At 59.6% G+C, this 114991-nt stretch carries 107 protein-coding genes and 2 pseudogenes (2 of these 109 only partly in view); 52 read left to right on the top strand and 57 right to left on the bottom strand.

What is annotated here, in order from left to right; all coding sequences use genetic code 11:
• Positions 1 to 218, top strand: partial view of a DNA topoisomerase (ATP-hydrolyzing) subunit A gene (gene gyrA / locus AB5Y94_RS22955; RefSeq protein WP_368206667.1) — the final stretch only. The gene continues 2530 nt to the left of window position 1, outside the view; 218 of the gene's 2748 nt are visible here — the last part of the coding sequence; its start codon lies beyond the left edge, outside the window; its stop codon occupies positions 216 to 218.
• A gap of 198 nt (positions 219 to 416) precedes the next feature.
• Positions 417 to 584: a hypothetical protein gene (locus tag AB5Y94_RS22950; RefSeq protein ID WP_005300645.1), complete on the top strand. Its 168-nt coding sequence runs from the start codon at positions 417 to 419 to the stop codon at positions 582 to 584.
• Positions 585 to 602: 18 nt separating this feature from the next.
• Here AB5Y94_RS22950 and AB5Y94_RS22945 read toward each other — a convergent pair whose 3' ends face one another.
• Positions 603 to 1658: a PA0069 family radical SAM protein gene (locus tag AB5Y94_RS22945; protein WP_368206666.1), complete on the bottom strand. Its 1056-nt coding sequence runs from the start codon at positions 1656 to 1658 to the stop codon at positions 603 to 605.
• Positions 1659 to 1832: 174 nt separating this feature from the next.
• Here AB5Y94_RS22945 and AB5Y94_RS22940 point away from each other — a divergent pair, with 174 nt between their 5' ends.
• From AB5Y94_RS22940 to rplT, 5 genes are all read left to right on the top strand, one after another.
• The gene (locus AB5Y94_RS22940) at positions 1833 to 2420 is read left to right on the top strand and encodes a tetratricopeptide repeat protein (RefSeq protein WP_026139079.1); all 588 of its coding nucleotides are present in this window, start codon (positions 1833 to 1835) and stop codon (positions 2418 to 2420) included.
• 236 nt (positions 2421 to 2656) lie between these two features.
• A complete protein-coding gene (thrS, locus tag AB5Y94_RS22935) occupies positions 2657 to 4585 on the top strand; it encodes a threonine--tRNA ligase (RefSeq protein WP_005300655.1) in 1929 nt (642 codons plus the stop codon).
• Positions 4586 to 4606: 21 nt separating this feature from the next.
• Positions 4607 to 5137, top strand: a complete 531-nt coding sequence (infC, locus tag AB5Y94_RS22930) for a translation initiation factor IF-3 (RefSeq protein ID WP_185219337.1) — start codon at positions 4607 to 4609, stop codon at positions 5135 to 5137.
• 86 nt (positions 5138 to 5223) lie between these two features.
• Positions 5224 to 5421, top strand: a complete 198-nt coding sequence (gene rpmI / locus AB5Y94_RS22925; protein ID WP_005300673.1) for a 50S ribosomal protein L35 — start codon at positions 5224 to 5226, stop codon at positions 5419 to 5421.
• A 15-nt stretch (positions 5422 to 5436) separates the two neighbouring features.
• The gene (gene rplT / locus AB5Y94_RS22920; RefSeq protein ID WP_005300683.1) at positions 5437 to 5793 is read left to right on the top strand and encodes a 50S ribosomal protein L20; all 357 of its coding nucleotides are present in this window, start codon (positions 5437 to 5439) and stop codon (positions 5791 to 5793) included.
• 113 nt (positions 5794 to 5906) lie between these two features.
• Here rplT and AB5Y94_RS22915 read toward each other — a convergent pair whose 3' ends face one another.
• The 3 genes from AB5Y94_RS22915 to AB5Y94_RS22905 all read right to left on the bottom strand — a co-directional run bounded on the left by AB5Y94_RS22915 (position 5907) and on the right by AB5Y94_RS22905 (position 7347).
• Positions 5907 to 6074: a hypothetical protein gene (locus AB5Y94_RS22915; protein WP_368206665.1), complete on the bottom strand. Its 168-nt coding sequence runs from the start codon at positions 6072 to 6074 to the stop codon at positions 5907 to 5909.
• 45 nt (positions 6075 to 6119) lie between these two features.
• Positions 6120 to 6833 carry a contractile injection system protein, VgrG/Pvc8 family gene (locus tag AB5Y94_RS22910; protein ID WP_368206664.1) on the bottom strand — a complete coding sequence of 238 codons (714 nt, stop codon included), beginning with the start codon at positions 6831 to 6833 and terminating at the stop codon, positions 6120 to 6122.
• Between the two features lie 358 nt (positions 6834 to 7191).
• Positions 7192 to 7347, bottom strand: a complete 156-nt coding sequence (locus tag AB5Y94_RS22905) for a hypothetical protein (RefSeq protein ID WP_368206663.1) — start codon at positions 7345 to 7347, stop codon at positions 7192 to 7194.
• 537 nt (positions 7348 to 7884) lie between these two features.
• Between AB5Y94_RS22905 and AB5Y94_RS22900 the strand changes: the two genes are divergently transcribed.
• On the top strand, positions 7885 to 8766 hold the full coding sequence (locus tag AB5Y94_RS22900) for a hypothetical protein (RefSeq protein WP_368206662.1): 882 nt from the start codon (positions 7885 to 7887) through the stop codon (positions 8764 to 8766).
• A gap of 90 nt (positions 8767 to 8856) precedes the next feature.
• Here AB5Y94_RS22900 and AB5Y94_RS22895 read toward each other — a convergent pair.
• The 4 genes and pseudogenes from AB5Y94_RS22895 to AB5Y94_RS22880 all read right to left on the bottom strand — a co-directional run.
• Positions 8857 to 9611 (bottom strand): annotated as a pseudogene (locus AB5Y94_RS22895) (IS3 family transposase); the annotation flags it as partial.
• A gap of 65 nt (positions 9612 to 9676) precedes the next feature.
• Positions 9677 to 11641, bottom strand: coding sequence for an acyltransferase family protein (locus tag AB5Y94_RS22890; RefSeq protein ID WP_368206661.1), 1965 nt, complete (start codon positions 11639 to 11641; stop codon positions 9677 to 9679).
• A 225-nt stretch (positions 11642 to 11866) separates the two neighbouring features.
• Positions 11867 to 12094 (bottom strand): hypothetical protein, encoded by a 228-nt coding sequence (locus tag AB5Y94_RS22885; RefSeq protein ID WP_368206660.1) that lies wholly within the window; start codon positions 12092 to 12094, stop codon positions 11867 to 11869.
• Between the two features lie 245 nt (positions 12095 to 12339).
• Positions 12340 to 13133, bottom strand: a pseudogene (locus tag AB5Y94_RS22880) (replication endonuclease); the annotation flags it as partial.
• A gap of 450 nt (positions 13134 to 13583) precedes the next feature.
• Between AB5Y94_RS22880 and pheS the strand changes: the two are divergent.
• The 9 genes from pheS to AB5Y94_RS22835 all read left to right on the top strand — a co-directional run bounded on the left by pheS (position 13584) and on the right by AB5Y94_RS22835 (position 26187).
• Positions 13584 to 14567, top strand: coding sequence for a phenylalanine--tRNA ligase subunit alpha (gene pheS / locus AB5Y94_RS22875; protein ID WP_005300689.1), 984 nt, complete (start codon positions 13584 to 13586; stop codon positions 14565 to 14567).
• 12 nt (positions 14568 to 14579) lie between these two features.
• Complete coding sequence (pheT, locus tag AB5Y94_RS22870; RefSeq protein WP_368206659.1) at positions 14580 to 16967, top strand: phenylalanine--tRNA ligase subunit beta; 2388 nt, start codon at positions 14580 to 14582, stop codon at positions 16965 to 16967.
• Positions 16968 to 16970: 3 nt separating this feature from the next.
• Positions 16971 to 17267, top strand: coding sequence for an integration host factor subunit alpha (gene ihfA, locus AB5Y94_RS22865; RefSeq protein ID WP_005300715.1), 297 nt, complete (start codon positions 16971 to 16973; stop codon positions 17265 to 17267).
• 54 nt (positions 17268 to 17321) lie between these two features.
• Positions 17322 to 21266, top strand: coding sequence for a transporter substrate-binding domain-containing protein (locus AB5Y94_RS22860; RefSeq protein WP_368206658.1), 3945 nt, complete (start codon positions 17322 to 17324; stop codon positions 21264 to 21266).
• A 1-nt stretch (position 21267) separates the two neighbouring features.
• Positions 21268 to 22515 (top strand): response regulator, encoded by a 1248-nt coding sequence (locus AB5Y94_RS22855; RefSeq protein ID WP_324002307.1) that lies wholly within the window; start codon positions 21268 to 21270, stop codon positions 22513 to 22515.
• Between the two features lie 3 nt (positions 22516 to 22518).
• Positions 22519 to 23118 (top strand): GNAT family N-acetyltransferase, encoded by a 600-nt coding sequence (locus AB5Y94_RS22850; protein ID WP_017782894.1) that lies wholly within the window; start codon positions 22519 to 22521, stop codon positions 23116 to 23118.
• 33 nt (positions 23119 to 23151) lie between these two features.
• Positions 23152 to 23976, top strand: coding sequence for a Sir2 family NAD+-dependent deacetylase (gene cobB / locus AB5Y94_RS22845; protein WP_362849502.1), 825 nt, complete (start codon positions 23152 to 23154; stop codon positions 23974 to 23976).
• Positions 23977 to 24061: 85 nt separating this feature from the next.
• Positions 24062 to 24538, top strand: a complete 477-nt coding sequence (locus AB5Y94_RS22840) for a hypothetical protein (RefSeq protein ID WP_099359476.1) — start codon at positions 24062 to 24064, stop codon at positions 24536 to 24538.
• Positions 24538 to 26187, top strand: coding sequence for a diguanylate cyclase (locus AB5Y94_RS22835; protein ID WP_368206657.1), 1650 nt, complete (start codon positions 24538 to 24540; stop codon positions 26185 to 26187). Before AB5Y94_RS22840 ends, AB5Y94_RS22835 begins: the two co-directional genes overlap by 1 nt.
• Positions 26188 to 26273: 86 nt before the next feature.
• Here AB5Y94_RS22835 and AB5Y94_RS22830 read toward each other — a convergent pair whose 3' ends face one another.
• The 7 genes from AB5Y94_RS22830 to AB5Y94_RS22800 form a co-directional block, all read right to left on the bottom strand.
• Positions 26274 to 27278: a substrate-binding domain-containing protein gene (locus AB5Y94_RS22830; protein ID WP_368206656.1), complete on the bottom strand. Its 1005-nt coding sequence runs from the start codon at positions 27276 to 27278 to the stop codon at positions 26274 to 26276.
• Positions 27278 to 28210, bottom strand: coding sequence for a ribokinase (gene rbsK / locus AB5Y94_RS22825; protein WP_368206655.1), 933 nt, complete (start codon positions 28208 to 28210; stop codon positions 27278 to 27280). Before rbsK ends, AB5Y94_RS22830 begins: the two co-directional genes overlap by 1 nt.
• A gap of 107 nt (positions 28211 to 28317) precedes the next feature.
• Positions 28318 to 29193, bottom strand: coding sequence for a ribose ABC transporter substrate-binding protein RbsB (rbsB, locus tag AB5Y94_RS22820; RefSeq protein ID WP_010634030.1), 876 nt, complete (start codon positions 29191 to 29193; stop codon positions 28318 to 28320).
• Positions 29194 to 29214: 21 nt separating this feature from the next.
• Positions 29215 to 30180, bottom strand: a complete 966-nt coding sequence (gene rbsC, locus AB5Y94_RS22815; RefSeq protein WP_005300744.1) for a ribose ABC transporter permease — start codon at positions 30178 to 30180, stop codon at positions 29215 to 29217.
• The gene (gene rbsA, locus AB5Y94_RS22810; protein ID WP_368206654.1) at positions 30177 to 31700 is read right to left on the bottom strand and encodes a ribose ABC transporter ATP-binding protein RbsA; all 1524 of its coding nucleotides are present in this window, start codon (positions 31698 to 31700) and stop codon (positions 30177 to 30179) included. The genes rbsC and rbsA overlap by 4 nt, the downstream gene beginning before the upstream one ends.
• A gap of 20 nt (positions 31701 to 31720) precedes the next feature.
• Complete coding sequence (gene rbsD / locus AB5Y94_RS22805) at positions 31721 to 32140, bottom strand: D-ribose pyranase (protein ID WP_026458858.1); 420 nt, start codon at positions 32138 to 32140, stop codon at positions 31721 to 31723.
• A gap of 205 nt (positions 32141 to 32345) precedes the next feature.
• On the bottom strand, positions 32346 to 32963 hold the full coding sequence (locus tag AB5Y94_RS22800) for a glutathione S-transferase family protein (protein ID WP_368206653.1): 618 nt from the start codon (positions 32961 to 32963) through the stop codon (positions 32346 to 32348).
• 268 nt (positions 32964 to 33231) lie between these two features.
• Between AB5Y94_RS22800 and AB5Y94_RS22795 the strand changes: the two genes are divergently transcribed.
• Both AB5Y94_RS22795 and AB5Y94_RS22790 read left to right on the top strand, forming a co-directional pair.
• The gene (locus AB5Y94_RS22795; RefSeq protein ID WP_368206711.1) at positions 33232 to 33969 is read left to right on the top strand and encodes a hypothetical protein; all 738 of its coding nucleotides are present in this window, start codon (positions 33232 to 33234) and stop codon (positions 33967 to 33969) included.
• Between the two features lie 72 nt (positions 33970 to 34041).
• Positions 34042 to 34719: a DUF2987 domain-containing protein gene (locus AB5Y94_RS22790; RefSeq protein WP_368206652.1), complete on the top strand. Its 678-nt coding sequence runs from the start codon at positions 34042 to 34044 to the stop codon at positions 34717 to 34719.
• A gap of 89 nt (positions 34720 to 34808) precedes the next feature.
• Here the strand turns inward: AB5Y94_RS22790 and ttcA are convergent, their stop codons facing one another.
• From ttcA to ccoN, 11 genes are all read right to left on the bottom strand, one after another.
• Positions 34809 to 35717: a tRNA 2-thiocytidine(32) synthetase TtcA gene (gene ttcA / locus AB5Y94_RS22785; protein ID WP_005300763.1), complete on the bottom strand. Its 909-nt coding sequence runs from the start codon at positions 35715 to 35717 to the stop codon at positions 34809 to 34811.
• Positions 35718 to 35784: 67 nt separating this feature from the next.
• The gene (gene uspE, locus AB5Y94_RS22780) at positions 35785 to 36729 is read right to left on the bottom strand and encodes a universal stress protein UspE (RefSeq protein ID WP_017764530.1); all 945 of its coding nucleotides are present in this window, start codon (positions 36727 to 36729) and stop codon (positions 35785 to 35787) included.
• A 134-nt stretch (positions 36730 to 36863) separates the two neighbouring features.
• Positions 36864 to 37619 (bottom strand): FNR family transcription factor, encoded by a 756-nt coding sequence (locus AB5Y94_RS22775; RefSeq protein ID WP_005300768.1) that lies wholly within the window; start codon positions 37617 to 37619, stop codon positions 36864 to 36866.
• Positions 37620 to 37687: 68 nt separating this feature from the next.
• Positions 37688 to 38374, bottom strand: coding sequence for a sulfite exporter TauE/SafE family protein (locus AB5Y94_RS22770; RefSeq protein ID WP_368206651.1), 687 nt, complete (start codon positions 38372 to 38374; stop codon positions 37688 to 37690).
• Positions 38358 to 38549 (bottom strand): cbb3-type cytochrome oxidase assembly protein CcoS, encoded by a 192-nt coding sequence (gene ccoS / locus AB5Y94_RS22765; RefSeq protein ID WP_005300771.1) that lies wholly within the window; start codon positions 38547 to 38549, stop codon positions 38358 to 38360. The genes AB5Y94_RS22770 and ccoS overlap by 17 nt, the downstream gene beginning before the upstream one ends.
• Positions 38550 to 38676: 127 nt before the next feature.
• Positions 38677 to 41076, bottom strand: coding sequence for a heavy metal translocating P-type ATPase (locus AB5Y94_RS22760; RefSeq protein ID WP_368206650.1), 2400 nt, complete (start codon positions 41074 to 41076; stop codon positions 38677 to 38679).
• 92 nt (positions 41077 to 41168) lie between these two features.
• A complete protein-coding gene (locus AB5Y94_RS22755; RefSeq protein ID WP_011706148.1) occupies positions 41169 to 41657 on the bottom strand; it encodes a FixH family protein in 489 nt (162 codons plus the stop codon).
• A gap of 118 nt (positions 41658 to 41775) precedes the next feature.
• A complete protein-coding gene (ccoP, locus tag AB5Y94_RS22750) occupies positions 41776 to 42765 on the bottom strand; it encodes a cytochrome-c oxidase, cbb3-type subunit III (RefSeq protein ID WP_005300777.1) in 990 nt (329 codons plus the stop codon).
• Positions 42765 to 42944, bottom strand: a complete 180-nt coding sequence (locus tag AB5Y94_RS22745; protein ID WP_005300779.1) for a CcoQ/FixQ family Cbb3-type cytochrome c oxidase assembly chaperone — start codon at positions 42942 to 42944, stop codon at positions 42765 to 42767. Before AB5Y94_RS22745 ends, ccoP begins: the two co-directional genes overlap by 1 nt.
• A gap of 12 nt (positions 42945 to 42956) precedes the next feature.
• On the bottom strand, positions 42957 to 43571 hold the full coding sequence (gene ccoO, locus AB5Y94_RS22740) for a cytochrome-c oxidase, cbb3-type subunit II (RefSeq protein WP_005300783.1): 615 nt from the start codon (positions 43569 to 43571) through the stop codon (positions 42957 to 42959).
• Between the two features lie 16 nt (positions 43572 to 43587).
• Complete coding sequence (gene ccoN, locus AB5Y94_RS22735; RefSeq protein WP_005300785.1) at positions 43588 to 45012, bottom strand: cytochrome-c oxidase, cbb3-type subunit I; 1425 nt, start codon at positions 45010 to 45012, stop codon at positions 43588 to 43590.
• Positions 45013 to 45295: 283 nt separating this feature from the next.
• Here ccoN and AB5Y94_RS22730 point away from each other — a divergent pair, with 283 nt between their 5' ends.
• The 14 genes from AB5Y94_RS22730 (at position 45296) to rmf (ending at position 66016) form a co-directional block, all read left to right on the top strand.
• Entirely contained in the window at positions 45296 to 45754 is a 459-nt protein-coding gene (locus AB5Y94_RS22730) for a hypothetical protein (protein ID WP_010634019.1), read from the top strand.
• Positions 45755 to 45863: 109 nt separating this feature from the next.
• The gene (locus AB5Y94_RS22725) at positions 45864 to 46322 is read left to right on the top strand and encodes a GAF domain-containing protein (protein ID WP_208199278.1); all 459 of its coding nucleotides are present in this window, start codon (positions 45864 to 45866) and stop codon (positions 46320 to 46322) included.
• A gap of 101 nt (positions 46323 to 46423) precedes the next feature.
• A complete protein-coding gene (gene proQ, locus AB5Y94_RS22720; RefSeq protein ID WP_005300795.1) occupies positions 46424 to 47062 on the top strand; it encodes an RNA chaperone ProQ in 639 nt (212 codons plus the stop codon).
• Between the two features lie 8 nt (positions 47063 to 47070).
• Complete coding sequence (prc, locus tag AB5Y94_RS22715; protein ID WP_017780109.1) at positions 47071 to 49086, top strand: carboxy terminal-processing peptidase; 2016 nt, start codon at positions 47071 to 47073, stop codon at positions 49084 to 49086.
• 133 nt (positions 49087 to 49219) lie between these two features.
• Positions 49220 to 51841, top strand: a complete 2622-nt coding sequence (gene pepN / locus AB5Y94_RS22710) for an aminopeptidase N (protein WP_368206649.1) — start codon at positions 49220 to 49222, stop codon at positions 51839 to 51841.
• A 73-nt stretch (positions 51842 to 51914) separates the two neighbouring features.
• Complete coding sequence (locus AB5Y94_RS22705) at positions 51915 to 52136, top strand: DUF2835 domain-containing protein (protein WP_005300804.1); 222 nt, start codon at positions 51915 to 51917, stop codon at positions 52134 to 52136.
• Positions 52137 to 52414: 278 nt separating this feature from the next.
• Positions 52415 to 57277, top strand: a complete 4863-nt coding sequence (locus AB5Y94_RS22700; protein WP_368206648.1) for an NAD-glutamate dehydrogenase — start codon at positions 52415 to 52417, stop codon at positions 57275 to 57277.
• Between the two features lie 47 nt (positions 57278 to 57324).
• Entirely contained in the window at positions 57325 to 58335 is a 1011-nt protein-coding gene (pyrD, locus tag AB5Y94_RS22695; protein WP_024941803.1) for a quinone-dependent dihydroorotate dehydrogenase, read from the top strand.
• A gap of 87 nt (positions 58336 to 58422) precedes the next feature.
• Positions 58423 to 58959 (top strand): cell division protein ZapC, encoded by a 537-nt coding sequence (locus AB5Y94_RS22690; protein ID WP_099359458.1) that lies wholly within the window; start codon positions 58423 to 58425, stop codon positions 58957 to 58959.
• A gap of 676 nt (positions 58960 to 59635) precedes the next feature.
• Positions 59636 to 61804, top strand: coding sequence for a bifunctional 23S rRNA (guanine(2069)-N(7))-methyltransferase RlmK/23S rRNA (guanine(2445)-N(2))-methyltransferase RlmL (rlmKL, locus tag AB5Y94_RS22685; protein WP_368206647.1), 2169 nt, complete (start codon positions 59636 to 59638; stop codon positions 61802 to 61804).
• A complete protein-coding gene (locus tag AB5Y94_RS22680) occupies positions 61804 to 62034 on the top strand; it encodes a glutaredoxin family protein (protein WP_324052836.1) in 231 nt (76 codons plus the stop codon). The genes rlmKL and AB5Y94_RS22680 overlap by 1 nt, the downstream gene beginning before the upstream one ends.
• A gap of 73 nt (positions 62035 to 62107) precedes the next feature.
• A complete protein-coding gene (locus tag AB5Y94_RS22675) occupies positions 62108 to 64030 on the top strand; it encodes an ABC transporter ATP-binding protein (protein ID WP_117403747.1) in 1923 nt (640 codons plus the stop codon).
• 8 nt (positions 64031 to 64038) lie between these two features.
• Complete coding sequence (locus tag AB5Y94_RS22670) at positions 64039 to 65676, top strand: DUF3466 family protein (RefSeq protein ID WP_017788056.1); 1638 nt, start codon at positions 64039 to 64041, stop codon at positions 65674 to 65676.
• A 163-nt stretch (positions 65677 to 65839) separates the two neighbouring features.
• Positions 65840 to 66016 carry a ribosome modulation factor gene (gene rmf / locus AB5Y94_RS22665; RefSeq protein ID WP_010674759.1) on the top strand — a complete coding sequence of 59 codons (177 nt, stop codon included), beginning with the start codon at positions 65840 to 65842 and terminating at the stop codon, positions 66014 to 66016.
• An 88-nt stretch (positions 66017 to 66104) separates the two neighbouring features.
• Here rmf and fabA read toward each other — a convergent pair whose 3' ends face one another.
• The 3 genes from fabA to AB5Y94_RS22650 all read right to left on the bottom strand — a co-directional run bounded on the left by fabA (position 66105) and on the right by AB5Y94_RS22650 (position 69165).
• Positions 66105 to 66665: a 3-hydroxyacyl-[acyl-carrier-protein] dehydratase FabA gene (fabA, locus tag AB5Y94_RS22660; RefSeq protein WP_005300828.1), complete on the bottom strand. Its 561-nt coding sequence runs from the start codon at positions 66663 to 66665 to the stop codon at positions 66105 to 66107.
• A 78-nt stretch (positions 66666 to 66743) separates the two neighbouring features.
• Positions 66744 to 68723, bottom strand: a complete 1980-nt coding sequence (locus AB5Y94_RS22655) for a Lon protease family protein (protein WP_005300832.1) — start codon at positions 68721 to 68723, stop codon at positions 66744 to 66746.
• A 49-nt stretch (positions 68724 to 68772) separates the two neighbouring features.
• Entirely contained in the window at positions 68773 to 69165 is a 393-nt protein-coding gene (locus AB5Y94_RS22650; protein WP_279465323.1) for a helix-turn-helix domain-containing protein, read from the bottom strand.
• 124 nt (positions 69166 to 69289) lie between these two features.
• Here AB5Y94_RS22650 and AB5Y94_RS22645 point away from each other — a divergent pair, with 124 nt between their 5' ends.
• The 7 genes from AB5Y94_RS22645 (at position 69290) to AB5Y94_RS22615 (ending at position 74884) form a co-directional block, all read left to right on the top strand.
• Positions 69290 to 69541: a hypothetical protein gene (locus tag AB5Y94_RS22645; protein WP_017785335.1), complete on the top strand. Its 252-nt coding sequence runs from the start codon at positions 69290 to 69292 to the stop codon at positions 69539 to 69541.
• A complete protein-coding gene (locus AB5Y94_RS22640) occupies positions 69528 to 71060 on the top strand; it encodes a replication initiation factor domain-containing protein (RefSeq protein ID WP_368206646.1) in 1533 nt (510 codons plus the stop codon). Before AB5Y94_RS22645 ends, AB5Y94_RS22640 begins: the two co-directional genes overlap by 14 nt.
• A gap of 26 nt (positions 71061 to 71086) precedes the next feature.
• Complete coding sequence (locus AB5Y94_RS22635) at positions 71087 to 71410, top strand: hypothetical protein (protein WP_010634003.1); 324 nt, start codon at positions 71087 to 71089, stop codon at positions 71408 to 71410.
• Positions 71411 to 71710: 300 nt separating this feature from the next.
• The gene (locus AB5Y94_RS22630) at positions 71711 to 71923 is read left to right on the top strand and encodes a major coat protein (RefSeq protein WP_010634002.1); all 213 of its coding nucleotides are present in this window, start codon (positions 71711 to 71713) and stop codon (positions 71921 to 71923) included.
• 39 nt (positions 71924 to 71962) lie between these two features.
• Positions 71963 to 73360, top strand: coding sequence for a hypothetical protein (locus tag AB5Y94_RS22625; RefSeq protein ID WP_368206645.1), 1398 nt, complete (start codon positions 71963 to 71965; stop codon positions 73358 to 73360).
• 3 nt (positions 73361 to 73363) lie between these two features.
• Complete coding sequence (locus tag AB5Y94_RS22620; RefSeq protein ID WP_010634000.1) at positions 73364 to 73678, top strand: DUF2523 family protein; 315 nt, start codon at positions 73364 to 73366, stop codon at positions 73676 to 73678.
• A 3-nt stretch (positions 73679 to 73681) separates the two neighbouring features.
• Positions 73682 to 74884, top strand: coding sequence for a zonular occludens toxin family protein (locus tag AB5Y94_RS22615; protein ID WP_368206644.1), 1203 nt, complete (start codon positions 73682 to 73684; stop codon positions 74882 to 74884).
• Positions 74885 to 75197: 313 nt separating this feature from the next.
• On the opposite strand, the gene AB5Y94_RS22610 is transcribed toward AB5Y94_RS22615, so the two are convergent.
• From AB5Y94_RS22610 to AB5Y94_RS22595, 4 genes are all read right to left on the bottom strand, one after another.
• Positions 75198 to 75599 carry a hypothetical protein gene (locus AB5Y94_RS22610; protein ID WP_368206643.1) on the bottom strand — a complete coding sequence of 134 codons (402 nt, stop codon included), beginning with the start codon at positions 75597 to 75599 and terminating at the stop codon, positions 75198 to 75200.
• A gap of 927 nt (positions 75600 to 76526) precedes the next feature.
• Positions 76527 to 76721, bottom strand: a complete 195-nt coding sequence (locus tag AB5Y94_RS22605) for a DUF3653 domain-containing protein (RefSeq protein WP_323944718.1) — start codon at positions 76719 to 76721, stop codon at positions 76527 to 76529.
• Positions 76722 to 77073: 352 nt separating this feature from the next.
• Positions 77074 to 78351, bottom strand: a complete 1278-nt coding sequence (locus tag AB5Y94_RS22600) for a site-specific integrase (protein WP_124249446.1) — start codon at positions 78349 to 78351, stop codon at positions 77074 to 77076.
• Positions 78352 to 78649: 298 nt separating this feature from the next.
• Positions 78650 to 78964 (bottom strand): YebG family protein, encoded by a 315-nt coding sequence (locus tag AB5Y94_RS22595; RefSeq protein ID WP_024941798.1) that lies wholly within the window; start codon positions 78962 to 78964, stop codon positions 78650 to 78652.
• A 169-nt stretch (positions 78965 to 79133) separates the two neighbouring features.
• Between AB5Y94_RS22595 and AB5Y94_RS22590 the strand changes: the two genes are divergently transcribed.
• Positions 79134 to 80030: an esterase/lipase family protein gene (locus AB5Y94_RS22590; protein WP_368206642.1), complete on the top strand. Its 897-nt coding sequence runs from the start codon at positions 79134 to 79136 to the stop codon at positions 80028 to 80030.
• A gap of 49 nt (positions 80031 to 80079) precedes the next feature.
• Here AB5Y94_RS22590 and AB5Y94_RS22585 read toward each other — a convergent pair whose 3' ends face one another.
• Entirely contained in the window at positions 80080 to 82050 is a 1971-nt protein-coding gene (locus AB5Y94_RS22585; RefSeq protein ID WP_368206641.1) for an SDR family oxidoreductase, read from the bottom strand.
• Between the two features lie 248 nt (positions 82051 to 82298).
• Here AB5Y94_RS22585 and AB5Y94_RS22580 point away from each other — a divergent pair, with 248 nt between their 5' ends.
• The 4 genes from AB5Y94_RS22580 (at position 82299) to AB5Y94_RS22565 (ending at position 85637) form a co-directional block, all read left to right on the top strand.
• On the top strand, positions 82299 to 82877 hold the full coding sequence (locus tag AB5Y94_RS22580) for a phasin family protein (RefSeq protein WP_054544915.1): 579 nt from the start codon (positions 82299 to 82301) through the stop codon (positions 82875 to 82877).
• Between the two features lie 82 nt (positions 82878 to 82959).
• On the top strand, positions 82960 to 84144 hold the full coding sequence (locus AB5Y94_RS22575; protein WP_017764508.1) for a patatin-like phospholipase family protein: 1185 nt from the start codon (positions 82960 to 82962) through the stop codon (positions 84142 to 84144).
• 1 nt (position 84145) lies between these two features.
• A complete protein-coding gene (locus AB5Y94_RS22570) occupies positions 84146 to 84796 on the top strand; it encodes a TetR/AcrR family transcriptional regulator (RefSeq protein ID WP_054544914.1) in 651 nt (216 codons plus the stop codon).
• A gap of 43 nt (positions 84797 to 84839) precedes the next feature.
• Positions 84840 to 85637 (top strand): hypothetical protein, encoded by a 798-nt coding sequence (locus AB5Y94_RS22565; protein ID WP_005300853.1) that lies wholly within the window; start codon positions 84840 to 84842, stop codon positions 85635 to 85637.
• A 66-nt stretch (positions 85638 to 85703) separates the two neighbouring features.
• Here the strand turns inward: AB5Y94_RS22565 and AB5Y94_RS22560 are convergent, their stop codons facing one another.
• On the bottom strand, positions 85704 to 87128 hold the full coding sequence (locus tag AB5Y94_RS22560) for a wax ester/triacylglycerol synthase family O-acyltransferase (RefSeq protein ID WP_368206640.1): 1425 nt from the start codon (positions 87126 to 87128) through the stop codon (positions 85704 to 85706).
• Positions 87129 to 87420: 292 nt separating this feature from the next.
• Positions 87421 to 87798 carry a polyhydroxyalkanoic acid system family protein gene (locus AB5Y94_RS22555; RefSeq protein WP_017764503.1) on the bottom strand — a complete coding sequence of 126 codons (378 nt, stop codon included), beginning with the start codon at positions 87796 to 87798 and terminating at the stop codon, positions 87421 to 87423.
• Between the two features lie 211 nt (positions 87799 to 88009).
• Here AB5Y94_RS22555 and AB5Y94_RS22550 point away from each other — a divergent pair, with 211 nt between their 5' ends.
• Entirely contained in the window at positions 88010 to 88753 is a 744-nt protein-coding gene (locus AB5Y94_RS22550) for a hypothetical protein (protein ID WP_211029614.1), read from the top strand.
• Between the two features lie 94 nt (positions 88754 to 88847).
• Here AB5Y94_RS22550 and AB5Y94_RS22545 read toward each other — a convergent pair whose 3' ends face one another.
• From AB5Y94_RS22545 to prpB, 3 genes are all read right to left on the bottom strand, one after another.
• Positions 88848 to 90293, bottom strand: coding sequence for a bifunctional 2-methylcitrate dehydratase/aconitate hydratase (locus AB5Y94_RS22545; protein WP_368206639.1), 1446 nt, complete (start codon positions 90291 to 90293; stop codon positions 88848 to 88850).
• Between the two features lie 129 nt (positions 90294 to 90422).
• Entirely contained in the window at positions 90423 to 91550 is a 1128-nt protein-coding gene (gene prpC / locus AB5Y94_RS22540; RefSeq protein ID WP_267999434.1) for a 2-methylcitrate synthase, read from the bottom strand.
• A gap of 8 nt (positions 91551 to 91558) precedes the next feature.
• On the bottom strand, positions 91559 to 92446 hold the full coding sequence (prpB, locus tag AB5Y94_RS22535; RefSeq protein ID WP_042051807.1) for a methylisocitrate lyase: 888 nt from the start codon (positions 92444 to 92446) through the stop codon (positions 91559 to 91561).
• 148 nt (positions 92447 to 92594) lie between these two features.
• Here prpB and AB5Y94_RS22530 point away from each other — a divergent pair, with 148 nt between their 5' ends.
• The 4 genes from AB5Y94_RS22530 (at position 92595) to rsmF (ending at position 97992) form a co-directional block, all read left to right on the top strand.
• Positions 92595 to 93227, top strand: a complete 633-nt coding sequence (locus AB5Y94_RS22530; RefSeq protein WP_368206638.1) for a paraquat-inducible protein A — start codon at positions 92595 to 92597, stop codon at positions 93225 to 93227.
• Positions 93205 to 93813 (top strand): paraquat-inducible protein A, encoded by a 609-nt coding sequence (locus tag AB5Y94_RS22525; RefSeq protein ID WP_010633988.1) that lies wholly within the window; start codon positions 93205 to 93207, stop codon positions 93811 to 93813. The genes AB5Y94_RS22530 and AB5Y94_RS22525 overlap by 23 nt, the downstream gene beginning before the upstream one ends.
• Positions 93814 to 93881: 68 nt before the next feature.
• Positions 93882 to 96434: an MlaD family protein gene (locus AB5Y94_RS22520; RefSeq protein WP_368206637.1), complete on the top strand. Its 2553-nt coding sequence runs from the start codon at positions 93882 to 93884 to the stop codon at positions 96432 to 96434.
• Between the two features lie 130 nt (positions 96435 to 96564).
• Positions 96565 to 97992 carry a 16S rRNA (cytosine(1407)-C(5))-methyltransferase RsmF gene (gene rsmF / locus AB5Y94_RS22515; RefSeq protein WP_368206710.1) on the top strand — a complete coding sequence of 476 codons (1428 nt, stop codon included), beginning with the start codon at positions 96565 to 96567 and terminating at the stop codon, positions 97990 to 97992.
• Between the two features lie 214 nt (positions 97993 to 98206).
• On the opposite strand, the gene AB5Y94_RS22510 is transcribed toward rsmF, so the two are convergent.
• From AB5Y94_RS22510 to AB5Y94_RS22435, 16 genes are all read right to left on the bottom strand, one after another.
• Complete coding sequence (locus AB5Y94_RS22510; RefSeq protein WP_021465678.1) at positions 98207 to 98482, bottom strand: RepB family protein; 276 nt, start codon at positions 98480 to 98482, stop codon at positions 98207 to 98209.
• Positions 98483 to 98663: 181 nt separating this feature from the next.
• The gene (locus AB5Y94_RS22505; RefSeq protein WP_139725531.1) at positions 98664 to 99692 is read right to left on the bottom strand and encodes a site-specific integrase; all 1029 of its coding nucleotides are present in this window, start codon (positions 99690 to 99692) and stop codon (positions 98664 to 98666) included.
• A gap of 297 nt (positions 99693 to 99989) precedes the next feature.
• Positions 99990 to 100769: a TatD family hydrolase gene (locus AB5Y94_RS22500; RefSeq protein WP_368206636.1), complete on the bottom strand. Its 780-nt coding sequence runs from the start codon at positions 100767 to 100769 to the stop codon at positions 99990 to 99992.
• Positions 100770 to 100786: 17 nt separating this feature from the next.
• A complete protein-coding gene (gene holB, locus AB5Y94_RS22495; protein ID WP_368206635.1) occupies positions 100787 to 101734 on the bottom strand; it encodes a DNA polymerase III subunit delta' in 948 nt (315 codons plus the stop codon).
• Positions 101719 to 102360, bottom strand: coding sequence for a dTMP kinase (gene tmk, locus AB5Y94_RS22490; RefSeq protein WP_368206634.1), 642 nt, complete (start codon positions 102358 to 102360; stop codon positions 101719 to 101721). Before tmk ends, holB begins: the two co-directional genes overlap by 16 nt.
• Entirely contained in the window at positions 102360 to 103361 is a 1002-nt protein-coding gene (mltG, locus tag AB5Y94_RS22485) for an endolytic transglycosylase MltG (protein ID WP_368206633.1), read from the bottom strand. Before mltG ends, tmk begins: the two co-directional genes overlap by 1 nt.
• Positions 103351 to 104205, bottom strand: coding sequence for an aminodeoxychorismate lyase (gene pabC / locus AB5Y94_RS22480; protein WP_005300895.1), 855 nt, complete (start codon positions 104203 to 104205; stop codon positions 103351 to 103353). Before pabC ends, mltG begins: the two co-directional genes overlap by 11 nt.
• A 19-nt stretch (positions 104206 to 104224) precedes the next feature.
• The gene (gene fabF / locus AB5Y94_RS22475) at positions 104225 to 105466 is read right to left on the bottom strand and encodes a beta-ketoacyl-ACP synthase II (protein ID WP_005300897.1); all 1242 of its coding nucleotides are present in this window, start codon (positions 105464 to 105466) and stop codon (positions 104225 to 104227) included.
• Positions 105467 to 105548: 82 nt separating this feature from the next.
• Positions 105549 to 105785 carry an acyl carrier protein gene (gene acpP / locus AB5Y94_RS22470; RefSeq protein WP_005300909.1) on the bottom strand — a complete coding sequence of 79 codons (237 nt, stop codon included), beginning with the start codon at positions 105783 to 105785 and terminating at the stop codon, positions 105549 to 105551.
• Positions 105786 to 105942: 157 nt separating this feature from the next.
• Positions 105943 to 106677: a 3-oxoacyl-ACP reductase FabG gene (gene fabG / locus AB5Y94_RS22465; RefSeq protein ID WP_005300916.1), complete on the bottom strand. Its 735-nt coding sequence runs from the start codon at positions 106675 to 106677 to the stop codon at positions 105943 to 105945.
• A 13-nt stretch (positions 106678 to 106690) separates the two neighbouring features.
• Complete coding sequence (gene fabD, locus AB5Y94_RS22460) at positions 106691 to 107626, bottom strand: ACP S-malonyltransferase (RefSeq protein ID WP_279463696.1); 936 nt, start codon at positions 107624 to 107626, stop codon at positions 106691 to 106693.
• 69 nt (positions 107627 to 107695) lie between these two features.
• Positions 107696 to 108655 carry a beta-ketoacyl-ACP synthase III gene (locus tag AB5Y94_RS22455; RefSeq protein WP_010633976.1) on the bottom strand — a complete coding sequence of 320 codons (960 nt, stop codon included), beginning with the start codon at positions 108653 to 108655 and terminating at the stop codon, positions 107696 to 107698.
• A gap of 7 nt (positions 108656 to 108662) precedes the next feature.
• Positions 108663 to 109682 (bottom strand): phosphate acyltransferase PlsX, encoded by a 1020-nt coding sequence (plsX, locus tag AB5Y94_RS22450; RefSeq protein ID WP_368206632.1) that lies wholly within the window; start codon positions 109680 to 109682, stop codon positions 108663 to 108665.
• A gap of 9 nt (positions 109683 to 109691) precedes the next feature.
• Positions 109692 to 109859 (bottom strand): 50S ribosomal protein L32, encoded by a 168-nt coding sequence (rpmF, locus tag AB5Y94_RS22445; RefSeq protein ID WP_005300935.1) that lies wholly within the window; start codon positions 109857 to 109859, stop codon positions 109692 to 109694.
• A 19-nt stretch (positions 109860 to 109878) separates the two neighbouring features.
• Positions 109879 to 110400 (bottom strand): 23S rRNA accumulation protein YceD, encoded by a 522-nt coding sequence (gene yceD, locus AB5Y94_RS22440; RefSeq protein ID WP_010633974.1) that lies wholly within the window; start codon positions 110398 to 110400, stop codon positions 109879 to 109881.
• A gap of 250 nt (positions 110401 to 110650) precedes the next feature.
• Complete coding sequence (locus AB5Y94_RS22435) at positions 110651 to 111316, bottom strand: START domain-containing protein (RefSeq protein WP_368206631.1); 666 nt, start codon at positions 111314 to 111316, stop codon at positions 110651 to 110653.
• A 246-nt stretch (positions 111317 to 111562) separates the two neighbouring features.
• Here AB5Y94_RS22435 and AB5Y94_RS22430 point away from each other — a divergent pair, with 246 nt between their 5' ends.
• A complete protein-coding gene (locus tag AB5Y94_RS22430) occupies positions 111563 to 112144 on the top strand; it encodes a nucleoside triphosphate pyrophosphatase (RefSeq protein ID WP_026141059.1) in 582 nt (193 codons plus the stop codon).
• 72 nt (positions 112145 to 112216) lie between these two features.
• Here the strand turns inward: AB5Y94_RS22430 and AB5Y94_RS22425 are convergent, their stop codons facing one another.
• Positions 112217 to 112864, bottom strand: coding sequence for an HAD family hydrolase (locus AB5Y94_RS22425; protein WP_368206630.1), 648 nt, complete (start codon positions 112862 to 112864; stop codon positions 112217 to 112219).
• Positions 112864 to 113808: a 23S rRNA pseudouridine(955/2504/2580) synthase RluC gene (gene rluC, locus AB5Y94_RS22420; RefSeq protein ID WP_010633970.1), complete on the bottom strand. Its 945-nt coding sequence runs from the start codon at positions 113806 to 113808 to the stop codon at positions 112864 to 112866. Before rluC ends, AB5Y94_RS22425 begins: the two co-directional genes overlap by 1 nt.
• 411 nt (positions 113809 to 114219) lie before the next feature.
• Between rluC and rne the strand changes: the two genes are divergently transcribed.
• Positions 114220 to 114991: the start of a ribonuclease E gene (gene rne / locus AB5Y94_RS22415; RefSeq protein ID WP_368206629.1), read on the top strand. 2357 nt of this gene lie beyond the right edge of the window; only the first 772 of its 3129 coding nucleotides appear in the window; the start codon lies at positions 114220 to 114222; the stop codon falls past the right edge of the window.

The raw sequence follows: 114991 nt of genomic DNA, 5'->3' as shown, positions 1-114991 counted from the left end.
GTACTCGCGTTGCCGAGGTGAGCGTCATCGGCCGCAACACCGGCGGTGTGCGTCTGATCCGTACCGGTGAAGACGAAACCGTGGTCGGCCTGCAGCGTGTTGCCGAGAGCGACGAAGAGGAAACCGAGGCACTGGCCGTCGAGGGTGAGGTGTCTGAAGGCACCGATACCGCCGCAGACACCGGTGCTGTCGATGCAGGGGAGGCGGGCGACGAGTAATCGTTCCCCCTTTTCCCGATATGAAAGAGCGACCTTCAGGTCGCTCTTTTTTTATGCCCGCCGTTAGCTGCCCCAGCCAGGCTGCCGCCAGAGCGGCAACCGAGATGTCATCGGGGCGTCATGCCTCTGTCATGGGGGCAGGGCATCTTGCCTGCGTCGGCGATCACAACGGCGGCCTCTGCCGCACAGGAGCATCTTATGACCAGCTGGGTGATGTGGGAAATCTGGTGGAGCCGGGTATGGGGCGAAGCTGGGAGGGACGAGGCGCAGCACGAACAGGAGCTGGAAGTGGCCCATGAACCGGCGAGGCTGCCGGTCGAGCTGATTGCCCGCGAGCGCGCTGCGGGAGTGCGTCCCAGAGGCTGACTGGCGTCATGACGGGAATTAAAACAGCCGCAGCTGTTCGCCCGGGCGGATGAAGGCATCCTGGCGCAGTTGAAAGTGGCGCTTGCCAAGCCCGAGCCGCTTGGCGATCAAGCGAAAGCGCTGGGCCAGCAGATCGGCAAACTGGCCTTCTCCCCGCATCCGGGTCCCGAAGGCGGGACTGTTAAGAGCGCCGTCCCGGCTGGCTCGCAGCTGGTTGAGGATCGCCTCCTTCTGGCCTGGGTAGTATTGCTCCAGCCAGTCACTGAACAGCGGTGCCAGCTCGTGGGGCAGTCGCAGCAGGATATAGTCGGCGCAATGGGCTCCGGCCTCGGCGGCGCTCTTGATGATCTGCTCGAGCTCGGGCTCGTTGAGGCGCGGGATCATGGGCGCCGCCAGCACGCCGACCGGCACGCCGGCGCGGGCCAGTTTCTCCATCACCTTGAGCCGCCCGGTCCCGGTGCTGGCTCTTGGCTCCAGCTGTCGCCGCAGGGTTTCATTCAAGGTGGTGACCGACACCATCACCTGGCAGAGCCCCTCCCGGGCCAGCTCGGTCAGCAGATCGAGGTCGCGCAATATCATGGCGCTCTTGGTGATGATCCCCACCGGATGGCGGTGGGCTAGCATCACTTCCAGCAACTGGCGGGTGAGGCGATAGTGATGCTCGATGGGCTGATAGGGGTCGGTATTGGCTCCCAGCACTATGGTCTGCGGCTGATAGGCGGGTCTGGCAAACTCCCGGCGCAGCAGCTCGGCGGCGTTGAGCTTGGCGAACAAGCGGGTCTCGAAGTCGAGGCCAGGGGAGAGCTCGAGATAGGCGTGGCTCGGTCTGGCGTAGCAATAGATGCAGCCGTGTTCGCAGCCCTGATAGGGATTGATGGAGCGGCTGAAAGGGACGTCGGGGGAGCTGTTGTAACTGATGATGCTGCGGGCGCTAATCTCCGTCACCTCGGTGCGGGGGTCGCTGGCGGCAAATGCCGCTTCCCACTCGGGTTGGGACCAGCCGTCGTCGACCGCATCGACCTGCGGGCCGCTGAAGCGGTGATCAACATTGTGGGAACTGCCTCGTCCTGCCATTGCATTGCACCAACACTGTTTATATATACAGTTATCATGCTGACCCTCATTGCCGAATGCAAGTTTTGCCGACCTATCCCGCCATAAAAAGCATGTCAAAAGGATCTCTTGCTTGATCGCGGCGCTACATTTCGTTTACATAAACGAAATGCGAACTGGATCACGGAAATCATCATGGCACCCATCACCTACCGCTGGCTCTTCATCGCCGTCATTGCGCTGGTTATCTGGCGCCTGATCCCGCTCTCCACCGAGCAGGAGCTGGCCTCGGCCAACCGCGCCTGGCGCACCGGCCACTTCGATGAGGCAACCCGGATCTGGTCGCCGTTGGCGGATCAAGGCCAGCCACGGGCACAGGCATTGATGGGCTGGAGCCATGAAATGGGGCAGGGGAGCGAGCAGGATATGGAACGCGCCATCAGCCTCTATCGTCAGGCGGCGCAGGCGGGGGACGCCTTCGGCCAATACCGGCTGGGGGAGCTCTATTTGCGGGGCGCCGGGGTGAAGCGGGATCTGCGCGAGGCGTTTCACTGGATGGAGCTGGCGGCCAGGAACGGCGATGTGCCCGCCATGCTGAAGGTGGGGGTGCTGCATCTGATGGGGGTCAGCGGGCGGGTCGATCTGCCCCGTGCCAAGGAGTGGCTCTATCAGGCCGCCAGGCAGGGCAACCAGCTGGCGCTCAAGGTGCTGCAGGAGCTGGAATTGGCTCAGGAGGGGAGCTCCACGTTCGATTTCAACTGGCAGCCCTTGTTGGGGGAATAACCTCCAAGCGGTTCATCTGGTTGTAGAAAATCTCAGCAAACCCGATACAGCTCCGCCTACTTCTGGTAGCATGGTCCGGTTTTTGGTTTGTCTTGCGACGTTGAACGGGTTGTTTACGTCACGGGGCGTCTTCGCAAAGTGCTGTGGAGAGCCAGAACATCACCCATTTTTGAATGAATCTTTCCATCCCGCATGTGCCCTTTGGTAGGGGGCACCACTGTATAAGGAAACACACAATGCCAATCATTACTCTGCCTGATGGCAGCCAACGTCAATTTGCCCACGCCGTTTCCGTCATGGACGTGGCCGCGGACATAGGTCCCGGTCTCGCCAAGGCGTGCATTGCCGGTCGGGTAAACGGTGAACTGGTGGATGCCTGCGAGCTGATCGAAGCCGATGCCTCCCTGGCCATCATCACCGCCAAAGACGAAGAAGGTCTGGACATTCTGCGCCACTCCTGTGCTCACCTGCTGGGTCATGCCATCAAGCAACTCTGGCCCCAGACCAAGATGGCTATCGGTCCCGTCATCGACAACGGTTTCTACTACGACATCGACCTCGACCGCACCCTGACCGATGAAGATCTGGCTGCCCTGGAAGAGCGCATGCTGGCGCTGGCCGCCAAGGATTACGACGTCGTCAAGAAGAAGGTCTCCTGGCAGGAAGCACGCGATGTGTTCGAAGCCCGTGGCGAGACCTACAAGGTCGAGATCCTGGATCAGAACATTGCCCGTGATGACCAGCCAGGTCTTTATCATCACGAAGAGTACATCGACATGTGTCGCGGCCCGCACGTGCCCAACATGCGTCACTGCCACCACTTCAAGTTGCAGAAAATGTCCGGCGCCTACTGGCGCGGCGACTCCAACAACAAGATGCTGCAGCGCATCTACGGTACCGCCTGGGCCGACAAGAAGCAGCTCAAGGCCTATCTGCAGCGTCTGGAAGAGGCCGCCAAGCGCGACCACCGCAAGATCGGCAAGCAGCTCGACCTGTACCACATGCAGGAAGAAGCGCCTGGCATGGTGTTCTGGCACAACGATGGCTGGACCATCTTCCGCGAACTGGAAACCTTCATCCGCGGCAAACTCAAAGAGTACGACTATCAGGAAGTGAAGGGTCCCTTCATGATGGATCGCGTGCTGTGGGAGCGTTCAGGCCACTGGGAGAAGTACGCCCAGGCCATGTTCACCACCCAGTCCGAGAACCGCGAGTACGCCATCAAGCCGATGAACTGCCCGGGTCACGTGCAGATCTTCAACCAGGGCCTGAAATCCTACCGCGACCTGCCGCTGCGCATGGCCGAGTTCGGCTCCTGCCACCGCAACGAGCCGTCAGGCTCCCTGCACGGCCTGATGCGGGTACGGGGTTTCACTCAGGATGATGCCCACATCTTCTGTACCGAAGAGCAGATCATGGAAGAGGTGTCTGCGTGCATCCGCATGGTCTACGACGTCTACGGCACCTTCGGTTTCGAGAACATCGTGGTCAAGCTCTCCACTCGTCCGGAACAGCGTATCGGCTCCGACGAAGCCTGGGATCGCGCCGAGGCCGCGCTGGCCGAAGCGCTGGTGCTGAATGGTCTGAAGTACGACCTGCAGCCGGGCGAGGGGGCCTTCTACGGTCCCAAGATCGAATTCACCCTGCATGACTGCCTTGACCGTGCCTGGCAATGTGGTACCGTGCAGCTCGATTTTGCCCTGCCGGGCCGTCTGGGTGCCACCTATGTGGGCGAAGACAACGAGCGTCACGTTCCCGTAATGATCCACCGCGCCATTCTGGGCTCGCTGGAGCGTTTCATCGGGATCCTGACCGAAGAGTACGCCGGACTGTTCCCGACCTGGTTGGCACCTACCCAGGCCGTGGTCATGAATATTACCGACAATCAGGCCGATTATGCGGTGAAAGTAGCCAAAGCATTGAATGATGCGGGCCTTCGCGCAAAAGCGGACTTGAGAAATGAGAAGATTGGCTTTAAAATCCGCGAGCATACTTTGAAGCGGGTACCTTTTATGCTGGTCTGCGGCGATAAAGAAGTAGAAGCCGGCAAGATTGCAGTACGTACCCGTAAAGGGGCTGACCTGGGCTCTTATCCTGTTGAAGAGCTGATTGCTCTGTTGACCCAGGAAGTTCAGACCCGCGGACAAAAGAAAGTGGAGGAATAAGCTATAAAAGGCGGAAAAAAACTGGGCAAGCAACCGCAAGCCCGCGCTCACCGGATCAACGAAGAGATCCGTCTGAAAGAAGTTCGTCTGACTGGCCTGGATGGTGAAGCCATTGGCATCACCTCCATCCAGGATGCTCTGAACTTGGCCCTTGAGGCCGGAGTGGATCTGGTCGAGATCAGTCCGAACGCTGAGCCGCCCGTTTGCCGGATCATGGATTACGGCAAATTCCTCTACGAAAAGAGCAAAACCACCAAAGAACAGAAGAAAAAGCAGAAAGTCGTCCAGGTCAAGGAAATCAAATTCCGTCCTGGCACCGACGAAGGCGACTATCAGGTAAAACTACGCAACCTGGTTCGCTTTCTGGAAGACGGGGACAAGGCAAAGGTCACTCTGCGCTTCCGTGGTCGTGAAATGGCCCACCAGGATCTTGGTATCAAGGTTCTGGAGCGCGTCAAGAACGACCTGGAAGAGCTGGCCGTAGTCGAATCGTTCCCGAAAGTCGAAGGCCGTCAAGCTGTGATGGTCCTCGCACCCAAGAAGAAATCTTAAGGCCCACAAGAAATTGACTCATGGGGCCAGCCCCATGAGTCGGTTCGCCTTGCGATTTTGTTGTCACTCACAATGCGGAGTATGAAATGCCGAAGATGAAAACCAACCGGGGCGCCGCAAAGCGCTTCAAGAAGACTGGCTCAGGTCGCTTCAAGTGCAAGCACAACCACCTGCGTCACATCCTGACCAAGAAGAGCAGTAAGCGTAAGCGTCAGCTGGGACCGAAGTTCTTTGTTTCCGCTGCCGACCACAAACGTGTTGTCGCTTGTCTGCCGTACGCATAAGGGGGGATGTGAAAAATGCCAAGAGTTAAACGTGGTGTGACCGCTCGCGCTCGTCACAAGAAAGTAATGAAAGCCGCCAAGGGTTACTACGGCGCCCGTTCCCGTGTCTACCGCGTAGCGGTACAAGCGGTAACCAAAGCTGGTCAGTATGCCTACCGTGACCGTCGCCAGAAAAAGCGTCAGTTCCGTCAACTGTGGATTGCTCGTATCAACGCAGCAGCCCGTCAGAACGGTCTGTCCTACAGCCGTCTGATCAACGGTCTGAAGAAGGCTTCCATCGAGATCGATCGCAAGATCCTGTCCGATATCGCCGTTCACGACAAGCTGGCTTTCACCGCCCTGGTTGAAAAGGCCAAAGCAGCTCTGGTCTAATCCGGTTCTGTTATAAATGCTAAAAGGAGGCTTAGGCCTCCTTTTTTGTATCTGTAACTTATTGTTTTATATTGATATCCCCTTCCCTGTGTCCACGCATTTTCTGGATGTGATCACTCCGGCAGTTCTACAAGCTTCACTTCGAGTCGTACGCGGTTGGTATAGCCCTGATTGGTGAGGTCGTGCACCACCTGGGTGAGTAGCCAGTCGGCCTCATCGATCTGGGGCTTGAACCCTCTGACGATAGTGGGTTGCTCCGGGTAGAGTTCGGGGCGGCCCATCGCTAGGGTGATCTGGAAGTCGGCTATGCCGCGTTGCAGTTTTTCTCATTCGGCCTGGGCGGCCAGCATGGCATTTGCCTGGCTGGCATAGACATGCCGCAGCTCTTTGACGTTCTCGCTGCTACCGACCATCAGTTCGTTCTCTTGCTTGTTGACCATGACCTCCGGGGGTAAGGGCCGTTTCTGATTCGGCTTGCTCTTCTTGTTGCGCTTCACCTTGATTTTCTTTTTCTCAGCTGTCTTGTTGTCTTGCCAGTATGTGGTCACGCCGGCATAGGCATCCCGGTCAGCTACTGAGAAGCGGTGGTGATCGCCATCCCGACGGGTGATAGTGATGGCTGGCAGAGGCTGACCGCTGGCGGTGATACCTTGGCCTGCCTTGATAAACAGCAGGCAACCATTCTTCACAGTGGCGATGCCATCGCACTGACCAGTCAGGCGGGTGAGGAAGGCGAGATCGCTCTCGTTGGCCTGGTCAATGTGGTCTATCACTTGGCCCTTGAGCGAGTCACTTACGCAAGGGGTGAGCTGGTAGCGGGCGGCAACCTCGCTGACGATGCCGCTCACGGTGGTCTGGTGCCAAATTTGCTTACGCAGTTTGTTCATGCCGCCGCGCAGGTCGACTGACTTGCCCTGTATGGTGAGCACATCCGGTGTCCCGCCGTGTTCCACCTCGTCGATCTTGTCTGTGCCCTTGTCGACCAGGGCCTGGCTTTGCCGGCCGATGAGGGCGCGCAGAATTGCGCCTCGGTTTGGCATGTCGAGCTGACAGTCGCGATCATCGAGAGTGATCTCGATGGTGTCGACTGTGAAGCCCTGGTTGTCGTTGCTGGATCACCCTGTGCGCCATCGGTGATAGCGATGGCCTTGGCGCGGCTGCGGCTGCCCAGCTTGTTGAAACTGGCTGATCCCGGTTGGCTTCGCGCACTGGGCGAGCGATGCCATCCCGGCTTGGTCTTCTTCTATCCCAGCCACTGTCAGGCCGACACTGACTCCCGCAATGGATTCTGGTGCCGGATGCCCCTGAAAGGTGCCCCGATAGAGGGTGGCCCGTTATGTGAGAGAGTGCCGTTATGATATGTCAGTGACCCGCGCCAGATGGGATAGAGGGTTGCCATCAGAGCTTGAAGATCTTATTGGAGCCGTTATCCCAGGCGATGATGATGTCGCCGCCGTTGGTGCTGACCGGCAGGTCCGCCGCCGTTTCGAACAGGGCGATCAGCGGGCTGGTCGCGACGCTGCCGGTGTCTTTGTAGATGGCGCAATACTTCACCGCCGCCGTGGGTACGGCGCTGAAAGGCGTTGTTGCCCAAATCGATGCAGCTTGAATGGAACTAACTGAGGACTTGGTGATCTGATCATCACCATCCTTTTCAAGTCTGCATCATGGGCACGTCGCTTCACCCCATCACCAACTGGCCTAAATACAACAAGTCTTTGATTAATAGTGGTTCACTCACCTTCTCAGGCGGTGACGGTGCCTATGCGGATCAGGTTGTCGATCAGGCGTTTGAGTTCGGTTGCATGGGCCATTGTTTTGGGCAATGGCCTAGAAGACGAGAGACTGTAAATGTGCCGCTGTACTACACACTGGTTTCATAAATATAAAAATAAATCCTTATGAAATGTGATCTGTTTCATAGAAATAGAATATTCATGGAAAGTTATATTGTCAGTAGCTATTACTTTAAACTTACAGCTATTATTGTAGCTAGAAAGTAGTATGTATTTTTTCTAAGTAGAATTATTTGATGTATAACTTGTTACTTGATTTTGTGGGTTTGTATGACCGTATTTTTATGGAGGATATATGTTTTATAATAAGGTTTTATTGCTAATATTTACTTCAATGCTTTGTGGATGTGCGGAAGAACCATTTAGATTCATAGATACAACTGTGATTGAAAACAAAATTGTACCGCCAGAGATTGAATCCTCTATACCAGCATCGATTTATCGTCACGATTTAAATGCTTTGACTGGTCAACTAGCAATCGTTGATGATCATGGCAAGATAACCCCAGTATTAAAAGCCGTGGATCCACAAAAGCTACCCATTGTCACAGCAATCCCAGAAGAAGCTGGGTTGATTTATAGCTCAATAATATCTGGTGGTGGAAATTCAATATTAAAAGCAGTTTCTGTTGATGCTAACTTGTCGAGTAAGCAGAAAGCAGAGGTTGTAATTAGGCAGCAAGCACGTTCAATGCTAGCAGATATACCTAGAGATATTGTTTTAGAAAAATCAGAGCTTGTTTCCCCAAAGGGAAATCAAAAATTAGTATATATTACCGGGACGGTTTTATCGCTTATTAAAATAACAGCTCTTGATGAGGTGGAAACTGGGGCTACCGTAAATTATGGGCCAGTTTTTGGATTTAACAATAAAATTTATCTAGCTTCTACACAGTTTTCAAATAATTACGTTATTACCCTAAATACTGTTGATGTAGAAAGTTTGAAAAAGAAAAAGTTGGAATCGGTTACGGTATCAAATGATGTAGCCAAAGAGTTGACAATGCCTGCTCCTACTGCACCAAAACCAATCATAGTAACTGAGACTTCTGCTTCACCATCTGAAAACGTTATTGCACCAGCCCAAACCACGAATGTTAATGCTCCAGTAATATTGCCATCACCAGAGCTTACTATATCACCTGAAAGTAGTACGGAGATCCAGATATCACATTAAGGTTTATATTGTGGTTTATAAATGCTGCTTTGACAGATTCGAGGTAATGGTAGTTTCCTCGAGTATAATTTCTTCATCGAGGTGTAATGGTCAACTAAATCCGGACACTTGATTAGGCCGATCCTCGGCTCTTGCTGGCGGTATCCCAGCAGTTTCCACGCCGACTCATACTCTGGGTCATACGATAACGCCACAGTCGTTGCCGAAATGCCCGGCTGCCATATTGACGGCCTTGGTCTGAGTGAAACAACACACCGGATGGGCAATCCCGCTGCTGATAGGCCATCTCCAGTGCTTTGATTGCCCGCTCTGCATCAGGCTTGTCAGACATCGCCCAGCCCACGACTCGCCGGGGATGAAGGTCAAGCACCACTGCTAGGTAATGCCAACGAGCACTTGCCCAGACGTAGGTGATATTGCCACACCACTCCTGATTGGGTTGCTGAGCATCAAATCCGCGGGCCAGCAGATTCGGGATATCCGGACGTTCAGAACATGCAACCTTATAACGGTGTGCGCCTGGCTGTTTGGATGCCAATCCAGCTTCCTTCATCAGGTTACGGACTTTGAATCGGCCAATCTGATACCCCAAACTCCCGCATCATCGACATCAAAGCACGGCTGCCTGCCGAGTCCCGGCTTGCTTTAAACAAACGGGGCAACTCGCTTCGTTGTTTCATCCTCTCACGGTTAATCGTCCGCTTGCGGGCTAACCAAGGTGATAGAGGCTTGCTCCCTTAATCGGTCTATCAGCGCGTACGTGTGAACTCGTCCGCCATCAAGAGAGTTGTAGCCTTTTTTAGTATGTCCTTTTCGCGATCAAGCCGGTTAATGCGGGCTTATAAAAAGGTGCATCTAAAAAGCTGAATCTTCACGAACATTGATTATTGAATGCTAAACGACTCTTAGCTTATTCAAGTACATCATCAGAGAAGTGTTTCATAAGGCTTTTTGAGCCAGATATAGATAAATGTGCATAATCAGAGTACAAGACCTCTGACTTAATAATTGGTCGGCATTTTCCTGATGTGCAAAAGAAGCTATAAGGATTGATGAAATGCACATTTTTTAGTCCAACTAGGACATTGCTAATGCCTATGTTATCAGAAAATGCAGCCCCTTCCGATTCCGGGAATACTAATTTGTCTTGGCATTCAGAGGGTATGAAAATAGGCCTCTCGAGGCATGCCTTGATACTGAGTCCTTTTTTTGAACCATCCCCTGGAGGTGACCCGAAAATGATTATTTTCTTATTTTTTCCGGCCGCGACAAGTAGGTCGTTAATATTTTCGAAAATCAATTCGTAATATTCTGATGGGTTGCTGAAACTTATAGAGTCGCCCCTTTTGTTTGAAAGCATTACTTGGTAGGCTGACCAGCTTTGAGCATATATGATTGTTGCATCATACTTTGAAAGTAACTCAATAGCTAATTTTGAAACCTCTAAGCACTCTGGTTTTGGAGAGCCATTTCTAGTGCTTACATATTTGACTCCGACAAAGCAGCCAGAGCTCCAAATTACAGCGGCTTTAAGTCCACGTTCTTTAAGCAACGAATCCAGCCCGGCAGTAAGATGACCTGCAAAACTATCACCAAATAAAACATAGCTTACTTTTTTACTATTCAGGTCGCCAAGAAAATGAATTTTCCCTGCTGAATAGTTGGCACCACCATAATTTTTACTGTGGTATTCTGTGGCGTTCTCGAATCTTCCTAGTGAATTGCTATCAATTCTCCAGTGCATTCCATCAGAAAAATAAGTATTAAATGAAATAGACATAGTCAATAAAGACACTGAAGCAAGTGATATGAGTTTGAATCTTTTTATGGTTGAAAAGGTAATTCTTCTAAATTTATTTTCAATAAAAACATATAAAGGACACGCAAATATGATGCTAGTAATGACAAGTAAGATTTTTTCAATATAAGATGGAGTTGAGTAAATGTAGTAATTGTAAAATGTTAGTATTGGCCAATGTACGAGATACAGTGAGTAGGAAATAAGGCCTATCCAAACTGACACTTTGTTACTAAGGAGTCTGCCGGTATATTTAGCCGTCCCAGAATAAATGCAAAGACCAGAGAATAAACATGGCATCAATGCATGCCATCCTGGGAAAGGAGTCTGCTTATCAAAATAAATCACACAAAAAAGCAATCCTGATATACCTATTATCAGGAAAGCTTCTAACAAGGCATTGTTTATTTTTCTTTTGGGTAACCAATGAAGTAAAACACCCACGGAAAATTCAAAGCCTCGTGAAAAAGTAGAGAAATATGAGAGCGGAGAGCCAGATGAGATATAGTGCTGCGATAAAGCTAAAGAGAGTACGCCAACCAACAAAATAATGAAAAATGAAATTCCCCTTGATGTTTTGTAGAATATTGAAAGCATGAATGGAAATATTAAGTAGAACTGTTGCTCAACACTCAATGACCATGTATGTAACAAAGGGTTTGACGCTGATGATTCAGAGAAATAATCAGCACGTAGGTAATAATCATAATTCGACACTGAAAATAAAGAACTAGCAGAGGATCTACCAAGCTCTTTAAAATGAGCTGGTGAGAAAAATAGAAAGCCTAATATTACGCAAGAGAATACAACAAAAACAAGGCTGGGATACAACCTAAAGAACCGTCTTGAGATAAATTTGGTGAAGCTAAAGCTATTTAATTCAATGTCCTTTATAAGAATGCCGGTAATGAGGTAGCCAGATATTACAAAAAAAACATCTACACCAATGAATCCGCCACTAAATGTAGTGAAGCCTACATGAAAAAGCAATACGGAGATAACCGCAAACGCCCTTAAGCCGTCTATATCCGGACGGTAGTTTTCAAGAAATACGTGCTGATCGGCCACGGTTCTCATCTGACTGCTCTGTGTGGTTTCAAAAAGATTGAAAATATACGCTGTCTGTAGGGAATTGACTAGTGCTTTAAGGTAGTGATCCTACACGCATGTTGATTAACATTTGTTTGTCTGTGATTAGGCTTTGAATAGCTCTGTCATCCGTAGAGGTTATCAGAGGCGATAGCTAGCGCCCCCCTGAATTGTGCTGGTTCAGAGCATCTTCTTCATCATATACCTCTTCAGTTAAAGGCATTTGCGCTGACGGGCGGTTACGATTTCTGCCGCATGTCGGTCGTTATCGACTTTCATGCTGCTCACATGGGCCAGTTCTTGTTCGCTTGGTTTGTAACTAGAGTGTTCTTCAAGTAGACCGATAATGTCGCGCAATTCAAAAGCGGCTTGCTCTATGTCGGCGATAGGTAATGTTTCTATGAATTCAAGATCGTCCCCCGTCAACACGGCGCTGCGCACCTGCAGCTTCAGCCGCTCCTTACGCTGGTGTTCGGTTTCGGTGAACTCAGCGCTTTCTATCCCAGCCGCGACTTCGGATTATGACTAGGGCACCATCAGGCGGTCCCCCACGAGCCGAACCAATTGGTCTCCATTATTAAAAATGCTGCCCTGCTCGAGCAGTTTGTGGTCATTGAGTCAGGTTCAAGACCCAAACGGGGTAACTCACGAGCCAGCGGGGATCCGTTTTCTGCCGTATGAGATCCTTGCGTACAGTTATTGTCAGAGCTCCAAGGTGCCGGGCTGTCGCCCGTCTTAACCCCAACCACCCTCGCTGCAGCCTCGGTGGCTTTCCTGGCTTCATGGGTGCCTGCGGGCACAATTTCCCACCCTTGCAGGCGGGTCTTGATGCCCAGGCGAGCCGAGGTGATGCCCATCAGGCGCTTGATGTCTTCGCCTGGAGCGTTGGCCTGCTCCTCGATAAGGTGGGCCAGCTTGATGGGGTGTTCGGCACGGGTAGCTAGTGCACCGCCAATGGCGTGCAGATAGCAGCGGAAAATGCCGTTATCTGCGGCAAAGCGGGCCGCCTCAAAGCGTGGGTCTTGCAGAACTGGCTTGGGCGGGCCAACCAGATCGGCATTCTTTTTGGCATTGCTGATGCGGCGCAGCTCGCGCCATACACCGACCGGGGCGCCTCCGATCTGCTGGAAGGTGCGAATGCCCCACCAACTGGCCCAGGCCACGGCATGCAAGGCGCCTTCATCAGCAGCGGTGCCGGCCTCGTCGTCGTCCAGGTAGGCGCCGTTGATGTTCTTGGCGATGTATTTGGCGATATAGCCCGCGGCATCCCCCTTGGACGGATCTATCTCTTTCCAGTCAAAGCGGGGGTAAAGTCGGTAAAGGGTGGGGCGCCCTTGATATTCCGTACTCGCTCATCGTGGTCATCGGTCAGGGCATAGCGTTGCAGGATGCCGCTCACCCAGGCCCAATATTGCGGGCGCATAAATAGCAGCAGGTGCCAGTGCGGGGAGCAGTCGTGGTGGCGCTCTCAGATCAGAAAGGGGGAGGGTACTTATCTCTGTGCTTTGAGTAATACAAAGGGAGCTTCCACAAGCCAATCAAGGGGATGGGCCAGGTTCCAGCTCTAGTTGTCTCGGCGCTTGCCGGTATTGAACCGGGCAGAATCGATGGTTTGCCAACGCCTTTCCTTTGCACGCGATGTAAGCGGCAGCCGCGCTCAATCTGTGCTGTCCGGTCTCGATGGACAAACGAATGAATGTCGCGGGGTTGGCGATATTTAAAGCATTTAATATGCCAACAAACAAGAAATATTGATCGCCGATCGAGCAAGTGGCGGGCTCTGGTTGAAACCTCCCTTGATAACAAAATGATTTCTAGGGAGAAAAGGGCACCTTAACTATGGTCAGTGAAGGGGCTTTTTTTGTATTATTCCCCTCTTGACCTTATTTAGCCTAAAGGCTCCTGTACCGGGAGTGGTGACGAGGAAGACATGCAACAGCTTGAAGAAGTAGTCGGCCAAGCCAGGGCCGAAATTGAGGGCGTAAGCGACATCGCCGCCCTTGACGAAATCCGGGTCAAATATCTGGGTAAAAAGGGCTTTTTTACCGAGCAGATGAAGGGCCTGGGCGCCCTGTCCGCTGAAGAACGTCCTGCCGCGGGTGCCGTGATCAACCAGGCCAAACAGCAGGTTCAGGATGCCCTGAACGGGCGTCGTGAAGCCCTCGAAGTTGCCGTGCTGAACCAGAAGCTGGCCGCCGAGACCATCGATGTCAGCCTGCCGGGCCGCCGCATCGAGAATGGCGGTCTGCACCCGGTGACCCGCACCATCGAGCGCATCGAGCGCCTGTTTGGCGAGATGGGCTTCAAGGTTGCCCGTGGTCCCGAGATTGAAGATGGCTTCCACAACTTCGATGCGCTGAATATCCCGGCTCACCACCCGGCGCGTACCGATCACGATACCTTCTACTTCAATCCTGATCTGATGCTGCGCACCCACACCTCGGGCGTGCAGATCCGCACCATGGAACATCAGCAGCCGCCGATCCGCATCATAGCGCCGGGCCGCGTCTATCGTAACGACTACGACATGACCCACACCCCGATGTTCCACCAGGTCGAAGGCCTGCTGGTTGACGAGCATGCCAGCTTCACCGAGCTCAAGGGCATCCTGCACGACTTCCTGCGCAACTACTTCGAGGAAGACTTGACCATTCGCTTCCGTCCTTCCTACTTCCCGTTCACCGAGCCGAGCGCCGAAGTGGACGTGATGGGCAAGAACGGCAAGTGGCTGGAAGTGCTGGGCTGCGGCATGGTGCACCCGAACGTGCTGCGTTCGGTCGGCATCGATCCGGAAAAATACTCCGGCTTTGCCTTCGGCATGGGCGTTGAGCGCCTGACTATGCTGCGTTACGGGGTCAACGACCTGCGTGCCTTCTTCGAAAACGACCTGCGCTTCCTCAAGCAGTTCAAGTAAGGGCGAGAGAACATGAAATTCAGTAAATCCTGGGTGATGGAGTGGGTCCGCACCGAGTTGAGTGACAATGCACTGGCCGAGCAGATCACCATGGCCGGTCTGGAAGTGGACGCCGTGGAAGCGGTGGCCGGCCAGTTCAACAACGTGGTGGTGGGTGAAGTGGTCGAGTGCGCCCAGCACCCGGACGCCGACAAGCTGCGGGTGACCAAGGTCAACGTGGGCGAAGAAGAGCTGCTGGACATCGTCTGCGGCGCGCCGAACTGCCGCCAGGGCCTCAAAGTCTGTGTGGCCAAGGTCGGGGCGACCCTGCCGGGTGATTTCACAATCAAGAAAGCCAAGTTGCGCGGCCAGCCGTCCCACGGCATGCTCTGCTCCTTCAGCGAGCTGGGTATCGACGTCGAGGCCGATGGCATCATCGAGCTGCCGCTTGACGCTCCTATCGGTACCGATATCCGCGACTACCTCGCGCTCAACGACGTCAGCATCGACGTGGATCTGACCCCGAACCGTGCCGACTGCCTCGGCATCGCGGGTCTGGCCCGTGAAATCGGCGTGCTCAACAGCGTGGACGTGGTCGAGCCGACCTGGACCCCTGCTGCTGCCACCATCGACGCTACCTTCCCGATCCGGGTTGAAGCGCCGGCAGATTGCCCCCGTTATCTGGGCCGTGTCATCAAGGGGCTGAACCTGCACGCCCAGAGCCCGCTCTGGATGCAGGAGAAGCTGCGCCGCGGCGGTATCCGCTCCATCGACGCCATCGTCGACATCACCAACTACCTGCTGCTGGAATACGGCCAGCCGATGCACGCCTTCGACCTGGCGACGCTTGAAGGGGAACTGGTGGTGCGCCGCGCCAAGGTCGACGAGCCGATGACTCTGCTCGATGGCAACGAGGTGAAGCTCAAAGAGACCACCCTGGTGATTGCCGATGCCAAGGGGCCTGCCTGCATGGCTGGTATCTTCGGCGGCGATCGCACCGGTGTTTCCGAGACCACCACCGATATCCTGCTGGAGTGCGCCTTCTTCGCGCCGCTCTCCATCACCGGCCGTGCCCGTGCCTACGGCCTGCACACCGACTCCTCCCACCGCTTCGAGCGCGGGGTTGACCCCGAGCTGCAGGCCAAGGTGATGGATCGCGCCACCCGTCTGCTGCTGGATATTTGCGGCGGCGAAGCGGGCCCGGTCATCGAGGTCAAATCCGATGCCCATCTGCCCAAGGCTGCCCCCATCAAGCTGCGTCGTGCCAAGCTCGACAAGGTGATCGGCATCAGCGTAGCGGATGCGCAGGTGATCGAGATCCTGACTCGCCTCGGCATGCAGGTGACCGTGGATGCCGACGGCTGGACCGCGCTGGCTCCCTCCTGGCGTTTCGATATCGCCATCGAGGAAGATCTCATCGAGGAAGTGGCCCGCATCTACGGCTACAACAACATCCCGAACCTCAAACCTGCCGCATCGCTCGCGATGGTCGAGCAGGCAGAAGGGCAGGTGACCCTGAAGCGGGTGCGCGACCTGCTGGTCGATCGCGGCTTCCAGGAAGCGATCACCTACAGCTTCGTCGATCCCAAGGCTCAGCAGACCCTGTTCCCGCAGAGCGATGCCATCGTGTTGCCGAACCCGATCTCGGTCGAGATGTCCGCCATGCGTGTCTCTCTGTTCCCGGGTCTGGTGCAGGCGGTGGTTTACAACCAGAACCGCCAGCAGCCGCGCGTGCGTCTGTTCGAGCAGGGCCTGCGTTTCATCAAGGACGAAAATGCCGAGAACGGCATCCGTCAGGAGCCCATGCTGGCCGGCATCATCACCGGCAACCAGAGCGACGAGCACTGGGACATCAAGAGCCGCGCTGCCGACTTCTTTGATCTGAAAGGGGATCTGGAAGCTGTGCTGGACTTGACCGCCGAAGGCGCCACCTTCACCTTCGAGCGTGCCGAGCACAGTGCCCTGCACCCGGGCCAGAGCGCGGCGATCCTGCGCAATGGCGAAGTCATCGGCCACATCGGCGTGATCCACCCGAGCCTCGAGAAGAAGCTGGGCCTCAAGAGCCGCGCCGTGATGTTCGAGCTGGAGCTGGACAAGCTGACCCCGGCCAAGGTGCCGGTTGCAGCCGAAGTTTCCCGCTTCCCGGCCAACCGTCGTGACATCGCCGTGGTGGTTGATGTTGAGGTTCTGGCCGGCGATGTGCTGGCAGTAATTAAAAAAGTTGGCGGAAATCAGGTAGTTGGAATAAACTTGTTTGACGTATACCAGGGTGCTGGTATGGCCGAGGACAAGAAGAGCCTGGCCATCAGTCTTGTTCTGCAAGACACCCAGCGCACTCTGGAGGAGAAAGAGATTGCCGAGACCGTAGACAATGTCGTGCGGGCCCTTGGTGAAGAGTTGAATGCATCCTTGAGGGATTGATCTATGGCGCTTACCAAAGCCGACATTGCAGAGCACCTGTTCACCCAGCTCGGGATGAGCAAGCGTGAAGCCAAAGATATGGTGGAAGCCTTCTTTGAAGAGATCAGACAAGCGCTTGAGCGTGGTGAACAAGTCAAGATTTCAGGCTTCGGTAACTTTGATCTTCGTGAGAAGAACCAGCGTCCAGGACGTAACCCGAAAACCGGCGAAGATATTCCCATCAGCGCCCGGCGGGTGGTCACCTTCCGCCCTGGTCAGAAACTCAAGGCCAGGGTCGAAAATGTTGAACCCAACGAGTGACAAAAAGCCAGGCAACCGCCTGGCTTTTACTTTTTCATGATAAAAACCAGTCTTTTGCTAGGTCTGCTGCTGGCCGCGCCACTGCAGGCGATGGATCTGCCTCTCTCCACGACAGCCAAGGCATTTGCCGATGCCACCAAGTCGCTGACCATCTGTTATCCGGCGCTCATCAGACCGCCTTATCTCGATGAGTCGGGAGGGCTGCTGGTCGATCAGATGGAGCGACTGGCCGAACAGCTCCCCTTTCCGCTCATCTATCAGAAGCTGCCCAACTGGTCTGCCGTGCGCAGCGGATTGCTGGAGGGGCGCTGCGATCTCATTCCCAACGTGGGCCCCTCTCTGGAAGCACTGCCCGGGATGGCGCTCAGTCGTGCCATGCTGGAGGCCGAGTCCGCCATCCTCTATCGCGGCGAGCTGGAGCAGGCCAGGTTTCTGGTCTCGCCCATCTGGCAGGCGAACGAGGTGCTGCGGGCCCTCTATCCCCATTCAACCCAGCAGCCCCTGACCGAGGCGGAAAACTGGTACGCGGCGCTGGCGGCGGGCAAGGGGACGGCCTACCTCGGCGACTACCTGCAGCTGCGTTACCTGATGCGCGAATACCCGGACACCGGGCTGCGGCTGCGCCGCCTGCGCAGCGATGAGCTGGTGGTGAGCTACCGGCTGATGATGCGGGACAAACCGGCGCTGCGCGAGCTGATCGACACCGCCATCCGCTACCTGCCGCCGGGCTCCCTCTATCAGGATCTCGACCGCTACCTGGCGCAGGGGGAGCAGGACATCAACCCGCTCCACTTCACCGACAAGGAGCAGGCCTGGCTGGTCGGCACCTCCAGCGCCATCAAGCTGGTGGTCAACCCGGATCTGATGCCCTACAGCGGCCTCGACGAGCAGGGCGATCTCAAGGGGTGGAGCGCGGACGTGCTGAAACTGGTGAGCCAGCAGACCGGGCTCAACTTCCACGTGATCCCCACCGCCAGCCGGGAAGAGGCACTGGCCAAGCTGCAAAGCGGCGAGGCGGACATGATGGTCGGCCTGCTGGAGACGCCGGCCCTGACCGCTGCCTTCGACTTCACCCGGATCATGGCGGTCAGTCGTTATGCCCTGGTGAGCCGCAAGACGCAGCCGCTCGAGACGCTGGCGGCGGTGAAGGGCAGGATAGTGGTGCCCGCCACCCTCTATGACGAAGAGATGCTGACCCGCCTGGAGGGCGAACATCGTTGGCGCAAGAGCGACACCCTGGCAGCGGGGATTGCGGCGGTACAGAGCGGAGCGGCCGACGCCATGCTGGCCGAGCTCTATCAGCTGCAATACCCGCTTCGCAACAACCAGCTGGATGGGTTGGAGGTGCGGGAGCTGCCGCAACGCTTCGGGTTGGGGTTTGCCATCAGTCGGCACAGTCCCAGGCTTGCCGGGGTGATGGAGCAGAGCCTGATGACCCTCACCGGCAAGCAGAATGACGATCTCAAACTGCGCTGGCACCGGCTGGTACTGACCCAGCAGGCCGGGGTCAGCTACGGGATCTGGCTGGGTTCGGTGTTGCTGGCGCTGCTGATCAGTGCCGGTGTCATCTGGCTGATCTGGCGCTCGCGCCAGCAGCTGGCCCGGGAGGTGAGTCAGCGCCAGGCGATGGAGCAGACCCTGGCGCTGGAGAGCCAGTTCCGGGAGTCCCTGTTCCAGGCGCTGCCGGTGCCCGTGTTCCTGCGGGACAATCAGGGCGAGATCATCAAGCGCAACAAGCAGGCCAAGCGGCTGGAGGCCCGCTACCTGGCGGAGCTGCACTTGCCGCAGGCCCAGCTGCAGGAGAGCGAGGGGGAGATGGCCCTGGGCGATCAGGTCTACTCCTACGCCCAGATCCCGCTCCAGCTCGGCAAGCAGTCGCCGGCGGGGGATCTCATCGCGCTCTCCAACATCAGTGCCCTGCGCGAGCGCACCCGCTTGTTGCGCCAGGCCGAGCGGCGCCTGCGGGCGTTGACCAACACGGTACCCGGCGTGGTGATCCAGTTCCTGCTGCACGAGGAGGGGATCCGTCAGGTGGAGTTCATCAGCCGCGGCAGCTATGAGCTGCTGGGGCTGGCCAGTCAGCAGATCCGTCGCAACCCGGGCGAGGCGCTGGGACGGCTGGCGCCGCAGGACAAGGCCGAGATGCAGCAGCCCATGCGCGAGATGCTGCAGGCCGGCCAGCCCTTCTCCTATGCCCTGCGTTACCAGCATCCGCTCAAGGGTACCCGCTGGCTGCAGTTCTACGGCCGGGGACGCAGCCTGCCCGAGCAGGGGTGGCGGGTATACGGGGTGGTGCAGGATGTGACGGTGCGGGTCGAGCAGGAGCAGGCGTTGCAGGCCTCCCATGAGCGGGCCGAGCAGGCCGTGCTGGCCAAGGGCCGCTTCCTCGCGGCGGTGAGCCACGAAATTCGCACCCCCATGAACGCCATCCTCGGGCTGCTGGAGTGGCTCAGCCACACCCCCCTCAATGCCGAGCAGCACTCTGCGCTATCCCATGTCAGGCAGGCAGGGGACGAGCTGCTGGGCCTGCTCAACGACGTGCTCGATTTCAGCCGCAACGAGAACCGGCAGCTGGCGCTCTCGCCCCAGCCCACCGATCTGGTGGACTTGTGCGAGCATGTGGCCGCCGTGCACTGGTCCAAGGCTCGCTCCAAGCGGCTGCAACTGCGGCTGGATCTGGATCACCGGCTGCCCGCCCAGGTGGAGCTGGATCCCCATCGGGTGCAGCAGGTACTGCACAACCTGCTGGCCAATGCCATCAAGTTCAGCAGCCGTGGCGAGGTGGTGCTGTGGGCCCGCCGGGACGGCACCCAGCTGCTGTGCGGGGTGGATGACGAGGGGCCCGGCATCAGTGCCGAGCTGCTGCCGCGCCTGTTCCTGCCCTTTGAGCAGGGTGGGGAGGAGGGCCAGCCGCGGGCGCAGGGGACCGGGCTCGGGCTCGCCATCTGTCGCCAGCTGATGGAGCAGATGGGGGGCGAGATCCGGGTCGAGCCGCGCACGACCGGCGGCAGCCGCTTCATCTGTGCCCTGCCGCTGGTACTGCTGCAGGAGATGCCGCGCTGGCGCCCGCGGGTGAGCAGCGTCCATGTGGCGCTCGACGGGGCGGAGCGGGACTATCTGCTGCCCTGGCTCGGTGAGCTCGATCTGCCGGACGACCCGGCCGGCCCGGTACTGAGCGCCCGCCAGGATGAACAGGGGCTGCGCTACTGGGACTGGCAGGGCGAACCCTGGGTGCCGGGCTCTGTAGTCAGCCTGATGCAGCCGCGGCTGGTGCCCTCTGCCCAGGGCATGATCACGTTGCCGGGGCAGGGGATGCGGGTGCTGCTGGTTGAAGATCACGAGGTGAACCGGGTATTGATCAGCATGCAGCTGACCCAGCTGGGGGCCCAGGTGATCAGCGCGGCCAACGGCCAGCTGGCGCTCGACATGCTGCAGCACGAGACGGTCGATCTGGTGCTGACCGATCTGCAGATGCCGGTGATGGACGGAGCCGAACTTTGCCGCCGACTGCGAGACACCCCGCGCTGGCAACATCTGCCCACCTATGTCATCACCGCCGATCTCAGCGAGCCGGCGGCGGCGCAGTTGGCCAGCTGCGGTTGTCGTGGTCATCTGGACAAGCCGCTGCTGCTCAAGGATCTCGCCAATCTGCTGCGCACCCTGGGGGATCCCGCACCCGAGCCGAACCCGGAGCAGAAGGCGGCAGCACCGGCGCCCTGGTCAGAAGCCCAGATGCCGCTGCTCACCCCCGAGCTCATCTCCCTCTATCTGGAGGCGACCGGCCAGGATCTGGCCGACATTGAGCGCTGTGTCACACAAGCAGACGAGATGGCACTGGAAGCCGCTTTACACAAGATGAAGGGGGCCGCCAAAATGGTGGGCGCGACCCCGCTTGTCCAGGTGATTGAACAGTGGAAACGGGATCCACGGCAACCCCTGCTACCCCCGCTGCGGCAAGCTCTGGACGAGGTGTGCCGGCGACTACGTGAGAGGCTCTGACATGATCATCACAGATGAAGAGTTACTGGCGTTGCTGAACTCGGAAGAGACGGATGAGCGCCTGTTCCACCCCGTGACCATCTATGCCCTGGACGGGGTTGCCTATCGGGCGGCAAAAGCCGTCGAACTGCCGGAATTTGCCACCCTGCGCCGCACTCGTCCCGATGCCTGCTGGCAGTGGGAAGGGCTGTTTGCCGCCGGTGCCATCGCCCTGTTCGATCCCGACTCCCACGCCGGTGCCGACTACCTGCCGCAATTGACGGCGCAGGCGGAGGGGATCTATCGCCTCACCGATGACTGGCTGGCGGGGGTCAATGGCCGCTATCTGGCATGGCAGGAGTGGCTGGCCCAGACCCGGGTGTTGCTGCTGGAGGATCACCCGTTCCAGGGGGCCCACATCCAGCAGGAGATCAGGGGACTGGGATTGCCCTGCCTGTGGGTGCAGGATGGCAATGCCTGCATCAAGGCGCTGGCCGGTGGCGAGATCAAGCTGCTGGTGAGCGATCTCAGCCTGGTGGATCAGGATGCCATCAGCCTGCTGATGAGCCAGCCCCAATACCAGCACAGCGGCCTGCCCATCGTGCTGCTCTCCGCCCACGACCAGACCCTGATCGACGGCGCCCGCCGCCTGCTGCACGATGCCGGGTTCAACGTACTGGCGGCCCTGGCCAAGCCGCTGCTGGCCGACGATCTGCTGAGCCTGCTCAAGGGGCTTTATCTGGGGCCGCAGCGTCAGCGACGCCTGAGCGGACTGCGCCGTACCATCCGCACCTGGCAGGGGGAGGAGAAGGGGCTGCTCGGGCTCTTGTCCGATCCTCCGTCACCCTTGCCCATCTGGCTGGCGGTGACCGGCTTGCCGCCGCGCTGGGAGCTGGTGCGCGAGTGGCTCGTCCAGCGGGGCAGGGAGCCAGGCGAGCTCACCCTGCTGATCCACCGGCGCGACCACCTGTTGAGCCAGGCGGAGCGTTTTGCCCTGGTGCTGCAGGCCAGTCTGGCGGGGGCACGGCTCGCCCTGCTGCTGGACAACGATCAGCACATTCCGTTCGACTTGCTGGAGCGGATGCCGCTGCAGCACCTGCTGTTGGGGCAGAGCCTGCTGCCGAGCCTGGAGGCCATGACCCCGGACTCCCTGCTGGGGCGCTTCATCAACCGAGCCCGGGAGCTTGGCATCGCCCTCTATCTGGACGATCCCTTCAACCTGCTCGACCACAATCTGTGGCGCGATCGCGGCATGGCGGGGCGCTGGTAGAGGATGGCCCGCTACCTCTGCTGGCCGCCGGACGAAGCCCGGCTGCGGCGCTCCCTGGCCGGCTGGCTTCATCCCCGTACCCGCGCCGACCTGCCGCTGATGATGGAGGTCGGGGGCGTTCCCTGCCGCTTGCAGGAGCTGGCGGGGGCCGATCCCGCCCGCATCCGGGCGGCTTATGACGAACTCGGCGAGCAGAGCGTCTACCTGCGCTTCATGCGCGCCAAGCAGAGGTTGAGCGACGAGCAGCTCGCCTTCTTCCTCGATTACCCCAGGGAACACCAGATCGGCCTGCTGCTGACCGACGGTCAGGGACGGCCGCTGGCCCAGGCCCAGTCCATCCGGCGGCGGTTGCACCCGGATCGGGCCGAGTTCTCCTGCATCGTCGCCGATCACTTCCAGCACAGAGGGGCGGGGCGGCGCATCCTGCTGGCGCTGGCCTTGCTGGCGCGCGGCGAGGGGATCCGCGAATGGACGGCGGAGGTGCTGCCCCAGAATCGCCCCATGCTGGCGCTGCTGCGCGGGCTGGGCCTGCCGCTCACCCTGGTGACGGGGCGGGAGCTGGTGTTCGTGCGACTCGATCTGAGCGTGCTCGACACCCTGTAACCGCATCATAAGACCAAGGGCGAATAGGCCGGTTTGTCACCCTGTGCTAAGGTCAGCCAGAGAGCTAGCCAGAGGGAGTCAGTCATGGTGCAGTCAGCGAAACACATCGTCATTCTTACCGGTGCCGGGATCTCGGCCGAGTCGGGCATCAAGACCTTTCGTGCCTGTGACGGTCTGTGGGAGGAGCACAGGGTGGAGGACGTGGCGACGCCGGAGGGCTATGCCCGGGATCCTGAGCTGGTGCAGGGCTTTTACAACTCTCGCCGTCATCAGCTGCAGCAACCCCACATTCACCCCAATCCGGCCCACTATGCGCTGGCCCGGCTCGAGCGCCTGCTGCCGGGCTGCGTCACCCTGGTGACCCAGAACATCGACAACCTGCATGAGAGCGCCGGCAGCAAGAACCTCATCCACATGCACGGTGAGCTGCTCAAGGCGCGCTGCCCAGGCTCGGGCCAGGTGATCGAGTGGCGCGGCGATCTCCATCAGGAGGAGCTGTGCACCTGCTGCCAGTTTCCCCAGCCGCTACGCCCGCACGTGGTCTGGTTCGGCGAGATGCCGCTCGGGCTGGATCGCATCTACGGCGCGCTGGCCCAGTGCGATCTCTTCATCTCCATCGGCACCTCTGGCGCCGTCTATCCGGCGGCCGGTTTCGTGCACGAAGCGGGATTGAACGGAGCCCATACCATAGAGCTCAACCTGGAGCCGAGCGAAGTGGGCAGCCAGTTTGACGAGAAGCGCTACGGTCCGGCTTCCCTGCTGGTGCCGGCCTATGTGGATGAGCTGCTGCAACGCTGCGGAGTACATCAGCCGGCGCAGATCGAGGGGCACAACTGGATGGAGATGCGCGGCCCCTAGCTATTGTGCATCAGCGCAGTTGCAATGAACCGGTGAAATCGCCACACTGGCAGCCAAAAAATGGGACGCAGTTGGCGCAACTTACATGATCACTCTCAAGCAATGGATCGCTTTTTCCCTCCTGATGCTGGCCTGTGCCGGCGCATCGGCACAGGCCTCCCTGATGACTCTGGTGTTGCCAGGCGGCCAGCAAGTGGCCCTCGATGAGACGACCCTCTCCGCCTTGCCACAGACCGAGTTTACCACCACCACCCCCTGGACCCAGGGTTCCCACCACTATCGCGGGCCGACCCTGGCAACCGTGCTGGCGGCGCAAGGGATCCAGGATGCCCGCAAGATCGCCGTCTCGGCCCTCAACGGTTATCAACAGGTAGTGGATCTGGCCCTGTTCGACGGCGTGCCGCTGACCCTGGTGCGTGCGGAGGACGGCAAGCCGCTGACTCGGCGCAACAAGGGGCCGCTCTGGTTGCTCATCCCGTTTACCAGCTATCCCAAGCTGGACGTGCCCGCCATCCACAACTGCATGGTGTGGCAGGTGACCCGCATCGAGATCGTCGATTGATGGGGCTATCCCGCCACAAACTGCTGCTGGTGGCGGTCTCGCTGCTGTTTCTGCTCTCGTCGGGCAGCAGCCTCTATCTGCAGCATCGCCAGGAGCAGCTGGTCGACACCTTCTACCGCAACATCCACTGGAACATCAGCCAGGTGATGCTCGAATCCCAGCGTTTCCTCGCCGATCTGCGGCTCTATCGGGTCGGCCAAGTGGAGATGGAGACCCTGAGCCTGGATTACGATCTGCTGTGGAACCGGCTCGACATCTTTCTCATCAGCAGTGAAACCGCCGAGGCGCGTGAGCGGCACGGGCTTGGCAGGGCGCTGGCCGGACTGTTCGAGCAGATCAAGCGGCTCGAGCCCCAGATGGCGGCAGGGGAGCTGCGGGAAGGGGCACAACTCGCCCGCCTGCAGGAGGCGATCGCCAGCCAGACCCGGCTCATCGAGCAGATAGGCAACCAAATCCTCTCCGGTCAGGAGCGGGAACGTTCGGTGAGCCAGATCCGCAGCAGCCTGTTCTGGCTGCAGATCTGGCAGCTGATCCTGCTGCTGACCGGCGGTGCCCTGGTGGCCGCCCTCATTCGTGCCAATCTGGCGAACCGCCGGCTCGCCCTGCTCGACCCCCTGACCCGGCTTGGCAACCGCCGCGCCCTGCAGGAGCAGCTCTCTCGCGCCCTGCATGCCGGCGAGGCGAGCGCCCTGGTGGTGCTCGACCTCAAACGCTTCAAGCAGGTCAATGATCTGCTCGGCTATCAGGTCGGTGATCGGCTGTTGCAGACGGTGGCCGACAAGCTGCAGCAGGCCCACGGCAGTCACGCCTACCGGCTCGGTGGTGATGAGTTCGCCGTGGTGCTGACCACGGCGGACGGGACGCTGGAAGCGCGCATCCACCAGCTGATGAGCCTGCTCCACTTCGAGTTCGTGACCCGGGAGTGCAGCTTCGAGCTGGCCTGCCGGCTCGGGGTGGCCAGGGCGCAGCAGCAGGATGCCGGCCGGCTGCTGGATCAAGCCATCCTTGCCCTCAATCAGGCCAAGCGCAGTCAGGAGGGGGACATCAGCTGGTTTGCGCCGGCCATGCAGCAGCAGTTGCAGTTGACCCAGCACCAGTTGCATCGGCTGCGCGACTGGCTGGCCGGACGCGAGCCGGCGCCGCTGCGGGTGGCACTGCAGGCTATGGCTGATGAACAGGGCAGCGGCCTGTGGCAACTGGCGCTCTACTGGCAAGAGCAGGGTACATCCTGTCCCATGCGCTGGCTACAGGAGTGCGGCGTGCTGGGCCCCGTGCTGGCCCGGCTGCTGCAGGCGCACGAGACGCTGCGTGGCGATGGTCGTGCCTTGTTGGTCCCGCTCGACAACCAGGCTCAGCTGGCCCAGGTGCTGGCCTGTCTGCCGGGCACATCCCGCACGCCGCTGGTGCTGCTGGTGCCGGCACTGCAACCGGATGCTGCCTTGCTGGCGGGATTGCGGCAGCAGGGTTGCACCCTGGCGCTCAGAGACATTGGCTGCGCCACCCCGGCGCAGCTGGCGGCCGGCTGGCCCGTGCGCTACTGGTTGCCGCAGGATGATGAACATGGCGAGTTGTTGCAGCCGCTGGCCCGGCGACTGGGGCTGGTGCAACTGCAGGTGCTGGCGGGCAGTGAGGCAAGGCAGCTGGCCTGAGCACAAAGAGCGGTATTGAACCTGCCAGAGACAGAACGCAGCAAGGCGACCCCAGGGTCGCCTTGTTTTTTTATTGAGCGTGTATGTCAGGGACGGGGAGCGCAGGAATCCCTGATCACCAGGTCAGGGTCAACGGTGATCAGATGGTCCGACAGCGCCTCGCCATTGATGCGCGCCAGCAGCCGGGTGACGGCGAGACGGCCCAGCTCCTCTTTCGGCTGATTGACGGTGGTGAGCGGCGGCGACATGAATTCGGCCAGCGCCACGTTGTCATAGCCGACGATGGAGAGATCCCGCGGGATCACCAGTCCCGCCTGATGCACGGCGCTGATGGCCCCCATCGCCATCATGTCGTTGCAGACGAACAGCGCAGTGGGACGCTCGGGCAGCGCCAGCAGACGGCGCATCGCCTGATGGCCGCTGGCGCAGTCAAAGTCACCCTCCTGGATCCAGTGCGGATTGACGGTAAGACCGGCTTCCTGCATCGCCTGCTCGAAGCCCGCCTGCCGCTGGTTGGCGGGGGCGCGGCTGTGGGGGCCGGTGATGCAGCCGATGGCGGTGTGACCCAGCCCCAGCAGGTGGCGGGTCGCCAGGTAGCCGCCGCGATGGGAGTTGTCGGCGATGAGATCCACGTCGGCGCTCTCCATCCCCCAGTCCATCACCACCACCGGCAGGCTCTTGAGCCAGTCGAGCTGGTTGAACACCTCCTGCTGCCCCTCGCTGCACATGATGAGCAGACCGTCGACCCGCTTGCGCAGCATCATCTTGAGGTAGGAGAGGGCGGTCTCGGCCTGCCCCTCGGTGTTGCCCAGCATCAGGTTGTAGCCCTGCTCGAAGCAGTAACGCTCCACCCCGCGCACCACCTCGGCGAAGAAGGGGTTGCTGGAGGTGGTGACCAGCATGCCGATACTGTTGGTCTCCTTCACCTTGAGGCTACGGGCCACCAGGCTCGGGGCATAGTTGAGCTCGCGCATGGCGGCGAAGACCCGCTCGCGGGTCTCCTCGGCGACGAAACGGGTCTCGTTGATGACGTGGGAGACGGTGGTGGTCGACACCCCCGCCAGCGCCGCCACCTCCTTGATATTGGCCATCAGTGCCCCTGCGCAGTCTGCTCAAGCAGGAAGGCGTCGACCTCCTGCTTGCTCGGGATGGAGCTCTGGGCTCCAAACCGGGTGACGGAGAGCGCAGCGGCGCCATGAGCAAAGCGCACGGCCGCGTCAAAGTCGGCGCCGGCGAGCTCGGCTGCCAAGAGGGCGCCGTTGAAGGTATCGCCGGCCGCCGTGGTGTCTACTGCTTTCACCCGAAAACCTGGGATGAGCGCTTGTTGCTGCCCCTTGCTGCAATAGACCCCTTGCGACCCCAGGGTGATCATCACCTCTTCGATGCCCATCTGGTGGAAACGGGCGGCAGCCTTTGCCGCGCTCGCCTCGTCGGTGACCTTGACGCCGGTCAACAGCTCGGCTTCGGTCTGGTTGGGGGTGATGAGGTCGACCAGTGCCAGCAGTTCGCTCGAGAGCGGGCGAGCGGGGGCTGGGTTGAGCACCACCCGGGTGCCGTGGGCACGGGCCAGCCGGGCGGCTTCCAGCACGCTCTCCAGCGGCACTTCCAGCTGCAGCAGCAGAGTGTGGGCGGCGGCGATCATCGCTTCATGGCTTTTCACCACGGTCGGGGTGAGGGCGCCGTTGGCTTCGGCGGAGATGCCGATGCTGTTCTCCCCCTCATCGCTCACATAGATGATGGCGATGCCGGTCGGGAGCTTGGGGTCGAGCTCTACGGCGCTCACGTCGATACCGTCTTTGGCAAAGCCGGTCTTCATCTGCTGGCCGATGGCGTCATCGCCGATGCGGGCGATAAAGGAGACTTCAGCACCTAGCCGAGCGGCGGCCACCGCCTGGTTGGCGCCCTTGCCACCGGGCACCACTTGATAGCTGTGGCCGGTCAGGGTTTCACCCGGGCGAGGAAAGTGGGGAACGCGCAGCACGTGGTCTGCATTGACACTGCCCAGAACGACGAGACGATTCATGTTGAGTACTCCTGATGCATCTTGGCATGGACACGAAAGCCGGATCCAGGCCGGGAGGCACCGTAAACCTTGAGAAAAAAGGGGGAGGCGAACCTCCCCCCGTCAACTTACTTGCTGACCACTTGCAGCGGAACCGGGATGGATTTTTCCACCGGCTGCCCCTTGAGCACCTTGTCGGCGGTTTCCACGCCGATGGCACCGATGAGGGCAGGCTGCTGGGCCACGGTGGCGGCCAGTTTACCCTTGGCCACGGCGGCCTTGCCATCGTCGGTGCCGTCGAAGCCGACGATCATCACCTCTTTGCCGGCGGCCTGCACGGCGCGGATGGCACCCAGCGCCATCTCGTCATTCTGGGCGAACACCGCCTGCACGCTCGGGTGAGCGGCCAGCAGGTTCTCCATGACGTTCAGACCCTTGGTGCGGTCAAAGTCGGCGGGCTGGGAGGCCAGCACTTCCAGCTTGTTGGCGGCCACGGCCAGGGCAAAGCCTTCGCCGCGGTCACGGGCGGCGGAGGTACCGGCGATCCCTTCCAGCTGGATCACCTTGGCACCGGCACCCAGCTTCTGGGTGATGAAATCGCCGGCCAGTTTGCCACCCGCCACGTTGTCGGAGGCGATGTGGGCCTTGACGTCACCCTGCGCCGCGCCGCGGTCCAGGGTCAGTACCGGGATGTTGGCCTTGTTGGCGAGGCGAATGGCGTTGCCCACCGCTTCGGAGTCGGTCGGGTTGATCAGGATGGCGTTGACCTTGCGCACGGTGAGATCTTCCATGTTGGAGAGCTCCTTGGCCGGGTCATTCTGGGAATCCAGCACCACCAGCTCGTAGCCAAGCTCCTTGGCCTTGGCTTCGGCCCCTTCCTTCATGGTGACGAAGAAGGGGTTGTTGAGGGTGGAGACCACCATGGCCAGGGTGTGATCGGCGGCCTGGGCGGTGCCCAGCACGGACATGATGGCGGCAGCGAGCAGGGTATTGAGCTTTTTCATCATTTCATTCCTTGTGTGTGCTTACTTGCTTTTGTTATCGATCATCACGGCGAGCAAAATCACGCTGGCCTTGGCGATCATCTGGTAATAGGACGAGACGTCGAGCAGGTTGAGGGCATTGTTGAGGAAGCCGATGATGAGCGCCCCGATCAGGGTACCCATGATGCGGCCCTTGCCCCCCATCAGGCTGGTGCCCCCCAGCACCACGGCGGCGATGGCATCCAGCTCGTAACCCATGCCGGCGGTCGGCTGGGCGGAGGAGAGGCGGGAAGTGACGATGAGCCCGGCCAGTGCCGACAGCATGCCGCACAGACCATACACCGCGAGCTTCACCCGGTCCACATTGATGCCGGAGAGGCGGGTGGCCGATTCGTTGCCGCCCAGGGCATAGATGTAGCGGCCCAGGCGAGTGTGGTTGAGCATGAACCAGGCGAGCAGGAAGACGATGGCCATCAGCCAGATGGGCACCGGCAGACCGAACAGGTAACCGGTACCCAGCCAGGCGAAGTGATCGGCGCCGTCACTGAAACCGGTGGAGATGGGGCGCCCCTCGGTATAGACCATGGTGACGCCGCGCAGGGCGGTCATGGTGACCAGGGTGGCGATGAAGGCCTGCACCTTGCCCTTGGCAATGATGAGGCCGCTGATGCCCCCAAGCAGGGCGCCGGCCCCCAGGGTGAGGGGGATCACCAGCATGATGGGCAGCTCCATGGCCACCATGGTGGCGGCCAGGGCGCCGCACAGGGCCAGCACCGAGCCGACCGACAGATCGATGCCGGCGGTGAGGATGACCAGGGTCATGCCGACCGCCATGATGGCGTTGACCGAGGTCTGGCGCAGGATGTTGAGCAGGTTGTCGGCGGTGAAGAAGTTGGGGCTAAGGAAGGAGACCACGCCGATCAGCACCAGCAGCGCGACCAGGGATTTGTTCTCGATCCACCACTCCTTGCTCATGATGCCGCGGCGGGAAAGGGTTTGGGTTGTCATTGTGCTGCCTCTTGCTCTGCTTGCCACTGTTTGCCGACTGCCGCCGCCATCAGTTTTTCCTGATTGGCGTCGCGGGTATTGAACTCTGCGCTGATGCGCCCTTCGTGCATCACCATGATGCGATCACTCATGCCGAGCACTTCCGGCATCTCGGAGGAGACCAGGATGATGCTCATCCCCTCCTTCTTGAACTGGTTGATGAGCTGATAGATCTCCTTCTTGGCGCCGACATCGACGCCGCGGGTCGGCTCGTCCAGGATCAGCACCTTGGGCCTTGTCAGCAGCCCCTTGGCGATGGCCACCTTCTGCTGGTTGCCGCCGGAGAGGAGCTTGATCAGCTGATCCTGACTCGGGGTCTTGATGTTGAACAGGCGCACATAGTCGCCCACCGCCTGGCGTTCGGCCTGGCCGTCAATCTTGCCACCACGGATGAACTCGCCGAGAGCGCACAGGCTCATGTTTTCGCGCACCGACAGCTCCAGCACCAGGCCATCGCCCTTGCGATCCTCGGAGATGTAGGCGATGCCGGCGGCCAGGCCATCGGCCGGGCTCTTGGGGGCCAGTGCGTGGCCATCCACCGTGATGTCACCGGCGCTGATGGGGCTGGCACCGTAGATGAGCTTCATCAGTTCGGTACGGCCGGAGCCCATCAGGCCGCTGAAGCCCAGAATTTCACCCTGACGCAGGGAGAAGCTCACTCCGCGCACGCCGGGGCCGGCCAGATCCTTGACCTGCAGGCTGACCGGGCCGAGCTCGCGCACCAGGCGCGGGTACTGCTCCTCCAGCCGGCGGCCCACCATCATCTCGATGATCCTGTCTTCGTCGAGCTCGCTCACCGCCTGCTCGCCGATCCACTTGCCGTCGCGCAGCACAGTGACCCGATCGCAGATCTCGAAGATCTCTTTCAGGCGGTGGGAGATGTAGACGATGCCGCAGCCCTGCTCACGCAGCTCGCGGATAACCTTGAACAGCTGCTCGGTCTCGGTGTCGGTCAGCGCATCGGTGGGCTCGTCCATGATGATGACGTTGGCATCAAACGACAGCGCCTTGGCGATCTCCACCATCTGCTGTTCACCGATGGAGAGACTCCCGAGCCGGGTATCCGGGCCGTGTTTGACGCCAAGTCGTGCCAGCAGGGTGCTTGCCCGTTCGCGCAGCTGCTTGTGGTCGATGCTGCCAAAGCGGGTACGGGGCTCGCGGCCGAGGAAGATGTTGGCGGCAATGGAGAGCTCCGGCAGTAGGTTCAGCTCCTGGTGGATGATGCTGATCCCCTGATCCTGGGAGTCGCGGGGCCCTTTGAAGTGAACCGGCTCACCGCGATAACTGATGGTGCCGCTGTCGGCCTGGTAGATGCCGGTCAGCACCTTCATCAGGGTGGATTTGCCAGCGCCGTTTTCGCCGAGCAGGGCCATTACCTGACCCGGGTAGACCTTGAGGCCTGCCTCATCGAGCGCCCGCACCCCGGGGAAGGTCTTGACGATCCCGGTGAGCGACAGAATGGGCGAGGGGGTTGTACTCATGGCTGATTCCTTGAAAAGGCTTAAAACGCCACGCCGGCGCAGAGAATGAGGTTGGCGTAGGGGGTCACTTCGCCGCTGCGCACGATGGCCTTGCTCTGGTGGGAGCGAGCTTTGAATTCTTCGTGCAGGCAGTATTCGATGGTGATGGGCTTGCCTTGGGCAGCGGCGTGCGCCTCCAGCTGATCCACCAGCGCCTGATGGGCGGCGGGGCTGATCTGCTTGATCTCGCTCGCCATGATCACCTTCTCCACCACCAGGTCGGTGAGCAGGGCAGTCAGCACGGTGCCAAGGCTCGGCGTCCCCGCCATCAACGCCAGATCGATGCGCTCGGGGCCCGCCGGAATGGGCAGGCCCGCATCGCAGACGGTGATCTCGTCGGTGTGGCCCATCCTTGCCACCAGGGCACTCAGGGGAGCATTGAGCAGTACGCCTCGTTTCATACAGCACCTCGGCAGGCTATGCCCGCGTATCTGATGTTAGCTAGGCAATCGGTTACGCAACCGGTTGCGTCATGAAGTGGAAGATAGGCGTTCAGGCGTTCTGGATCCACCAGGAGATGGCAGAAATGTGAAAACGATCTCAATGGCGAGGGGAAAGCGGGGAAAAAAGGTGCCAGAAGAGCACTGGCACCCGCAACGAGAGGAATTAGAGGGTGAGCCCTTGTTGCACGCCGGGGCGTGCCAGCATGCGCCGATAGTGATCCACGACCTTGGGAAAGTCGCTGATGGCCACCCCGTCGCCCTCGAGCCAGCTCGCCACCACGAACAGGTAGATGTCGGCCAGGCTGAAGCGCTCCCCCAGCACCCAGGGGCCGGCCAGATAGTGGCGCTCTATCTCGGCAAAGCCCTCGCGCATGTTGTGCGGCACCTTGGCCTGCATGGCGGCGATGGCCTGCGGGTCATCGGCCCAGCGGCTACCACGCCGGCCGTGGGCGTGGGCGACGTGCACGGTGGCGGCGAGGAAGCTGTGCACCTCCTGCATGCGGGCCAGCAGGAAGGGGTCGTCCAGCGGTGCCAGCCCGGCATGGGGAAAACGCTGCGCCACATAAAGCAGCAAGGCCGGCGTCTCGGTGAGCACACCGTGCTCAGTGACCAGAGCCGGGACCCGTCCCTTGGGGTTGATGGCCAGATAGGTGGGGGAGCGCTGCTCGCCGGCCGCCAGATCCAGCCGTTTGACAACGTGAGGGGCACCGGCTTCGGTAAGGGCGATACGCACGGCCATGGCGCAGGTGCCGGGCGCGAGATAGAGGGTCAAATCAGACATGAACATCTCCTTGTGAAGCGCGTGCCCCCTGTTATCCCGGGTGGGGAGGGGCGCGCAAAAAAATCCGCACTGTCGCCTGGCATCCTACGCCCCTGGTGGCCGTCGGCCAAGGGCGGGATCCCGGCCAGGACAAGGAGGGCTGATGAAATCAAAGGCTTTTTGAGTGCAGACGCGCGGGAAAAACGGCTACGCATGCCGGGTCAAATCGCTATAATGTGCTCCCTGAATAGTGGTCTTTCGGATGTTGGATAGTCAATTGAGTAACAAAATGCGGATAGGTGGTTCCCTCGAACAGTCCCTGAGCCAGGGATATCGTCTCGACCTCAAGGGGGTATTGCAGGAGAGCTGGCAACAGACGCGGCGCACCGGGTTCGGCCTGCTGCTGGCCATCGTCGGGGTAACGGCCATCTGGATACTGTTGAGCAACACCCTGCTCGCCCCCTATGTCAATCAGGAAGGGGGTATGGACGTGGCCCTGGTGCTGAGCCTGCTCATCACCGTCATCATGTCGCCCATGACCTCTTCCCTCGACATGCTGGGGTTGCAGCAGTCGGTGGGGGTGCATGCCCGGCCGAGCCAGGTGTTCGACTTCTTTCGCCACTTCCTGCGCCTTGGCAGCCTGAGCCTGCTCGGCAGCCTCATCACCAGCCTGTTCGGCCCGCTGTTCGAGCTGGTGGGTCTGCCGGTGATGCTGGCCTTCATTCCGTCGGCCCTGATCGGCATGGGGCTGGTGTTTACCGTGCCGCTGGTGCTGGAGCGCGGCCTGTCGCCGGCGCAGGCCATTCTGGTTTCCCTGCGGCTGTTTGCCCGCGGCTGGCCCAGCATAGTGCTGCTGCACGGGGTCATGATGGCGCTCTTCTTCCTGGCGCTGATCCCCATGGGGCTGGGGCTTATCTGGGTGGCACCGCTCTATTTCAACTGCAAGGGGATCCTCTACCGGGATCTGTGCGGGGTGGCGGTCGAAGTAACCGACGTGAGCCAGGGCCCCGATCATTTCAACGCCTGACGGGCATGCAGGGCGTCAGACAACAGCAACAGATAGCGGCGCGTGTAGATGCGTGATGCAAAAGGATGGCATATGAACAATCGATACGGGATGGCAGCCGCGCTGTTGATGGCGCCCATGCTGGCAGTGGCGCAGCCCTCCCTTGAGCTGCAGTACGGCACCTTCTACAGCCAGATGAAGACCTTCGCCAAAGGGGAGTTCGGCCACGCCAGGCTGGGTTTTTATCTGACCGATCCGCAAAATGGCCGGCGCTGCCTGCTCACCTCGGCCCGTGTCTCGACCCTGGATCGGGACGTGACGGCTGAGGTGACCGTTGACAGCGAATTGCGACTGCCCTATGACGACGATCTGAATCTCGACAAGGCAAGCGTGGTGGTGGGGCTCACCGAGCCTCATGCAGCTTGCGATCTGTCGGTGCAGGTAATGGCGGATGTGCCGCCGCCGGCAGACAGTCGGTGGGAGCTCAAGGTGAGCGAGCTGACGGGCCGTCAGCACGACATGCAGAGCCTGCTGGAGAAGCTGGCCGGCGTGGTCGGCAAGTATTTCCTGCCCGAGATGACGGGGGTGAGGGTCAGCCTGGTGCAGCCAAGCGGCACCGCCTACCTCATCGACGGTGCTCGCCAGCTGCCGCTGCCCTGGCAGGAGGGGCAACTGCTGTTGAGCAACGCCCAGCTGGCGGAGTTTGCAGAGGGCAAGCTGCAGCTGCAGGGAGAGATCCTGCGGTTGACGCCCTGGCTGCACAAGGGCTAGCCCATCTTGAGCCGCCACTGAGGGTGGCCGGCATAAAAATGAAAAAAGGAGCGCTTGGCGCTCCTTTTTTCATTGGTGATGGTGAGGGCTTAGCGCACCTCAATCACGTCCAGCATGTCCATCTCATCGATGTCCAGCAGCGGTGCCTTGGGCAGTTCGGGCGGATCAAACGCCTTGTCGCCGCCGTCGATGATGCCGGAGTCGCGGTTGATGCTCTTGAAGTCAAACAGCTTGTGATCGAGCAGGTGGCTCGGGATCACGTCCTGAATGGCGGTGAACATGGTCTCGAGACGACCCGGGAAGCGGCGATCCCACTCCTGCATCATCTGCTTGATGGCCTGGCGCTGCAGGTTCTCCTGAGAACCGCACAGGTTGCACGGGATGATGGGGAAGGCCTTGACCTCGGCATAGCGCACCAGGTCCTTCTCCTTGCAGTAGGCAAGCGGGCGGATCACCACGTTCTTGCCATCGTCACTCACCAGCTTGGGCGGCATGGACTTGAGCTTGCCGCCGTAGAACATGTTGAGGAACAGGGTCTCGAGGATGTCGTCGCGGTGGTGACCAAGGGCAATCTTGGTGCAACCCAGCTCCTGGGCGGTGCGGTAGAGAATGCCGCGGCGCAGGCGGGAGCAGAGGGCGCAGGTGGTCTTGCCCTCCGGCACCTTCTCCTTGACGATGGCGTAGGTATCTTCTTCGACGATCTTGAAGTCGATGCCAAGGGTGCTCAGGTATTCGGGCAGCACGTGCTCGGGGAAGCCGGGCTGCTTCTGATCCAGGTTGACCGCCACCAGATCGAAGTGGATGGGGGCGCTGGCCTTCAGGCTCATCAGGATGTCGAGCATGGCGAAGCTGTCCTTGCCGCCGGACAGGCACACCATGACCTTGTCACCCTCTTCAATCATGTTGAAGTCGGCGATGGCCTGACCTACGTTGCGCCGCAGGCGCTTCTGCAGTTTGTTGAAACTGTATTTTTCTTTGGCGTTAAGCTCTTCTAGCATGACCTGAAACCCGGGACAAAAATAAGCGGCTTATTATAGCCATGTCCCGGGGGAGGGCAAGAAAGGCTTATGCTGGACGGCGGCTATCGACCGGGCAGCTGTAGTCGGCGGGCTTGAGGATCAGCATGTCGCAGGCGAGGCGATCCACCACATGTTCAGCTGTGTTGCCAAGCAGGGCGGCGGAGAGCCCGGTGCGACCGACGCACCCCATGATCATCAGGGTGGCCTGCAGCTCGCCGGCGAGATCGGGTAGCACCTCTTCGGGCAGGCCTTCCGCCACCCGGGTCCAGAGATGGCCGATGCCGTATTTGTCGGCGTGGCTCAGCAGCAGGCTCTCGTGGTGTTTGCGAATGGCGTCGTTGTAGGCGTTGGGGTCAAACTCCGGTAGCTCGATGGCCACGTTGACCGGGGTACCGGGGTAGGTGTTGACCAGATAGAGGTTGGAGCCGAGCAGCTCGGCGATGGCGATCCCCTCTTCGGTGATCCGCTCGTTGAGCAGCTTCTGATCCTGATCGTCGCTGGAGCAATTGATGGCGGCGATGATGTTGCCGCCCCGCTGCCAATGCCCCTCTTTCACCAGCAGCACGGGGCAGGGGCACTTGCGCAGCAGGTGCCAGTCGGTGGGGGTGAAGATGAAGGTTTGCAGGAAGGAGTGGTGGTGAGTCGCCTTGACCACCAGATCGTGGCGCTGCTCCAGCACTTCCTGAATGATGCATTCGAAGGGACGGTTATGCCAGACCACCTTGATCTCGCAGTCCAGCCCACGGGCACGGTAGGGTTTGAGTATGTCGTCGAGCCACTCACGGCGCTGGGAAATGACTCCGTGGCGCATCTCTTCCCGCTCGTCCACCGACAGCATGGCGGTCATTTCATACGAGAAGTCGTAAATGGTGAGTAACAGGGTCAGCTGCGCCCCTTCATCCAGCTCGGCGACCTTGACCGCACGTTCGAGGGCGATTTGCCGCTCTTCTTCCGGGTTGATGACCACCAGGATTTTTCGGTACTTGACCATATTCTCCTCCTCCTTGGCAAAAATACCAATGATGGCAGACCTTTAGCCATTACAGCTTAGCTCAGGAGGAGAAGGGGGGACGTGTGCCGGATCAAATTTCGGGGTAAACCGATCCGGCACCAGAGAGAGGAGGCTTAACCGCAGGGGGGACGGGTTGCACCGGCCATGACGCCGAGGGCGACGTGATCCAGCACGGTAATGTATTTGCCCTTGACGCTGATGAGGCCTGACTTCTGGAAACGGCCCAGCAGACGGCTGATGGTCTCGACGGTGAGGCCGAGGTAGTTGCCGATGTCGCCGCGGGTCATGGAGAGGCGGAACTCCTTGGCGGAGAAACCGCGCTCGGAGAAGCGCACCGACAGGTTGTGCAGGAAGGCGGCAAGGCGCTCTTCGGCATTCTTCTTGGAGAGCAGCAGGATCATCTCCTGGTCGCCCATGATCTCGTTGCTCATCAGCCGCATGATCTGCTGGCGCAGCTTGGGCATCTTGCCGGAGAGATCGTCAAGCACGTCGAACGGGATCTCGCACACCATGGCGGTTTCCAGCGCCTGGGCGAAGGAGGGGTGCGCCTGCTTGTGGATGGCGTCAAAGCCGACCAGATCGCCAGCCAAGTGGAAGGCGGTGATCTGCTCGTCACCCTGCTCGGTAATGGTGTATGACTTGATGGTCCCGGAACGGATGGCGTAGAGCGATTTGAGCTCATCGCCGGCCTTGAACAACTCTTCACCCTTCTGGATCGGCTTCTTGCGCTCGATGATGCTGTCCAGCTGATCGAGCTCGTTGTCGTTCAGAGTGAAGGGAATGCAGAGCTGGCTGATGCTGCAATCCTGGCAATGAATTGCACAGCCACCGCTCTGAATACGTCTGCCAGGTTTCTTTTCCGGGATCATAGGCTCATACGAATAATTGATTTATATCAAACAAGTTTACCATCAACTCATCCGTTTTGGATAGGGTTTCAAAAGGATGCAATCCCGAACCAGAGGGTATGCAGCCCGTATGCGATGAGCAGCAGGGCCCCGCCAAGGCGCAAACTGCGCAGGGTCAGCCAGTAGCGCAGTCGATCCGCCAGCCCTCCCAGCGCAAACAGGGTCGGCAGGGTGCCGAGGCCGAAAAAGAGCATGATCAGTGCGCCGCCAGCGGCCGATCCCGCCGCCGCGCTCCAGGTCAGCATGGAGTAGACCAGCCCGCAGGGGAGCCAGCCCCATACCATGCCAAACGGCAGTGCCTGCCAGGCCGAAGTGAAGGGGATGAACTTGCCCGCCAGCGGCTTGAGGCGGGGCCACAACCTGGCGCCAATGCGCTCGAGCAGCAACACCCCCTGCCACCAGCCAGCGAGATAGAGCCCGAGGGCAATCATCAGGAAGGCCGCTACCAGCCGCAGGCCGGCGATGGCGTGCTTGCCCGCGCCGAGCTCGCTGGTGGTGGCGAGCAAGCCCCCGACCAGGGCGCCGGCGATCACATAGCTGAGGATCCGGCCGAGGTTGTAGTTGAGCAGGTAACCGAGCCGGCCCCAGAAGTGTTGCTTCTCGGCAGGAATGGCCATGGAGAGGGCGGCGGAGACGCCGCCGCACATGCCGATGCAGTGGCCGGCGCCGGCCAGTCCCACCAGCAGGGCGCCCAGCAGATCAAGGGTGGCCGTCATCTTTGTGCTCGTGCTCGGCGTGTTTGGGGGCGGGTTGCTCTTCATCGAACAGGATATTGGAACCCTGGCGGTCGAGATCTTCAAACTGCTCGGAGCGAATGGCCCAGAAGAAGACGGCGCCGGCGATGATGACGAAGAGGATGGCAATGGGGATGAGGACGAAGATGATGTTCATGCAGCAAACCTTGCAATAAGAGGGGTCATGGTACACCCGTTGGTGGCCGCGGGCCCGTCGATTTGATGGTGAAGGGAGCCTGACTGGAGCCCGCTCCCTTCACCCTGTCTGTCCTTGTGGCCACGGCTCAGCGGTTGAGCCGCATGGAGTTGGTGACCACGATGAGGGAGCTCAGCGACATGCCCGCCGCCGCCACGTAGGGGGGCAGCCAGCCGCTCGCCGCCAGCGGCAGCACCAGCAGGTTGTAGCCGATGGACCAGGCGAAGTTCTCCTTGATGATCTTGCGGGTGCGCAGCGCCAGGGCGCGGGCATCCAGCAGGCGGGAGAGATCGTCGGCCAGCAAAATGGCGTCGGCGCTGTTCTTGGCAAGATCGGTGCCGCCGGCCATGGCGAAGGAGGCGTGGGCGCCGGCCAGCACAGGGGCGTCGTTGATGCCATCACCTACCATGATGCTGATGTCGCCGTGGGCTTCGTGCTCCTTGAGATAGGCCAGCTTGCCATCCGGGGTGACGCCCTTGACCAGCTCGTCGACCCCCAGCTCGCGGGCCACCTCGTCGGCCTGGGCCGAGCTGTCGCCGGTGAGGATGGTGGTCTTGAGGCCGGCCGCCTTGAAGGCCTGGATCAGCGCCTTCGCATCGGGGCGCAGGGTGTCGGTCAGCAGGAAACGGGCGAGCGCCCGATCCTCGTCGGCCAGATAGATGACCAGCCCGTCCGCTTGCGCTTCGTGGGCATCGCTGATGCCGAGCCAACGGGCACTGCCGAGGCGATAGTGACGTCCCTCGATCATCCCTTCGATACCGTGTCCGATGACGGGGGTCACCTTGCTGGCCGCCAGCAGCACGGCGTCGTCTGCGGCGTTGCTGCGAAAGGCGCGGGCGATGGGGTGTTCGGAATAGGCCTCCAGGGCGCGGGCGATGGCAAGGCAGCGCGCCTCGTCGAAATTGCCCAGGGCCTCCGTGCTGGTCAGGCTGATGTTGCCCGTGGTCAGGGTGCCGGTCTTGTCCATCACGATGCGGTTGGCCCGGGTCAGCACGTCCAGCACGTGGCCGCGGCGCAGCAGGATGCCGGCACGGGTCAGGCGGGCGGTGGCCGAGGTGAGCGCGGTGGGGGTGGCCAGCGACAGGGCGCAGGGGCAGGTCGCCACCAGCACCGCCAAAGTGACCCAGAAGGCCTGCTCCGGCTGATGGAAGTGCCAGAAGGTCCATACGCCAGCGGCGATGAACAGCAGCACCAGAATGAAGTGGCGGGAGAGCACGTCCGCCATCTGAGCGATGGCCGGTTTGTCGTCCAGCGCGTGATCCTGCAGCCGCATGATCTGGGCCAGACGCGACTCTTCGATACGATGACTGACCCGGATCTCCAGCGGCGCGTCGGTGTTGATGGTGCCGGCGTAGACGGCATCTCCCGCCTGTTTGAGCAGCGGCAGCTGTTCGCCAGTCAGCATGGATTCGTTGAGGCTGGCCTGCCCAAGCAGTATGGTGCCGTCCGCCGGCAGGGTGGCCCCCGCCAACACTCGCACCCGATCGCCTACCTGCAGCGTCTTGGCGGCCACCTCGTGTTCGCCATCCTCATCGAGTCGGGTGGCCATGATGGGCACCAGCCGCGCCAGATTGGAGCTCGACTCGGAGGCCTTGCGTCTGGCCCGCAGCTCGAGGAAGCGCCCCAGCAGCAGGAAGAAGACGAACATGGTGATGGAGTCGTAATAGACCTCACCGGTGTTGAACACGGTGGCCCACATGGAGGCGACGAAGGCACCGATCAGCGCCAGTGACACCGACACGTCCATGGAGAGGTGCCCCTGCCTGAGGCTGCGCCAGGCGCCCACGTAGAAGGGCTGGGCCGAGTAGATCATGATGGGGGTGGAGAGCAGCAGACTTATCCACTTGAAGTAGACCATGAACTCCTCTTCGACGCTGATGAAGAGGTCCATGTAGAGCGCCACCGCGCACATCATCACCTGCATGGAACCGAGCCCCGCCAATGCCAGCCGGAACATGTAGCTGCGCACCTCTTTGGCGTAAAGCGCTTCCTGCTGGTGAGTCTGGAAGGGGTAGGCGCGATAGCCAATCTTGGCAAAGCCCTTGAGGATGTCGCTCAACGAGAGCCGGTCCGGATCCCACTTGATGCGGGCCCTGTGGGTAGTGGTGTTGACGTTGATGTAGTGCAGTCCGGTCAGGTTGCCCAGATGGCGTTCGATGAGCCAGGCACAGGCAGCGCAGGTCAAGCCTTCCACCGTCAGCTGGATCTCGCGCACCTTGTGACTACCGGTGGCGCTGTCGGTGACAAAGTCCTGCTGTACTTCGGCCAGATCGTAGTGGGTGAGGGCGGCGAGCTCCTCGGGCACCAGCTCGCCCTTGGTGCCGGGGGCGGTGCGGTGCTCGTAGTAGCTGGCCAGGCCGCACTCCAGAATGGTTTCCGCTACCGCCTGACAACCGGGGCAGCACATGGGTTGGACTATGCCCTTTATCTCGAGGGCATAGCGGCTGCCGGCGGGCACCGGCTCACCACAGTGAAAGCAGCCAGTCATGGCAGATTGTCGCAGACCACCGGGTCTGCGGATGAAAAGCGGTGACCGCCGATCAGGGCCGGCAGGTCAGGATGACGCGGGCCAGTCATGACTCAGCGCCCTTTGGGATCGAGTTCGACGGGGGCCTTGGTGGGGAGCTGGACAGTCTCTTGCAGCCGCCATTCGTGGTTGAAGGCATCCACCCGCACGTGCCACTTGCCGGTGAGCGGCTTGTCGAGCAGCAGGCGATAGACACCGTTGCCGTCGGCGGTCACCATGTGCTCGCTGTCCATGCCGGCGAGAGTGGGGTGAAACAGGGAGAGGTAGAGCGCCTGGCCGGCCGGGATATCCCCTGACAGCGGCTTGAGGGTCAGCTCGTTGCCGTTGACCTCCAGCGCGATGTGGATGTTGAGGGCTTCGGAGCGATCAAACTTGCTGAGATCCTGATTAATCTCTTTGCCTTGCTTGTAATAGTCTTCGGCCACTAGGTTGACGCCATCCTTGCTGGCGATGATCGCCGTGCTGATGCTGCCGATCACGGCTGCGGTCGGGAGGGCGATGATGAACCAGGGCCAGAATTGGCGATACCAGGGTTGGGACATAGTGCTACTACCGTGAAACCAGTGGTTAACGAAACAGAGGGATTTCAGTCAACACAAGATAACAAAAAGCCTCGAAGAGTCGAGGCTTTTTGCTGAGTAATCACGTGTTTATCACATGTTACTGCTTATTTTGCTGGTCGTTGTGGGACAAGCTGTAAACGTAGGAGGCGAGCAGGTGCACCTTGTCTTCACCCAGAATATCCTTCCAGGCCGGCATCACGCCGTGACGACCGTGGGTGATGGTCTGCTCGACCACCTGACGGGAGCCGCCATAGAGCCAGGTGTTGTTGGTGAGATCCGGTGCCCCGAAGGCGATGCCGCCCTTGGCGTCCGGACCGTGACAGGCGGCGCAGATGGTGAAGCGCGCTTCACCCTTCTTGGCTTCCACCATGTCCACCTTGCGACCAGAGAGGCTCAGCACGTAGGAGGCCACTTCGCGGACACCGTCCTTGCCGAGGATCTCGCCCCAGGCGGCCATCACGCCCTGACGACCGCCCATGATGGTGGTCTTGATCTGGTCGGGCGCGCCGCCCCACTGCCATTCGCTGTCGGTCAGGTTCGGGAAACCGCGACCGCCGCGGGCATCGGAGCCGTGGCACTGGGAGCAGTTCTGCAGGAACAGACGCTGACCCACCTTGCGGGCTTCCGGATCGGCGGCGATCTCCTCGATGGCGCGATAGGTCTTGCCATCGGCCTGATAGGCCAGCTCGCGGAACTTGGCGCCGTAGATCTCGTCAGCTTTGACGAGCTCGCGATCGTACTCCACCGCACGGCCTTCAGCCTTGGCGGAAGCCGCCGCCGCCTTGGACTCGGCCAGCGAGCGTACGTCCTGGTTGGAGCTCTGCCAGCCCAGCACGCCCTTGAAGTTGCCAAGGCCCGGGAAGGCAATCAGATAGACCAGACCGGTGACGATGAAGAAGAGGAACATGTAGGTCCACCACTTCGGCAACGGGTTGTTGATCTCTTCGATACCGTCGAAAGCGTGTCCCATGGACTTGCCTTCTTCCACCCCCATCTTGTCGCGCAGGCACCATACCAGCAGCAAGAAGCAGCCGAGGATGGTCCCCAGACTGATGACGGTCACAAAAATGCTAAACAAAGTGCTCATTATTGTTTCGCTCCTGCGTTCTTGTTATCAGCACTGGGTTGCTCGTCGTCGGCAAATACCAGATTGGCAGCCTCGTCGAAGGAGGTCTTGCGGCGCTTGCTGTAGGCCCAGACGATGATGCCGATCATGATGGCCATCAACAGCAGGGTATACAGGCCGCGAAAAGTGCCGTAATCCATATCCTGACTCCTTTATTTCAGGGCATGACCCAGTGATTGCAGATAGGCTACCAGCGCATCCAGCTCGGTCTTGCCCTTCACGGCCTCACCGGCCCCCTGAATGTCGGCATCCGTGTAGGGTACGCCGAAGTGATCGCGGAACAGGGCCAGCTTCTTGCCGGTCAGCTCACCGGTCAGCACGTTGGTGTCGAGCCAGGGGAAGGCGGGCATGTTGGACTCGGGCACCACGTCGCGCGGGTTGATCAGGTGGGCACGGTGCCAGTCGTCGGAATAACGACCGCCAACCCGGGCCAGATCCGGACCGGTACGCTTGGAGCCCCACAGGAAGGGGTGCTCCCAGACGCTCTCACCGGCGACCGAGTAGTGGCCGTAACGCTCGGTTTCGGCGCGGAACGGACGGATCATCTGGCTGTGGCAGACGGTGCAGCCTTCGCGGATGAAAATGTCGCGCCCTTCCATCTGCAGGGCGGTGTAGGGCTTGAGGCCCTCGACCGGCTCAGTGGTCTGCTTCTGGAAGAACAGCGGGGTGATTTCCACCAGGCCCCCCAGGCTGATGGCAAATATGATGCCGACCACCAGCATGGGAACGCTCTTTTCAAAGATCTCGTGACGGTTATTGTTGCTCATGCTTTGACCTCTTCAATCATGCTGGCTGTGCGACAGGTTCCAGGGAACCTTTGGGCGCAGTGATGGTGCGATAGGCGTTGTAGGCCATCAGCAACATGCCGGTGACAAAGAAGCAGCCACCCAGGAAGCGCACGAAGTAGAAGGGATAAGAGGCCTGCAGCGCTTCTACGAAGCTGTAGGTCAGGGTGCCGTCGTCGTTGACCGCACGCCACATCAGACCCTGCATCACACCGGAAATCCACATGGCGACGATGTAGAGCACGGTACCCACGGTCGCCAGCCAGAAGTGGACGTTGATGAGCTTGATGCTGTACATGCGGCCCTGGCCGAACAGGTTCGGGATCAGGTGATACACGGCACCGATGGAGACCATGGCAACCCAGCCCAGCGCGCCGGAGTGGACGTGACCGATTGTCCAGTCGGTGTAGTGGGAGAGGGCGTTGACGGTCTTGATCGCCATCATGGGGCCTTCGAAGGTGGACATGCCGTAGAACGACAGGGACACGATCAGGAAGCGCAGGATGGGGTCGTAACGCAGTTTGTGCCAGGCACCGGAAAGGGTCATGATGCCGTTGATCATGCCGCCCCAGGAGGGGACGAACAGGATCAGGGACATTACCATGCCGAGGGACTGTGCCCAGTCAGGCAGGGCGGTATAGTGCAGGTGGTGCGGACCGGCCCAGATGTAGAGGGAGATCAGCGCCCAGAAGTGGACGATGGAGAGACGGTAGGAGTAGACCGGACGACCCGCCTGTTTCGGTACGAAGTAGTACATCATGCCGAGGAAGCCGGCAGTCAGCAGGAAGCCTACCGCGTTGTGGCCATACCACCACTGCACCATGGCATCCATGGCGCCGGAGTACATGGAGTAGGACTTCATGCCCGAAAGCGGCACTTCCATGTTGTTGACGATGTGCAGCACGGCCACCGTGATGATGAAGGCACCGAAGAACCAGTTCGCCACATAGATGTGGGAGGTGGTGCGCTTGACCAGGGTGCCGAAGAAGACCACGGCATAGGCGACCCAGACGATGGTGATGGCGATATCAATCGGCCATTCCAGCTCTGCGTACTCCTTGGAGGTGGTGTATCCCAGCGGCAGCGAAATGGCGGCAGAAAGGATGATGGCCTGCCAGCCCCAGAACACGAAGGTCGCCAGCGGGCCACCAAACAGTCGGGTTTGACAGGTGCGTTGCACCACATAGAAGGAGGTCGCCATCAGGGCGCTACAGCCAAATGCGAAGATGACCGCGTTGGTGTGCAGAGGGCGAAGGCGACTGTAAGTCAGCCAGGGAGTATCAAAGTTGAGGGCAGGCCAGATCAACTGGGCTGCAATCAGTACGCCAACCGACATGCCGACAATTCCCCAGACAATCGTCATGACGGTGAACTGGCGAACAACGGTGTAGTTGTACTCAGGATGGTTAGTTGTATGGCTCATCGTTGTATTCCGCTTCCGATGCTGCTGTTGTTTGATTTTGTGTCCAGTGAGGTGGACCGACTTCATTGGCTACTGCCTTTTCTCTTGTTAACAACTGTTAATAAAAGGAAAAGCAAAAAGTAGCTAAATGAAAATTCAATGGGAATGATACTGAACTGACAGGTAAAATAACAGTATAAACAGTGATATATTTGGCTCCGTTGGGTCTCGCCTGTTCAATTATTTACCTTGCGCGAGATCACGAAAATGTCATTTTTCAGACATCTTACAAGGTTGTTTTTTCATGAAAGAGAGACTCACTTCACGCAAAATTATTCATTTGGCGATCGTGTTGACTATTTTGCTCGGTTTGGTTGCCTATCGAACCTGGTTCGATGGCGCGCAGACGGCGATGGCAAGCTCGGAAAAAGATCAGATTTGTGATCTGTCCCACAGCTCATGCCCCCTGCAGGCGGGGAATAAGCCGCTGACCGCCCGCATTGCCTCGCTGCCGGTACAGGCCGAACGTGACTTCGTGATACAGCTTCAGGGCGGCGATCCGGCCGTCACGCCGGTGAAGGCGTGGCTGGAGGGGCGGGACATGTTCATGGGGACCATTCCGGTCACCTTTGAGGCCACAGCCCAGGGCTGGCAAGGGACGACCCTGGTGGGATCCTGCACCTCGCCGATGATGGTCTGGCTGCTCAATATCGAGTGGAGCAATGGCCAGCGCCAGCAACTGGCGCTCTCCGTCGCCCGCTGAGAGCCTCCTTCTGAGGTGCAAAAGGAGGGGGCAAGGTGAAAATTGATTTGAATTTTTCAGGCAGGGCGTTACCTTGCACTGATTGTCAGGGAGTGAAGTTCATTTAATCATGATTGAAAAACAAGCATTTTATCGCACGCTCAACCAGCAGGCCCAGGCATTGCTGGAGGGAGAGCCGGATCTCATCGCCAACCTGGCCAACCTGTCCGCCCTGCTCAATCAGGAGCTGACCGACATCAACTGGGTCGGCTTTTACCTGTTGCAGGGGGAGACCCTGGTGCTCGGCCCGTTCCAGGGCAAGCCGGCTTGCGTACGCATTCAGGTCGGGCGCGGGGTATGCGGCACGGCGGTGGCCGAGGGCAAGACCCAGCTCATCGACGACGTGCACCAGTTTGAGGGGCATATCGCCTGCGACGGTGCCAGCAATGCCGAAATCGTGATCCCGCTGCGCCGTGGTGGCGAGATCATTGGTGTACTGGATATCGATAGTCCAATCTTTAACCGCTTTGACGAGCAGGACCGGATTGGCCTCGAAGAAACGGTGCAAATTTTGGAAAGCATGCTCTAAGTCATTGCTTGATGGTTCGCAAAAGGCCCCAAGCTCTCTATAATGGGGCCTTTGTTGTGCTCGGGCGTGCCCGTGCGTTTATATGAAAGCCAAGGTTATACATGGAAAACACTGAGAAGCTGAAGAACAGTAAAGAGATCGTTGCCTACCTGGTCGAGAAATTCCCGGCCTGCTTCATCGCTGAAGGAGAGGCCAAGCCGCTCAAGATTGGCATCTTCCAGGATTTGGCCGAGCGTCTTGCTGACGACGCCAGAGTCTCCAAGACCATGCTGCGCTCCGCTCTGCGTCAATACACCTCCAGCTGGCGTTACCTGCATGGCCTCAAGGCCGGCCAGGCCCGTGTCGATCTGGACGGCAACCCGGGCGAGCTGCTCACCGAAGAGCACATCGAGCACGCCAAGCAAGCCCTGAAGGAGAGCAAAGAGCGCGTCTTTGCCAGCCGTCGTACCAACAATAAAGAAGAGAAGGCCAAGCAGCCGCGTCGTCCAGCCCCGCGCAAGGCCGATGCCGCCGCCAAGTCCAGCAAGCCGAAAGCCGCTCCCAAGGCTGCTCCGGTTGCCGACGAGGCCCCGTTGGTCAAGGTGGATGCCGCTACCCTGAAAGTAGAGCAGGGTGTGCGCGTGGTGCTGGGCAAGTCGCCGGTACCGGCCACCATCAAGGAAGTGACCAAGGATGACGTTCAGGTTCAATTGCAGACCGGCATGATGCTGCGGGTCAAATTCGAGCACCTGGTTCTCTAAGGAGACAAATGTTGAAGCATGGCGTAATTCGTTTTTCCCTCGTTGCCTGTAGCCTGGCGCTTGCCGGGCTTGCACAGGCCATCGAGCCGGTGCTCAAGGAAAGTGATTTGCCTGTGTTGGCTCAGGAGAGCCAACATGCTACGGCTAGCAAGCGAATTGCCAATCTGTTTACCCGCTCGCATTACAAGCAGTTCAAGCTGGACGATGCCTTTTCCTCCGTGATCTTTGACAAGTATCTGGAGAATCTGGATTACAGCCGCAACCTGTTTCTGGCCTCTGACATCAGCCGTTTTGAAAAGTACCGTACCGGCTTTGACACCGACCTCGAAAGAGGGCGGCTGGCACCGGCCTACGAGATGTTCAACCTGAGTCAGCAGCGGCGTTATGAGCGGTTCGAATACGCCCTCAAACTGCTCGATACTCCTTTCGATTTTACCCAGCCCGACAACTACGTGTTTGATCGGGAAGGGGCGGCCTGGCCGAAAGACGAGGCCGAACTCAACGAGTTGTGGCGCCAGCGGGTCAAGTTCGATGCCCTGAGCCTCAAGCTCAGCGGCAAGGAGTGGCCCGAGATCAAGGAGCTGCTCGGCAAGCGTTACAACAACGCCATCAAGCGGATGTCCCAGACCGAGAGCGAGGATGTATTCCAGCTCTTCATGAACTCCTTCGCTCGCGCCATCGAGCCGCACACCAGCTATCTGTCTCCGCGCAGCGCCGATCGTTTCAACACCGAGATGAACCTCTCGCTGGAGGGGATTGGTGCCGTGCTGCAGGCCGAAGATGACTTCACCGTCATTCGCTCCCTGGTGCCTGGCGGCCCGGCTGCCAAGTCCAACCACCTGAAACCGGATGACAAGATCGTCGGGGTAGGGCAGGACGACGGCAAGATTGTCGACGTGATCGGCTGGCGTCTCGATGACGTGGTCGAGCTCATCAAGGGGCCCAAGGGCAGCAAGGTGAAGCTGGAGATCCAGCGCGGCAAGGGCGCCAGCGCCAAGACCGAGCAGATCGAGCTGGTACGTGACAAGGTGCGTCTGGAAGACAGGGCCGCCAAGTCCAAGGTGATCACCGCCGAGGGCAAGAAGATCGGCGTGCTCGAGATCCCGAGCTTCTACGTCAACCTGCACGACGACGTGATCAAGGAGCTCTCCAGCCTCAACAAGCAGAAGATCGAGGGTCTGATCGTCGATCTGCGTGGCAACGGCGGCGGTGCGCTGACCGAGGCCTCTGCCCTGAGCGGCTTGTTCTTCGCGAGCGGCCCTGTGGTGCAGATCCGGGATCACATGGGCCGCATCACCGTCAACGGTGATGACGACGGCAACGTCTACTACGGCGGCCCCATGTCGGTGATGATCGACCGCTACAGCGCCTCGGCCTCCGAGATCTTCGCCGCCGCCATGCAGGATTACGGCCGCGCCCTGATCCTCGGCGAGAACTCGTTTGGCAAGGGCACGGTGCAGCAGCATCGCAGCCTCGCCAAGGTTTATGACTTCTACGAGCAGCCGCTTGGTCACGTGCAGTACACCATCGCCAAGTTCTACCGGATCAACGGTGGCAGCACCCAGAACAAGGGTGTCGCCCCGGACATCAGCTTCCCCACCGCGGTGGCACCGGAAGAGACGGGCGAGAGCCGCGAGTTCAACGCCCTGCCGTGGGACAAGATAGCGTCGGCCAAGTACGACAAGCTCGGCAACTTTGCCAGCTTGCTGCCCAAGCTGCAGGCGGCCCACGAGGCGCGGATCAACAAGGATCCGGAGTTTGCCTACGTGATGCAGGACATCGCCGAGTACAAGGAGGAGAAAGACAAGAAGTCGGTCTCCTTGAACGAGGCGGAGCGTCTGGCGGATCAGGCCAAGCAGGACGAGAAGGCGCTCAAGCGCGCCAACGAACGCCTGACTCGCCTGGGTAAGCCGACGGTGAAGAGCCTGGACGATCTGCCTGCCGATTTTGAGGCACCCGATGAGTATCTGGTCGAGGCTGCCAACATCACGGCGGATCTGGCCAAGCTCAGCAAACGCGGCTGAACAGGGACAGCCAATTAATCAGCAAGGGCGACTTCGGTCGCCCTTTCCTTTGCCTGAATGCAAACTATTTGACCCTGCCAACCGGTTATGACAGCCTCTGACACGTCAATAACAAGCGTGGAAGCAAACAATAATGACCGATCACTCCCAGGCCATGACGGCCAAATATCGCCAGGATTACCAGGCTCCGCTCTACTGGTGCGACAGCATCGACCTCGATTTCCAGCTGCAGGAGCCGCAGACCCGGGTCACCGCCATCTCCCGCCTGCGTCGTAACGGCGACCACAAGGAGCCGCTGGTGCTGGATGGCGAAGGGCTGGTCCTGCACGCCATCAGCGTGGACGGGGTTGCCTTTACCCAGTACGAGCAGGGGGAGAGCAGCCTGACCCTGTTCAACCTGCCGGCCGAGTGCGTGCTGACCATAGTCACCGACATCAACCCGGCCGCCAACACCGCGCTGGAAGGGCTCTACAAGTCCGGCGATGCCTACTGTACCCAGTGCGAGGCGGAAGGGTTCCGACGCATCACCTATTACATGGACAGGCCCGACATCTTGGCCCGCTACAGCACTCGCATCACCGCCGACAAGGCCAAATATCCTTTCCTGCTCTCCAACGGCAACAAGGTCGACAGCGGCGATCTGGATGGCGGTCGCCACTTCGTGCAGTGGCAGGATCCCTTCCCCAAGCCGAGCTATCTGTTTGCCCTGGTGGCCGGGGACTTCGACGTGGAGCGCAGCCACTACACCACCAAGAGCGGCCGCAAGGTGGCCCTCGAGATCTTCGTCGACAAGGGCAACCTGGACAGAGCCGGTTTCGCCATGGAGAGCCTCATCAACTCCATGCGCTGGGACGAGCAGCGCTTCGGCCTCGAGTACGACCTCGACATCTACATGATCGTGGCGGTGGACTTCTTCAACATGGGCGCAATGGAGAACAAGGGGCTCAACATCTTCAACTCCAAGTTCGTGCTGGCCAACCCGGCTACCGCCACCGACAGCGACTACCACGGCATCGAGCGGGTGATCGGCCACGAATACTTCCACAACTGGACCGGCAACCGCGTTACTTGCCGCGACTGGTTCCAGCTCAGCCTGAAAGAGGGGCTGACGGTGTTCCGGGATCAGGAGTTCTCCTCCGATCTGGGTTCGCGCGGGGTCAATCGCATCAACAACGTGCGCACCGTGCGCGGCCCGCAGTTTGCCGAGGATGCCGGCCCCATGGCCCATCCCATCCGCCCGGATGTGGTGATCGAGATGAACAACTTCTACACCCTGACCGTCTACGAGAAAGGCTCGGAAGTGATCCGCATGCTGCACACCCTGCTGGGTGAGGAGGCCTTCCAGGCGGGCATGCGCCTCTATTTCGAGCGCTTTGACGGTCAGGCGGTCACCTGCGATGACTTCGTGCAGGCGATGGAGGATGCCTCCGGGGTGGATCTCGGTCGCTTCCGCCGCTGGTACAGTCAGTCCGGCACCCCCGAGCTCACCGTGTCCGACGAGTACGATGCCGACAGCGGCGTCTATTGCCTGCACGTGAGCCAGCACACCCCGCCGACCCAGGATCAGCCGCAGAAACTGCCGCTGCATATCCCCCTCGACATCGAACTCTATGACGAGCAGGGGGCCATCATCCCGCTGCAGTACCAGGGCAAGGCCATCGGCAACGTGCTGGACGTGCTGGAAGCGGAGCAGACCTTCGTGTTCGACAAGGTATCGGTCAAGCCGGTGCCCTCCCTGCTGCGAGACTTCTCGGCGCCGGTCAAACTGCATTTTGACTACAGCGACGAGGCATTGGCCTTCCTGATGCGCCATGCCCGTAACGAGTTTGCCCGTTGGGATGCGGCGCAGATGCTGATCAACAAGGCGGTCATCGACGGCGTGGCCCGGACTCAGCAAGGGCAGGGGGTTGATGTCTCCCGGACCCTGCTGGCGGCCTTTGTCGCCATCCTCGACGACGAGGGGCTCGACCCTGCCCTCAAGGCGGAGATCCTGGCGTTGCCGGGTGAGGCGACCCTGGCCGAGCTGTTCGAGGTGGCCGATGTCGATGCCATCCATCAGGTACGCAACGAGATCCAGACCTCGCTGGCCCAGGCCTTCGGGGCCCGTCTGGTGGCCTGCTACGAGAGTTTGCGCCTGCCGGCTTATCAGGTGGTGCACGCCGACATGGCCAAGCGGGCGCTCAAGGGGGTCGTGCTGGGCTATCTGGCGGCCCTCGACGCCGGCAGTGCCGATCTGCTGGTGCGCCAGCAATATGCGGCCGCCGACAACATGACCGACACCCTGGCGGCACTGCAGGTGGCCAACAGCCACCTGTTGCCGTGCCGTGCCGAGCTCTTGGCCGACTTTGAGGGCAAGTGGGCCAAGGACGGACTGGTGCTGGACAACTGGCTGCGGCTGGTGGGTGCCAAACCGGCGGAAGATGTGCTGGAAGAGGTGAAGCAGGCGATGGCGCACCCCACCTTCAGCATTCGCAACCCGAACCGGCTGCGGGCGCTGGTGGGCAGCTTTGCCATGAACAACCAGGTGCAGTTCCATGCGCGCGATGGTCGCGGTTACCGCTTCCTGACCGATCTGCTGATCGAGCTCAACGAGGTCAATCCGCAGGTGGCATCCCGCCTCATCACTCCGCTCATCCAGTTCAAGCGGCTCGATGAGGGGCGCAAGGCGCTGATCCGCACCGAGCTGACCCGTCTGGCCAACCTAGAGGGGCTGGCGCGGGATCTGTTCGAGAAGGTGAGCAAGGCGCTGCAGTAGTAAGCACGAGCGGGCGGGGGAGTCATCTCCCGCCCTTTACCGTGAGTCTTCAACCACGACCAGAGGAGTCATCGTGAAGCAGTTTACCTTTCGCCTCTCATTGAGCCATGACGAGGTCATGCTGATGTACCAGGGCCATGCCAAACGGCTGGTGGTGCGCAGCGAGCAGGGGCTGACCCTGGAACTGGGCATTGAGAAAATCCGGCCCTTCGTCGCCATCAGCGGGGTACATGGCTACTTTCGCCTCAAAACCCAGGACGATTATCGCTTTATCAGCCTCGAACGCATAAATTAACAAAACTTGAACATATTTCCGCGTAATTCACTGCTTTCAGTCACTATCTATCCGGTAAATCCGTAACCATCCAGTGGGATTTTCTGTTTTTTGCCAGAACGGCAAAATTTTTCACAGCTTAAGGCGTGATCTGCTCCTTGTTTTTAACAACTCATTATCACCTTTGCTCGCCTTCCTTGATCCAAGACATTACACTTCGCAGCAACTCTGTACCGGTGGGCATCCAGGGTGGATGTCTCTGTGTCGGTGGTTAATGTCGTCCGATAAGGAATATAGAAATGGCATTGAAAGACGCCCCTACCTCAGTTCTGCTCGAAAACGTTCTCAGCCTGATCCATCAGAAGTTGCCCAAGAAGAGTGCCTCCCTGGTCGAGTGCTTCGTCGCCAAGTTCTACGGCAACATGGCGAGCACCGATCTGCACGATCGCAATGACAGCGATCTCTATGGCGCCGCGCTCAGCCTGTGGAATGCGCTCAACCAGCGCACCAGCACAGAGCCCTATATCCGGGTCTACAATCCCGAGCTGACCCGCCACGGCTGGCAGTCTCCCCATACCATCGTCGAAATCATCCTGCAGGACTCTCCCTTCCTGGTGGATTCCATCCGCATGGCGCTCAAGCGCCGGGGCATCACGGCGCACATGATGCTGCACCAGCCGCTGCACCTCATTCGCGGCAACGAAGGCAAGATCAGCGCCATTCTGGATCTGGACAACACGGCCGAACAGACCTCCGTCGAGACCGCCTTCCTCATCGAAATCGATCACCTTACCAGCGAGGAGCAGATGGAAGGGCTGACCGCCGAGCTCAACTCAGTGGCCGGTGAAGTGGCCCTGGCGGTCGGTGACTGGCAGCCCATGCTGGCACGCCTGAACGAGATCATCGACGAGCTGCCCAAACGCAAACACCCGGTCAGCAAGGCCGAGGTGGACTCTTGCATCGCCTTCCTCAAATGGGTGGCCGCGCACAACTTCACCCTGATGGGCTATCGTCGCTACGACGTCAAGGCGGTGGAGGGGGATCACGAGATCCTGCCGCAACCGGATTCGAGCCTGGGTCTGATGAAGAACTCCATCAAGGATGAGGGGCAGCGCCTGGGCACCATGCCGGCCAGTGCCCGTCATGCCGCTCTGAGCTCCTCCCTGCTGATCCTCACCAAGTCCAACAGCAAATCACGGGTGCATCGCCCGGCCTATGTGGACTACATCGGCATCAAGCGCTTCGACGAGCATGGCAAGGTGGTAGGCGAGGATCGCTTCATCGGCCTCTATGCCTCCTCCATCTACAACACCAGCGCGACCCAGATCCCCCTCATCAGCCACCGCCTCGAGCGCATCATGGCCGCCTCCGGTCACGAGAAGGGTTCCCATGCCTACAAGGCGCTGCTGAACGTACTGGAAACCTACCCGCGCGATGAGCTGATCCAGGCTCGCGAAGAGGAGCTGCTGGCCACCGGTCTCGGGGTGCTGGAGATGCAGGAGCGCGACATGCTGCGCCTGTTCGTGCGCCGCGACGTCTACGGCCGCTTCTTCTCCTGCATGGTCTATGTCACCAAGGAGCGCTACAACACGGCGCTGCGGGTCAAGACCCAGCAGATCCTGCAGAAGTATTTCGGCAGCAGCGAAGAGGTGGAGTTCAACGTCTACTTCACCGAGGGCGTGCTGGCACGGACCCACTACATAGTGCGGGTCAACAACAACAACGTGGATGTGGATGTGAACGAAGTACAGAACAACCTGATTGAAGCGGCCCGCAGCTGGGATGACCGTCTGGACTCCGTGCTGCTCTCTCACTACGGTGAAGCCCGTGGCAACGAACTGCGCCGCCGTTTCAGCACCGCCTTCCCCCGTGCCTACAAGGAAGACGTGCTGCCGGGTTCCGCCGTGGCCGACATCATGGAGCTGGACAACCTGAGCGAGGCCAATCCGCTCGGCATGCTGTTCTACCGCGCCCAGGAGGAAGAGAACGATCGTCGGGTACGCCTCAAACTGTTCCACCGCACCGAACCCATCCACCTCTCCGATGTTCTGCCCATGCTGGAAAACATGGGGCTGCGGGTCATCGGCGAGACCCCGTATCAGGTCCGCACCCCGGCGGGCGACATCTTCTGGATCCTCGACTTCTCCATGCTGCTGCATGGGGAGCAGCCGTTCGATCTGGAGCAGAGTCAGCAGCGCTTCCAGCAGGCTTTTGCGGCCATCTGGAACAAGCAGCTGGAAGATGACGGCTTCAACCGGCTGGTGCTGGGCGCCGGCCTCACCGGTCGTCAGGTCTCGGTGCTGCGCGCCTATGCCAAATACATGCGTCAGACCGGCGTCTCCTTCAGCCAGTCCTATATCGAAGAGACCCTGACCCGCTACCCGGATATCGCCCAGCTGCTGTTCACCCTGTTCGAACAGCGCCTGGATCCGGCCGGCAAGCAGGACGCCAAGGTGCCATCGCAAGATGCCAAGGCATCCGCCAAGCTGCACGAGCAGCTTGCCGCCAAGCTCGATCAGGTCGCCAACCTGGACGACGATCGCATCATCCGCCGCTATGTGGAGATGATCGACGCCACCCTGCGCACCAACTACTACCAGCTGGACAAGGCGGGCAACATCAAGCCCTACGTCTCCTTCAAGCTGGCCCCCTCCAGCATCACCGACATGCCGCTGCCGCTGCCGAAGTTCGAGATCTTCGTCTACTCGCCGCGGGTGGAAGGGGTGCACCTGCGTTGGGGCAAGGTGGCCCGTGGCGGTCTGCGCTGGTCCGATCGCAAGGAGGACTTCCGTACCGAAGTGCTGGGTCTGGTAAAAGCCCAGCAGGTGAAGAACACCGTCATCGTGCCGGTGGGAGCCAAGGGCGGCTTCTACTGCAAACAGATGCCGGCGGGGGCGCCCCGTGCCGTCATCCAGGAAGAGGGCAAGGCCTGCTATCGCCTGTTCATCCGCGGCCTGCTGGACGTGACCGACAACATCATCGGTGGCGAGGTGATCCCGCCCAAATCCGTGGTGCGTCACGACGAGGACGACTACTACCTGGTCGTGGCCGCCGACAAGGGTACCGCGACCTTCTCCGACATCGCCAACGAGATAAGCCTCGAATACGGCCACTGGCTGGGCGATGCCTTTGCCTCCGGCGGCTCGGTCGGCTATGACCACAAGAAAATGGGCATCACCGCTCGCGGCGCCTGGGAGTCGGTCAAGCGGCATTTTCGCGAGATCGGCGTCAACTGCCAGACCACCGACTTCACCTGCGTGGGGATTGGCGACATGGCCGGCGATGTGTTTGGCAACGGCATGCTGCTCTCCGAGCACACCCAGCTGGTGGGCGCCTTCAACCACATGCACATCTTCGTCGATCCGACCCCCAATGCAGCCAAGAGCTTCGTCGAGCGCAAGCGCCTGTTCGAGCTGCCAGGCTCAAGCTGGGATGACTACAACCGGGAACTGATCTCGGCAGGGGGCGGCATCTTCCTGCGCTCGGCCAAGTCCATCAAGCTGAGCCCCGAAATGCAGACCCTGCTCGGCACCGACAAGGCCAGCATGGCCCCGAACGAGCTGATCAAGGCGCTGCTCTGCCTGAACGTCGATCTGCTGTGGAACGGCGGCATCGGTACCTATGTGAAGAGTGCCCGCGAGAGCGATGCCGAAGTGGGCGATCGCAGCAACGATGTGCTGCGGGTCAACGGCCGCGATCTGCGGGCCCGCATCGTGGGCGAGGGTGGCAACCTGGGCTTCACCCAGCTCGGCCGGGTGGAGTACGCCAGCCAGGGTGGTCGCATCAACACCGACTTCACCGACAACGTGGGCGGGGTGGATTGCTCCGACAACGAGGTGAACATCAAGATCCTGCTGAACCAGCTGGTGGCGGCTGGCGATCTGACCCTCAAGCAGCGCAACCAGATGCTCTACGAGATGACCGACGACGTGGCACAGATTGTCATCACCAACGCCTATCGACAGTCCCAGTCTATCTCGGTGACCAGCTTCCGCGGCGCCGAGCAGCTCAAGGAGCAGCAACGCTTCATTCAGGGGCTGGAGCGGGAAGGCAAGTTGGACCGCGGCCTCGAGTTCCTGCCCTCCGACGAAGAGCTCTCCGAGCGGATGGCGGCAGGGCAGGGGCTGACCCGACCCGAGCTGGCGGTGCTGGTGGCCTACGGCAAGATGGTGCTCAAAGAGCAGCTCAATTGCCCGGAAGTGACCGACGAGCCCTTCCTCGCCAACATGCTGGTGACCAGCTTCCCGGCCAAGCTGCAGCAGCAGTTCGGGGCGGCGCTTGCCCAGCATCCGCTGCGCGGCGAGATCATCGCGACCCGGGTGGCCAACATGCTGGTCAACGACATGGGGCTCAACTTCGCCAGCCGGATGAAGGACGAGACCGGTGCTTCGGTGGCGGAAGTGGCCTGCTGCTTCGCCATGGCGCGCGAGGTGTTTGGCCTCAACCCGCTGTGGCGCGACATCGAAGGGTGTGACAACCTGGTGGATGCCCAGACCCAGCTCGAACTGATGTTCTACAGCCGTCGTATCGTGCGCCGTGCCACCCGCTGGTTCCTGCGCGCCCGCAACCGCAGCTGGAGCATCAGCGAGAACATCGCCTTCTTCCGTCCGGCCTTCGAGACGCTGGGTCAGCACCTCTACGAGGTGATGGACGAGAGCGAAGTGGCCGAGCACCAGCAGGCGGTCGCCGCCCTGGTGGCCAAGCAGGTGCCACAAGCCATCGCCCGTCAGGTGGCCCACATGAGCAGCCTCTTCTCCAGCCTGGATCTGGCGCAGATTGCCGCGGAGCACAAGACCGACATCCTGCGCGCCGCCAACGTCTACTATCGCCTCGGCGCCAAGCTGGATCTGCACTGGTTCCTCGACCAGATCAATCATCAACCGGTGGGCAACCACTGGCAGGCGATGGCGCGGGCCTCCTTCCGCGAAGATCTGGACTGGCAGCAACGCAGTCTCACTTCCGTGGTACTGGAAGGGTGCAAAGATCAGGGAGAATGCGCTACCATACTGGCCGACTGGATTTCGGAGCATGAGCAACTCTTGTCCCGTTGGACCCACATGTTGGCCGACTTCAAGACCACCAGCACTCACGAGTTCGCCAAGTTCTCGGTGGCCTTGCGGGAGTTGAACCTGCTCCAGTTGAATTGCCGAACCTCGGCATAACCCCAAAAGCCCCGGCCAGTTGCCGGGGCTTTTTTTAAGGAGCAAACATGCTGTACCCTCTCGCCAGGCATTTCCTGTTCAAGCTCAATCCGGAACAGGCGCACGATCTCTCCATCAAATATTTGCCCCGCCTTCTCGGTACACCGCTCGATTGTTTCTTCCGCCACTCCCTGCCAAAACGCCCCGTCACCGTCATGGGGCTTTCTTTTGCCAATCCGGTGGGTCTGGCGGCCGGGCTCGACAAGGACGGTGAGTGCATCGATGCCTTCGGGGCCATGGGATTCGGTTTTATCGAGGTCGGTACTGTCACCCCCAGACCCCAGAGCGGCAATGACAAACCCCGTCTGTTCCGGGTCATTCCGGCCGAGGGGATCATCAACCGGATGGGCTTCAACAACAAAGGGGTCGACCACCTGGTTGCCCAGGTCAAGCAGGCCAAATATCAGGGGGTGATCGGCATCAATATCGGCAAGAACAAGGACACCCCCATCGAGCAGGGCAAGGATGATTATCTGATCTGCATGGACAAGGTGTATGACCACGCCGGTTATATTGCCGTCAATATCTCTTCCCCCAATACCCCTGGGCTGCGTTCGCTGCAATATGGCGAGGCACTGGATGAACTGTTGGCCGCCCTCAAGGTTCGTCAGCAGGAGCTGGCCGCGCAATATAAGAAGTACGTGCCGCTGGCCGTTAAAATTGCGCCGGATTTGACCCCGGATGAAATTAATCAGGTGGCCGCATCCTTGATAAAAAATGGCATCGATGGCGTGATTGCCACCAATACCACCCTCGAGCGCGACATGATTTATGACATGCCCCATGCCGGTGAAGCGGGGGGGCTCAGCGGTCGCCCTCTGCAGCACAAGAGCACCGAGGTGATCCGCCAGCTGGCCAAGGCGCTGGATGGTGCGCTGCCCATTATCGGGGTCGGCGGCATCGACAGCGCCATGGCGGCCCGCGAGAAGCTGGCGGCGGGTGCCAGTCTGGTCCAGATTTATAGCGGTTTTATTTATAAAGGCCCGGATCTGGTCAAAGAGATCGTGACCCATATATAAGAAATAAATCGGTGCCCTTTATTTAAAGTTGCTGAAATTCTCGACATGGAATAAAGTCGAGTAACGACTTCCAGTAAGGGCACCTCCATGTGTATCCAACCCAATGACAATTGGCAGTGGCATTATGATGCTCATGACGATCGTCTGATGCTGGATTTATCCGATCGCATGATATTTGCCACCGAATATAAAGGGCGGCAATTGGTGCCTAGCTCCTTCACCACCCAGCCGTTTTGTGTGGATGATGCCGCGCTCTATTATCAGCTGATGGACAGGGTGGCAGAACTGGAGTGGAGCGTGCCCCATCAGGTGCAGCTGGTCCTCAATGCCATCGCCGTCAGCCGCTTTTACAAACCCTTGATGCCACAAAGCTGGTTCTTTGGCGAAACCCATCCGGTTTTCACTCCGGAAACCGGTGCACTGGTGTGCATGGGGACGCCCCATGGCAAGGGGGAGTTTCTGGTGATTGAAGCCGGCGATCAGGCCAGCGTTTGTTTGAACCTGACCGACGATCTGATATTGACCACCAGCAAGACACTGCCCCGGTTCGGCGTCATCAAGGTGATGAACAATCGCATGAGTCCAAGACCCGCGGCTCAGGCGCAATATCGCCAAGTCGGTTGACCGTTAACTTGGCGAGGCGCACTGGTTTTTTATTCTGTCATGACTCGTCATCACGTATTTCCCTTGTTAATCCAGCCTCATCCTGACCAGCTCCATTATTCCCTTCGGTTATCTGCTCGTATGAAAAAATGCCCTCACATCAATTTGATGCGAGGGCGACAAACACACACTACAGGAGGAATAAGCTGTTGTATCAACAACACGGGACTATTCTAAAACCTGTAGTTTCTCTTGAAACCTGATAGATATGACAGGCGGGACAATGCCGGCATAAACGGGGGAGGGGATGTAAAAAATAGCCCTCCCGTTTACGGACGATAACGGGAGGGCAAAGCACGGGGTTTACAGAAAGGACTTGCTCTGTCGTGAAGAATAATAACGATTTGAGTTTTGTTTGACATCCTGTCAGATGTGGCAATTTAGAAGAGGGAAAGGGGGAATATATATCCGGATAACGGATCAAGACTTGCTCGAAAAATAGCCGATACTGCTTTTTGTGCTATCACTCGCATTGGCGTTGCGTGTGCTGTCGTTATGGAGTCACTCGCTTGTCATCAATGTCACCATTACAGGCCTTCATCCTGCACAGGCGCAACCACAGCCTCAGGGTCAACTGCGCGCTCTTTATGCAGACATGCCCAAGCTTTTGCTGCTCCGGATCGCCGCTTAAGGTATAATGCGGCACTATTTTTATGGCTTCCCCGTGAGCGTGATGAAAGAATTTTTTGCAACCTGCCCCAAGGGGCTGGAAAACCTGTTGGCCGTCGAGCTGACCAATCTGGGTGCAGAGCAGGTCCGCGAGACCGTGGCCGGCGTCCATTTCTGCGGCGAGCTGGCCATCGGTTACAAGGCCTGTCTGTGGAGCCGTTTTGCCTCCCGCATCGTGCTGGTGCTCTCCGAGTTCCAGATGAACGACGATCTGGACCTCTATCTGGGCGCCCATACCATTCCCTGGGAAGAGCACTTCTCCGGCACCGCCACCATAGCGGTGGATTTCACCGGTACCAATGCCTCCATTCGCAACACCCAGTACGGCGCGCTCAAGATCAAGGACGCCATCGTCGATCGCTTCACCAAGCGTGGTCACGTGCGCCCGGACGTAGACAAGAAATCCCCGGACATTCGCATCATGGCCCATCTGGGCAAGGGCAAGGCCAATATCACGCTGGACTTGTCAGGCCCTGCGCTGCACCAGCGCTTCTATCGTCAGGGCACCGGTGAGGCACCGCTCAAAGAGAACCTGGCCGCGGCCATGATCGCCCGTAGCGGCTGGGCCGGCGAGCCCATGATGGACCCCATGTGCGGTTCCGGTACCCTGCTGATTGAAGCGGCCTTTATCGCCGCCGATATGGCGCCGGCCCTGCGCCGGGAGCGCTTCGGTTTCGATCGCTGGCTGCAGCATGACAGCGAACTGTGGCAGAGCCTGATGATGGAGGCGCAAGTGCGCGCCAAGCGCGGCATGCAGCGCTGCGAGGTGAAGCTGTTCGGTTGTGATGCCGACTCCCGCGTGCTGCTCAAAGCCCGTGACAACGCCAAAGCCGCCGGCGTGGCCCATCTCATCACCTTCAAACAGGCCGATGCGACCGCCCTGGAAAACCCGCTACCCATGGCGGCGGAAGGGGAGACCCGTCAGGTCGGCATGCTCATTTCCAACCCGCCCTATGGCGAGCGTCTCGGTGAGTTCCCGGCGTTGCTGGAGGTGCACCAGGCCCTTGGCGATGCCCTGCGTCGCAGCTTCCAGGGATGGAAAGTCTCGATCCTTTCTGCCTCCCCCGAGCTGCTCAGCTGTCTGCGCCTGCGCGCCGACAAGCAATATCGCCTGTTCAACGGGGCGCTCGAGTGTCAGCTGCGCAACTACCAGATTGCGCTGGACTCCGTGGCCTCCCAAAAAGAGGTAGCGCAGGACTTTGCCAACCGTCTGCGCAAGAATCTGAAGGCCCTCGAGAAGTGGGCGAAGAAAGAGAATCTCGACTGCTACCGTCTCTACGACGCAGATCTGCCGGAGTACAACGCCGCCATTGACCGCTATCAGGACTATCTGGTGGTGCAGGAGTACGCGGCGCCCAAGGATATCCCCGCCCAGAAGACCCGTCAGCGCCTGCTCGACATGGTGCAGGCCGCCATCAAGGTGACCGGCATGGACGGCGAGAAGGTGATCCTGAAGGTGCGCGAGCGTCAGGAAGGCAAACAGCAGTATCAGAAGCTCTCCGAAGAGCAGCACCGGATGGAGGTGCAGGAGTACGGCGCCCGTCTGTGGGTCAACCTCTACGACTATCTCGACACCGGCCTGTTCCTCGACCACCGTCAGACCCGCCGCATGCTGGGCGAGATGGCCCGTGGCAAGCGCTTCCTGAACCTGTTTGCCTACACCGGCAGTGCCACCGTGCACGCGGGTCTGGGCGGTGCCAGTGAAACCACCACGGTGGACATGTCGCGCACCTACCTGAACTGGGCGCAGGACAACATGCGCCTCAACTCGCTGGTGGGCCGCGAGCACAAGTTCGTGCAGGCAGACTGCCTGAAGTGGCTCTCCGAGGCGGACGATCAGTACGACCTCATCTTCATCGATCCGCCCACCTTCTCCAACTCCAAGCGGATGGATGAGAGCTTCGACGTGCAGCGCGATCACCTGTTGCTGATGCAGCACCTCAAGCGTCTGCTGGCCGCGGGTGGCACCCTGGTGTTCTCCAACAACAAGCGCCACTTCAAGATGGATCTGGCCGGTCTCGAGGCCATCGGTCTCAAGGCCCAGAACATCACCGGCAAGACCCGGCCGAAGGATTTCGAGCGCAACCAGCATATCCACAACTGCTGGATCATCACCCATGCCGAGGTCCAGGGCTGATGCTGACCCTGTTTCACACCGACGGTTGTCACCTGTGCGAGCAGGCCTGGGCGCTGGTGGAGCAGGCCGGCCTTGCCGGCAGGACCCGCCGCTGCGACATCCTGGATGACGCCGACTGGCTCGAGGCCTACCGGGTGCGCATTCCGGTCGTGCGCGACGAGACCGGGCGTGAACTGGGTTGGCCCTTTACCCTGGCGGAGCTGCAAGCGTGGCTTGCCGCCCGGGAGTAGTGGGCGATTTGACGATGAAACGGGGGGAGACTCAGTCTGCCGCCCGTTTTTTCATTAGCAAGAAGGAACAAGAATGGCTCTTTTGACATTGCACGGCGCTTCCCTGTCGTTCAGTGATTTTCCGCTGCTCGACCAGGCCGAGCTCACCATCGAGCGGGGCGAGCGCCTCTGTCTGGTGGGGCGCAACGGGGCGGGCAAGTCCACTCTGATGAAGGTGATCGCCGGCGAACTGCCGCTCGATGACGGCCGTCTGGTACTGCAGCAAGACTTGAAAGTGACCCGCCTCGAGCAGGATCCCCCCGCCTCGAGCGAGCTCACCGTGTTTGACTACGCCGCCGAAGGGCTGGCCGGGGTAGGGGAGCTGCTCAAGCAGTATCACCATATCTCCATGGAGCTGGCACACGATGCCTCCGATGCCAACATTCGCAAGATGAGCCAGTTGCAGGAGCAGCTCGACTACCAGAACGGCTGGCAGTTCGAGACCCGCATCAACCAGGTGCTGACCCTGCTCGGTCTGGATCCCGACGTGACCCTCGACAGTCTCTCCGGTGGCTGGCTGCGCAAGGTGGCCCTGGCCCGCGCGCTGGCCTGCGATCCGGATCTGCTGCTGCTGGACGAGCCGACCAACCACCTGGACATCGATGCCATCAACTGGCTGGAAGAGTTTCTCAAGGATTTTCGCGGTGCCATCGTCTTCATCTCCCACGACCGGGAGTTCATCCACAAGCTGGCGACCAGGATCATCGACTTGGATCGCGGCGTGATCACCTCCTGGCCCGGCAATTACGACGAGTACCTGCAGGGCAAGGAGGAGTGGCTGCGGGTCGAGGAGCTGAAAAATGCCGAGTTCGATCGCAAGCTGGCCCAGGAAGAGGTGTGGGTGCGCCAGGGGATCAAGGCCCGCCGTACCCGCAACGAGGGACGAGTGCGTGCCCTCAAGGCGATGCGCATGGAGCGGACCCAGCGCCGTGAGCTGCAGGGCAAGGCCAAGCTGCAACTGGACGAAGCGGGCCGCTCCGGCAAGCTGGTATTTGAAAGTGAAGGCTTGGGTCTCGACTTTGGCGATCGCACCCTGTTTCAGGGGCTGGATCTGCAGGTGTTGCGTGGCGACAAGATTGCGCTGGTCGGCCCCAACGGCTGTGGCAAGTCGACCCTGATCAAGCTGCTGCTCGGCCAGCTCGAGGCAACCCGCGGCTCGGTGCGGCAGGGCACCAACCTGGAAGTGGCCTACTTCGATCAGTACCGCGAACAGCTCGACCCCGAGAAGACGGTGGTGGACAACGTGGGCGAAGGCAAGCAGGAGGTGATGGTGCGCGGCCGCTCCCGTCACATCCTCGGCTACCTGCAGGACTTCCTGTTTGAGCCAAAACGGGCACGCACCCCGGTGAAAGCCTTGTCAGGGGGCGAAAAAAACCGTTTACTGTTGGCCAAATTGTTCTTGAAGCCCAGTAATTTACTGATCCTCGATGAACCAACCAACGACCTGGATGTCGAAACGCTGGAACTGCTGGAAGAGCTGCTGGCGGACTATCCCGGTACCCTGCTGCTGGTGAGCCACGATCGTCGTTTCATCGACAATACCGTGACCGGTTGCTGGTTGTTTGAAGGGGATGGGCGGATCAGTGATTATGTGGGGGGCTATGCCGACATGATGGCCACCCGTGCCCAGCAGCAGTCTCAGCTGGCCGCACAGCCGGCGGCGAAGCAGCCCCAGAGCAAGGCGCCAGAGCCTGTCGTGACGCAGGCGACGGTCGCGGCAAAACAGAAGAAACTCTCTTACAAGTTGCAGCTGGAGCTGGATAATCTGCCAGCCCGGCTGGAACAGCTGGAGGCGGAGCTGGATGCCCTGCAGACGGAGATCAACCACCCCGGTTTCTTCTCCCTGCCTGCGGAGCAAACCCAGACCAAACTGGATGCCCTGAATGCCGCAGAGGCGGCATTGGAACAAGCCTTCTCCCGCTGGGAGGAGTTGGAAGCGTTGAAACATCAGGACTAAGGAAGTAGATGAAAAAGCAATTATCCATGCTGGCCATTCTGGTCAGCGCCAGCCTGAACGCCCAGGCGGCACAAAGTCCCTTTTTCACCATTGTCGATGCGTCCGACAAGGGTTACGCCAGCGGGATCAGCGGCGACGGCAACGGGCTCATAGGGATCAACACCAAGAACAACATGGCCGAACACTTCTCGACCGTGCGTTTCGCCGACTTCCTGGTTGACCGCTTCCGCTTCGAGCAGGGTTGCATGCTCTCCAACTCGGTCTGCAACTCCTTCTGGAACGACAACAGCAACTTCGCCTACCAGTGGCGTCGTGACTTCCTCGACGGTGTCGATCAGCGCAACAACGTAGGCTATGTGCAGTTGGGCGAGACCGACGGCCTGGTGACCGCGCTGGGTGATGTACCCGGCACCCGGGCGGGCTACAAGATGAGTGGCAAGGTGCGTACCGCCTTTGCCGTGGTTGAGGAGGGCAACCCCGTCGAGCTGAAAGATGGCGCCGGTACTCACAGCCTGAGTGTGCCGACCAGCATCAAGAAGCTGGACAACGGCCAGTATCTGGTGACCGGTACCGCTGCCACCGGCAAGAACATCGCCGTCAACTCCGAAACCTACAACTGGTGCTTTGCCGGTAACGACGGCCAGTACGGTGACTACCGCTACTGCCCGGGCCTCAACACCCAGGCGAGCTTCTGGCTGGTCAACAGTACCGGTACCTTCAACAAGTTGCTGCAGGCCAACGAGTATGCCCGGGGCCGCAACGAAGTGGTACAGACCGCTTCCGCGCTCGGCGTGGGCAAATTCAACGGCACGCTGTATGGGGTAGGGTACTCCTCCACCGGCGAGATCGGCACCAACTACCTGGATGGCCGCAACCTGGCCGCCTACTGGACACTGGATCTGGATGGCAGCAAGGTGGGCACCACCCAGATCATCCCGCTGGCAGAAGGCGAGCCCGGTAAAGATGACGCCAAGCTGCAACACAGCTGGGCCGTGGGGGTCAACGACAACGGTTATGTGGTCGGCAACCAGCTCTATCGCATCAACAAGGGCCAGAACCGCCCGGTCGAGATGTTCGTGTTCAACCTGAACACGCCGACCACCAACGCCGTGGTTTCCCTGCAGGACAAGCCGCTCAGCGGCTCCGGCTCGGAAGCGGCCGCCATCAACAACCACAACATGGTGGTTGGCTGGCGTGATTCCCGTCATCAGACCCAACCCGTGGTCAACGGCACCAACCGCATGCAGGAAGGCTTCCTGCTCAACGCGGCGACCGGCAACAACTGGTACCTGAACGATCTCATCTGCGGTCTGGATGATGCGGGTGCCAAACAGTGTGCCCAAAACGGTTACTACTACCACATCGCCTATGCCAGCGGCATCAGCGAGAATGGGACTGTGGCCGCGACCGCCTATCGCTACAACAGCGAAAGCGATCTGAACAACCGCACCAACGCTACCGTGGTCAGCGTCAAGCTGGCACCGGTCGTGACCGACTACAAGAACAACGATCCGGCCGGTTATGTGGTCGCCAACGCACCGGTCAACAACCAGACCGGTCAGGATGGCGGCAGCGGTGGTGGCAGCCTGTTCTGGTTGACTCTGCTGGCCCTGCCATTCGCCTGGCTGCGCCGTTTCCAGCGCTAAAAAGTTGTGTCACTAAAAATTAATGCGGTTCAGTGTCTTGTGTCACAATGAGCGGATAGCATGAAATTTTTTGTTTGACCCTGCCAACCCCCTGGGGTAAAGATGAAAGCGACCAATGAAAAATTGGTCGCTTTTTTTGTTCCACGGAAGAGGGTCGTAGATGATGAAGAGACAAAAACGGGACCGTCTGGAAAGAGCTCGTGCTCGTGGTTATCAGGCTGGCGTGGTCGGCAAACAGAAAGAAGCGTGTCCGTATCAATGCCTGGATGCACGTGGGCACTGGCTTGGTGGTTGGCGTGATGCCATGGAAGGGCGGGGCTCAGGCCTCTTCATGAAGTAGTCGGTACTTCATCACACATTGCAAAAAGGAAAGGGGCCATGGCGGCCCCTTTACGTTGTGCGGTCTGACCAGGTGGCCAGTCAGCTCATCAGAATGCGGTGGTGTCCTTGAACAGGCCCACTTTCAGGTCGGTGGCGCTGTAGATGGGGCGACCATCCACTTCCACCACGCCATCGGCAATTCCCATCACCAACTTGCGATTGATGACGCGCTTGAAGGTAATCTTGTAGGTTACTTTCTTGGCAGTCGGCAGGATCTGACCGGTGAATTTCACCTCGCCAACCCCCAGCGCACGACCCTTGCCTGGGCCACCTTTCCAGCCGAGGAAAAAACCAACCAGCTGCCACATGGCATCCAGACCGAGACAGCCAGGCATGACGGGATCACCCGGGAAGTGGCAATCGAAGAACCAGAGATCCGGCGTGATGTCGAGTTCTGCCAGGATCTCACCTTTACCGTGCTCACCACCATGGTCATTGATCTTGACGATGCGATCCATCATCAACATGTTGGGGGCGGGCAGCTGGCTGTTGCCCTCACCAAACAGCTCGCCACGGCTGCAGGCGAGCAGCTCTTCACGGGTAAACGAGTCTTTGCCTTGTTCACACAGGGAAAGGCGGGCATCAATGGTGGAATTGTCTACGGTCACGCTGGTTATCCTTAAAATGGGTCAAAGCCGGGCCAATTTAGCGTACAGATGTTCGCTAAACAACTCCGATCACTTCGTTTATACCCCGAACAGCCTGCCAAACAGGCGGCGCAGCACGCCCCCCTTGACGGCCTCGGTGCCGTTGAGCTCATCCAGGCGCTGCTGGATGCGGCCAAACAGGGTATCCGGCATGTCCGGCTCACCTGCAACACAACCAGTCAGCAGCTCGATAGCCTCTTCCACATGGTCCACCGGGTGGATATGGAACTGGCCGGCCTCTACTGCCGCGATCACTTCATCAGAGAGGTTGAGCTGCTGGGCGTTGGTACCGGGCAGCAGGATCCCCTGTTTGCCGGTGAGGCCGTGGATCTTGCACACCCGGAAGAAGCCCTCGATCTTCTCGTTGACGCCGCCGACGGCCTGCACGTTGCCAAACTGGTCGACCGCGCCGGTAACCGCAAAGTGCTGGTAGATAGGCTGGCGGGCGAGGGCGGAGAGCAGGGCGCACAGACCGGTCAGAGACGCGCTGTCACCATCGATTTCATGGTAGGACTGTTCGAACACCAGGTTGGCCGACAGCGGGGAGGGATTCTCGGCACCAAATTTGTTGGAGAGATAACCGTGAATGATCATCATCGCCTTGGCGTGGATATGACCTGCCAGCTCCGCCTTGCGCTCGATGTCCGCCACATCACCATCCCCCAGATGCACGGTGGCGGTGAGGCGCACCGGCTCGCCGAAATCATAGGGGTGCCCTGAGACCTGAATGACGGAGAGACCGTTGATCTGACCCACTTCCTCACCATCGGTCTGCAGCAGGATCTGGCCGTCGATGACCCCCTGATCGGACTGCTCGACCAGGTAGTTGAGCCGATAATCCTGCTCTTCCAGTGCTCCGCGGATGTGCTCGTCGGTGACGACGTCCGCTTCCAGCTCACGTGCCAGGCTGTCGGCCATGCGCATGATGGCTGAGAGCTGCACCTCGGAGAGCGAGAGCCACTCCTGATGATCACAGAGCCGGCTGGCATGGCGGCAGAGGGCGGCGAGGGCGGCCGGCGTGAAGTCCAGCAGGTTCCAGCGCTCGCGCAGCCAGGCCAGATATTGCAGATAGTCAGGCAGCTCCTCTTCGATGTTCACCTCGGAGACCAAGTCCGCGCGCAGGAAGATGCGCTCCGACATGTCTCTGTCCAGCATCTGGAACTCGGCCACATCGAGCCGGTCACCGACCAGGATCAGCTTGAGCTTGATGGGGGTGGCTTCCGGCGTAAAGAAGGGGGTGAGGGTCTTGCCTTCCTGATAGGCGTTCCAGTCCAGCTCGCCTTTTTGCATCGCGTTCTTGAGCTTGAACCAGAGATGGGGCTGATCCAGCAACTCATCCAGCTGCAGGATCAGGTAGCCACCGTTGGCCTGACGCAGCAGACCAGGTTCCAGCAGGTGCTGGTTGGCATAGACGGAACCTTGCTCGGTCTGGTAGTTGATGGAGCCGAACAGGGTGTCCCAGTTGAGATCGCGGCCATACACCACGGGGGCTTCCTGCTCCTCATGATGGATCAGCAGGTTGATGAGGACCGGGTGCTGAAATTCGAGCCCCTGTGCCACATGGGCGGCCAGATCGGAGAGGAAGTCATCGATCTTTGGATCATTGTTCTGCTTGCGCATGATGCGGGTGACCAGACGCTCGGCATCCAGATGGTGGCTCATCAGCTTGAGCAGTTCACCGACCATTTCACAAAACTCGATGCCGGTACCGGGTTGCAGGCGCAGCCAGATGGGTTTGAACGGATTGTTCAGGTTTTCGGTGTAGCAGAGATCGAACAGGTCGCCATCCTTGCCATTAGAGGCGGCGATCAGCGTCTGGCAGACATCTTCATAGTCGACCCCGGGGAAACCGTTGAGCAGCATGACCGGGCAGTCGCCATCAAAACTGGCGAGACGCTTGATGCCGGAGATGGCCCTGGGTTGCAGCGCGGCAAACGGAATGGGTTCGAGCTCGCTGAGGGCAGGAAACTGTTCAATCGCAAAAGCAGGTTTTAATTGTTCTGATGTTAATTCAGCCACTTAAGACATCCGGTCGGAGATAGGATCAATTGTTGCCATTATACACAGTTCAATAAGTGGTAACAGGAAACAAGATACCATATTTAACATAATATACATTATGCGCGGTTAGGTCATGCCCGTGGCTAGGGGCCAGAAACACCGCTGCCGCAAGGGCTACAGCCGTGCCGGCTCCTTTGGTGTACTTCGCCAGGATGTCGTACCAAGCTCGTTTCAACTCGGGATCCGTCTCTCTGGCAGCAGCCAGACTTAACAGCACTTCTTTAGCATCCAGGCCAATTTCCTCAGCCAGCTTTTTTGCAGTGGCATCAGTGAGTTGCGACTTACCTTTGTTCACGGCTGAGATGTAGGACGTTGTAAATCCCAGGTCTGCGGCGACTTCCTGAAACTGGCTGTACTTTTTGGCCCTCATGTAGGCCTGAATGAGCGTTTTCGAGTCCATGTTTCTGTCTCCTGAGTAGTTCGACAATGGAACCATCATACCGATTTTGACGAAAAGCACCTTGTTTCAATTCAACTGATCACATGGTTGAATGCAATCAACCAACCATTTGATTGCATGAGCCATGACCTACTGTAGCCCACAAAACCAGGATCTGCCCGCGCTCACCGAGCGCAAGGTCTACTGGCAAGCAGAGCCCACCGGCGATGTCTCCGCTTGTGTGGCCGGTCAGGTCGAGATGTTCCGCGACCTGCACGAGATGCGGGTCTATCTGTCCATGACGTACCCCGACACCGCCTTTGAGCTGGTCGAGGTGACCGAGGACACATGGCAAGGCTTCTATGACCAGGGAGTGTTTTTCGATGACTGGTCATAGCGCCGTGATGCCGATAAATAGCGTTATCGGCAACAAAACCCTGATCGACTATCTGTCGTTTACCTGGGCGCCAACCGAACTGCGCCAGATGACCGAGCTGGCCAAGCAAGGCGCTTTGCTCAAGGCCATCCCGCGCTTCGAGACCCAGAGCAAGGCCATTCAGGCCGCCTTTGCCGCCCAGCCGGTCGAGGGCCTGCGCTATCTGTGGAAGCGCCCTGTCGGGTTCGCTCCCCTCACCCGCTTCGACAAGGTGACTGAGCGCCTCTATGACAAAGCCGAGCGCCAGAAGCCTGCCGTCTCCCCTGCCCCTGCTCGGGTCTTTGACAAGGCCACTGAGCGGTTGAGTCTCAAGGGGATAGCCAAGGCCCCTGCCCCGGTGCTGACGCCTTCCATGACCGACATGATGGAACGTGCCCTGCACTCCGGCTACCAGTCCCGCGCCGACATGCGCCAGGAGCTCAAAGCCGTCTGCGCTGACCTGCTCAAGTTCTCCCAGTTCGAGGTGGTCGAGGGTGCCAAGTATTGGGAAGCCTATAACGACCTTATCGACTGCTACGGCGTCCAGTTCCTGGATGCCCTCTGCTGCAACGAGATCGAGCTGTGGCTGGAAGAACTCAATACCCGCATCGGTGTCCCTATCCCCGAGCCGCGCTTTACCATGCGCCCTCGCCGCTCCGGTCTGCACGGTTACGCCAACTCGGCTGACCTGCTGTGTGACGGGATGCCCTGCGGGCTGATTGGTTGGGGTGCGGCTAACCATGGCTGTATGGTGAGTTTTTCCGGTGTGGGTTGTGCGGCCCTCGATTTCCAGGCTTTGCACTCCGTTATCTCTCACGTGCCAGGTCTGCGCATCACTCGGGTCGACCTTGCCCTGGATGACTACAGCGGCAAACACATCACTTACCAGGGCGCGATAGCCGGCGCCGAAGCCGGCGAGTTTCACCCGCAGCGTGGCCGTGCGCCTTCCTGGATGAAGATTGAGTCGGGCGAGTTCGTGATCACCGAGGTGGCCAAGGGCATCGCCAAGCGTTTCGGCATGGTGCCGAGCAAGGGTTGCTCTTTCTACGTGGGCAGCCGTATCAACGGCAAGTGTGCGCGGATATATGAGAAAGGCAAACAGATGCAATCGGCCGAGTTCCCAAACTGGGTACGCGCCGAAGGCGAATTACACAATAAGGATAGAGTCATTCCGCTAGATGTCCTGGTAAACCCTGACCCTTATTTTGCGGGGATGTATCCGCAATTTGCCAAATGGCTGGATGCGGTTTGCCAGGAAGAAATAACACCGGTACGTGTGACCACCTTTAAGAATAAATTCAAAACGTCCAGGGACAACGCCGTATTTAATATGTCCAGAATGGCCGGTCGCCTTGTCAATTGGTTAGCAAACATCGAGGGGCTATCCCCTGAGAAGATTGTTAACCAATTAACAGCGCACCTGGAAGAAACCGATATTCCTGCGCGGTTAAGAATGCCAGTTCCTCCTGACCTGGACGAACTGCCATTATTTTCGACCTAACAATGGTTCTTCAAAGGATAAATAATATGTCTCTGCTGACTGGTATTTTGGTTACCCGCGTTACTCACGGCTATGGCGTCTCCCGTAAATCTGGCTCGCCGGTTCCCTATGACTTTGCCCAGGTGGAATACCTGGCAGTGGCTAATAACGTGAACAAGCCCGAGTGCAATATCACCTCCTGGGGCTATGAAGTGCGCCAATTAGCCTTGCGTAACGATGCGGCCACTATTAAAGAGCTGGCCGACTGCCCGAAATTGGTGGCAGTGGATCTTGTCCTGGAAGCGGATCCCCAGAATCCGACCCGCAACGTGGTTGTTGGCTTCCAACCCACCAAAAAGCAGCCGGTATAACCACCGCGCCGCGAGGAGGAGGAGCGAGAGCGCGCAGCGAGCGACGACGAGGGCGCGATAATGCTTTGTCTAGATATTACCTCTGAAGGATATGCCCGCTTAGCTGAGGGGGATTCGTGTAATTACGTGCTCTTGACTGTCCAGGAGCACGCCAAATTAACGGATATATCGAGCTGGTTTGAATTTGATGTATCCACTGTGTCGATGGCCTTTGGCTTCGGATTATTAATCTGGATCACTGGCCTCAAACTGGGCGCAATTGCCCGTGTCATCGTAAGTGCAAAAAGAGGATAAACGAGTATGAAAAACTATTTCCGTAATGGCTGTATCGCTGCTGTGTGCTCCCTGTCTACCGGTGCGGCCTTTGCCGAAGGTACAGCCGCTGCTGATGCCGCTGCCAAGGCCCTGGACGCCACCCAGTCGGACGTGACCGCAACCTCTCCCAAGGTCATGCTGGTTGTGGCCACCTGTGTGGGCGTGGGCATCCTGATCAGCCTGATGCGCAAAGCCTAAGCATGTCTTTGCTCATCGGAACGCTGTGGTTCCTGTTCTTTGTTGAAGGCTACAGGTCATCGTTTTCGATATGACACAAAGGCGGCTCCGGTCGCCTTTTTTATTGGGGGTACTGTGCGCATTGCTTGGCTTTTATTGCTGTTTCCGCTGGGGGCTTCGGCGGGTTGTCCTGTCGGGCTCCGCCTGTCTAACGTGCCGATTTCTACTGTGCTGCCGTTCTGCGTGAAATGGGAAAGTTCCTCCCAGGGAGGCTGCTTTGTTGGGTGTCCAGGTATCTGCCTGCAGTTCCCAGATGCCGGCACCATGGGGCCGATTGAGAGTACCGGCCAGGAGTGCTCGGTGGGCGGTGGATCCGATGGGGATGGCGGCTCGGATGGCGATGGTAACGGTAGCAATGGCAATAACGGCAATAATGGCGATGTAATTCCCAATCTGCCGCCCAACGGGATTCGTGTCGGTGGTGATAAGCAGGAAATGACCACGGACGCCTTGCGTCAGGTGAATAATACCTTGATAACGGGTTTTACTAGCTTGATGTCGAGCTCTGCGGGTGCGAGTCGATCAGCTCAAAATATTGATGGCAAAATGGTAGATGTTCTTCGTTATATGAAGGCCACTAATAATGGTCAGGTTGGCATGGAGAACAGTATTCGGGAGCAGACGGCGTTAGGTCATAAGTTCTATGACGAGTTCCTTGGATTAAAGAATGCCATGATTAATCCGCAAGACGGCTTTGGTCAAAGCACGGGTGAGTATCGTGTTTTGAAAGAGTTGCGGGATAATTTCTTTGGGCCTGATTTTGCTCAGAATTATGGTGGTAACACCATGTATGGGCTTATGCGGACAATGCAGTATGATATCGAGTCGATGAAAGGCCGAGTGCATGAATCCGCCAGCGACATGCACAACCTTTATTCCTACACCATGCAAGATATGCGAAATAATAGCATTGAAATGAACCGCAATATTAAGGCCATTGCTGAGGCCCTGCAAAATGGCGGTGCAAATGGTGGTGATGGCACCGGCGGCACAGGTAACGGCAGCAATGGTAATGGCAATAATGGCCCAGGCATTGATTACTCACAAATGCCTGGCTCTGCAGAAAATCCGCTGCATGTAACAGGGTCTGAATATACATCCCAGCTCTGTAAAGGTGGTGCGCACTGTTTCTTTGACCTGGAAACCATTAATAAGCAGTTCCAGGAACATAAGGAACAACTCAAGAATACCCATAACGGTATTAAAGAAGATATGGTCGATATGTTCCGGTATAGCCTGAGCGGGTCGGCGGCGGTGCCCAAGTGTTTTGATATGTTCTCGATGTTTGGTCGCTCTTATTCCGTCTGCCCCGAGGTCGAGGGATATTGGGAAATGATAGCGGCCATCATGATGTTCATCTTCTATTTTCTGGCGCTGATGATTGTGGCTAAGAGGTGATATATGGAATGGATGAGTGATTTCTTTAACGGATTTTTCAACGATATATATCAACTGGCGGTGCAGTTTGCAGCCTGGATAACAGTTAAATTGGCTATTCAGTGGGTCGAGTTCAAAATATTCCTGCTCACTTTTTCCTGGGACGTTGCCAAGCAGATACTGATTAACCTGCAATTCAGCGACCTGATCTCCGCCTCCTTTAATAACCTGCCCTCTCAAATGAGGGGGATCTTGCTCTATTTGCACGTTGATAAAGGGCTGTCGATATTGACGCAAGCCTTTGTGACCCGCTTTTTACTGAACATGTTGGGGTGGTAAGCCATGTCTATCAAGATCCACCACGGCGCACCAGGCTCCTATAAGTCGTCAGGGGCCATTCATACCGATGTGATACCGGCCATCAAGGCGGGTCGCCATATCGTCACCAACGTGCGTGGCTTTACCGCGGAACGGTGCAAAGAAGTATTGGGCAAGGAAGTGCCTGACGAGTTCCAGGTCACCTATATCGAGACAGAATCCCAGGAAGGACGTGATCACCTCGCCCGCTTTTATCACTGGGCGCCCAAAGGGGTGTTCTTCCTGGTCGATGAAGTGCAAAGAATATTCCCGCCTTCCTGGCGACAGAGTGATTTAGACCGGCTCGATTATCCTGGCGGGCCGGATGTGGCCAAAGCCAATGGCCGGCCAGAGACGATTGATGTGGCCTTTGATATGCACCGTCATCATAACTGGGACTTTGTATTTACGACCCCGAACATCAAAAAGGTGCACCAGGTAATCCGGGCAGCTGCCGAAACGGCCATTCGTCATACCAATATGGCGATATTGGGGATTGGTGGTCGATATAAGACGGTGCTTCACCTCTCTGATAACTCCGGTACGTCCATGAATGACGTACTGCAAGCCAAGCCATTTAATAAGGTGCCCAAGTATGTTTTCAAGCTTTATGACTCGACTACAACCGGTAAGGTCTCGGATACAATCGCGGGCAGCTCGATATTTCGAGACCCTAAAATTCTGTTTATTCTGGCGATTTGGGGACTCTGCGTATTCTTTGGCTTCATCAAGCCTGAATATATTGATGCTCCTGCTAAGGCCGATGAAACCGCTTCTGCCGCTGTTCCGGCTGCTGGGGCGGTGGGTGCTTCGCCCGTTGCTGATGTACGTCCTGGTGGCGCTCCTGCTGCGTCTGCTGCTGGCGTCCTTGCTGTAGGGCCGTTTGCCGGCCATCAGCTCATTATCAGCTGTCACGTCCTGATAAAGGATCACCTGGGCGAGTATCGGGTCGAGTATTGCTTCTCGCTGCGCAAGGGCGATGACGTGCAGCCGCTCGACAGGGACGATTGGCCGGAGGAACTCGCCAGGGTGGATCCCATGAGTGCATGCCATGCGGTAGTAAAGTACCAGGGGCAGCCTGTGGACGTGTACTGTGACCCCGAGGGGGACGCTCTGCGCCGGAAATACAATGCCACCCTCTTTGCGGGTGGCAGTAACAAGCCAGCAAATACTGATGACCGGTCATAACTCCCCTCTCCTGCCGGTGGCCGCCTTTCTTCAGGTCGGCCACTGAACCCCAGGGGCGTGAGCCCCTATAAGGCGACACACTGAGGCCCATTGTCGGGAAGGTGGTAGGCTCGCCGAAACTTCTTTGGAATGCTCCTGTGAGGCTGTGCCTCCCCCTTCCCTGCTAAACCGTCTTTACTGCCCCGCTAGAGTGCCCAGCCGAAGGCTATGGGGCACGTCCAGCGCCTTTCTATGCCTCCTGTCGAAGACAAGCTGCACTCACAGCACCAGTCGGTTTGCCCCCCGTGTAGTAATACGGGGGGAATTCACGTTGCTACTTATTGGCCTGCTCTAACTGTTCAGTTAGCCAGGTCATGGCATCCTCGGTGTTCTTGAAAGTCTGCACATGTTGGTGCTTTAGCTGAGGTACACGCTGCATTGCGATGTTGTGCAGGACTTGGGAGGTGATGACATGGGCTTTTGCGACAAGTCTTTGATTGTTGAGCCAGCCGTTAAAGTCATTGGCGATAGCGAGGGCTTCATCAGTCCCTCCCTTGTAGTCTCTGGTGTCTATTAACAAGCAAAAGGGCTTTCCTTCAAGCCTCTCAATGAGGGCTTTGACACTGCTTACCCAATGACTACATCCTTCCGTGTTGAAGGCTCCAATCAGTTTGCTTTTGATAATTTGTCCGGAAATGATGGCGGTGTGCTGGCCATGAACCTGGTTAGGCTCCATTTTAGCTCCACGGTCTTACGATGCATGTGTGGCTGGATCTTGCATTTACAATCTTTGCTTTACAAGTATATCCAGGTGACCTAGAAGGCCAAGAGTTGATATACCGGCGAGAGTTTTCTGAACAAACTATGCTGTGGTTGATAATCTTCAGAGGCACACAAGCAGATAGGAGGTGAAGGTGCCATCATATCTTGTAAACAAGAGGGCTCAACCGAACGGTGATCACGAAGTTCATGCGACTAACTGTAGGAATCTTCCTTGGCCAGAGAATCGTCATTTCCTTGGTGATTTTCCGTCTTGTTCTGGTGCAGTAGCTGCAGCGAAAAGAATTTATCTAAAAACCAATGGTTGTGCCCACTGTTGCAAAGCATGTCATCTGGATAACCTTTATGAGTAGGGGGTAGATTGCCCTCTTTTGTTAACGGTTTCCAATTATTGCCACCAGTAGAACGTCTCTCTCTGCTTTTCCGACAATTCTGCCTGGATGATGGCTGAAGCTTCAATCAGCTTTTGATGTTTATCAACATTGAAAAGGTTCGAACGAGAACTATACTGATTTTTTGAGCTTCAAAGGTTGCTTGTTGATGAGCGTGATGATCGAGATTTCGTACAATGGTGTCGGCCCAATAGGTGAGGCATCCTTTGAGCCCCTAGCAATTGCGCTTGCCTCCTATGACCCGTCCTTTACTTCGCTTACATGTAATGCGAATTTTTACGGTTATGAGCGCTCGCTTCAGCGTTTACATGATTTCGTTTTGAGTAAACGAAGGGAACCTCTCTGGATGCGGTTAACCGATTCAACTGAGCAAGCCGTGGTTAATTGTCATATTGCTCATTTTAGGAAGTGTGCTGGACCTCTGGTGATCCTTGTCTTTGATATCCTCTATGGGCCAATGTCTGCATAAAGGGGGCTTTCGCCCCCTTCCGTTAGTTGATGCCTAGTTTCTTCCTCCAGTAGAACGCCTCTTTCTGCTTCTCTGACCGCTCTACCTGGATGATGGCCAGGGCTTCAATCCTTCGTCTATCGAACCTCACGCCGGTTGGGGAGATCAGGCAATCGTTCGCCATTCGCCACCCCTCCCAGGCTTTGAAAATCGTGGGCAGCTCCCGCCCTGATGCCATCCGCATAAGCCGTTTATAAACAGGAGGGATCTCTGTACCCTTATCCCAATATGTGACCTGTCTCACAGAAACGAAACATAGATTTGCCGTCTCCTCTTTCGATAAACCGCACTCAAACCAACGAAAAATGAAGTTTTTGGTCAACTCTCGTTCCATCCAAGTAAATACCTGATAAACCAGCAAAATTGCGTGGGTTGGCTTATCGGCAGGTTTCAGATGGGCATTTAACTAAACACGGCATTATGCGCGGTTCTCGGCATGGAGCAATTGAGTGTCCTGGATTGGTTCAACAGCACTGGATTGGTTTGCCATGAACGAATCTTTTTCTTTCTGTTATCTCTCACTGTTGAACTTAATCATGTAGCCGATCCAGTGGCTTGTGATTGGCACTCTCGTGACGTTCGCTGTTGCCGGTGTGCAGGTATTTGGAGGTGGTATCTATGCTGTCGTGGCCGGCATCGGCTTGCACATGGGACAAGGGCCGGCCGTTGAGATTGATGTCGTGAGTGATACCAGTATGACGAATGGAGTGCGGTGTCAGGTTGCGCATCTCTGCGGCATCCTGGGCAAAGCCATCTTGTTCTGCCTGCGTGGCGGCCGTCTGAATGACGGCCATCACCAGCTCGCGCAGCTGACGGATGCCGAGATTGGCATTGAGCTCACCTTGTTCACGGCCGTGGGCTGCGGCCTTGTGACGCACAAACAGTGGCGTCTGTTCATCGGGTACCGGCAGTGGCGAGAGACCGAGAAAGGTCCGGTAGCGTTTGAGGGCCTCCAGCAAGGCATGGGAGACCGCCACGGTGCGGCGCTTGCCACCCTTGCTGCGGGGAATGTAATAACCCCAGACGCCGGTTTTCCCATCGCGGCGAAACTGCCCCATGACGGGGGTAAAACCCGGCCTTGCCGCCACCTCGGAGATACGCAGGTAGCAGGCATACATCAGGCTGATCAGAAAGCGGCTGCGCTCGTGCTGCTCCGGTGACTCGGTGGCCAGCCGATCGGCCGCCTGCATCACATAGGACCACTGCAGCTCGCTGAAGGCCTGGCCCTGATCATCCGGCTCCTGCTGGACGGTGCGCTTCACCCGTTGCAGCAGAAGCGCCGGGTTGCGGTCCATGTACTCTTCCTGGATCAAAAACTGGAAAAAGGCCGACAGAATGGCGAGCTTGGTCTTCATGGCCTGTTCACTGAGTCGGTACGGCAGTTCACGGCCCAGCTCCCGTTTGCCAAGGAAGGGTCGCCACTGGGGATTGGGCAGGCGCTCTCCCCACTCCTTGTCGAGCACGAACTGCGCCACATTGCGATAGGCAATCAGTGCTGCTGGCGGTGACTGGCAATAATCGAGGTAGCGCATCATGATGCGCCGGGTCAGATCCTTTGGGCTGATGCGCATCTCGCCAAAGCACCAGTGCAAGAACGTGGTCAGCTCACTGCGATAGGTCTTGTAGTTATTCTCGTTGTTGCGCTGCTCCAGCAGCCAGTCGACGGCGAGTTCGTAGACGATCCCGGCATCGGGTACGTCGGTGAGGCTGAGGTTGGCCAGGTACTGATTGACCTGGGGGTTGCCCGCCTCCAGGTATGCCAAGCCATCGAACAGCGGCATGGCGGGTGGAAGTATGGTTGTGGTCATGGTCTTGCTTGAAATGGTTCTGGCTTGCGGCCTGCTCAAGGGTAATGCCGATAAATGGGGTTATCGGCATCATCGGTGGTGGGAACATGGTCAGGAAACATGGATGCAGTCACCACGTGGAATCACTGCGAACACATTCTTATCCCATTCAATGAATATGCACTCTTGTCAGAAAATTCTCGGGGTAAATAGCCTGAAAGTTGACTGTTAATTCTATCTTTTTGAATAAGAAAGTGTTTGGCCGTGATGGCTCGCCCCTTTTCCCTGTCCTTCCTCACCCTGTTATCCAGACGCCTTGCTACGCAACCCGCTTGAGTGACTTGCCTTTGGGGTCGGTTGCTTCACTCTGGGTTTCCTGGCTCTCTGTCTTGTTGCTCCCCTGCCCCTTTCCACCACGCAATACGCTCTGCAGTGCGTCCCGCTGTTCGGCCAGATAGAAGGCCAGGCTCTCCTGCTGTTCCGGCGCGAGTGCAATGGGAGCCGCGGCCAGCAACGTCATCAACTCATCGGCAGTGTCCAGCAGCTTGTCATAGGCGTCAGCCTCTTTCTTGCTGGTAAAGGTCATCTTCTCCACTCCCCCACGAACCACAACATATTTGATCTCAACGGCCATAGTGGCGTCCTCCTTCTGATGGTGAATACAAGTATATGTATGGATATACAGTATTGCAAATAGCCACAGGCAGGTAGGTTTGAGCCGAGACTGACCGAGAGCGGGTTGGCCGTCACATTGATGAAAGGGTCATTTGACTTCCACGCCAAACTGGTCGGATGATTGAGTCATGACGATAACAAAGCAATTACTGATCCTGCTGCTGGTTGAGGTGACGCTCCTTGGGAGCATCGCCCACCTTGCCATCGGCCTCTCTTGGGTGCCCTCCATCTTGTTTGTGGTGGTAGCCCTGCTGGGGCTGCGCACCTTGGTGGTATTGCTGACCTGGGGCTTTTCCCGCTTCTACCCGGTGCCAGCCATCGGCTGGCGAGCCTGGCTGCCCATGGTGGGGCGGGAGATAGCCGCCTACCTGCTGACCTTCACCTGGCTGCTGCCGTTCGAGCGCTGGTTAATGCCGCCTGACAAGTTGCCCCCCTCTCCCCTGCCCCTGCTGCTGATCCACGGTTATGGCTGCAGTCGCGGCATCTGGCGGGTGCAGCGGGCACGGCTGGAGGCCGCCGGTCACACGGTGGCAACCGTCACCCTGACTCCTCCCTTTGGCCATCTCGACGACATGGTGCCGCTGTTGGCCAGGCGTATCGACGAGGTGTTGGTCGCCACCGGCGCATCGCAACTGGTGTTGATCGGTCACAGCATGGGCGGACTGGTGTGCCGCGACTATCTGGCGGTGGCGGGTGGTGACAAGGTGGCGCAGCTCATCACCCTGGCCACCCCTCATCAGGGCAGCCAGCTCGCCACCCTGGGACTGGGCGACAATGCCCGCGAGATGGAGCCAGGCTCCGGCTGGTTGCAGCGCTTTGCCGCCGTGCCGCTCTGCGTACCCGGTGTCTCGGTGCGCACCAGTCACGACAACTTCGTGCTGCCCCAGTCCCGCCAGCGTCTCGATGGCATGGAGGACGTGGAGCTTGCCGCCCTTGGCCACCTCTCCTTGCTCTACTCCCGCCGCACCACGGCCCTGCTGCTGACCCTGCTCTCCCGCACGCAACCGCAAATGAAAAGGGCCTGATTGTTCAGGCCCTTTCCGTTTTTGCTACATCAGCTCGTTGTGGTCACCACTAGAAGTGGATCCCCTTGATCAGGGTGGAGACTGCCATCTGATCCGCCGAAGCCTTGGACTCGTTGCCCTCCTTGGGGTCGGAGAAGGTGCGGAAGCTGGTGTTCATGATCACCTGGGCCACCCGCGGTGCCAGGGCATGGATCACCTGGCCGAACACCCCGAGCCGGGTGGCGAGGCGCACGTGCTTGTTGATGATGGTGTCACACACCAGATCGGCGGCCTCTTCCGGCGTCATCATGGGCACCTGTTCATATACCTTGGTGGGCGCCACCATGGGAGTTTTCACCAGCGGCATGTTGATGATGGAGAAGTTGACCCCCTTGTCGGCAAACTCGGAGGCGGCGGTGCGCACCCAGGCATCCAGCGCCGACTTGGAGGCGACGTAGGCGGAGAAGCGCGGCGCATTGGTCAGCACCCCGATGGAGGAGATGTTGATGATGTGCCCCTTCTTCTTCTCGATCATGGTGGGCAGTACCCCCATGATCACCTTGAGGGTGCCGAAGTAGTTGAGCTGCATGGTGCGCTCCAGATCGTGGAAACGGTCGAAGGAGTCCTCGATGGCGCGGCGGATGGAGCGACCGGCGTTGTTGACCAGGATATCCACGCCGCCATGCTCGGCCACGATCTGCCGGGTGATCGCCTCCCCCTGCGCCAGATCGGCGAGATCGCCCTGATAGACCTGCAGGGTCAGGCCCAGTTCGGCAAACTCGGCCTGGGTTTCGGCAATCTTGTGCTCGTCCCGGGCGATGGTCAGCACCCTGGCCCCCGCCTCTGCCAGTTTCTTCGCGGTGGCCTTGCCGATGCCGGAGGTGGCACCGGTGATCAGCACCACCTTGCCCTCGACCCGGCCGCGCAGGGTGCGGTCGATGAACAGATCCGGGTCGAGGTGACGCTCCCAGTAGTCCCACAGGCGCCAGGCATAGCTATGCAGCGGCGGCACTTCGATGCCGGTCCCCTTCAGCACCCGCTGGGCCTCGCGGTTGTCAAAACGGGTCGGATAGTTGATGAGCCGGAAGATATCCTTGGGCAGGCCGAGATCGGCGATGGCCGCATCGCGAATGCGTCGCACCGGTGTCAGGGCCATCAGCATGGTCATCAGATGGCGAGGAATGAAGCTGAACAGGGCGGCATTGATGCGAATGGCCGGCTCGGGGGCATGGGCCGCCCGGGAGAAGGTGCTCAACATGTCGCCGACCCGCATGGGGTGAGAGTCGGTCAGGTGGAACGCCTTGTTGTCCTCCCCCTCCAGATGGGAGATGTGATCGATGGCATCCACCACGAAGTTGACCGGCACCAGGTTGATGCGCCCCCCCTCGACCCCGATGGCGGGCATCCAGGGCGGCAGCATGCGGCGCAGCTTCTGGATGGTCTTGAAGAAGTAATAGGGGCCGTCCACCTTGTCCATCTCGCCGGTATTGGCATCGCCGACCACGATGCCGGGTCGGTAGATACGCCAGGGGATGGTGCTCTCCTTGCGCACTATCCCTTCGGCCTCGTGCTTGGTCTGGAAATAGGGCATGTCGAGGTGTTCGGCCTCATCGAACATGTCTTCCCGGAACAGGCCGTCAAACAGGCCGGCCACCGCGATGGAGCTGCAGTGATGGAAACAGCGCACCTTGAGCCGCTCTGCCAGTTGCAGGGCCTGACGGGTGCCCTCGGCATTGACCTGCTGCTGAATGCCCGCTTTGGCGTTGAGATCATAGATGGCGGCGAGATGCAGAAAATGATCAACCTTGCCGATGAGGGGCTCCAGTTCGCCGTTGCCGACGCCGAGCAAGGGGTGGGTCATGTCGCCAACCACAGCAATGGCGCGATCCTCACCAACGCCCCAGTAGGCCAGCAGGTCGGGTACCCGCTCGAGATGGGCTGCCCGCATCAGGAAATGCACCCGACTATTTGGACGCTGCAGCAATTTTTTAATCAGCCGACGGCCGATGAAGCCGCTGCCACCTGTGATGAAATAATCCATGGTATTTATATCCCTTACTGATTGGGCTGTTAGTTGCTGTTAGATATATCACGCTTTTACTGAAAATATTCATTCGAATATCATTCTTCGTGACCCAGTCCAAAATTACCAGGGTTGCCTGTTCCGTTATTAGGTAGAACCCTCTATTTTTTCTCCCTAGACTGAGGATGAAAGTTAAGTAATGCCACAACGAATATACCAAGGTTGTTGTCATTACCATCATCTATATCACGAGTAAGGAGACTGTCATGGCCAAAAAATTGAAAGCACTGGCAAGTTCGGTGACCGACAACCACCTCACTTCCACCATCAAAGAGTCCACCCAGCAGATCTGGCTGGCTGGCCTGGGTGCCTATGCCAAGGCGCAAGAGGAAGGCGGCAAGATCTTTGAAGCCCTGGTTCAGGAAGGGGAAGCCCTGCAAACCCGTACCCGTCAGAGCGCCGATGAGAAAATTGCGGCCATGACCGACAAGACCGCCGGTACCTGGGGCCGTCTGGAGCAGGTATTCGAGGATCGCGTGGCCCGCGCCGTCGCCAGCCTCGGCATCCCGACCCGCAAGGACATCGACAAGCTCTCCAAGCGGATGGCTGAACTGACCGAAGTGGTGCAGCAGCTGATCGATGCCCAGGACGACACTGCCCCGGCTGACGAGGCCAAGCCTGCCACCGCCACTGCCAAGAAGCCGGTTGTTGCCAAGAAGCCGCCGGTCAAGAAAGCCGCCCCCGCCCCCGTCGCCAAGGTGAAGGAAGAGGTCAAGGAGCTGGCAACGGAAGTAGAGAACGTGGCCAAGGAGATCAAGGAGAAGGGTGAAACCGCACTCTTCTGATCCTGACCGGCTTGTTCTGACTGATGATCCACCGGCCCATGCCCTCTGCTGGGCCGGTTTTGCGTGATAAGGGAGGCAAATCATGAGCACGATTGCGGTTGCCCTCGCCGGGGGGGGACCTCTGGGGGGGATCTACGAGATCGGTGCCTGCGCCGCCCTGGCCGACAGCATCAAGGGAGTGCGTTTCGAACAGGCTGATATCTATGTGGGGGTGAGTTCGGGGGCGGTGATCGCCTCGGCGCTGGCCAACGGCATCTCCCCCGACAAGCTGGTGCGGATCCTGCTGAGCGACGACAGTGGCGAGTTCTTCGACCCCTCTACCCTGCTGCGCCCCGCCTTCGGGGAGTATGTTGAACGGCTCACCTCGCTGCCGCCCCTGGCGCTGGCGTGTCTGGCCGACTACCTCTCCTCCCCCTGGAACAAGAGCCTGCTTGGCTCACTGCAGGGGCTGTCCAAGGCGATCCCCACCGGCATGTTCGACAGCCGCGGGGTGGATCGGATCCTGACCCAGTTTTTTTCGCGCCCAGGTCGCAGCAATGATTTTCGCGAGCTGGCCAGCCGGCTGTTCGTCATCGCCACCGAACTCGACACCGGTCGGGCGGTGGCCTTCGGCAGTCCGGGGCTCGACCAGGTGCCCATCTCCGCCGCGGTGCAGGCCTCCGCCGCCTTGCCCGGCCTGTTCCCGCCCTCCCTCATCGATGGCCGCTACTACGTGGACGGCGCGCTCATCAAGACGCTGCACGCCTCGGTGGCGCTGCAGGAGGGGGCCGATCTGGTGTTCTGCATCAATCCGCTGGTGCCCTTTGATGCTGGCCTGGCCAGCGAGCGCCCCGCCAAGCTGGTGGATAGCGGCCTGCCGGTGGTGCTGGCCCAGACGTTTCGCGCCATCATCCACTCGCGCATGCACGTGGGGATGGATCGCTACAAACACCAGTACCCAGAGGCGGATGCCCTGCTGTTCGAGCCCTCCCCGGCCGATGGCGAGATGTTCTTCACCAATGTGTTCAGTTATAGGGACCGGCGCCATCTGTGCGAGCACGCCTTCCAGCATACCCGCCGGGATCTGTGGCAGCGGCGGGCCGAGCTTGGCCCCATCCTCGCCAGACACGGGCTGGAGCTGGATCTTGACGCGCTGGCCGATGAGCAGCGCTCCCTGCTGACCCCGGGCATCGGCGCGGTGGCGGCGCTGGATGCCTCACTGACCCAGTTGCAGCACTGGCTGACCCGTCGCTATGGCGACAAGGGTCGGCGTCAACCGAAGGAGTAGCATGGACTGCAAACCCAAGCGGCGCACCAGGGATCGCATCCTGGCCACCGCCCTCGCCCAGTTCAACCTGCTGGGCGAGCCGACCGTCACCACCACCGCCATCGCGGCCGAGCTGGAGATGAGCCCGGGCAACCTCTATTACCACTTTCACAACAAGGAGGAGATAGTCAACGCCCTGTTCGGCGAGTTCGAACAGGAGATGGCCCACCTGCTCGACACCATTACCCCGCCGTTGAACGAGGCGGAGGACATCTGGTTCTTCTTGCACCTGATGTTCGAACTCATCTGGAAGTACCGCTTTTTCTATTACGACATCAGCACCCTGATGAACGGCAACCACAAGGTGGAGCAGCGCTTTTCGGCCCTGCTGCGGCGCAAGGAGCTGACCGCCGCCGCCATCTGCCACCACCTCTGGCGCAGCGGTCTGCTAGAAGGCGACGAAGCGCAGGTGACGGCGCTGGCCGCCAACATTGCACTGGTGGGGACCTTCTGGATCTCTTATCAGCGGGCGCTGCATCCGCGCGCCGATGCCGACATCGCCCTCGGCGTTGTTCAGGTGATGGAGCTGGTGGCCCCCAGGCTGCGAGCCGATGCCCGCGCCGCGCTCGATGCCATCGCCAGCCATTATCGTCCCGCCGCCGTGGCGGGTTGACCGAACCGTGTTTTTTGATTGTGTTTTTAACAGGGAGAATCATATGACCACTGCACAGCCCAACTTCGATTTCACCCCCTTCCCCTGGCCGGAAGCCACCTATGACTATGCCGGGGAGCGCCTTGAGCAGCACTGGGAGCGGCTGCACCAGGGGGATGCCGAGCCCTGGCCGGAAGATGAACAGGTACAGGAGGCCTGGCGCGCCTATCACGCCGGTGATTTCGCCCGGGCCGTCAGCCTGGGGCTGGCCGCCGGCGAGGATGGCCTCAACGTGGCGAACAAGGCGCTGGTGATCCACGCCAGCTACCTGCTGGATGACAAGTATGCCAAGCGTGAGGCGTTCGAGCTGGCCGCCAGCAACGCCGAGAAGCTGCAAAAACGTCAGCCAGACAATGTCAACGCCTGGTACTTCCACGCCCTGGCGCTGGGTCGTTACAGCCAGGTGATCTCGGTCTCCAAGGCACTCTCCATCGGCATCGGTGACAAGATCAAGAGCAGCCTGGAGCAGGCACTGGCGCTGGAGCCTGACCACGGGGAGGCCCATATCGCCTTCGGTGCCTGGCATGCGGAGATCATCGACAAGCTGGGCGCCATGATCGGCGGCATCACCTACGGCGCCAAGAAGGATGAGTCCGAGCGTCACTTCAAGGCGGCGCTGGCCATCATCCCCCACTCCGCCATTGCCCGCATGGAGTACGCCAATGCCATGGTGATGATGCACGGCAAGAGCAAGATGGCGGCGGCCGAGGCACTCTACGGCGAGGCCGCCGAGTGCGAGGCGCTGGATGCCATGGAGCGGCTCGATGTGGAAGCCGCCCGTGAGGAGCTGGAGGAGGAGTAACTCGCCAGTCCCCCAAAACCAAGAGGCCAACCCCGGGTTGGCCTCTTGCGTTTGAAGCGCGGCGCATCAGCCGTGCAGCAGCTGATCCAGCATGGCGAGGTCGTAGAGCAGATCCGGCTCCATCAGCACCAGCAGCAGCAACTGCTCAAACTCCACCGCGAAGCGCTCGACGATGAGGTCGGGGTCCGGCACCCGTTTCTTGTCGGTGATCAGGCCCACCTGCACCTTGTTGTCATAGGAGAGGATGGAGACGCCGACCGCGATGTCGCCGGCCTGGGGCACCCAGAACAGCGGCTGGCGCAACCTGGCGCCGGCCAGATAGAGGGTCTGCTGCGGGCCAGGCACGTTGGTGATGACGGCGCTGGCCTTGGCGGAGAGGATGTCGATGGCCTGTTGCTGCACCGCCTTGGGGGCCATGCCCATCACTTCCAGCAGGTTGAGCACCACTGCCGGTTGCAGGGAGGATTTGAGCGCCTGCATCCGATCCCGCACCGCATAGAGGCGTTGCAGCGGATGTTCGATGTTGAGGGGCAGATCCAGGGCCACCAGCCCGAAGCGGTTGCCAAGGGCCCCCTTGTCGTCCGGGGCGCGCATGTTGACCGGCACCAGGGCCCGGATGTCGACGTCGGCTTCGTCGCCCTTCTCCAGCAGATAGTGGCGAAAGGCCCCGGCGGTGGCGGCGATCAGCAGGTCGTTGACCGAGCAGCCGAGCACCCGCCCCACCGCCTTCACATCCGGCAGCGGGATCTGTTCTGACCAGGCGACCCGCTTGGTGCAGCCGGTCTCTCCCCTGAGCCGGGTATCGGCATCATCGGAGAGGGTGGCAATGGTGTAGAGCTCGGCGGTCACGTCCCTGCTGGTCTTGAGGTAGTCCATCGCCTTGGTGGGGTGGGTCAGCACCTCGACGTATTTGGACCAGAGGGTGCCGGTCAGCTTGAGGCCGGCCCGCAGCAGGCGACTGCCTTGATGATCGTGCTCTTCATCGCCGTCGTCGTTGGCCACCGGCTCTGGCTGCGGTCTGGGAGGGGCAACTGGGCTCTCGTCCATCATGGTGAGCATGGCCCGCACCAGGGAGAAGCCGTCCCCCATGGCGTGATGAAAGCGCACCACCAGCGCCTGGCCGCCGAGGGAGGTGTCTACCAGGTGCATCTCCCAGAGCGGACGCTGGTGGTTGAGGGGGGTGGAGGCAAAGTCGGCCACCAGCCGCTCCAGCTCGGCCTTGCCGGCCTTGCCTGGCAGGATCACCCGCTTGAGGTGCAGGTCGAGATCGAAGTCGGGGTCGGTACGCCAGTAGTACTCCCCTCCTTCCAGGCAGGCTTTCTGCGCGAAGCGCGGCTGTACCCGTACGGTGTGCAGCAGGCTCTCGCGCAATCTGGTTTCATCCAGCTGACCGTCGAACATCAGCACGCCGACGATCTGCATCAAGTTGTTGGGTCTGTCCATCCGCAGCCAGGCGGTATCGACACAGGAGATGAGTTCACACACAGACATGTATTATTCCTATCGTTTCGCATTATTTGTGCCACATTTCGTTCTGGACGTCGGCGACCAGAACGGAAGCAACAAACAATGTTTTCTTATGTTGGTGAAACTGCACGGCGATTAATTCACGCCAGCCATCCATGACAAAGGCAGAGGATCTTGTTGCCCCGTGAAAATTAAAAATCAGACTTGTGATATGCCGCCTGAATAATAATCTCCAGGTCGGCCATTTCGTCAAAAGAATATAAAGTGCGCTATTTCACCATTATTTATTGCGCTGGATCAGTCTTTATTGGATTGGTTATCGCCGCGCGGGACAAGGCAGGCGCTGATCGACATATTCGAGGATCTCCTGCTCCAGTACGCTGCGTACCGGCAACAGCATCAGGCCGAGGCGCACTTCCAGCGACAGGGTATCCTCGGTGAGGCAGAGGGAGCCATTGACCCCGGCGCCGCGAAACAGCAAGCGGGTCTCCTCCTCGTCTTCCCACTCGCAGTCGAGTTCGTACTCTTCGCTCATGTCCTGGGCGATGGCTTCGGCGGCGAGCCGAGCGCCGGCGAGGCCGAGCGGGTGTTGACGGCTGACCTGGATGGTCGACAGGTTGCTGCCGGCAAGGGGATCGTATAGAAACATGCTAACTCTCTGAGCGGTGACGACATTTACTGATATTAAACACATGAATCAAACAAGTGAAAGTGATTTGCAACATATTTGGGACTCACTTAACAAAGGCTGTCGAGTAAAAGCTCCATCGATTCCGCCTGGGTTGCCGCCGCGTTACACTGGGCTGGCGGCTCATGACGAGTGACTCCCGCCCCTCGCCGGCCGCCCGTTTTATCCGTCACAGGCCATGGGATACACCAGAGAACATAGGTCAAGAGAGCAGCAGATGACCCAAGAGAAACAACCATCCGATGACCACCACCTGGATGAAGAGAGCACCCTGGGGCGACTCTACCGTCAGCTCAACCAGGTGGCCGCCTTGCGCGAGCAGATGCGCACCCATCCGCAGGATCAGCAAGACAGGGACGCATTGCGCCAATGGCAGGCCGATCGGCTGGGGCGTACCCACCGCGATCTGCTGGAGAGCAAGCGCTACGGCCCGGCCGCGCAGTTCTTCCTGACCGACCTCTACGGGCCGGGGGATTGTGCCCGCCGCGATGCGGACGTGATGCGGGTGATGCCGACTGCCGAGCGGCTGTTGCCGGAATCCGGCCTCAAGGTGCTGGCGCAGGCCATTGAACTCGACGCCCTCTCCGAGGAGCTCGACTACCTGATGGTGGTGGCATTGCGCCGTAGCGGCAATATGGCGCGACTAAACGCCAGGGGTTATGCCCTCGCCTATCAGGAGGTGGGTGAAGAAGCGCGCCGCCGTCATCAGTTGCAACTGGTCAACGAGCTGGGGATGACCCTGGACCGGCTGGCCAGAAAGCCGCTGCTCGGGGCGACCTTGAAGCTGATATCGGGGCCGGCCCATCTGGCGGGGTTGGGCGAGCTCTTCTCCTTTGTCGAGCGGGGTTACCGGGTCTGTCACCACATGGGGCGGGCCAGCGAGTTTCTCGAGACCATCGCCAGCCGCGAGACGGCGATCATGCAGGCGTTGCTGGCGGGCGATGACACAGTGCTGGATTGACCTTGGGAGTCATGCAGGCACACATGCAGTCAAACATGACAAAGCGGGCCGAGTGGCCCGCTTTCGTTTGTTGATGTGTACCGATGGATAGCGGTCAGATCACCAGCAGATCCATGAAGGCGTGCACCGGAGTGGCGGCCAGTTGCTTGCCATCCTGGCAGAGGGCCAGGATCGCCTCGGACCGTCTGGCAGGGAAGCGGGTGGCCAGGTTGTGGCGGAATTTCTCTACCAGCAGCGGGATCCCCTCCTCGCGGCGACGACGATGGCCGACCGGGTACTCCACCTCCACCTTGGCGGTGTGGGTACCGTCCTTGAAGAAGACCTGGATGGCGTTGGCAATGGATCGCTTGTCCGCTTCCAGATACTCGCGGCTGTAACGCTTGTCTTCCTGCACCACCATCTTGGCGCGCAGCCCATCGATACGGGGATCGGCGGCCACGGCGTCCTCGTAATCCTCGGCGATGAGACGCCCGAAGATGAGCGGCACCGCCACCATGTACTGCAGGCAGTGATCCCGGTCCGCCGGGTTGTTGAGGGCACCCACCTTGCTGATGATGCGAATGGCCGACTCATGGGTGGTGAGCTCGATGCGGTCGATCTCGTCGAGGCGTCCCTTCACCTGCTCATGCAGCTTCATGGCGCACTCCACCGCGGTCTGGGCGTGGAACTCGGCAGGGTAAGAGATCTTGAACAGCACGTTCTCCATCACATAGCTGCCGTACCCCTGATGCAGGGCGAACTGGTTGCCCTTGAACAGCACGTCGTAGAAGCCCCACTTGGGAGCCGTCAGAGCGCCGGGATAACCCATCTCGCCGCTCATGGTGATCAGCGCCAGGCGCACCGCCCGGGAGGTGGCATCCCCCGCCGCCCAGCTCTTGCGCGAACCCGCATTGGGGGCATGACGGTAGGTACGCAGGCTCTGGCCATCGACCCAGGCCTGGGAGACCGCATCGATCACCTGATCGCGGGTACCCCCCAGCATGTGGGTCACCACGGCGGTACTGGCAACCTTCACCAGCACCACGTGATCGAGACCGACCCGGTTGAAGGAGTTCTCCAGCGCCAACACCCCCTGGATCTCGTGGGCCTTCACCATGGCCGTCAGCACATCGCTCATGGTGAGCGGCGCCTTGCCTTCGGCTACGCGGGTACGGGAGAGCCAGTCGGCGGTGGCCAGGATCCCGCCCAGGTTGTCGGAAGGGTGACCCCACTCGGCGGCCAGCCAGGTGTCGTTGTAATCGAGCCAGCGGATGATGGCACCGATATCCCAGGCTGCCTTGACCGGGTCGAGGCAGAGCTGGGTACCGGGCACCCTGGCACCATGGGGTACCAGGGTACCGGGCACGATGGGGCCAAGGTGCTTGGTGCACTCGGGAAAACGCAGGGCCAAGAGGCCGCAGCCCAGGGTATCCATCAGGCAGTAACGGGCGGTATCGAGGGCGGCCTGGCTGGTAATGGGGTGATTGCAGACGTAATCGGCAATATCGACCAGCACCTGGTCGGGGTCTGGTCTGTGGTTGACGTCGACGTTGGCGGACATCGTGACTTCCTTATCGTTGTTGTGAATGAAACAGGGTGATGAAACGGCGCCCTGCCCGCCCGCCTGCGCACATCGACCCCGCTGTGGCCGGGGCCGGGTGCGACAAGGGAGTGACAGGGCTGCCCATGGTTATCGCTGCTGCAGCGAGACGAAATGCCGGGGCGCCGGGCCGACGTAATCGGCGCTCGGGCGGATGATCCGGTTGTGCTCGCGCTGCTCCATCACGTGGGCGCACCAGCCGGTGACCCGCGAGCAGACGAAGATGGGGGTGAACAGCTTGGTCGGGATCCCCATGTAGTGATAGGCGCTGGCGTGGAAGAAGTCGGCGTTCGGGAAGAGCTCTTTCTCCTCCCACATCACCTTCTCCGCCTCGCAGGAGACGCGATAGAGCCGGTCATCGCCCACCGCCTCGGCCAGCTTGGCCGACCAGTTCTTGATGATGACGTTGCGCGGATCCGAGGTGCGATAGACGGCGTGGCCAAAGCCCATGATCTTCTCCTTGGCTGTCAGCTTGGCCTGCAGCTCGCGCCGCGCCTGGGCCTCATCCTGCCAGGGCTCGATCATCGCCATAGCCGCTTCGTTGGCGCCGCCGTGCAGCGGGCCGCGCAGGGTGCCGATGGCCGCGGTAACGCAGGAGAACATATCCGAGAGCGTCGAGGCGCAGACCCGCGCCGCAAAGGTGGAGGCGTTGAACTCATGCTCAGCGTAGAGAATGAGGGAGACGTGCATCACCCGGCGCTCCAGCTCGCTCGGCGCCTTCTGGTGCAGCAGTGCCAGGAAGTGGCCGCCGATGCACTCTTCGTTGGTGTCGAGGGCGATGCGCACCCCGTCGTGACTGAACTTGTACCAGTAAAGGAGAATGCCAGGGAAGGCAGCCAGCAGCCGATCCGCCACTTCATGCTCGTGCTCGAAGCCATCCTCCGGCTCCAGATCACCGAGCATGGAGCAGCCGGTGCGCAGCACATCCATGGGATGGGCGTCGGCAGGAATGCGCTCGAGCACCTCCAGCAAGGCGGCTGGCAGGGTGCGCAGGCTGCGCAGCGTCTGCTTGTAATCCTCGAGCTGCTGCTCGTCCGGCAGCTCGCCCTTGAGCAGCAGGTAGGCGACTTCTTCGAACTGGGCGCCGTCGGCCAGCTCCTGGATGTCATAGCCGCGATAGGTGAGCCCGGTGCCGCTCTTGCCCACGGTGCAGATGCTGGTCTCCCCCGCGCTCTGGCCACGCAGGCCGGCGCCACCCAACGGTTTTTGCTGTCCCATTCTTCCTCCTAATCCTTGGATGTAAACAGACGGTCCAGCGTCTGCTCGTAGTGGTGATAACCGAGGAAGTCATAGAGCGACTCCCGTGTCTGCATGGTGTCGACGACGGCCCGTTGATGACCATCCTGGCGAAGGTGTTGATAGACATTGAGGGCTGCCTGGTTGGCTGCCCGGCTAGCGCTCAAGGGATAGAGCACCATGTCGACGCCGTGGGCGGCGAGCGCCTCCTTGTCGAACAGCTCGGTTTTGCCGAACTCGGTCATGTTGGCGAGAATGGGGACTCCGGCTGCCTGCTTGAACAGGTCATACTGACCGAGCTCGGTCACCGCCTCGGCGAAGATCATGTCGGCCCCGGCGGCCACGTAGGCGGCGGCGCGCTCCAGCGCCGGGCCAATCCCCTCCACCGCCAGCGCGTCGGTGCGCGCCATGATGACGAACTCCCCATTCTCGCGGGCATCCACCGCCGCCTTGATGCGATCACACATCTCCTCCTGCGAGACCACCGCCTTGTTGGGCCGGTGGCCACAGCGCTTCTGGGCCACCTGATCTTCCATGTGCACGGCCGCTACCCCGGCTCGCTCGAAGGCGCGCACGGTGCGGGCGATGTTGAAGGCCCCGCCCCAGCCGGTGTCGATGTCGACCAAAAGCGGCACACGGGTCGCCGCCGTGATGCGTTCGGCGTCGGTCAAGACGTCGTTCAGGCTGGTCATGCCAAGATCCGGCAGGCCATAGGAGGCGTTGGCCACGCCGGCGCCTGAGAGGTAAATGGCCTGAAAGCCGCTGCGCTCCGCCATCAGCGCCATGTAGGCATTGATGGTGCCGACGATCTGCAGGGGGCGTTCATTGGCGAGGGCAGTGCGAAAGCGCAGACCTGCCGAGGGGGTAAGGCTGGACATCATGACTCCTTTCACTTGTCTGGTTTGACTATCTAATATCACGTTTACGTTAACGTCAATCATACTTTCGTGGCAGACCCCTGCCAGGCAAGACAGGACGCGGCTTTTAGGGTAAATTTCACCAATTCCTTCAACAGGTTGAATCGTAATGTCGGATCCCAATCCCGTGATCGTCTGCCCGGCTTGCGACTTGCTGATCGAACGCAAGTTATTGCCGCTGAGGCGCCACGCCCACTGCCCCCGCTGTCATCAGCATCTGTACGGGCGCTACGCATTTCGCCCCTCCCAGTTGATGGCGCTGACCATCACCGGTTTCCTGTTGCTCCCGTCCGCCTTCTTCGAACCGCTGATCTACCTGCGCCTGGCCGGCGTCAATTCGGACGCCAACCTGCTCAAGGGGATCCTGGTGCTGCTGCTCGAACACGAGATCTGGGTGGCGGGGCTGGTGTTCTGGTGCGCCGTGCTGGCGCCGGTGGGTTTGCTGCTCGGGATCTTTGCGCTGGCCTCGGGCCTCGCCAAACGCTGGCACATACTGGCGCCGACCCTGCAGGCGGTCGAGGTGTTTCGCCACTGGGCCATGCTGGAGGTCTACATCGTCAGCCTGCTGGTCGCCCTGTTCAAGCTGGTCGACATCGCCGACGTGCGCCTCGGCGGCGGCCTGCTCAGCCTGGGGATCCTGATGCTGCTCAACCTGACGTTGCTGATCCTGTTTGACCCCACCCCCTATTGGGAGCGGGTACCGCTGGAGGAGCCGGACCATGTCCCAGACCAGCGCCCGTGAACTGGGGCTCTGCCGCTGCCACACCTGCGGCCTGCTGGTGCGCTATCAGGCGGGCAGCGTCTGCCCCCGCTGCCACAGCCGGCTGCAGGTGCGCATCCCCCACTCCCTGGCCTGGTCCTGGGGCTTGCTGGCGCTGGCCAGCTTCATGCTGCTGCCCGCCAACCTGCTGCCCATCACCCACTTCTACAACAAGGGATTGTTGCAGTCCGACACCATCTTCAGCGGTATCATGATGCTCTATCGCAGCAAGATGTCGGGGATTGCCACCATAGTCCTCACCGCCAGCATCATAGTGCCGGTGGGCAAGATCCTGGGGCTGGGCTGGATCTGCTGGCAACTGCAGCGCAGCAAGCCGGTGCGGCGCAAACGCCAGCTCATCATGTACCGCATCATCGATTTCATCGGGCGCTGGTCCATGCTGGACTTGTTCGTCATCTCGCTGATGGTGGCCCTGGTGGATCGCGGCGTGCTGCTCAACGTGCGGGCCGGCCCCGGCGCCACCGCCTTTGCCGGTGTGGTGGTGCTGACCATGATGTCGGCCCGCATGCTGGACACGCGCCTGCTGTGGGACAAGGCGGCCCGCTAGGGCGCGGTAATCCGAACCTGTTTTCTTCTATCTGAATGCTGTTTATCTCAGCCAATTAAGGAGTCGGTATGATCGGGGCTGAACCCGTCATTGAGAAGCGTCGCTGGTTGTCACCCGTCTGGTTGCTGCCCTTTATCGCCCTGTTGCTGGCGGGGGGCTTCATCTACCAGCAGTTTGTCAGCAGTGGCCAGCTTATTCGCATCAACTTCGCCCAGGGCAACGGCATCTTGCCGGGCAAGACCCAGGTGCGTTACCAGGGGGTCGCCATCGGGGTGGTGCAGGAGCTGGCGCTGGCCGAGGATGGCCGCAAGATAGCCGTGCTGGCCAAGATTGACAGCCGGGCCCGCCCGCTCATCCGCAAAGGTTCGGATTTCTGGCTAGTGAGCCCCAAAGCATCGCTCACCGAGATCTCCGGCCTCGATACCCTGGTCTCCGGCAACTACATCAACCTGCAGCCCGGGCGGGACAACAACCCGCCGCAGGAGGAGTTCGACGCGCTGGACGGCCCTCCCCCCGGTTATCAGGCCCAGGGGCGGATGCTGCACCTGACCGCCGATTCACTCGGCTCGGTCGGCATCGGTGCCAAGCTCTATTTTCGCGGCATCGAGGTGGGCAGCGTCATCAACACCCGCCTTGGCGAAGAGAACCAGAACGTGATCCTGGATCTGGTGATCGAGCCGCGTTTTGAACACCTCATCAAGGCCGACACCCGCTTCTGGAACATCAGCGGCATCAAGGGCTCCTTCAGCCTGGCCGGGGTCAATGTGGAGGCCGGCAGCCTCACCTCCATCCTGAGCGGCGGCATCGCCTTCGACTCTCCCAAGGACTCCCCGGAGCCGGAGAAAGGCCAGGTCTTCACCCTCTACAAAGGGTTGGCCGAGGCGGCCCGCGGCGAGCGAATTGACATCCAGGCGGGGGAGCTGCCCATCAAGGAGGGGATGCCCATCCTGTTTGAAGGTATCGAGATCGGCCGCATCGACCCCATTCGCCTGACCGACAAGGGCCGGGTGGTGACCGCACTGATCAACCCGGAACAGGCGTTTCGGATCACCGGCAACAGCCGTCTGGTGTGGGAGAGCGTCTCCCTCGGCGCCGGCGGCATCAAGCATGCGGATCGCCTGCTGGCGGGCCCGGCCATTCGCCTCGACTATGTGGCGGGCGAGCGGGTCAAGGCCATGATCCTGAGTAGCAAGGAGCAACCGGGCGGCATCAAGCTGGTGCTGCAAGCCGATGATCTGGTCGGCCTCAACGAAGGAGCGCCACTCTGGTACAAGGGCTTGCAGGTGGGCCAGATCAGCCAGCTCACCCTGGATGGCGGTGGCAACGCCAGCGTGGCCCTGATCGTGCAGAGCCAGTATCAGCATCTGCTCAACCGGGCCCGTTTCTATCGGGCGGCGCCGCTGCAGATCGATGCCGATCTGAGTGGCATCAAGGTGGAAACCAGCCCGGCCAGCGCCTGGATTGGCGGCGGCATCAAGCTGGTGCAGGCCCCCTCTGGCGAGCGGGTCAACCGGCTCTATCCCAGCCAGGAGCTGGCACTGCTTGGTACCCGCGATGCCAAACCCCGTCGCTGGATCTTGAAGGCTGAACAAGCCGATGGCATCGGTATCGGCTCCCCGGTGCTCTATCTGGGGCTCGAGGCCGGCAAGGTCAACGCGCTGCGCGCCGCCAAGGAGGGAGTGGAGATCGAACTCGAGATCGCCGGTGTCTATGCCCCCCTGCTCGAGCAGCAGCCGCAATTCTGGAAAAAGCCGGCGCTGGATACCCGGGTGCGGGTGGATGGCGTACAGGTCAAGGTGGGGAATCTCGCCACCCTGCTGCGCGGCGCCATCGAATTCGATCGGCTCGGCACAGGCCGCAGCAGTCACCAGCTGTTTGACAGCAAGGAGCAGGCCAAGGCCAAGGTACGGACCCTCTCCTTGGTGGCTGACAGCAACCCGGGGCTCGGGGTCGGCAGCCCGATCCGCTACCGCGGGGTCGACATCGGCAAGATTGAACAGATTGAGCTGGAGCCGACCCTGGGCCAGGTGATCTTCAAGGCCGAGCTGGATGGCCAGTATGCCACGCGCTTCCTGCAGTCCGGTGCCCGCTTCACCCTGGTTCAGGCCAAGCTGGGGCTGGGCGGCGTGGCCCACCTCGATACCCTGATCAAGGGTGCCTTTGTGGAGGCGCAGCCTGGCCAAGGGGCGGGCAAGGATCGCTTCCCCCTCAGCCAGAGCGGCCCGGCCGGCCTGGCGCTCACCCTCAAGAGCGCATCGGTCAACGGTTTGAGCGTCGGCAGTCCACTGCTGTTTCGCAAGATGGTGGTGGGCAGCGTGACCAAGGTGGCGCTGGCCCGCGATGGAAGCGAGGTGCTGATCGACGTCAACGTGGAGCAGGAGTACGCCCATCTGGTGCGGGCCAACACCCGCTTCTGGAACGTCTCCGGGGTCAAGGCGGATATCGGCCTGACCGGTGGCACCATAGAGGTGGAGACGGTGCAGAGCCTGCTGGCGGGCGGCATCGCCTTCAACACTCCGGAGAAAGAGATGGGGCCGACCGTCAAGGCCGGCCACAGCTACCCGCTGCATGCCAAGGCCGAGAAAGAGTGGCAGGAGTGGAGCCCCCGCATCCAGCCCTGATCTCTCCTCTCACTCACGCTCACTCAAGCCCGGCACGCTGCCGGGCTTGTTTTTAGTTGCCGCGTTTTCAGAAAATTCCTGCCCTTGTGATAAGATGTCGCCCCTCTTTTTCGGTCAACGAGACGGCTCCGTGCACGACAACACCTATCTTCCCGATCACTTCTTGCGCCATATCGCGGCCATCATGCCGGCGCACCTCTCCATGGATGAGTTCGTGGCCAGTTGTCGACGACCGCTGCGGCGCAGCATCCGGGTCAACACCCTGAAGATATCGGTGGCGGCGTTTGTGGCGCGGATGCAGCCGCTCGGTTGGCAGCTCGATCCCGTGCCCTGGTGCGACACCGGCTTCTGGCTCAGTCGCGAAGACGAGAGCGTGCCCCTTGGCAACACCGCCGAGCATTTAAGCGGCCTCTTCTACATTCAGGAGGCGAGCTCCATGTTGCCGGTCACCGCCCTGTTTGCCTGTGAGCAGACCCGGCGTGACGGCATGTTGCTGGACGCGGCGGCGGCCCCCGGCTCCAAGACCACCCAGATTGCGGCCCTGATGAACAACCAGGGCATGTTGGTTGCCAACGAGTATTCCAGCAGCCGGCTCAAGGTGCTCAGCGCCAATCTGCAGCGCTGCGGCGTGACCAACGTGGGCATGACCCATTTCGATGCCAAGGTCTTTGGCCAGTGGTTACCGGAGACCTTCGATGCCATCCTGCTCGACGCCCCCTGCTCCGGCGAGGGCACGGTGCGCAAGGATGAAGACGCCCTGCGCAACTGGAGCATCGAGAGCATCGACGAGATCGCCGCCGTGCAGCAAGGGTTGCTGGAGAGCGCCTTCCATGCCCTCAAACCGGGTGGCGTACTGGTCTACTCCACCTGTACCTTGAGCCTGCAGGAGAACCAGACCGTCTGTCAGTCACTGCAAGACAAGTTCGGCGATGCGTTCAGCTTTGACTCGCTGGCCGATCTCTTCCCCGCGGCAGAGCAGGCCTGTACGCCCGAGGGATACCTGCACGTTTGGCCCCAGATCTTCGACAGTGAAGGCTTTTTCGTCGCCAGATTGCGCAAGCACCACTCAGTGCCCAACACCATGTTCAAACCGGGCAAGCTCGGCAAATTCCCTTTCTCGCCGCTGCCGGCCAAGGAGTCCGCACCCATGCTGCGCGAGATTGAAGCCGCTTTCGGGGTGGTGCCGCAGGGAAATCTGTTTGGCCGCAGCGAGGAGATCTGGCTCTTCCCCCAGTTGTTCGAGCAGGTACAGGGCAAGCTGCGTTTTGATCGCATCGGACTGAAACTGGCGGAGACTTTCAAGAAAGGGTATCGGCTGACCCATGAGTGGGCACTGGCCTATGGTGACGGCGCGAGCAAAGGATTCGTCGAGCTCGATATAGCGAATGCGCGGGAGTTCATGATGGGGCGGGACGTGTGGCCGGAGCAAGCCGCCGGCACTGGCGAGGTGATCGTCCGCTATCAGGGGCATACCCTGGGCATGGGGAAATGGGTGGGCAGCCGGGTCAAGAATGCCCTGCCCCGCGAGCTGGTGCGCGACAACAATCTGTTCGTCTAGCAAGTTGTGCCGGAGCAGGAAAACCCACACTCCGGTTGAACCTTTGCGCGGATCTTGAAAAGCCTTGAGCCTTGTCTAAGCTTAAAGGCAATCCGAACACCAGTTAGCGCACGGCTCTGCAAGGAGCCAATTCCCCTATGCCAGGTACAAGGAATTCGTACCTGGCTTTTTTTATGTCCCGGTTTCTCGATCTTTGCCTCAATTGCCGGCGCGTTTACTCGAGCATCTCCGCCGGTGCTTGTGCATCGATCTGCGCCCTGTCCTGTTTCTGCTCATGCTGCAGCTCTTGCTGATAGAGCAGATCGATGGCCTGTTCGATGAGGGATGCCTGGCTGTCTTCGAGCAACTGCCCCAACATGGCCAACCGCTCGGCATGACGATTGCTGATCCAGCATTGCAACCGGCTGTGAGTTTCCTGTTTGCGTTTCACGTGCTGGCGCTGCCGTTCGGCATTGTCTTGCGCCCCGCTCACTTTCATTTCCTGGCTCATATCACCTTGCAAATTTGATTTTCACAGCCCGTTATCTCTCACCAAGTCTTCTATATTCGCTGACCAACACCGAAGAGCCTGACTCTCCCCTTCTTGATGGGGTGAGATCCAGTGCGCTGCAAATATATCATTGGATCAACAAGATATCATTTAACATAAAAAATAGAGTGACGCGGTTATATTACAGCAGACCATCCAGGGCGTGATCCGAGAACTTGTGAGCATCGTCGAAATACTCCTGCAAGGTACGGATGTCCTTGTGGCGGGTGACCTCGATGATCTTGTTCATCGGTTTGCCGGCAGTGACCGCCGAGGTGATGAAGCCGCGGCGCAGACTGTGGCCGCTGACCTGGAGATCGTCGATGGCCTGACCGGTGCGCCGCTTGATCATCAGGTTGATACCTTGCGGACCGAGCGGTTCCTGCATGAGCTGACCCCAGCGATTCATGCGGCGAAACAGGGCACCCTCGCTGATCCTGCTCTGTTTGAGCCAGCGCGCCAGTGCCGACACCGGACAATACTGTTTGCCTGGCACCAGGGCGATCTCCGTTTCATGCAGCTGATGTTTGCTGGGCTTGAGCCGAAGACGGATCCCCTGCCCCACAAAGTCGAGATCATCCACTTCAATCCTTGCCGCCTCCGAGCGTCGCAAGGCGCCGCTGAACATCAGCAACAGCAGGGTGTAATCCCGCAGCCCCGCCAGATTGCCGGTGTCGATTTCATCGAGCACACAGGCCAGCGGTTGCAGGGTCAGCGCCCCCGTTTTTCGTTTGCGATTGTCACCGAGTCGCACTATGCCCCGCATCATCTCCTTTATCTCCGCGTGCTCGGTCGGCATGGGGTGGATCCCCTTCTGCTTGAAAGCATAACGAATGCCGGCGAGCCGTCTTACCAGGGTGGCTGGCTTGCGGGGATCGCCGTTGCGAAGCTCCCCCTTCCCCTCTTCCTTGTCCAGCCAGACCCAATCGGCCAGGATGCCGTCGGCCTGATCCGCCAGGAAGTTCATGATGTCATGATGGGTGGTTTGCAGCGGATCGAGCCCATGCAGCTGGCACCAGAACACGAAGATGCGGGTATCGGCCTGGTAGGCATTGAGGGTAGAGTCGGCTTTGGCGCTGCGCAAGAAACGTCTGGCCCTGCTGTTCAGCTGAGGATCGAAGACGCTTTGCAAGGGCTGCTGAACTGGGCTTGAAATGCGTGGGTAGTTCACTTAACTCTATGATTTAATGCGGAGTTTCGTTGGATCTTACAGGATCTTGCAGATCTATCAAGTATCGATAATGAATATTATCGATATTTATGAAGAGTGCTTTTAACCCATTCCCCCCCTCATTTATTCCTCGAGCACACTGTTCTTCTTGCTTCGTTTTATCAGGGTTGAGGGCTTTGCCTCATCAGTATCCACCATACCTAGTGAGAGATAACAAACCACCATTATCGTTTTGGGATGGGCCACGATCGTGCTGATTGTCAAAGTAAAACGCCCCGCTATGCGGGGCGTTGTTTGTTATCGCTTTGCCAACTTGAACAACTCGAAGAAGTTGTGACTGGTCGCCTGCGCCAATTCGGCCAGCGGTATTTGCCGCAGATCCGCGATGAACTGGGCCACGTCGCGTACGAAGGCCGGCTCGTTCTCCCTGCCCCGGTGCGGAACCGGCGCCAGATAGGGAGAGTCGGTTTCAACCAGCAGTCGTTCCAGTGGCAGCGCCTTGACTACAGATTGCAGCGCAGCCGCGTTCTTGAAAGTAGCGATGCCGGAGATGGAAATATAAAAGCCCATCGCCATGGCCGCTTCTGCCATTTCAAGCGACTCGGTGAAGCAGTGCAGCACCCCGCCGACCTGTTCGGCCCCCTCTTCGCGCATGATCTGCAGGGTATCCTGCTGGGCATCGCGGGTGTGGATGATGAGGGGCTTGTTCAGGGCGCGGGCCACCCGAATATGCTCGCGAAAGGAAGCCTGCTGTACTTCCTTGTTCTCCGGCGAATAGAAGTAGTCGAGCCCGGTCTCGCCGATGGCTACCACCCTTTCATCCGCCGCCTGAGCCAACAACAAATCGGCATCGACGCCAGGCTCCTGGTTGAGAGGGTGCACGCCGCAGGAGGCAAACACCTGAGGGTAAGGGGCGATCGCCTCCAGCATGGTCGGGAACTGTGCCTGGGTCACACTCACACAGAGAAAATATCCCACGTCCTGCCTGGCCGCCTTGGCCAGCACATCGGCCATGTCGGTCTGCTTGCTGCCATAACTCAGACGATCGAGATGGCAATGGGAATCAACGAGTAACATACAAAACCTTTTTGGATCTATAACCAGCGAGTGAGCCAGTTCATCAAATGAATGGTGGGGTTGGAGAGCTGCCCGGGCTGGCAGGCCGCCTTGAGCCCAACGAGCTGCTGCTCCGCCTCCAGCAGCTTTTCACTGGAGTGACGCTCCGCCAGTTGTTGACTGAGCGCGGCCAGATCCGGCATGGCCAGCTGGTGAGGGCCACAGCCGGCCTGCGTCTTGAGCGCATCGCACAAGAACAGCTGCACCCAGTGCAGTCTGACCTGGGTATCGCTCGCCAGCAGGCTGCACACATGGTTGGTCCGGGTGGGGGTTTGCGAGAGGGCGAGAAAACTCTCAAGCAGCTCACGGCGATCCGTGTCCTGCTGCTGCATCAAGTAATCCAGCACTCGCAGCGGTGCCCCCTGGCAGATCCGCACCTGAGCCTGGGTGGCCTGATGACCCTGCTCGGCGAGCCAGGCCAGGGTCTCCCCTTCCGCCGGCAACTGGCAAACGTGCTTGTGGCAACGGCTGAGAATGGTGGGCAGCAGGCGGGAAACCTGGGAGGCGATCAGCAGCAGCAAGCTGTCGCCAGCCGGCTCCTCCAGGGTTTTGAGCAGGGCGTTGGCGGCCGACTCGGTCATGCGCTCCGCATCCGGGATGATCACCACCTTGCCGCGGCCAAGCTGGGCCGAGTTTTGTAGGCGCGCACAGATCTCGCGGATGGCCTCGACCCCTATGGTCTTGCCCTCAGTGGTGAGTGTGCCCAGATCCGGGTGATGACCCTTTTCAAACAGCTGGCAGGAGTGGCACTGACCACAAGGCTCGCCCCGATCAGGCTGATGGCACAGGTGCAGGCGGGCCAGCTGCTGTGCAAGTTGCTCCTTGCCAAGACCGGGATCACCCAGCAGCAGCCAGGCGTGACCGAGCCGACCGGCGGCGGCAGTCTGACTCAAGGCATGCCAGTCCGGGATCAACCAGGGATACATGAGGACTCGTCTTTCAGGTAGTGGGACAAGACCGACTCGATGGCCGCCTTGACCTGCTCCGGCGCTTGGCCGGCGTCGATCACCTTGACTGACGCATCGGCGGCAGCCAGTTCCAGATAACGCTGGCGGGTACGCTCGAAGAAGCTGAGCTGCTCAAGCTCGATCCGGTCCAGCTCACCGCGATGACGAGCCCGTTGCAGGCCGATGGCGGGATCGATGTCGAGATAGAGGGTCAGATCCGGCTTGAAATCGCCGAGCACGGCCCGCTTGATGGCGCCGATGAGGTTGGCATCGATGCCACGGCCACCGCCCTGGTAGGCCTGGGAGGAGAGATCGTGGCGATCGCCCACCACCCAGACGCCGTCAGCCAGCGCCGGCTTGATGCGTGTCTCCACCAGTTGTACCCGGGAGGCGTACATCAGCAGCAATTCGGCTTCGATGGTGAGCCGCTCGTCGTGCACCTCCTTGACGATGGCCCGCATCCGCTCCGCCAACGGCGTGCCGCCCGGTTCACGGGTACACTCGATCCGCGTCACGCCGTGGGCATACAGATAGTCGGTCACGTAACGCACCGCGGAGCTCTTTCCTGCTCCTTCCAGTCCTTCAATCACGATAAATTTAGACATTAGGGTTTCTTCAAAATGTATTCACGCACCGCCCGATTGTGTTCATCGAGGGTCTTGGAAAAATAGTGGGCTCCGCCCCCCTTGGCGACGAAATAGAGATAGTCGGTCGACAGGGGATTGAGCGCCGCCTCGATGGAGGCCTTGCCCGGCATGGCGATGGGGGTGGGCGGCAAGCCGTCGATCACATAGGTGTTGTAGGGGTTCACGTCGGTCAGGTCGCTGCGGCGGATATTACCGTCATACCTGTCCTTCACCCCGTAGATGACGGTGGGATCAGTCTGCAATTTCATGCCAAGGCGCAGACGATTGACAAACACCGAGGCGATCCGCGCCCGCTCTTCCGGCATCCCCGTCTCTTTTTCGATGATCGAGGCCATGATCAGCGCCTCGTAGGGAGTCTTGTAGGGCAGATTGGCCTGACGCTTCTCCCAGCTCTGCTGCAGGAAGGTCTCCATGTCCTGATGGGCACGGCGCAAAATGGAGAGATCGCTGGCATGAGTGGTATAGGCGTAGGTCTCCGGCAGGAACCAGCCCTCCAGCTTGCCGTTTTCGATGCCAAGCTCCTGAGCCAGATCGGTCTCGGGCAACTCGACGGTCAGCCGCTCCAGATAAGGGGCGCTGGCCAGCTGCTTCAACCAATCCTCGAAACGGGATCCTTCGACGAAGGTCAGGCTGAAGTGAAACTCCTTGCCGGAAGCAAACAGGGAGAGGGTATCCTTGAGCGGGGCCCCTTCCTTGATCTCATAGGTACCGGACTTGATGGCAACCAGCTCGGGATGACCGCGCAGCCAGAGCCGCACCGCCCAGGGGCTGGCTTCCCCCTCCCCCAGTTCGGCGATCAGACGCGCCGCATGGGCCCCCTTCTCGACGGTAAAGAGACGGGTCGGTCCCTTGTTGGTGAGCGTCTCCACCTGTTGCCACTTGTAATGTACATAGCCCCCGGCAGCGGCGACAGTCAGCGCCGCGCCCGCGAGCAGGGTGTAAAGCCGATTAAACTTCAATGACCAAACGCTCCTGTAAACGGCGGATCAATTCCTGACTGGCATATTGGGTCTCCCCGATGCCGGTGACCGGCACTATGCCCATCAGGGTATTGGTCAGCCATACCTCTTCGGCCTGCCACAGTGACTCCAGCGGAGCCTCCACGACACGCAGTTCAATGCTCATCTGTTTTAGCATCGCCATCACATGGCGCCGCATGATGCCGTCTATGCCGCAGTGGGAGAGATCCGGCGTAAACACCGTTCTGCCACGGCGCCAAAACAGATTGGCACTGACCCCTTCTACCAGAAATCCCCGACTGTTCAAGACTATACCTTCGACCCCGGAACGGGCCGCAAGTTCGCTTTTCAGCAGCACCTGCTCCAGCCGGTTGAGGGTCTTGAGGCCTGCCAGCATGGGAGCATCCCCCAATCGCTGCCGGCATACCAAGAGTGGAATGCCATCTTGTTGCCATGTCGGGTAGTGGGCCGGGTAAGCGGCCAGCGACAGGATCCGGGTCGGCGCATGGCAGGCAGTGCCATCATAGCCCCGACCACCGCTGCCGCGGGTCAACATCACCTTGATCACCGCCAGCGCTTGATCGCGGGCCAATTGGGCCACTTCGTCGCCGAGTTGTTGCCAGTCCAGCTCGGCAAGGCCGAGTCTGGCGCTCGCTTGCTGCAACCTTGCCAGGTGTGCCGGCCACCAGACGGGTCGGCCATCCTTGACCAACAGGGTGGTGAAATGACCATCCCCATAGGCCAGACCACGATCCATGGCGGATACGCTGTCTGTCGGTATTCCATTGATCAGCAAAAGGATCCCTCCGATAAAAAAGGCCCGATACTGACGTATCGGGCCCATACTATCCGCCCAGGGCGAATTATACGCGTTTGAAGATCAGTGAGCCATTGGTGCCGCCAAAACCGAAGGAATTGGAGAGGGCATATTCGAAGTTGCCGGCCTTGGCAACATGAGGCACCAGATCCAGGTCGCACTCATCATCCGGGTTGTCCAGGTTGATGGTGGGCGGCGCCATCTGATCGCGCAGCGCCAGTACCGTGATGATCGCCTCAATGGCACCGGCGGCCCCCAGCAGGTGACCGGTCATCGATTTGGTGGAGCTGACCATCAGGGATTTGGCATGTTCGCCAAATACGGCCTTCATGCCGCGCAGCTCGGCGACGTCACCCAGCGGGGTGGAGGTGCCGTGGGCATTGATGTATCCCACCTGCTCGGGGGAGATGCCGGCATCCTTGATGGCATTTTGCATGGCGCGTGCGCCACCGTTGCCGTCAGCGGGAGGCGCCGTCATGTGGTAGGCATCGCCACTCATGCCAAAACCGACCAGCTCGGCATAAATCTTGGCGCCACGGGCCTTGGCGTGTTCGTACTCTTCCAGCACCAGCACCCCGGCACCATCACCCAGCACGAAACCGTCGCGATCTTTATCCCACGGACGGCTGGCCTTGGTGGGCTCGTCGTTGCGGTTGGAGAGCGCCTTGGCGGCGGCAAAACCGCCCATCCCCATCGGGGTGGAGGCTTTCTCGGCACCACCGGCCACCATCACGTCCGCATCGCCGTAGGCGATCATGCGACCGGCCATGCCGATGGCATGGGTGCCTGTGGTACAGGCGGTGGTGACGGCGATGTTGGGGCCCTGCAGGCCTCTCATGATGGAGAGATGACCGGACACCATATTGATGATGGTGGACGGTACGAAGAAGGGGCTCAGCTTGCGGGGACCGCCGTTGACGAGGCTGCTGTGGTTCTGCTCAATCAGACCCAGACCACCGATGCCGGAACCGATCGCCACACCGACGCGCTCGGCATTCTCCTCGTTGATGACGAGACCGGCATCATCCAGCGCCTGCACGCCTGCGGCGATGCCGTACTGGATGAAGAGATCCATCTTGCGAGCTTCTTTGCGGTTGATACCGTACTGCTCGGGATCGAAATCCTTGACCTGGCCTGCGAAGCGGGTCGCAAACTCGCTGGCATCAAAGTGTTCGATGGGAGAAATGCCGCTCTGCCCGTTGAGCAGGGCTTGCCAGCTGGATTCGGCAGTGTTGCCTACCGGGGAAAGCATCCCCAAGCCGGTCACCACGACTCTGCGTTTTGACACTGAGGTAGTCTCCGAGAGGTGTTTTGAAAAGGAGTAAACATAAAAGAAGCGGCCCTTGGGCCGCTTCTTTCAGAACAGGAACTTATTCCTGATTAGCGGTGATGTAGTCGATAGCCGCTTGAACAGTGGTGATCTTCTCGGCTTCTTCATCAGGAATTTCGGTATCGAATTCTTCTTCCAGCGCCATTACCAGTTCAACGGTATCCAAAGAGTCAGCGCCCAGGTCGTCGACGAAGGAGGCAGCGTTCTTAACGTCTTCTTCTTTAACACCCAGTTGTTCGATGATGATTTTCTTTACGCGTTCTTCGATGTTGCTCATGACCTGAATTTTCCTTTAAAAATACGCTATTGCGTCTGGTTGGGGTAGTTTATTCAATTGACGTGAGTTTGCAAGTAGCTTGCCGCTGGTCAAACCACGAAATTCGCCAAACTTCGGCGTACTATCGCAAATTTGAACAGATCTCACGACAAATTGATTACACCATGTACATCCCGCCATTAACATGCAGGGTTTCGCCAGTGATGTAGGCGGCATCATCCGATGCCAAGAATACCACAGCAGCGGCAATTTCTTTTGGATCGCCCAGCCGAGCGGCAGGTACCTGGCTCATGATGCCGGCACGCTGCTCTTCATTGAGCGCCTTGGTCATATCGGTCTCGATGAAACCGGGGGCAACCGCGTTCACGGTAATGCCGCGGGAGGCCACTTCACGAGCCAGCGACTTGGTGAACCCCACCAGGCCCGCCTTGGCGGCCGCGTAGTTGACCTGACCGGCGTTGCCCATGGTGCCGACCACGGAACCGATGCTGATGATGCGGCCATTGCGCTTCTTCATCATGGCGCGCAGCACCGGCTTGCTCAGACGGTACAGGGAGGTGAGGTTGGTGTCGATGATCTCGTTCCACTCATCATCCTTCATCCGCATCAGCAGGTTGTCACGGGTGATCCCGGCGTTGTTGATCAGGATGTCGATGTCGCCAAAACGCGCCTTGATAGCGGCGAAGACGGCTTCGATGGATTCCTGGCTGGTCACGTTCAGCGCCATGCCGCAACCCTGTTCACCCAGATAGGCGCTGATTGCCTCGGCGCCGCTCTCGCTGGTCGCCGTGCCGACTACCTTGGCGCCACGGGCCGCAAAAGTTTCAGCAATCGCACGGCCGATGCCACGACTGGCACCGGTCACCAACACAACCTTATCGGTAAAGCTCATTCATTGCTCCTGTTTACTTGATCTGGGCCAGCGCCTGCTCGAAAGAGGCGGCATCGTTGGCATGAATACCTTCCACGCGCTTGTCGATGCGCTTGGCGAGCCCGGTCAGTACCTTGCCCGGTCCCATTTCGATCTCGAGGGTGACCCCCTCATTGGCCATCCGCTCGACAGTCTCGGTCCAACGAACCGGGCTGAACAACTGACGCACCAATGCCTGCTTGATGGCGGCCGGATCCTGCTCACAGGATACGTCGACATTATTGATGACGGCGATGGCAGGAACCTTGATCTCGATCCCGTCCAGCGCAGCTGCCAGTTTTTCGGCAGCAGGTTTCATCAGCGCGCAATGGGAGGGCACGGAGACCGGCAGCGGCAGCGCACGCTTGGCTCCGGACTCTTTCATCAGCACGTTGGCGCGCTCGACGGCCTCTTTGTGACCGGCGATGACCACCTGGCCAGGGGAGTTGAAGTTGACCGGAGAAACCACCTGCCCTTCAGCCGCTTTCTCGCAGTTGGCGGCGATGGCGTCGTTGTCCAGGCCGATGATGGCGGCCATGGCACCGGTGCCTTCCGGCACGGCTTCCTGCATGGCCAGACCACGCAGCTCAACCAGTTTGACCGCATCGGTAAAGGCCAGCGCGCCGCTGCAGACCAGGGCGGAATACTCACCCAGACTGTGGCCTGCCATCACGGCGGGGGTTGCCCCACCCTGCTGTTGCCACAGGCGCCACAGCGCGACAGAAGCGGTCAGCAGTGCAGGCTGGGTACGCCAGGTCTTGTTCAGCTCTTCGACCGGACCTTCCATGACCAAGGCAAACAGGTCATAACCCAGCACCTGGCTCGCCTCGGCGAAGGTCTCCTTGATCACGGCATGTTGTTCGGCCAGCTCGGCCAGCATGCCGACGGTTTGGGAGCCCTGTCCCGGGAAGGCAATGGCAAATTGGGTCATCATTGATTCCTTTAAATAAGAGAAAAATGAGAACGGCAGGATGAGACGCTCGTCCCATCCCGCTGACGATCAGAGGCGAACCAGCGCCGAGCCCCAGGCAAAACCGCCGCCGAAAGCTTCCAGCAAGACCAGCTGGCCCGGTTTGATCCGGCCGTCGCGCACCCCTTCATCGAAGGCGATGGGCACGGAGGCGGCAGAGGTGTTGCCGTGTTTGTCGAGGGTCAGCACCACCTTGTCCAGCCCCATGCCAAGCTTCTTGGCGGTGGCGCTGATGATGCGGAAGTTGGCCTGATGGGGCACCAGCCAGTCCAGCTCGCTCGGCTCGATGCCGGCGGCGGCCAGGGTCTCGGTGACGATTTCGCTCAGACGGGTGACCGCGACTTTGAAGACATCATTGCCCTTCATGTACATGTAGGCTTCGAGCTCGGCCCCCGGCATGCCGCGACGGGGCTGCGGCAGCTTGAGCAGCTCGCCGTAACGACCATCCGCATGCAGATGGGTGGAGAGGATGCCGGGGGTGTCACTCGCACCGATCACCACGGCCCCTGCCCCATCCCCGAACAGGATGATGGTGCCACGATCCTCGGGATCGCACATGCGCGACAGCACATCGGCGCCGACGACCAGCACGTGGCGGGCGGCACCGGATTTGACGAACTGATCGGCAATGGAGAGCGCATACGTAAAGCCGGCGCAGGCGGCCGCCACGTCGAAGGCCGGGATCCCTTGCACCCCGAGCAGCCCCTGCAGTTCACAGGCGGCGGCTGGAAAGGCGTTTTCGGCGCTGGTGGTGGCCAGCACTATCATGTCGAGATCGGCAGCAGTCAGACCTGCGGCCTCCAGTGCGCGCAGGGCTGCCTGGTGAGACAGGGTTGCAACGGTTTCATCGGCACCGGCAATGCGGCGTTCACGGATCCCGGTACGCTCCACAATCCACTCGTCACTGGTCTCTACCATCTGTTCGAGGTCGGCGTTGGTGCGTACTGAGTGCGGCAGATAGCTGCCAGTACCCAAAATTTTGCTATGCATAGAGTTCTTATAGATCCCTGTCGGAAAAGACAGATTCAAGGCGATCTGCGATTTGCAATGGAAGTTGATGCTTGGCCTCTTGCGCGGCCAGCAGGATCGCGTTACACAGGGCACGCCGTTCGGCACGCCCATGGCTTTTTACCACAATGCCGCGCAATCCTAACAGACTTGCACCGTTATACTGGTCGGGGTTCAGGTAAGAAAAACGTCGTTTGAACATAAATCCGGCGATACGGCCAAGAAAACTGCGTTTCTTGCGGGGATATCCGGCCAGTTGGGCCATCATCCGCACCACCCCCTCTGCCGTCTTGAGGGCGACGTTGCCGACAAAACCGTCGCAGACGATCACGTCACAATCGCCGCTAAAAATTCGATCCCCTTCGACAAAGCCGACAAAGTTGAGCGCCTGGCACTGGCGCAGCAGTTCGGCACTGTGGCGTACCAGATCGTTGCCCTTGATCTCCTCCTCCCCCACGTTGAGCAGGGCCAGCCTGGGAGTGGCAACCCCCTCCACCTTTTCAGCCACCACTGAGCCCATCACGGCAAACTGCAGCAGGGTGTCGGCATCGCAGCTGACGTTGGCACCGAGATCCAGCATCACGGTGCGTTTGCCGGACAGGGTGGGCAGCGCCTTGATGAGGGCGGGTCGGTCGACGCCGGGCAGGGATTTGAGCACGCATTTTGCCATGGCCATCAGTGCACCTGTGTTGCCGGCGCTGACACAGGCATCGGCTTCGCCGCCCTTGACCAGATTGAGTACGACTCGCATGGAGGAGTCTTTCAGGGTGCGCAGTGCCACGATCGGTTTGTCGCCCATCCCAACGACCTGGGAGGCATGGACAAAACGGACGCGAGGGTGATTGAGCAAGCCATGTTGCTGCAGGAGGGGGGTGGTCTGGTGCTGGTCACCGACCAGGATCAATTTCAGCTGGGGTAAAAGAGACAGTGCCTGCACGGCGGCAGGCACTGTTTCCGAGGGGCCAATATCTCCCCCCATGATGTCTAGCGCGACAGTTTGCGTAGACAAAGGCAATCCTTAAGCGATTACCTTTTTACCGCGGTAGAAACCATCGGCAGTCACGTGGTGACGACGATGGATTTCGCCACTGGTCTGATCAACAGTCAGGGCAGCGGTGGTCAGCGCATCGTGGGAACGACGCATGCCACGCTTGGCACGGGTTTTACGGTTCTGTTGTACGGCCATTGTAGGCTAACTCCTAAATTCACTTACGTTTAAGCTCTTCAAGAACTGCAAAGGGATTCGGCCGCTCATCAGCAGGTTCGATTTCACCCCAGGTCATCTCCATGTTACCGCGCGGGCAAGCATCCATGGGATGCATGGCCACCTGCGGCAACGAGAGGATGAGTTCATCCTCCAGGATTTGATGAAGATCCATCTCGCCGTTTTCGTCCAACTCAATGGGCTCATAAGCTTCCGGCAGTTCTTCCTCGTTTGTTCTTTCGAACAGCGGAGTGTAGATAAATTCAGCTTCACAGAGATGCTCGAATGTCTCTCCACAACGCTGGCAAACCAGGTCAACCTTGGCATGGGCAGTGCCTTTCATAACGGTCAACTTCTGGACATCTTTGCCAAAGTGCAGCGATACATCGATATCACTCCGCAAGCCTGCGGTTGATTCCTCCAGCCTGGGCATCTGCGACTTTTCCACTATCCCGACATAATCGAGCAGCTTCGAGGCACTACGGACTGGATCAACCTTTACGGGCAACTTCACCTTTTGCATAGGGCGCGAATATTATAGGTCCAACAACTGATAGTCAAAGGAAAAAGTCCTTACCGCCGATGATTTTAACCTCACAACCCCCGCACATGGCGGAACTTGCGCTCACCGGTGCCTGATTATGCCACAAACCTGCGGATCCGACACCGGATCCTGGCCGGATTTGCTGGTGCGTCAGGCCCCAGACAGTTGTCAGACCGTCCCGCCGTCACTTGCTTGTCCAATTCGCCCGCGCTTCCTCACCCTGCCGCAGTCAAGGGGTGGCGCTACAAGCACCATGCTTTCCACCACGTCGCTGATGAAGACAGGCACAGAGCCCCACCGGGGCGCCCTCCATCAGGCGGCGAATGGCGCGAAAACTCTGCAGCGCAGCGTCGGCAGCCATGGGATTGACGAACCAGGCTGGCAGCGTGTCGCCCGGGTTGGTATAGGTTTCGAGGCGCACCAGCGTCGTGCCGTTCAGCTGAGGCAGCGCTTCCCAGCGTCCTTCACTGGTGCGGATCCGCACCCGACCGGGATAAGGCGGCAAAGCATCGGGGGCCGCCCAGACGCTCAGCACCAGGCCGCAATCTGGCAGCCGTTGCAGGCGGGAGTGGGTGATCAGCTCCCGGTCCTGTACGGGCCAGGGGGCCGCGAGGCGGGTATAGACAATATCCTCATCGGGGGCGGGCTTGGCCAACACCCTCACCTCCAGGCTTTGGGGCAGCCACTCCTGATGTCGACCGGTATCACGCAGCACCGCGAGCAACGCCGCAGGGGGCGCTGCCACATACATCTCCAGTCGCAAGGCCAGAAAGGCGCCGGGTGGATGAGGGCGGGTCCAGAGCAGTATGCCCTCCTCCCCTGCCTGCAGGTGCCAGCCTTGTCCCCAGACGGGCAGACAGAGCAGCCACAACAACCATGCCCCCAGCTTGTTCATCTCATCGCTCCGTTACCCCGCTCTTATGCTTATAGCCGTTTTCGGACGGGACAGAGACAGTCGGTGAACGGGGAGCCAAACCAAGTCACTCCATCAGCCAGATGTAGCCGACGCGCACTGTATTCTGAGCAAGGCCAGCGCATCGAGCAGGATCACCCGCTTGCGAGCGCGGCGATATTTGCCCGCGCCGCACGATGGCGATACCATCGGCGCCTGCCCGTTTCTGAACTTGGATAACTGATTGCCATGTCGCGCCCCCTGATCCTCGCCTCCACCTCCCGTTACCGCAAAGCCTTGCTGGAAAAGCTGGGCCTCCCCTTTGAGTGCGCCGCGCCCGAAGTAGATGAATCTGTGCTGCCAGGTGAAGAGGCACAGGCGCTGGTGGCCCGCCTTGCCCATGCCAAGGCCAGCGCCATTGCCGGCCTACGTGATCAAGGACTGATCATCGGCTCGGATCAGGTGTGCGTCTGCGATGGCCGGATCCTGGGGAAACCGGGAACGGTCGAACAAGCGGTAGCCCAGCTGATGGCGGCCCAGGGGCGCAGCGTCACCTTTTATACCGGCCTGTGCGTACTGGATGCGGCCTCCGGCCGGGTCGAGCAGCTGGTTGAGCCTTTCACCGTCCATTTTCGCCAGCTGGATGAGGGGGCTATCCGCCGCTATGTGGAGGCCGAACGTCCCCTCGACTGCGCCGGCAGCTTCAAGTGTGAAGGCATGGGTATCGTGCTGTTCAAGGCTCTGGAGGGACGCGATCCCAATGCACTGATCGGCTTGCCGCTGATCGGACTGATCGAACTGCTGGAGCGCCACGGCCTCTCTCTGCCCTGATGAAGGCAGAATGTTGGCAATAAAAAACGGAAGCCTTGGCTTCCGTTTTTTATTGCATCCCGGTGCTTGTCATCAACCCAGCAGCGCCCTCAGCTCCGCCATGGTATCGACCACCGCCAGCGGATGGTAGGCCTGCAGGCGCCCCCGGTTGTGCACGCCCCAGCTTACGCCGATGCGCGGCATGGCAAGCGCTTCGGCCATCGCCATGTCGTGGATGGAGTCACCTATCATCACCGCCTGTGACGGGATCAGCGCCAGCTCGGTCAGGATTTGGGTCAACATCAGGGGATCAGGCTTGGAGTTGGCCTCATCCGCTCCGCGCGTGGCGGCAAAGAGTGGCCGCAACCCGGTTTCATCCAGTACCCTGTCCAACCCCCGCCGTGACTTGCCGGTCGCCACCGCCAGCGCAATGCCCTGCTCGTGCCAGCCGTGCAGCAGCTCCCTCGCCCCGGCAAACAGTGGGCTGGGAGTGGCATCGTGCAGATAGTGGTGGCGATAGCGGGCGATCAGAGCATTGGCTCGCTCACCGCCCTGCTCCAGGGAAAACAGCCGGGGGATGCCGACCTCCAGACTGAGGCCGATGATCTGATGAGTCTCGGTGGCGGTGGGTACCAGCTCGGCACAGTCACGGGCGGCGGCAGCCACGCAGGCCACTATCCGGCCCACCGAGTCCATCAGGGTACCGTCCCAGTCGAAAATGGCGAGCCGGATCTGCGTCATCAGCGGGCCAGTCCGTTGAGGAAGGTTTCGAGCTCGGGCGACAGGGGCGCTTCGACCTGCATCTCGCGACCATCGGCCGGATGGGTAAAGGTCAGCCGCCAGGCATGCAAGAAGAGCCGTTTCAGGCCTTGGCTGCGCATTTTCTCGTCAAATGCCGCTTCTCCATACTTGTCGTCACACGCGATGGGGTGGCCGGCATGCAGGGTGTGCACCCGGATCTGGTGGGTACGGCCGGTGATCGGGCTGCACTCGACCAGGGTCGCCTCGGCGAATTGACGGGCAATGCGAAACCGGGTTTCTGACGGCTTGCCATCGGCACTGACCCGCACGACCCGCTCGCCGGATTGCAAATCATTCTTGCGCAGCGGCGCATTGACCACCTTGACGTGGGGTTGCCACTGGCCACGCACCAGCGCCAGGTACTGTTTGCGCATGGTCTTGACCCGCAGCTGCTCGTGCAGACTGCGCAGGGCGCTGCGCTTCTTGGCGACCAGCAGCACACCGGAGGTGTCGCGATCGAGACGATGCACCAGTTCGAGAAAACGGGCTTCCGGGCGCAGGGCGCGCAGCCCTTCGATGACCCCGAAGCTCAGCCCGCTGCCGCCGTGAACGGCCATGCCGGACGGCTTGTTGAGCACGATCATGGCGTCGTCTTCAAACAGGATCTGGCTTTCCAGACGCTGGATGCTGCCGAGGTTGGCCGAGGGCAATTCATTCTTTTCGGCGACCCGCACGGGGGGAACCCGTACCTCGTCGCCGGCGCAGAGTTTGTACTCCGGTTTGATGCGCTTTTTGTTGACGCGCACTTCCCCCTTGCGAAGGATGCGATAGATCAGGCTCTTGGGGACGCCCTTTAGCTGAGTCTTGAGAAAATTGTCGATGCGCTGCCCGTCATGCTCAGCTTCGATGGTGAGCAGCTGCACTTGTTGTTGTATCTGTGTCATGGCGCGGATTTTAACACTGCCGACGGCCCTTGGCTGCATGCTTTGTTGAAAAATGGCGCCTTGCTATAAAAGTGATTTAAATGGGATAATAAACAAGGTTTTGTCATTGTGTTCAAGCCTTGTACTAAGTGGCCAAAAATTATGCCACCCAATCCCGAAACACCGTGTATACAAGAACATGACGGTTCCCGGGTGCGAGGTACAGCGCATGGAGAACGCAAACAGAACCGCCTATTTGTCTCCACACCGGTATCCTTTTCATGCCTTCTCGAGAAGGCTGAACCAGAGTGCCCTTAGTTTGCGCCTCATGCATACCCCAACCGGGAGGTTGCCCCAGTATGCTGAAGACCCGAGGCCGGCGCCGGCAGGATCCTGTGGAGGAAATCAAAATGACAAAATAACGAGAACTCAATGAAAAGAATGCTAATCAACGCGACTCAGGAAGAAGAGTTGCGCGTAGCGCTGGTTGACGGACAACAGCTCTACGATCTGGATATTGAAAGTCCGGGACACGAGCAGAAGAAAGCGAACATTTACAAGGGCAAAATCACCCGCGTAGAACCCAGTCTCGAAGCTGCTTTTGTCGACTATGGCGCCGAGCGCCACGGTTTCCTGCCGTTAAAGGAAATCGCCCGCAATTACTTCCCCTCCGGTTACTCCTATCAGGGTCGTCCCAACATCAAAGAAGTGGTCCGCGAAGGCCAGGAAGTCATCGTCCAGATCGACAAGGAAGAGCGTGGCACCAAGGGTGCAGCCCTCACCACCTTCATCAGTCTGGCCGGCAGCTACCTGGTGCTGATGCCGAACAACCCCCGTGCCGGCGGTATCTCCCGTCGCATCGAGGGCGATGAACGGACTGAACTGAAAGAAGCCCTGAGCGGCCTGACCGTGCCGGACGGCATGGGCCTCATCGTGCGTACCGCCGGTGTGGGCAAGTCCCCGGAAGAGCTGGAATGGGATCTGAACGTTCTGCTCAACCACTGGGACTCCATCCACAAGGCGTCACAGAGCCGCTCCGCGCCGGTGCTGATCCATCAGGAAAGCAACGTCATCGTGCGTGCCATCCGTGATTACCTGCGCCGCGATGTGGGCGAGATCCTGATCGACAACCCGGTCATTTTCGAACGCGCCAAGTCGCACATCGAGCTGGTACGTCCCGATTTCCTCAACCGCGTGAAGCTGT

The sequence above is a fragment of the Aeromonas sp. s5 genome (assembly GCF_040907865.1).
GTDB lineage: Bacteria > Pseudomonadota > Gammaproteobacteria > Enterobacterales > Aeromonadaceae > Aeromonas > Aeromonas dhakensis.
The sequence above is the reverse complement of the archived record's forward strand: the minus strand, read 5'-3'. Positions and strand labels throughout refer to the sequence as shown.

Coding starts and splice junctions, on each gene's coding strand:
- AB5Y94_RS22790 (WP_368206652.1), top strand. CDS start 34,042: ATGAACAATCGATACGGGATGGCAGCCGCGCTGTTGATGGCGCCCATG.
- AB5Y94_RS22575 (WP_017764508.1), top strand. CDS start 82,960: ATGAGCACGATTGCGGTTGCCCTCGCCGGGGGGGGACCTCTGGGGGGG.
- AB5Y94_RS22635 (WP_010634003.1), top strand. CDS start 71,087: ATGTCTCTGCTGACTGGTATTTTGGTTACCCGCGTTACTCACGGCTAT.
- AB5Y94_RS22770 (WP_368206651.1), bottom strand. CDS start 38,374: ATGACGGCCACCCTTGATCTGCTGGGCGCCCTGCTGGTGGGACTGGCC.
- acpP (WP_005300909.1), bottom strand. CDS start 105,785: ATGAGCAACATCGAAGAACGCGTAAAGAAAATCATCATCGAACAACTG.
- ccoS (WP_005300771.1), bottom strand. CDS start 38,549: ATGAACATCATCTTCGTCCTCATCCCCATTGCCATCCTCTTCGTCATC.
- ccoP (WP_005300777.1), bottom strand. CDS start 42,765: ATGAGCACTTTGTTTAGCATTTTTGTGACCGTCATCAGTCTGGGGACC.
- AB5Y94_RS22775 (WP_005300768.1), bottom strand. CDS start 37,619: ATGATCCCGGAAAAGAAACCTGGCAGACGTATTCAGAGCGGTGGCTGT.
- AB5Y94_RS22800 (WP_368206653.1), bottom strand. CDS start 32,963: ATGTCTGATTTGACCCTCTATCTCGCGCCCGGCACCTGCGCCATGGCC.
- AB5Y94_RS22560 (WP_368206640.1), bottom strand. CDS start 87,128: ATGTCTGTGTGTGAACTCATCTCCTGTGTCGATACCGCCTGGCTGCGG.
- AB5Y94_RS22835 (WP_368206657.1), top strand. CDS start 24,538: ATGGGGCTATCCCGCCACAAACTGCTGCTGGTGGCGGTCTCGCTGCTG.
- pyrD (WP_024941803.1), top strand. CDS start 57,325: ATGCTGTACCCTCTCGCCAGGCATTTCCTGTTCAAGCTCAATCCGGAA.
- pabC (WP_005300895.1), bottom strand. CDS start 104,205: ATGGGCCCGATACGTCAGTATCGGGCCTTTTTTATCGGAGGGATCCTT.
- AB5Y94_RS22500 (WP_368206636.1), bottom strand. CDS start 100,769: ATGTTACTCGTTGATTCCCATTGCCATCTCGATCGTCTGAGTTATGGC.
- prpB (WP_042051807.1), bottom strand. CDS start 92,446: ATGTCCAGCCTTACCCCCTCGGCAGGTCTGCGCTTTCGCACTGCCCTC.
- AB5Y94_RS22630 (WP_010634002.1), top strand. CDS start 71,711: ATGAAAAACTATTTCCGTAATGGCTGTATCGCTGCTGTGTGCTCCCTG.
- rmf (WP_010674759.1), top strand. CDS start 65,840: ATGAAGAGACAAAAACGGGACCGTCTGGAAAGAGCTCGTGCTCGTGGT.
- fabG (WP_005300916.1), bottom strand. CDS start 106,677: ATGAGCTTTACCGATAAGGTTGTGTTGGTGACCGGTGCCAGTCGTGGC.
- AB5Y94_RS22745 (WP_005300779.1), bottom strand. CDS start 42,944: ATGGATTACGGCACTTTTCGCGGCCTGTATACCCTGCTGTTGATGGCC.
- AB5Y94_RS22570 (WP_054544914.1), top strand. CDS start 84,146: ATGGACTGCAAACCCAAGCGGCGCACCAGGGATCGCATCCTGGCCACC.
- AB5Y94_RS22595 (WP_024941798.1), bottom strand. CDS start 78,964: ATGGCCGTTGAGATCAAATATGTTGTGGTTCGTGGGGGAGTGGAGAAG.
- AB5Y94_RS22605 (WP_323944718.1), bottom strand. CDS start 76,721: ATGGCATCAGGGCGGGAGCTGCCCACGATTTTCAAAGCCTGGGAGGGG.
- rbsB (WP_010634030.1), bottom strand. CDS start 29,193: ATGAAAAAGCTCAATACCCTGCTCGCTGCCGCCATCATGTCCGTGCTG.
- AB5Y94_RS22730 (WP_010634019.1), top strand. CDS start 45,296: ATGAAAGAGAGACTCACTTCACGCAAAATTATTCATTTGGCGATCGTG.
- thrS (WP_005300655.1), top strand. CDS start 2,657: ATGCCAATCATTACTCTGCCTGATGGCAGCCAACGTCAATTTGCCCAC.
- AB5Y94_RS22675 (WP_117403747.1), top strand. CDS start 62,108: ATGGCTCTTTTGACATTGCACGGCGCTTCCCTGTCGTTCAGTGATTTT.
- uspE (WP_017764530.1), bottom strand. CDS start 36,729: ATGGTCAAGTACCGAAAAATCCTGGTGGTCATCAACCCGGAAGAAGAG.
- AB5Y94_RS22910 (WP_368206664.1), bottom strand. CDS start 6,833: ATGCCAAACCGAGGCGCAATTCTGCGCGCCCTCATCGGCCGGCAAAGC.
- holB (WP_368206635.1), bottom strand. CDS start 101,734: ATGTATCCCTGGTTGATCCCGGACTGGCATGCCTTGAGTCAGACTGCC.
- yceD (WP_010633974.1), bottom strand. CDS start 110,400: ATGCAAAAGGTGAAGTTGCCCGTAAAGGTTGATCCAGTCCGTAGTGCC.
- pepN (WP_368206649.1), top strand. CDS start 49,220: ATGACCGATCACTCCCAGGCCATGACGGCCAAATATCGCCAGGATTAC.
- AB5Y94_RS22580 (WP_054544915.1), top strand. CDS start 82,299: ATGGCCAAAAAATTGAAAGCACTGGCAAGTTCGGTGACCGACAACCAC.
- rpmF (WP_005300935.1), bottom strand. CDS start 109,859: ATGGCCGTACAACAGAACCGTAAAACCCGTGCCAAGCGTGGCATGCGT.
- AB5Y94_RS22590 (WP_368206642.1), top strand. CDS start 79,134: ATGACGATAACAAAGCAATTACTGATCCTGCTGCTGGTTGAGGTGACG.
- AB5Y94_RS22455 (WP_010633976.1), bottom strand. CDS start 108,655: ATGCATAGCAAAATTTTGGGTACTGGCAGCTATCTGCCGCACTCAGTA.
- AB5Y94_RS22600 (WP_124249446.1), bottom strand. CDS start 78,351: ATGACCACAACCATACTTCCACCCGCCATGCCGCTGTTCGATGGCTTG.
- AB5Y94_RS22945 (WP_368206666.1), bottom strand. CDS start 1,658: ATGGCAGGACGAGGCAGTTCCCACAATGTTGATCACCGCTTCAGCGGC.
- rbsK (WP_368206655.1), bottom strand. CDS start 28,210: ATGAATCGTCTCGTCGTTCTGGGCAGTGTCAATGCAGACCACGTGCTG.
- AB5Y94_RS22520 (WP_368206637.1), top strand. CDS start 93,882: ATGATCGGGGCTGAACCCGTCATTGAGAAGCGTCGCTGGTTGTCACCC.
- AB5Y94_RS22585 (WP_368206641.1), bottom strand. CDS start 82,050: ATGGATTATTTCATCACAGGTGGCAGCGGCTTCATCGGCCGTCGGCTG.
- AB5Y94_RS22650 (WP_279465323.1), bottom strand. CDS start 69,165: ATGGACTCGAAAACGCTCATTCAGGCCTACATGAGGGCCAAAAAGTAC.
- prpC (WP_267999434.1), bottom strand. CDS start 91,550: ATGGGACAGCAAAAACCGTTGGGTGGCGCCGGCCTGCGTGGCCAGAGC.
- rpmI (WP_005300673.1), top strand. CDS start 5,224: ATGCCGAAGATGAAAACCAACCGGGGCGCCGCAAAGCGCTTCAAGAAG.
- AB5Y94_RS22855 (WP_324002307.1), top strand. CDS start 21,268: ATGATCATCACAGATGAAGAGTTACTGGCGTTGCTGAACTCGGAAGAG.
- AB5Y94_RS22700 (WP_368206648.1), top strand. CDS start 52,415: ATGGCATTGAAAGACGCCCCTACCTCAGTTCTGCTCGAAAACGTTCTC.
- pheT (WP_368206659.1), top strand. CDS start 14,580: ATGAAATTCAGTAAATCCTGGGTGATGGAGTGGGTCCGCACCGAGTTG.
- prc (WP_017780109.1), top strand. CDS start 47,071: ATGTTGAAGCATGGCGTAATTCGTTTTTCCCTCGTTGCCTGTAGCCTG.
- AB5Y94_RS22680 (WP_324052836.1), top strand. CDS start 61,804: ATGCTGACCCTGTTTCACACCGACGGTTGTCACCTGTGCGAGCAGGCC.
- rbsD (WP_026458858.1), bottom strand. CDS start 32,140: ATGAAACGAGGCGTACTGCTCAATGCTCCCCTGAGTGCCCTGGTGGCA.
- AB5Y94_RS22425 (WP_368206630.1), bottom strand. CDS start 112,864: ATGACGCAGATCCGGCTCGCCATTTTCGACTGGGACGGTACCCTGATG.
- rbsA (WP_368206654.1), bottom strand. CDS start 31,700: ATGAGTACAACCCCCTCGCCCATTCTGTCGCTCACCGGGATCGTCAAG.
- AB5Y94_RS22610 (WP_368206643.1), bottom strand. CDS start 75,599: ATGGAGCCTAACCAGGTTCATGGCCAGCACACCGCCATCATTTCCGGA.
- AB5Y94_RS22890 (WP_368206661.1), bottom strand. CDS start 11,641: ATGAGAACCGTGGCCGATCAGCACGTATTTCTTGAAAACTACCGTCCG.
- AB5Y94_RS22525 (WP_010633988.1), top strand. CDS start 93,205: ATGTCCCAGACCAGCGCCCGTGAACTGGGGCTCTGCCGCTGCCACACC.
- AB5Y94_RS22670 (WP_017788056.1), top strand. CDS start 64,039: ATGAAAAAGCAATTATCCATGCTGGCCATTCTGGTCAGCGCCAGCCTG.
- ttcA (WP_005300763.1), bottom strand. CDS start 35,717: ATGCTAGAAGAGCTTAACGCCAAAGAAAAATACAGTTTCAACAAACTG.
- AB5Y94_RS22510 (WP_021465678.1), bottom strand. CDS start 98,482: ATGAGCCAGGAAATGAAAGTGAGCGGGGCGCAAGACAATGCCGAACGG.
- AB5Y94_RS22555 (WP_017764503.1), bottom strand. CDS start 87,798: ATGTGTTTAATATCAGTAAATGTCGTCACCGCTCAGAGAGTTAGCATG.
- ccoN (WP_005300785.1), bottom strand. CDS start 45,012: ATGAGCCATACAACTAACCATCCTGAGTACAACTACACCGTTGTTCGC.
- AB5Y94_RS22620 (WP_010634000.1), top strand. CDS start 73,364: ATGGAATGGATGAGTGATTTCTTTAACGGATTTTTCAACGATATATAT.
- AB5Y94_RS22850 (WP_017782894.1), top strand. CDS start 22,519: ATGGCCCGCTACCTCTGCTGGCCGCCGGACGAAGCCCGGCTGCGGCGC.
- fabD (WP_279463696.1), bottom strand. CDS start 107,626: ATGACCCAATTTGCCATTGCCTTCCCGGGACAGGGCTCCCAAACCGTC.
- rplT (WP_005300683.1), top strand. CDS start 5,437: ATGCCAAGAGTTAAACGTGGTGTGACCGCTCGCGCTCGTCACAAGAAA.
- AB5Y94_RS22565 (WP_005300853.1), top strand. CDS start 84,840: ATGACCACTGCACAGCCCAACTTCGATTTCACCCCCTTCCCCTGGCCG.
- proQ (WP_005300795.1), top strand. CDS start 46,424: ATGGAAAACACTGAGAAGCTGAAGAACAGTAAAGAGATCGTTGCCTAC.
- tmk (WP_368206634.1), bottom strand. CDS start 102,360: ATGTCTAAATTTATCGTGATTGAAGGACTGGAAGGAGCAGGAAAGAGC.
- AB5Y94_RS22430 (WP_026141059.1), top strand. CDS start 111,563: ATGTCGCGCCCCCTGATCCTCGCCTCCACCTCCCGTTACCGCAAAGCC.
- AB5Y94_RS22640 (WP_368206646.1), top strand. CDS start 69,528: ATGACTGGTCATAGCGCCGTGATGCCGATAAATAGCGTTATCGGCAAC.
- AB5Y94_RS22545 (WP_368206639.1), bottom strand. CDS start 90,293: ATGTCCGCCAACGTCGACGTCAACCACAGACCAGACCCCGACCAGGTG.
- AB5Y94_RS22550 (WP_211029614.1), top strand. CDS start 88,010: ATGACCCAAGAGAAACAACCATCCGATGACCACCACCTGGATGAAGAG.
- ccoO (WP_005300783.1), bottom strand. CDS start 43,571: ATGAGCAACAATAACCGTCACGAGATCTTTGAAAAGAGCGTTCCCATG.
- AB5Y94_RS22950 (WP_005300645.1), top strand. CDS start 417: ATGACCAGCTGGGTGATGTGGGAAATCTGGTGGAGCCGGGTATGGGGC.
- AB5Y94_RS22615 (WP_368206644.1), top strand. CDS start 73,682: ATGTCTATCAAGATCCACCACGGCGCACCAGGCTCCTATAAGTCGTCA.
- AB5Y94_RS22645 (WP_017785335.1), top strand. CDS start 69,290: ATGACCTACTGTAGCCCACAAAACCAGGATCTGCCCGCGCTCACCGAG.
- AB5Y94_RS22915 (WP_368206665.1), bottom strand. CDS start 6,074: ATGGGCCGCCCCGAACTCTACCCGGAGCAACCCACTATCGTCAGAGGG.
- AB5Y94_RS22530 (WP_368206638.1), top strand. CDS start 92,595: ATGTCGGATCCCAATCCCGTGATCGTCTGCCCGGCTTGCGACTTGCTG.
- AB5Y94_RS22435 (WP_368206631.1), bottom strand. CDS start 111,316: ATGAACAAGCTGGGGGCATGGTTGTTGTGGCTGCTCTGTCTGCCCGTC.
- AB5Y94_RS22900 (WP_368206662.1), top strand. CDS start 7,885: ATGTTTTATAATAAGGTTTTATTGCTAATATTTACTTCAATGCTTTGT.
- AB5Y94_RS22940 (WP_026139079.1), top strand. CDS start 1,833: ATGGCACCCATCACCTACCGCTGGCTCTTCATCGCCGTCATTGCGCTG.
- pheS (WP_005300689.1), top strand. CDS start 13,584: ATGCAACAGCTTGAAGAAGTAGTCGGCCAAGCCAGGGCCGAAATTGAG.
- rbsC (WP_005300744.1), bottom strand. CDS start 30,180: ATGACAACCCAAACCCTTTCCCGCCGCGGCATCATGAGCAAGGAGTGG.
- ihfA (WP_005300715.1), top strand. CDS start 16,971: ATGGCGCTTACCAAAGCCGACATTGCAGAGCACCTGTTCACCCAGCTC.
- AB5Y94_RS22755 (WP_011706148.1), bottom strand. CDS start 41,657: ATGTCCCAACCCTGGTATCGCCAATTCTGGCCCTGGTTCATCATCGCC.
- AB5Y94_RS22840 (WP_099359476.1), top strand. CDS start 24,062: ATGATCACTCTCAAGCAATGGATCGCTTTTTCCCTCCTGATGCTGGCC.
- rlmKL (WP_368206647.1), top strand. CDS start 59,636: ATGCGGCACTATTTTTATGGCTTCCCCGTGAGCGTGATGAAAGAATTT.
- AB5Y94_RS22725 (WP_208199278.1), top strand. CDS start 45,864: ATGATTGAAAAACAAGCATTTTATCGCACGCTCAACCAGCAGGCCCAG.
- rluC (WP_010633970.1), bottom strand. CDS start 113,808: ATGACACAGATACAACAACAAGTGCAGCTGCTCACCATCGAAGCTGAG.
- AB5Y94_RS22690 (WP_099359458.1), top strand. CDS start 58,423: ATGTGTATCCAACCCAATGACAATTGGCAGTGGCATTATGATGCTCAT.
- AB5Y94_RS22830 (WP_368206656.1), bottom strand. CDS start 27,278: ATGGCCAATATCAAGGAGGTGGCGGCGCTGGCGGGGGTGTCGACCACC.
- AB5Y94_RS22795 (WP_368206711.1), top strand. CDS start 33,232: ATGCGGATAGGTGGTTCCCTCGAACAGTCCCTGAGCCAGGGATATCGT.
- AB5Y94_RS22760 (WP_368206650.1), bottom strand. CDS start 41,076: ATGACTGGCTGCTTTCACTGTGGTGAGCCGGTGCCCGCCGGCAGCCGC.